The organism is Nocardia aurantia (assembly GCF_009604425.1).
Taxonomy (GTDB): Bacteria; Actinomycetota; Actinomycetes; order Mycobacteriales; family Mycobacteriaceae; genus Nocardia; species Nocardia aurantia.
In genome coordinates this window covers 288357-403699 of record NZ_WEGI01000008.1, presented here as the reverse complement: position 1 = coordinate 403699, position 115343 = coordinate 288357, and the positions used below count along the sequence as shown (strand labels likewise).

Here is a 115343-nt window from a genome sequence, read left to right as displayed (position 1 = left end):
ATCCGGACCAGGCGCGCGAAACCCGGTGTCAGGGCGATGCTGATGGCGAGCACCACATTGCCGGTCCCCGGACCCAGCACCGCCACCACCAGCAACGCCATCAGAATGGTGGGGAACGCGAGCAGGACGTCGGCGGCACGCATGGCGATCCGATCGGCCAGCCGGCCACCCAGCGCCGCGGCCAATCCCCACAGCGTGCCCGCCACCGTCGAGCACACCGTCGACCCGAGACCGACCAGCAGCGAGGCCCGCGCGCCGTACACCACGCGTGCGTACTCGTCGCGCCCGAGCCAATCGGTGCCGAACGGATGCGCCGCGCTCGGTGCCCGCAGCGCCACACCGGGATCGATCGACTCCGGTGAACCCGCGAGCAATCCCGGTGCGAGCACCGCCGTCGCGACCACGAGCAGGGTCAGCCCGGCCAGTACCCGCCCCGAGCGTATCCGGATCGGCCGGGCACGCGGCACGCCCGCCGCGGTCGCGGTCATCGGACCGCCGCCCGGATGCGCGGGTCGAGGATCCGATAGAGCTGATCGAGCACGATCGCGATCAGCGCGAAGGTCGCCGCGGTGAGCACCACGATCCCGGTCACCACCGGATAGTCGCGGCCGCGCACCGCGGTGACCAGCACCTGGCCCACGCCCTGTCGCGCGAAGACGGTCTCGACGACGACCACCCCGCCGAGCAGATTGCCCAGCATCCATCCGGACAGCGTCAGCACCGGCGCCGCGGCGTGCCGCAGGGCGTGCCGTAGCCGCACCCGCGGTTCGGAGGCCCCGCGGGCGCGCACGGTCAACGCGAACGGCTGGTCCAGCGCCTCCTCGAGTCCGTCGCGGGTCACCTGGGACAGCACCCCGGCGACCGCGACGGCGAGGGTCAGCCACGGCAGCACCGAACCGCGCAGCCCCGGCTCACCGATCACCGGGAACCAGCGCCAGTGGAACGAGAACAGCGCCAGCAGTACGAATCCCACCCAATAGGTCGGCATCGACAGGGCCGCGAACTCCGCGGTGCGGGCCACCGCCCGCGCCCGGCGCCGCTGTGCGGTGGTCACGGCGACGGTCACCGACAGCGCCAGCCCCAGCAACAGCCCGCCGACGGCGAGTGTCGTTGTGGGCCAGAGCTGTTCGGCGATGACGGACCGCACCGGCCGATGCAGCTGATAGGACGTGCCGAGATCACCGTGCAGCAGTCGGCCGAGATACCGGCCGTACTGCACGTACACCGGTGCGTCGAAACCGTATTCGCGGCGGATCTGCGCGAGCACCTGCGGCGAACCGGTCGCCGCCACACCCCCGGCGACGGCGCGCGCCGGATCACCCGGAATCGCTTGCAGCCCAGCGAAAGTGAGCGTCGCCGCAGCCCAGATCACCAGGACCGCCGAGGCCACCCGTCCGGCCAGCCAGCGCAACGGTTCCGGAATCCGGCTCATTTCGACAGCCAGGCGTCGTAGAACCGTGGATAGGTCTGGACGTCGAAGGACAGGTCGTGCACGGATTTCGCCACTCCGGTCAGGCTCACCGGGGTGTAGATCGGGATGATGTACGCCTGTTTCAGCACCTCGTGCTGCACGGCCGCGTAGTTCGCGGCGGCGCGGTGCGGGTCGGTGGTGGCCGCCGCGTCGGTGACCTGCGCGTCGAGTTGCGGTGAGGTGACCAGCGCGACGTTGCCGCCCGCCTTCGCGTAGGTGTTGGCCGAGAAGAACGCGAAACGCAGCACATCCGGTGTCGGACGGGCGAAGCTGACATCGACGAGGTCGTATCCGCCGCCGATCAGATATTTGTCGATGTACGTGCCGGTGTCGACGGTCGGCCGCTGGATATCGATGCCGACGGCACGGGCCTGCGCCCGGATCCCGTCCGCGACGACGTCGCGCTGCTCCCGGGTGCCGTCCGGCCAGTAGGGCCAGACGAGCGACAACCGCACGCCGTCCTTGAGCCGGATGCCGTCGGAGTCCGTGCGATTCCACCCCGCCCGGTCGAGCAGCCGCTTCGCGTTCTCCGGGTCGTAGCCGGTCAGATCGGCGCGCGCCGAGGCATCGTAATCGGCGGTGACCTTGCTGATCGGGTTGTCCGCGACCGGGTATCGGCCGAAGTAGATGTTGTTCACCAGCTTCGCGACATCCACCGCGGCGGTCAGTGCCCGGCGCACCTCCGGATCGGCCAGCGGCCCCCGCGACTGGTTGAGGTAGACGTTGTAGTTCAGGCCGGGCGTCTCGTCGGAACGCAGGGTGAAGTCGGCGCGACCGGCGAGATCGCCGGCCGAGACCGGCGGCACGCCCGCGATCGCCTGCACCTGGCCGCTGGTCAGCGCACCGTAACGGGTCGCGTCCTCATTGATGAACCGGAAGACCAGGGTGCGCAATCGCGCGGGCCCGGAATGCGCGGCGCCGGGCGGCGGCGAATCGTATCCGTCGAATCGGGTCAGTGTTTCACTGCGCCCCTGATCCCATTGATCGAAGGCGAACGGTCCCGTACCGACCGGACGGTAATTCGCGGCTCCCAGCGCCGCGGGACTCTGAATTCCCAGACTCGGCGTCGACAATGCCTGCAGAAATGGCGCGAACGGCTGCTTCAGAACGATTTCCACGGTATGCGGATCGATGATCCGGGTCTGCTGATAAGCACTGATCAGCGAGGCCGCGTACGCGGACTTGGTCTTGGGTTCGACCACATGGTCCAGGCTGGCCCGCACGGCGTCGGCGGTGAACGGCGTGCCGTCGTGGAAGGTCACGCCCTCGCGCAGGGCGAACCGGTAGGTCAGGCCGTCGCCGGACACCGTCCACGACGACGCCAGCCAGGGACCGAAGGTGTCCGGCCCGGTCTGCGCCACCAGGGAATCGAAGATGTTGCGGTTGATCACGCTGGTCACCGCCGTCGCCGCGACCGCGGGATCCAGCGAGACCTGGGTGCCGGAGATCCCGTACACCAGAGTGCCGTCCTTCGCCTCTGCGTCGGCGGCGTGCGACCCCGACCCGGCGACCCCGGCGACGACACCCGCCACTACCACCACCGCGGCCACCGCGCCGGCGGCGATCCACGCGGCCCGGCGCCTGCGCGCACGGATACCCGGCCGGCCGGACGAACCGTCGGCCCCCTCGTGTGTAGACATTTCACCCGTTCGTCGAAGTGCGAGTGGAAATGGCCGACATCGAGCGCGCTCACCCGAAGTCAGAGCGCCGATCCGCCGACCACCAAGACTTCAACACACGAAATATGCCCGGTCATTATTTGAGATCGCCGTGAATTGAATTCTGCCGATTACATCCGGCGATCCGGATATATCGTGAATTCGAATCATAATTCCGCCCGAAATGCCGGCCCGGCCGTACGGACCTCTCGCGTAGCCGCCGAGGACCGGCCACCGTCAGGCCTCGGACCGGAGGTCGACGACGACCTTGCCGTGCACATGCCGTCCGGCCTGGAGTTCGGCCGCGCGGCGGATCTGCTCGATCGGGAAGCTCGCCGCGATCGGCACCCGGAGCCGGCCCGCCGCGACCAGACGGGCGATCTCGTCCAGGGCGCCGGGAGCGGCGTTCGCGCCGTTGGCGTTCGGCACGCCGTCGATCTGCGCGGCGATGGTACAGATCCGGCCGTCCGGGACACCGAGTTCTCTTGCGGCGTAAGCTGTCTCGGTCCCGTGCAGATCGACGGCGGCGGTGACGCCGCCGGGCGCGAGGGCCCGGACCCGGTCCGCCAGGCCGTCGCCGTAGGCGACCGGCTCGGCGCCGAGATCGCGCAGGAAATCCGCCGATGTCGCCGACCCCGTCCCGATCACGCGCGCTCCCGCGATCCGGGCCAGCTGGACGGCGAACACCCCGACGCCGCCCGCCGCGCCGCCGATCAGCACGGTGTCGTCCGCACTGAGGCCGACCACGGCGAGGGCGGCGGATGCCGTGCGCCCGGCGATCGCGAGGGTGGCGGCCGTCCGATCATCGACGTCGTCGGGGGTGTGGTGGGCCTCGTTCGCCGCGATCTCGCCGGCCGAGTCGACCACCACGAAATCGGCGACCGCGCGCGACAGGGCGCTCCCGAACACCCGATCGCCGGGCGCGAAGCCGGTCACCCCGTCCCCGGTCCGGTCGACCACTCCCGCGTAGTCGGTCCCGAACCCGGCCGGGAGGCTCAGGCCGAACCGGGCGGCGGTATCCGCGTCGGCGACCATGATCCAGTCCATCGGGTTCAGGCCCGCCGCGGTGACCCGCACCCGGATCTGTCCCGGACGCGCCGGCGGAACGGGAATCTCCTTGACGTCCAGGACTTCCGGGCCGCCGAACGAATCGAGCCGGACCGCCCGGCCGCTGTCCGCCGGCTGCTGATCACGCTGTTCCCGCATGTGCGTCTGTCTCCTCCGGGGCCGATGATGCGCATCGAAACGGACTATGCTCCGTTTACATGGACGACCGTAACACAAGCGGAGCGTGATCCGTTTTGACCGAGACGGAGGCCCGCGCGCCACGGGCGGACGCGGCCCGCAACCGCGACCAGTTGCTCGCGGTGGCGACCCGCGTGTTCGGGGCGGCCGACGGTGAGCCGTCGATGCGCGCGATCGCCCGCGAGGCCGGGGTCGGCATCGCCACGCTCTACCGGCACTTCCCGACCCGCGAGTCGCTGGTCGACGCGGTCTACCGGGACCAGGTCGGGCGGCTGACGACGGGAGCACACGACCTGCTCCGCCGACTGCCCCCGGCGGCGGCGATGCGGCGCTGGATGGATCTGTTCGGCGACTGGGTCGCGACCAAGAACGGCATGCTCGACACGTTGCTGGCGATGATCGAGTCGGGCGAGATCGCGCACGCGCGGACCAGGGCCGAACTGCTGGCGGCGATCACCACGATTCTCGACGCCGGCGGCGCGGCGGGCGATCTCCGCTCCGACATCACCGCCGAGGACATCGCCGCCGCCCTCCTCGGCATCTTCACCGTGGCCCCCCGGCCCGGACAGGAGGCCAAAGCCGGTCGCCTGCTGAACCTCCTGATGGACGGTCTGCGGGCCGGTGCGGGTCAGGTCGGCGGGGCCTGACCGGCGCCGAACGCCGCGACGATGAAATCCGTGATGGCCCTTTGCGATTCGGGCTCCGTCACGGCGGCCGGGCCGGTGAAACCGGCGCGGGTGAGGATCATGCCGGTGAAGGCCTCGGCGGCCATCGCCGGGTCCAGGGCGGCGGCGATCTCGCCGCGGAGCTGGGCGGAGCGGAAGACCTCCTCGACCACGGCCATACAGCGGTCGATCGAGTCGCGGCGGAACGCGGCGTAGATCGCCGGATAGTCCTGGGCCTCCTGGATGCAGCGTTGCAAAATGTCGATCCGGGGGCTGGTGAACACGGCGGCCACCGCGGGCACGAGAGCGAGCAGGTCGGTGCGCAGGGCGCCGGTGGCGGGGACGATCAGGCCGGCGGCGAGGGTGCCCAGGGCTTCCACCACGAGCTGATCCCGATCGGGCCAGCGGGCGTAGATGCCGCGCTTGTCGACGCCCGCCCGCGCGGCGACACTGTTGGTGGCGAAGCCGCCGATGCCGCGTTCGGCCAGTTCCTCGACGGCGGCCCGCAGGACCCGGGTATCGATCGACGGATCACGGCGGCGGCCACGCCGCGGCGTCGATGATCCCATTGCCAACTCCGAGTAATTGATGCACCATAGCAGTGCATTAATTGTGCCGTGGCCGATACCTCCGTGCGGCATCGGCGTGGAGATCAACTATGCCATCCGGGTGTTCGGATCGAAGATCATGAGGAGAACCTGATGCTGCAAGTGGGCGACGACGCACCCGAGTTCGAACTGAGCGACCAGAACGGCGAGACCGTGCGGCTGAGCGCGGTTCTCGAGAAGGGGCCGGTCGTGTTGTTCTTCTACCCCGCGGCGCTCAGCCCCGGATGCACCCGCGAGGCCTGCCACTTCCGCGACATCGTCGGCGAATTCGCCGAGCGGGGAGCCTCGATCCTGGGGATCAGCGCCGACGACGTGGCCAAGCAGAAGAAGTTCGACGACACGCATCGGCTCGGTTATCCGCTGCTGGCCGATACGGACGGAAACGTCGCTCGCGCTTACGGACTCAAGCGCCGGATCCCGGGGATCCCGGCCAAGCGCGGGACGTTCGTCATCGGAAGTGACCGGAAGATCCTCGCGGCCGTGCACAGCGAGCTGAACATGAACATCCACGCCGACGAGGCGCTCGGGGCGCTCGCCGGCTGACGTTCCCTAGGGCGTTCCGGTGACCGGAATATCCAGGGAGGCAGCGAAACTCGGCCAGGCGGCGTGCAGGTCGTCCTGCCAGTACGGCCACGAGTGGGTCCCCGCGGGCGCGAACAGGAAGGTCGCGGGGATGTTCAGCTGCGACATTCGCTGTTGCACACGGTGATTGGATTCACCGACCAACGTCTCCTCGGGGCCGCCGCCCTGGATGATCTGGTGGCCGAGCCGAACCGGGTCGTTACCGGCGGCGGCGGTGTCGTGTTTGCCGAGGGCGCCGTTGCCGGTGGCGAAGACCACGTTGACGCCGCGCAACTTCTCCAGATTCGCCGGCGTCGCGGGATTGTGGTCGGTCCACTCCGGGCCGCCGACCGGGCCCCACATGTTGTCCGGGTCGGCCTTGCCGAGCATCAGGACGCCCTGGACGGCGGCGGCACAGACCGGGTCGTCCAGATCGTTGCAGCCGCTGAAGGATCCGACGCTGCGGTAGCGGTCCGGCGCCGATTCCGCCAGTTGCAGAACGGATGTCGCGGACATCGACAGGCCGGCGATCGCGTTGCGGCCGGTCGCGCCGAACGCGGAGTCCAGGACGGGCGGCAGTTCCTCGGTCAGGAACGTCTGCCAGCGGTTGCGGCCGAGAACCGGGTCGTCGTCGCGCCAGTCGGTGTAGTAGCTGTAGGCGCCGTCGATCACGGTGACGACGTTGACGTGTTTGTCGGCGGTGAACGGGATCAGATCGGTGGTGGATTCCCAGGTCTTGACGCCGTGCGGGGTATCGCCGTCCTCGGCGCCGTCCAGCAGGTACAGCGTGGGGGCGGGAATGCCGGTGTCGGCGGGACGGATCACCTGCAACCGGATGGTGCGGTCCATCGCGGCGGAGCGGACCTCGAGGAGGTAACGGCGGTCGTCGACCGGGGTGACCCCGGTGAGGCGCGATCCGTCCGGGGCGGGACGGGCCTGCGGGAACTCGGTTTCGGCGGCGTTCGGGGAATCCGCGCTCGCGGTGCCGGTGGCGGTGGCGATCGTCGCCCCCGCGATGAGTGCCGCGGCGATCCGACGGCGTACTGCGAGTCGCGAACCCATGTCCGGCCTTCCCCTGAGCAGCTGTCACCCAGCGTGTTCGATCCCAACCACGGTCATCGATGGACTACCCACACCGCGGCGATGCACCCCTGACGGGCGCACGGGCATGCAACCGGTGCGCCGGGAGCGGGAGGTGGGACGCCGGTCCGCCGCCGGGGCTGTGACCGAGGACACGCCTTCGCGGGCCGGATCTCGCCGCCGGAGTCGGCCGCGTGCGAGGCGGCTTCGTCGCGTGCTTAACTCGATGAGCCGAGTAGGAGGCGATCATGACGGTTCTCGACGAGAGCGGGCGCACCGCGACCTTCCTGGACTCGCTCGCTCCGGCCACGCTCGGCGAGAACGAGTTCCGCGGCCTCGCACAGCCGGGCCCGCCGCGGCGGACCTACGGCGGCCGGATCGCGGCGCAGGCGCTGCTGGCCGCCGGATCGACGGTTCCGGCCGATCGGCCGGTCCACTCGGCCCAGACCAGTTTCCTGTTGCCCGGCAACACCACCCAGCCGATCGACTTCACCGTCGGCCGGACGCGTGACGGTGAGTCCTTCTCGACCCGCACCGTCGAGGCGGTCCAGGCCGGCCGGCTGATCTTCACGATGGCCGCCTCGTTCCACCGCCGGGAGACCGGGCTGAGCCATCAGGTCGCCACGCACGACGGCACCGACCCGGACCGGCTCCCCGATGTCACCGAGACGTTCGCCGGCGACGAGGCGAGTCTGCGCTGGGCCCGGACCCTGCGGGACACCATCGGCGCCGATCTGCGTTTCCCCAGGCTTCCGGTCCGGGTGTACGCGATGCGCGGGGAGACCACCCCGCCGCATCAGAGCATATGGCTGCGCACCACGAGCCCGGTTCCGGACGAGGAACCGGCGCAGGCCGCCGGGTTGCTGTATCTGAGTGACGTGCTGCTGCTCTCGACCGCGCTCGGACCGCACGGGCGCACCTTCCAGGACGCCGGTATCCAGTTCGCCACCCTCACCCATTCCGTGTGGTTCCACGCGCCGCTGCGAGTGGACGACTGGTTCCTGTACAACCAGAGCAGTCGCTGGTCCGGCGCCGCGCGAGCGCTGTGCCAGGGCGAGATGCTCGACCGCACCGGCCGGCTGTGCGCGACCGTCGCGCAGGAAGGCCTGGTCCGTACGCTCTGACCCGGGTCAGGCGGGCGTCGCGCGGTCCGCTTCCGGCGGGGTGGCGGACCGGGACGCCACGCGCGCGGCCGGGCGATGGGCGGCGAGGGTGGCCAGGGCGCGGGGGTACAGATCGCGCAGGGCGGCCGCGAGCGCCCGGGTGAAGATGCTGCGGTCGCGGCCGTACACGGTGAGGACCCCCGCGATCGTGCCGTCGGGCCGGGCCAGCGGCTGGCACAGCAGCGCCCCCACGCCCCAGCCGTGCAGTTCCTCGCAGCAGTCCCGCCAGCAGGAGGTCCGGTCCAGATCGGTGACCACGACCGGCGTGTGGTCGTCGGCGGCGTCCCGGGCCGGGCTGTGCAGATGCAGGAGCTGGGTTTCCTCGGCCATCCGGGCCTCGGGCGTACTGGCGGCGACGATGTCGAGGACGACGCCGTCGTGGGCGGACAGGCCGACCAGCGGGGCGCCGGGCAGTTCCCGGAAAACGGCAGCGATGTCCGGCGCCGCCATCGCGGCCGAATTCGAGGCGCTGAGACCGGACATGACGGACACCTCGGCTTTCACGTACTCCATGCGTTCTCCAACAGGAGTTACCTGTTGGCGATTGCCGGTAAACCTTTTCGACCGAATCCGGCGGACCGAGATCCGGACGGCGAGCCGGTCGTCCGATCGCCGGCTCGCTCGTCCTCGATCCCGGCGCCGTCGCCTCCCGGCAGCCCGGAGCCTCCCCGCCGTCACCCCGCGATCGGTGCCGGCCGGACGGCCAGCAGCGCCGGAGTGCCTTGCGGTGCAAGGGAGTTCATCTCGTCGATCAGCGCCGCCGGTTCGTCGCGCGGCGCCACCGAACTCGTCCGCACGAAGGCCGGGACCCGGGTCGCCGTCCACAGCAGGGCTGCGGCCACCGGTACCGGCAGGCGGCCGAACAGCGCGATCGGCCGGGGAGTGACGTCGTTTCCCAGCCGCCGCACCAGGCGCAGCCCCTCGCGCAGCGCGCGGGCCAGGTCCGCCGCTTCGCGCCGGTCGATACCGTGACCGGTGAGCCGCGCGCGCAGTCCGGCCAGCAGCACCGGCACGACGAACGCCGCATGGGTGCGCAGCCAGCTCTGCATGTCGGGGTGGGTGGTCGCGGGGATCCCGGCGGCGGTGAAGACGGCCGCCCACCGCCGATCGGAGACGGTTGTGGCCGCGCCGCGGCGCAGAATCTCCGACGCCAGCCGGCCGTCCTCGAGACCGGCCACGATCGCCGGGAAGCCGAAGACGGCGCGCGGTGCGCCGACCGTGTCCCGCAGCCCGTCCAGCGGCCGGAACGTGTTGAACATGAACATGATCGCGTGTGCGGCACTGCCGGCGAGATCGGGCAGCAGCACGTCGACCTCGGCGGCGAGCACCGTCACCAGCACCAGATCCCAGGCCGTGGCCGGGTCCAGCCGCTCGGCGACTCGCACCTCGGCGCGTTCACCGGTGACCGTGACGATCGCGCGCTCGCGGCGCAGGCATTCCAGCCGGGTCCCGCGCGCGACGACGGTGACCTCGTGGCCCGCGCGGGCGAGCCGGAACGCGAAGGTACTGCCGATGCCGCCGGGCCCGACGACGGCGATGCGCAGCGATGATGGGTCGATGGATCCGGACATGACGAATTCTCCTGATCTGCAACGGAATTCAGTGGCGTCATTCGGTCAACGACCGTAGACCGAGGCTAGCAGCGCGATCCGGATTCAGTCAACCGACGTAGACTGAACCGATGAGCAACCGACCCATCAGCCGCGCCGAGCAGCGCCGGAATACCGAATCCCGGATCCTGGCGGCAGCGCAGCGACTGTTCGCCGAGGTCGGCTACGACCGGGCCACCGTCCGCGCGATCGCGACCGCCGCGGCGACCGACCCGGGACTGGTCATCCGCTATTTCGGATCCAAGGACGAATTGTTCGCCCGCGCTGCGGGATTCGAGGCGGAGGAACTGATCACCGGCACGCCGGAGCAGGCGGCCGAACAGCTGCTCGCGGCGCTCGAGCACAAACTCGCCGCGGCCCCGATCGATGCGCTGGCGGCGATCCGGTCCATGTTCAGCCACCCCGACGCGGCCGCCGACGTCCGGGCCGCCATGGTCGCCCGGCAGCAACAGGCCGCCGGGCATCTCGCACCGGACGACGCGGACCTGCGAGCCGGCCTGCTCGGCGCCCTCACGGTCGGCGCGGTGATCGGGCGCTACCTGCTCCGGCTGGACGGCCTCGCCGACGCCGAACCGGAACGGATCAGCGCGCTGCTGCGAACCGCCTTCCACGCGATCGCCCACGGCGACCCGGTGGACGATTCCTGACCGGCTCGGCCGGCTACCCGCATCGATCTCGCTCACTCGTATCAGAGCAACGACGAGGCCGCCGACATGCTCGGCCACACGCCAACCGGTCGCGCACAGGCGATGTCGGGTGCGAGGGCATTCACCGGCCTCGCCTCATCGAAAGCGACTGGTCGGCATGAAATTTACGGCCGGTAGAGCGGTGATTCACTGTGCCACAACTCTATTCGGCGACAGTGAATCGCCGCCACCGTCACCTGTGGCATGCTCGACGCATGCACAGCTCGTTGGTCCGGCAGTGTTTGCAGAAGTTCAGCGACGAGGAGATCGAAGAGTTGCTGGCCTCGAGTCCGGCACTGTGCGAGGCGGTCCGGGCGGCGGCGAACAGACCGAAGACCACCCGGCTGGACGCACGAATGTTCCGCCACTGGGTGCGCATGCCGGTGGCGTCGGATCCGATGCTGCAATATCTGCCGAAAATCTACGCGCAGGAAATCCGGCGGCGCGGCGAAAGCGAAGATCCGATACCCCGCGCGGCCGGCGTGAGCGCTTTTCTCGCACTCGATTCGGACGACCTCACCCTGGAAGAGTTCACGGACATGCTGGACGAATTGAGAGCCGGCGCCCGGATCTCGCCGGGCGATGGATACCCGTCGGGGACGACCACAATGACCGAAATCCTCGACCGGGCCTCCGATCTGGACTCCGACCGTCTCGACGAGGTGATCGCGAGCCTGCGTGATCACTCGCTGCGGATCGCCGAGGAGTTGTCGGCCGCCGCCGCCGATGTCCGGGCGGGCCGAGCTGTCCCGAACGAGCCGAACCCGGTTTCGTCGTGGAACTTGCTGCTGCACAACGGATGGACGGGACTCGGGATATCGGAGATACCGCCGGGAGCATCCTTCGAAGTCCTGACAACCTTACGGGATCGGGTCGCTGAACGGGAACGAGACGCTGCCCTCGCGGAACTGGAACTTCGCGCGAACGAGGAGCGGCTCGTACGGCTCGACAAGCTACGCAAGGCAGCCGAGCACCTACGGCCTCTGATCGCGGACGCACCACACGACAGCAACTTCGCGGATACGTACGCGAATATGCAGGCCGAGATCTCGGAACTGGAAGCCGCTCTGCGGCTTTCGGAACCGAGCAGCGACAGCGAGTGGACCGCCGACGATGCCGTCGCCGGCGTCGAGGAGCACTCCGCGCCGACCACGGCCGCGCCCGGCCGTGCGGACCCCGCCACCACAGCGGTGAATGCGGCGCGGGAACTACTTCAGGCCCGGACCGACGTCCCGGCCGGCCCGGAACCGAATACCGGCCGACCGGCCACCGAGACATCGCCCACCGCGGCCGAAGAGCGCACCGCCACCGACGAATTCGAAGACGGCACGGTCACGGTAAGCGGACCGGAGGGCGCGCACGAGGACGTCCCCGCAGCGGCCGCACCCGACTTCACCGCGGACCTGACCACGCATGTCCGCGACGGCAGGTTCGGGGCAGCCTGGGTGGTGGCGCAGGCCGCAGGCCTGCCGGAGGCCGATGTGCTCGCCTACCGGCTCGCCGCCTCGGCATTTCATTCCGGGCCCGGCGGCGTCGACCCCGCGGAGGTCCTGATCGGCCTCACCACGATGCTCGAGGGGCAGGAATTCGCGACGCCGCAATCTGCGGAAGTGGCGCTGGCGGCGACCCTGCGCTCCGCCCTCACCGCAGGCTGGGTTCCCCGCTCGGAACTGGAAACCATTGCCCGCCAAGTCAATCCGGACGTCACCTGGCGAAATGTGGTCGATGCCACGCTCGCTGCCTGTGACCGTAATTATCAGCACGTCCACAATTTCGGCGGGCGGGCAGAGACCTCGATCGACGAGATTCACGAAAACGCCCGCACCGTCCGTGACGATCTGGACCGTCAGCGCATCAAATTCGCGCGCGCGGACAAAGTGCTCAAATATCTGTTGCGCAAACAGGAGCCGTTCGGTGCGGCGTTCGAAGCCGTCCTGGCTCCCACCACCGGCGACGAGCGGAAGGCAGCCTTGACCGAGGCGCTCGCCCGGCTGGAGTCGCCCGAGGATGTGATCGAATACGCCGACGACACCGTCAGCACCGCTCAACAGCGCCGGCATCCCATTGTCTCGAATGCGCGAGCCAAGCTGCGCAAGGCGGTGGAATCCGTGGCCGAGTGCGTGAGCGAGGCGCTGCACACCACGATGGCGAGCGGGAACGATTCGCCGGCGGCGGCCACGCAGGAGGCTCGGCACAATCTCATCGATGCCGCCAGGGCCGTCGGCCTCACCGCCGAGGTGACAGGTCCGGGTGACGCCGCGCTGCATTGCCTCGCGCAGTGGATCATCGCTCCGGAGGACACAGCGACCGCTGCGAGTGTCATTCACGTGCTGCGTGATGAATCGCTGCCCGTCACCTGCGCCGACCGTGACGACGAGGGTCTGCCGATCATTGATGGCGACCGCAGCGACCGGATCGTCGCCGAGCTTCGCTCGCCCCGGTCACCGCTCGTACTGTTCGACGCTTTCGTGTCACGTGGTGATCTGCGACAGGCGAGCCTGGTCGCACGGCACATGCCGGAGCTTCAGGCACGTCTGACCGCGGAACGGTCCACCTGGATGCGCAAACTCCGCCGGGAGGTGGACACGGTGCGCGCCGAGCTCGGCCGCACCTACGCCGACGACTTCGCCAAAAACGTCTATACCGAAGCCGAAGCCAGGTTGGTGGCGCCCGAGAAATACGACGGTGATCGCTTCGACATGCAGATGCGCGATCTCGCCATGCTGCGTGCCGAGTTGGCGGACTACCGCAGCTGGACCGCGGCGAACCTGCGCACCTGGGCGGCGGAGATCGGCGACCCGGCAAGCCGGGACCGGATCATCGCCCTGATCGGCAAGGAGGATTTCATCGGCGCCAACGAATTGCTGGCGCTGGCCCGAAGCGGTCTGCTTCCGGCATCCGATTCCGACGACAGCCCGTTCGGCGCACATGTCTTCGACGCCTTCACCACCGCGCTGTCCCGGGCGAAACTGCCCGTGAACTCGTCCATCCACGAGGTAGTGGCGCAGTTCAGCGACGGCCGAGTGCTGGAGAACGGCGATCGGGACCGGCTGGGGCACTGGGACACCCTCTTCCACAACGATCGACGGGCCAATCGGCAGGACTTGGCGCCGATCCTGCGTGGCCTGGGCCTCGACACGCGAGGAGACATGTCGCGGGAACCCAGTCCGGGCGCACGGCACTTCGACCGATACCGGGTGAACGCCACTCCGGTGGACGGCTCACTCGTGCCCGGATTAGGCAGTCGCGCAACTCATTACATAGTGGTGGTCACCGCGGATCACAAACTGTTGCGGGAGACCTTGGCCAACGCCTTCCCCACCAGAAACGGCCCCAACCTCATCCTGTTCGACGGGGTCCTGACCCTCGATCAGCGGCAACAGTGCCTGAAAGTGTGTCGGGACCAGAAGATCAGCGCCATCGTGGTCGATCACGCGGCCGCGGCATTCGTCGCCACCCGGTATCCGCGATCGTTTCGGGCGGTACAGCAGATCACGCTGCCCTTCACCTGTTTCGCGCACTACACCGTCGTCGCCGGGAACGTCCCCGACGAGGTTTTCGTCGGACGCGCCGAAGAACTGGTGACACTGACCGACCGGGCCGGCAGCCTGTTCGTCTACGGCGGAAGACAATTGGGTAAATCTGCGCTGCTGCGCAAGATCCAGCGCGATTTCAATGCTCAGCCGGACCATGCCGCCATCTTCATCGACCTGAACTCGCACGGCATCGGCACCTGGGCGGATTCCCAGCGGCTCTGGCCGGTTCTGTACAACGAGCTCGCCAAGGTCGGCGGCATGGGACTGAAGGAGAACCACGCCGTCCACCATCCGGGTCCGGTGGTGCGCGCCATACAACAATGGTTGCAGGGCAAAGATTCTCGGCGACTGCTGTTGCTGCTGGACGAGGCCGACGCCTTCCTGGAGAAAGAGTCCAGCGGCGGCCCGGCGGAATCGTTCCAGAACATCAGCCCGCTCAAAGGATTGTTCGACGACACGGAAGGCCGGTTCAAGCCCGTGTTCGCGGGTCTGCACAAGGTCCAGCGGCTACAGAATGTGGCGAATACCCCCCTCGCCCACGGTGGCCGGGACGTTCTGATCGGGCCACTGGCGGCGGCGCCGGCACGTGATCTGGTCGTCAAACCGCTGGAGGCGCTCGGCTATCGGTTCGAGAATCCCGAGGCCGTCTGGCGTCTGCTCGCCTTCACCAATCTGCAGCCGGGACTGATACAGGTGGTATGCAACGATCTGATCGCGCATCTGCAGTCGCGGCCACTGCACAAGGACGAACCACTGATCACCATCCGCGATTCCGATATCGACACGGTGACCCAGGATTCGCGCACGCGCGCGAAGATCGCCGAGAAGTTGCGCCTGACAATCACGCTGGAGGACCGCTATCGGGTGATCGCGCTCGCCGTCGCGATCGAGTGCATGAACGACACCTTCCGGGACAAATACACCGCCGACGACATCCGTGTGTTCTGCGAGTACTACTGGGCCCAGGGTTTCGAGGGCCTCAACAGTGCCGAATTCGAGGTCTACCTCGAAGAACTTGTCGGCCTGGGCGTGCTGATCAAGGACGTCGACCGATTCTCGGTGCGGTCGCCGAACATCGTCACCATGCTGGGCACGAAGGAGCAGTTGGAGACCGAACTCGGCGAGAACGAGCAACAGTTCGAACTACCGCACGGATACAATCCGCGCTTCACCCGGCGCCAGGTGACGAGCGAAAGTACGGCTGTGCGAAGTCCGATCAGCGTGCACGACCTCAACCAGATCATCCCGGTCAAGAACAAGTACGAGCCCGCCCGAAATTTCGTGCTCACCGGCAGCGCGGCGCTCGGAATAGCCGATGTCGCGCAGGTGCTGAGTTTTGTGGGCCGTGAACGCGCGGTGAACGTCACCGTCATCGGCGACATGGGAGCCGACACCGCAGCGGTGTTGTCCGAGTTCAGGTTCGCCGGGCCTGGTAGCAGCGCGCCGAAACTGCTCGTGATCGATGCATCGCGAGCGTCCCGGGAGCACGCGGCGGCACTGGGTGACGCGGTGAAATCCATCCGGAAGCGCGCGCAGGGACATTTGGCCGTCATATTCGGCGCCGATGCGATCGGCGTGGCCAGGGAGATCGCGGACGCACAACCGGACACCGAGTTGAAGATTGTCAATCTGACCAAATGGTCGGGTGACGGCGTGCGGTCCTGGCACGACAATCCGTTCAACACCCCTGGTGATCGCAAGGAGTTGCTGAAGCATTCGGGAGGCTGGCCCGAACTCGTCGAACGGGCCGTCTTCGACGTTTCGGACGGCGGTCGCAGCCACGCGGAGGAGTGGGAACGCCTGTCGGGTTTCCCACAGGACCGGTCGGCTGCCACCGAATTCCTGCACAGTATCGGTGTCGGCGACGACGCCCGGGAACTGCTCGCCCAGTGGGCGGGTCTCGGCGGGGCGGCCAGTTACGAGCCGATCATGGACATCGCCGAACTGCTCGGTGGTGACCCCGTCGAAATGCAGTCGCTCGCCACCGATCTCACCACCCTCGGGGTCCTCGACGAACAGCACGGGGCGTACCAGATCGACCCCGTGGTCGCCCGGGCGCTGAGCAAACTGGCATGAGCCACCAACCCCTCGCCGATTTCTACCCGAGACTGCCGGGCCCCGCGCGTTTCATCGGCGAGATCCTCGCCGGACTGCGGCTGGGCAAGTCAGTGGTCGTCGTATTCCCCGAGGCGATGGTCGAGGCCGGCGTCGCGGACGCGATACTCCACGAGATCGCTGCCGAGAACGGGCGGGCCGAGTATTGTGACCCGTCCACCGAAGCGTTCCCCACCCGTATCCTGGCCACGTTCGGCGTCGACCCGCTGCACGCTCGGGACTACGAGGAGTGGGACACGATCATCGGGTGGACGGCCTGGCACGGGTCGTGGGTGCTGATTCCCGGTTGGCAGCACCACGATGTCGAGGAGATCGTGCGCCGCTGGCCGGCCCAGCTGAACGCGTGCGGATTGTCGATCGAGGATCGCCCGAAACTCGTCATCGCGGTCCGGTTGGCGGATCTGCCGCGGTCGACCATCACCCACCTGGACGCGGCGGGTGTCGCGGTGCACTGGTGGTGGGGTGTGCTCGATCGGCTCGACACCGAGATCCGGCTCAGCACGATCTCCGAACAGGTCGTCGATCCGGTCGACGCGGCGGTCATCGCGGAACTCGCCGGCTGGGATCTGCCCTGTGTGGACCACCTTTTCGGCAGCTGGGACCGGACCAGCACGGGACTGCCGGACGCGGTGCGTGACTATCGCACCGAATCGCGGCACTGGGACCCGAAACCTGCTGCGGCACAACGGCTGCAGTCGCGCCGGGGGCTCACGGCCCCACCGGTCGAGCTCGAACAGCTCTGGCGGGACGGACTTGTCGAGCGCTGGGGCCGCAGTATCCGGTCGGCGCCACACGCGCTGGACGATGCCGAGGTGGCCAGGCGAATGTGGATGGCGCACAACCGCGTCCTCATCCCGCACGTGGACGAGGAGCGTACCCGTTTCGAGCGGACGATCCTGGAAAAGGCGTCGGCACAAGCCTTGCACGGTCTCGCCCGGCGCAGCGACGACATCATCGAGATCGGTTCGCTGGCCTGGCTGGTCGAAACCCGCAGAGTCGACATCGGTTCCCGCGATCGGCAACGACTGCAGACGTTTCGGGACCTGCGCAACGACCTGGCCCACCACAAGCCGGTCACCGACGACCTGCTGCGGCGAGTTCTGGACTATCTCGAGGATTGACCGGGACCCGGTCACCGAGGCCGCACCGCCTTGGACGCCGACTGGATCCACCTGCTGCGCCGGACGGCCGCCGACACCCGGGCCGCGAATGCTGACCCACCGCGACGGCGCCCGACTGCTGACCACCTGTCCGGTACCGGAGACGGGCGCGAAATCCGGTCCGGCCCAACAGGGTTGGGAGAACATTCTGCCGCAGTCACCCGCGCAACGAGCCTGGCGGCACGACCGATCCGGGGCCGGGCTGGACCTCATCATCGCCGGTGTCGAGACCCGCCTGCGCGCGGCGGGGTGACCGATCAGGGGGTTCGGTTCCGGGCGGGCTCCGGTGGATGGCGGTCGAACCACGGTCGCGCGCTTTCGATTTCGGCGGCGAGCTGCAGCAGCAGGTATTCGCTGCCGGAGGGGCCGACGAATTGGACCCCCAGCGGGAGACCCTCGGGCGTCCAAGAGGTGGGGACGTTCATCGCGGGGCGGCCGGTGATGTTGGCCAGCTGGGTGAAGGGGACCGCGGCGAGGTTGGCGGTGACCAGACCGCGGTAATAGGCCGTGCGCGCGATGATCCGGCCGGCGCCCACCCGGAGCAGCGGCGGCAGCACGGCGCGGGCGGGCGCCGGAGTCCGGTTCCGGCCGATGTGCAGCGGCGGTTCGGCGAGGGTGGGGGTGAGCAGCAGGTCGTGCGTGTGGTGGAAGCCGGCCAGCGCCCGGGTGTAGTCGTTCCAGCGGGCGTGCGCCTGCATCAACGCGGGCGCCGCCACCGCGCGGCCCACCGCCGCCAGCACCTGGGTGTCGATATCGAAATCCGTCGGCGACGAACGGGTCGCCCGGCAGGCCAGCGCGAGCCGCGAGGCCGACTGGGCCGTCCACACCGTCATGAAATCCATGGACATCCGGCGGCCGTCGATCCCCGGGTCGGCGGATTCCACAGTGTGGCCCAGGGATTCGAGGAGCGTGGCGGCGTCCTCCACCGCCCGGACCGCCTCGGCGGAAACCTTTGTGCCCAGGGGTGATTCGGAGGTGAAGCCGATGCGCAGGCGGCGCGGCGGTTCGGTGACGGCATCGCGATACGGGCGGTCGGGACGCGAAACCTGGTAGGGCGCACCGGGATCCGGCACACTCAGGACATCGAGCATGGTGGCGGTGTCGCGCACGCTGCGTGACAGCACGCCCTCGGAGGCCGCGCCGAACAACGGATCGCCGACCAGCGGACCGCTGCTGACCAGCCCGCGGCCCGGCTTGAGGCCGAACAGTCCCGTGCAGGCGGCCGGGATACGGATGGAGCCACCACCGTCGCTGGCGCCCGCCATGGGCACGATGCCCGCTGCCACGGCCGCCGCCGACCCGCCGGAGGAACCGCCCGGCGTCCGGGTCGTGTCCCACGGATTGCGGGTCGCGCCGAACGTGCGGGTCTCGGTGATCGCCTTGCTGCCGAATTCCGGGGTGGTGGTCTTGCCGAAGATCACCAGGCCGGCGTCCAGCCAGCGCTGCACCACGAGGCTGTTGGCGGTCGCGCGGACCGAGCGCAGCGGCCCGGTGCCGGCGGAGGTCGGGTAGCCCGCGTAGTCCTGATTCAGATCCTTGATGAGGAACGGCACGCCGCCGAAGGGCCCGGCGGGTTCGCGCTCGGCGAGCTCCTTACCGTTCTGCTCCATCAGCAGGCTCGTCGCGTTGATCGCCGGGTCGACCTCCGCGCAGCGATCCAGGGCGAGCCGGAACAGCTCGGCGGGATGCACCTCGCCCCGGGAGACCAGGCCGGCCAGGCCGACCGCGTCGTATCCGCGGTATTCGTCGAACCGCATCGTCGCCTCCTCGTTCGCCGGCACCGGGCTGCCAGGCCGTACCGATTCTCGTTCACCGCGGGGGAGCGTCCCGGAGGCACGCGGCGTGGACGTCCGCCGAGACATATCCGGAATGCCCGTCCCGAGCGTATCGATGCGACGGCCCGCGCGCGTGCGCGACGGTCACGATGACGGGAAGGAGTAGAACGCGAGCTGGGTGCCGTGCGCGACGAGGACACCGGTCTCCGGATCCCAGAGCTCGTTCTCCATGCTGACGTAGCCGTGACCGGAGTGATGGGCGCGGATGCGGGACAGGATCCACTCACCGCGAACCGGTTCCAGCACACGCAGGGTCATCTCCACGCTCGGGGCCAGCCAGCGCCGCGCGTCGCTGCCCATCCGCTCGCCGATGGCGCCGGCCATCGTGTCGGCCAGGACCAGCAGGGCGGCCGGGTCCAGGACGCCGTGACCGTCCCGCGGCGGCTGATGGAACCGGTACCAGTAGACCTGTTCGGAGGACTGCGGCGGATGCCGCTCCCACGGCGCGTGGCCGTGGGCCATCCGGCCGTCCAGTTGCTGCCACAGCGGCGCGAGCTCGAACCCCTCGGCGAGCGACGTCTCGTCGAAGGAGCGGCAGTCCTCGGGCGGCGCCACCGCCGGCATCACGAGGTCGGTGAACTCGAATCCGGGCCGATCGTCGCCGAACGCCGCGGTCGCGATCAGTCCGGTCCTCGTCTCGGTGGTGAGCGTGGCGACGGCCTGGCTGACGGTGCGACCGCGTCTCAGCACCGTGACGTCGACGGTGACAGGTCCCGGTGGAACCGGGCTGACGAACAGGGTGTGCACCGAACGCAACGGCTGGTCGAGCTCCTGCCGCATCGCGTGAACCGCGAGGGCGGCGGTGACGCCGCCGTGCGGGTACACCGGCGCGTTCCAGTCGGCGCTCAGGACGGTGGTGTAGCGGCCGGCCACCGCCCGGTCGGCGACGAGCGTGGTCTCACTGCTGAACGAGGACGACATCGTGACGCTTTCGCACTTTCCCACAGGCGGATGCGGCCCGGCGGACCCGGAACCGACTATATCGGCGAAACCCCTTCCGGCACTGCCGAGTACCGCGCGCCGCCGCGCTACGGACCCGGTCGCGGGCGCAGGATCACGACCGGGATCTCCCGATCGGTCCATTCCTGGTAGGTATCGAAATCCGCATAGGCCTCGATGAGCTTCGGCCACAGGCGCGCTCGCTGACGCGGATCGGCCACGACCGCTCGCACCGGCCGCCGGTCGCGGCCGATCTGGAGGTGGGTATCGGGATGCGCGCGCAGATTGTGGTACCACTGCGGATGTTTCGGCAGCCCGCCCTGCGAGGCCACGACGACGGTATCGGGCCCGTCGGTGATGTAGAGCAGCGGAATCGTGTAGACCACACCGGATTTGCGGCCACGGTGCTCGAGCAGCATCGTCGGGACCGGCTTCCGGAAGCCCGCGCCGATGCGCCACTTGCCGCCGATACGCCCGCCGGTGCGCCGATAGAGCCACACCTGCACCCTGCCGACGCGCCGGAAAAGCTTCGGCAGCAACGGCGAATCGAGATGCTTCGGGGGCGGTGCGGTCGCTGTCATGACCCTCCTTCGTCGACGAACGGCCGATCTCGCCGACCGACTTTATTAGAACACGTTTCATTTTCTGGCGGGAGGGCCGCGCCCGCGAACTATCCGAACGTTCTCGATTGCTGATCGATCGACCAACATTTTCCGAACGAGCCGCTTACCCGCGCCGAGCGGAACAGGCATTACCGTGCAAGCCCGGACACGCGACCTTGACACCTCCGAAACCGGAGTGTTAAACACTTGACTAACATCGCCGCTCGGTACCGGCCGTCGACCCTGCACACGCACATGGAAGACAGGACATGACCACAGATCGCTCGGATATCCCCGAAACCGGTAGTGCGGCGGCCGGACCCGACCGCAAGCTCCTCATCGACGGCGAACTGGTCGGCGCCACCGGCACCTATCCGTCCTACAACCCGGCGACCGAGGCCCTCGTCGGATACGCCCCCGACGCGACCGTCGCCGAGGCGCACGCCGCGATCGCCGCGGCCCGCAAGGCCTTCGACACCGGCACCTGGGCCACGGATGTCGAGCAGCGGATCCACTGCCTCGACCAGTTGCATCGGGCGCTGACCGACAACCTGGAAGAGTTGCGGGAGTTGACGATCGCCGAAGTGGGCGCCACCCTGGCGCTGACTCGCGCAGCGCAGCTGGAGGATCCGATCGGGATCGTCAAATATTACGCCGATCTGCTCCGGACCTATTCGTTCACCGAGGATCTCGGCGCCGTCGAATATCTGAAGCAACAGCACCGGCGCTGGGTGGAGAAGGAGGCGGCCGGGGTGGTGTCGGCCATCATCGCCTACAACTATCCGAACCAGCTGGCGCTGGCGAAACTCGCGCCGGCGCTCGCGGCCGGTTGCACGGTGGTGCTGAAGGCCGCGCCCGACACACCGCTGATCACCCTGGCGCTGGGCGAGATCATCAAGCGGCACACCGACATTCCCGCCGGGGTCGTCAACATCCTGTCGTCGTCGAGGATCGACGTCGGCGAGGCGATGACCACCCATCCCGAGGTGGATCTGATCACCTTCACCGGGTCGACCGCGGTCGGCCGGCAGATCATGTCCGCCGCCGGGACAGGACTCAAACGGGTATTCCTGGAACTCGGCGGCAAATCGGCCGCCATCGCCCTCGACGACGCCGACTACCCGGCGGTGGCCCGGTACGCCGCCTTCGCGGCGACTCTCAATGCCGGGCAGGCGTGCGCGCTGACCACCCGGCTGCTGGTGCCGCGCGCCGACCACGACGCCGTCGTGGACCTCGTCGCCGCGAACATGGCCCGCGTACGGCACGGCGATCCGCGCGACCGGAAGACCTATATGGGACCGCTGATCAGCGAACGGCAACGCGACAAGGTCGACGGCCTCGTCCAGCGCGCGGTCGCCGCCGGCGCCCGCCTGGTCACCGGCGGCGAGAAGGTCGGTCCCGGATACTTCTACACCCCGACGCTGCTGGCCGGGGTCGACCCGGACAGCGAGATCGCCCAGGAGGAGGTCTTCGGCCCGGTCCTGGCCGTGACCCCGTACGACGGCGACGACGACGCGGTCCGCATCGCCAACCATTCCGCCTACGGCCTGTCCGGGGCGGTGTTCAGCGCGGACGAGCGGCGCGCGCTGGCGATCGCGCGGCGTGTGCGGACCGGCACCTTCAGCATCAACGGCGGCAACTACTTCCACCCCGACGCGCCGTTCGGCGGTTACAAACAATCCGGCATCGGACGGGAGATGGGCGTCGCGGGCCTCGAGGAGTTCCTGGAACGGAAGACGCTGGCGTCGATCCTGAATTGAATTCCGCCGCAACGTCCTCCGGTGTCATCACCTCACAGATCGAGCACGATGTCGTCGAGCGGCGCCGAACAGCACAGCAGCACATCGCCGTTCGCGGGCGGGTCGAGCGGGTCGGGGTCGTAGCCGACCCGCCCGGCACCGAGAGGCGTTTCGCACGTGTGACAGACACCCGTCCGGCAGGACCACCGCACCGGCACATCGCAGGCCTCGGCCAGTTCGAGCAGGCTCACGTAGCGCTCGGCGTCGTAGTTCGTGCCGAATCCGCTGCGGGCGAAGGTCACCGAGGGACCGGTGGCCGGTGGGCCCGGCGGCTGATGCGGTGGCCGGGCCGGTGTCGCGGCGATGCCGGGGGTGCTGCCGGGTTCGGCGCCGAAGATCTCGGTGCGGATCCGGCGGCGGTCCAGTCCGTGTGCGGTGAGCGCGTCGATCACGTTCGCCATGAACGGATTCGGGCCGCACAGATAGGCGTAGGCGTCGCGCGGCGGTGCGAGCCGGTCCAGCAGTTCCGCGTCGAGGTGCCCGGCGTCGGTGTAGTCCACGCCGAGGCGGTCGGCCGCGGCGGGACGGCTGTAGCAGATGCGAAAGTGGCTGCCGGGCAGGCGATTCAGCAGTTCCCTCGCCTCCTCGGCGAACGGGTGCTCGGTGCCGTCGCGAGCGCCGTGCAGCCACCAGATCTGCCGCGTGGAGCCCTGGTCCGCGAGCGCGCGCAGCATCGCCAGCATCGGTGTGACACCGATGCCGGCGGAGATCAGCAGTACCGGTGCGGTGCCGTCGGCGAGCAGGAAGGTGCCGCGCGGCGCAGCCGCCTCCAGCCGGTCACCGACCCGCAGCGAGCGATGCAACCGGTTACTGGCCCCGCCGTGCGGCTCGGCCTTCACCCCGATCCGGTACTCGGGCGCGCCGGGAGCGCCGGACAGCGAATAGTCGCGGATCAGGGCCTGCTCGCCCGGCTGATCCCCCGGGACACGCACCGTCAGGTATTGGCCCGGCAGGGCGGCGGGCAGGGGCCGGCCGGCCGGATCGGCCAGCCGGATGGAGATCACGGCGGCGCTCTCCCGGCGGACGGCGGTCACCAGCAGCGGCCGGAAACCGGCCCAGGCCGGCGCCGGCGCGGACGCGGCAGCGGTGAGACCCACATTGCCCGCACCGTCCGAATCCGCGAGCAGAGCCCGGAACGACTCCTTCCACCCCGGGCTCAGCGCGTCGATCCGCAGTGCGCGGATCAGCTGATCCGCGGGACGGTCGGGGGTGTAGAGCAGCCGATCGATCGCCACCACCGGCATCGACTCCGGCCCGCCGGCGACCTTGACGATCTCCTGTCCCGCCTCGATCTCCCCCTCCTCCAGCACCCGGAAATAGAACCCGGGCCGGCCGTGCGCGACGAGCAACGACGCCATCCGCGGTTCGTTCATGCGGATCCCGACCCGATAACACGTCACGCGCGGCTGGGTGACCTCCAGCACCGCGCCGCCGATCCGGAACCGGTCACCGATGCACACCTCGGCATCGGCCAGCCCCTCGACGGTGAGATTCTCACCGAAATTCCCGGGTGTGAGATCGTCGCGACCCAACTCCAGGGCCCAGTGCCGATAGGAGTCCAGCTGGTAGACCATGACGGCCCGCATCTCCCCGCCGTGCCCGGCCAGATCCCCCTGCCCGTCGCCGTCGATGTTGAGCCGCCGCACCATGACCGGACCCCGCACCGGCGATTTCCAGATCCCCGTGCGCACCCGCTGCCCGCGCCACTCGACGTCCGCGGGCATCCCCACATTGACCGACACCAGCCGACCGGCGACCGAAGGATGGGCCATGCCGCCATGCTAGGCCGCCCCCCACCGCGCACCCCGACCAGCGGCACGACGAGAGCGCGGGACGGTGACGATCGGGCCGCGCCCCCGATCGCCCCGCCCGGCCCGCCGGTAACCTGGTCGCAGTCCCGAGGTCGCCCCGACACGATGCGAAAGTCCAGGATTCTCGACCGGACGGAGGTCGTATGAGACGCCCGCACCTGATATCCACCACGATCGCGGCCCTCGCCGTAGCGGCCCTGAGCTTCCTGCCCACGGCGCCCTCGACCGCGGACCCGGCCACCGGCGACGCCTGCGATCCGGTGAAGGACAGTTACCAGGTCGACAGCTCCGGACACGGCATGGCCTGCGAACCGTACGCCGACGGCAACCACCACTGGCAGGACGCCGGCGCCGAGAGCACACGCATAGTCCAGCCCGGCGACCCCTGCCCCGGCCCGAACGCCGACGTCGCCACGGGTCCACAAGGCCAGAAAATGGTGTGTGTGGGCGACCCGTCCAACGCGACTTGGAAGGCTGTGTAGGCGCGGCCCGATTCCGGCAGTACCGGCTCGCGGAAAAACGCTCGGCTGGATCCCGGCCATGTCAACCTCGCTTGTCCCGGAAACATGCGGAACGCCTCGGCTGCGGACCCGGAAGTGGTGCACGAGCGCCGACGGAAACGAAGCGGAATCGGCATGGGTCGCGGCGGCGGAGTGGATTCGGCCGAAGGTCGGGCACTTCAGACCGGTGAGCCTTCGCCCGGCCGACGAAACGGCTTTCGATGCCGGAGTGTCACACCGGGCGCCGGTGACCATGGAAGGCGTGCAAGGGGTCTCACTGTTCGAGCTCGCTTGCGCGCTGAACATGTTCGGGCAGCGCGCGGAGTCGCAGGTGGTCGCCGGCCGTGTCCTGGGCGAGATCGTGCACGACTCGCTGGCGAGCCTGGCGCAATTCCGCATGATCGCGAACTCGGGTGTGACCGGTCTGCCGAGAACTTGCTATCCCTATTCGGAGCAAGGAATTTCGGCGTTGTGTGCGCTGACCGATATCGTCGACTCGGAATCGCTGCCGGGGGCGGTCGAAGATATCCGGAGGTTGGGCGCCTGGCTGGAGGCCCGCTCGACCGAAGCATTTCGCGATGCGCATCTGAAGAACCGAATTTGGGTCACGAGCGAGACAGCGGAGGAGTTGGTGGTTCGGCTCTGCACGGCGAGCACGGACGATCTGCGGGCCGAGATCATGGGTTCGGTGGTGGATGTGGACTTCGAATCGACCTGCCGCGATGTGACGCAGTGGGACGATGTCGCACACATCCTGTTCTTCGAGATGAGCGGGTTCGATCCGCTCGTCGCCGAGCGCGATGTGCTCCGCGAATACGAGAAGTGTTGGGGTCCGGTCGGGGACCGCGAGGAGTTGCTGAGGACCGTATTGATGCGAAGTACCCGCGAGGCGTGCCGGCGCTTGTGGTACGCCGACAAGCTACCGCGGACATACCTGCGCCGATATGCGATGGAGAGCACGGACACATTCCTCGACCTCGCTGCCTGGGCAGCCGGGCGCTTGGACGACGTCGATCATCTGGCCCGGCTGCTGGCGTACCTCCGGCAAGCCTTCGAGCATCAGCCGCATACCGTCCCATACCGCAGGTATCCGCACATACCGGCCCTGTTGCCCTAGGCTGGCTGTGGAGCGACCGACGCGATCCGCAAAGATTGCAATACTTGCGAAGATTGGCGTACCGTCCGGAGATGGACTCGAGTGCGGATCGGCTGGGGGCCGGGCGGTTGCGGGCTGTCGGGCGGGTGGGCCGGTGACGGGGCCGCGGCATACGCGGATCACGCAACGGCGGATCGCCGAGGTGGTGGCTGCGGAGTTGCGCGCTCGCATCCTGTCCGACGACAGCGCCGAGCGGTTGCCGCCGCAGGATCAACTGGTGCAGGAGTTCGGGGTCAGTTATCCGTCGGTGCGGGAGGCGTTGCGGATCCTGGAGACCGAGGGGCTGATCACGGTCCGGCGGGGCAATGTCGGTGGGGCGGAAGTGCATCGGCCGGATCCGTCGTCGGCGGCGTACCACCTCGGGCTGGGGTTGCAGGCCGCGCACGTCACTCTCGGCGATCTCGCGGTCGGCCTGCAGATGCTGGAGCCCACCTGTGCCGCCGCGTGCGCGCAGCGCGACGATCGCGCGACGGTCGTCATCCCGGCGCTGGAGGCGAATCTGGACACCTGCGCCGAGCTGATGGGTGAGGGGCTGCCGTTCACGTTGGCGGCGCGTGCTTTTCACGATCTGGTGGTGTCGTTCAATCCGAACGTGACCGTCCGTTACGTGGTCAGCACGCTGGTGGCGCTGTGGTCGGCGCACGAGGAGACATGGGCCGAAATCCTCACGCGCAGTGGTGAATATCCCTCGCCCGTCGATTCGGCGGAATCGCTGGACTGCCATCGGCACATCATCTCCGCGATCGCGGCCGGCGAGGCCGAGGCGGCCGAGCGCCGTTACCGGTCGCACCTGACCGCCACCCAGTCGCTGGTGCTCGACCACTTCGACACCGGGCCGGTGGATGTGTCCTCGGCACAGGTCAGTCAGGCCATCCAGCAGAGCCGGGGGACGCACATCTGACGTGCCGCGGGAACCGATCAGGGGGCCGCGAACGAGTCGAGCAGGACGCTGCGGTAGCGCCGGCGCAGGCGTTCGTAGCGATATCGGTTGTACGCCAGCGGTTCCAGGGTCAGTTTGCGGGGCAACCGGGTCCAGGCCAGCTGTAGCAGCGTCAGGTACACCACGAATTCCAGGCGTTCGGCGGTGGTCCGGCGCACGCCCAGTAGTTCCCGCATTCTCGGGTGGGCCGTGCCGTCGGACAACACAATGGTCGGCCGGGCCAGGTATTTCGCCAGCGGGCGCCAGATCGGGTGCAGCGCGGGCGGAATCAGCAGTGCCGAGGGCGGCGGCGCGAGAAAGTTGCGCCGGGCGAAGCGGAGGAATTCGTTGTCCGCGAGCTCGGTGCCGGCGATCCGGTCGTAGTACGCCTCCATCTCCGCGACCGTGGCGGGCAGTTTGCCACGGCGACTGGGCAATTCGAGGTGGCCCAGTTCGGTGCGCAGCGTGCGGTAGACGACCTCCTTCTCCTCGTCGCCGAGCGGGCGCCCGCAGACGTTCAGATACGCGATGTAGACCACCCGAATGGAACTGACCGCCACCCACATCCACAGGTCCGGGCTCAGCGCGCTGTACCGGGTGTCGGCGAATTCGCCTCGGCCACTGCCCTTCACGTCGGCATGCAGCTTCTTCAGTTCCGCGCGGAACGCCTGCCGGTCGGCGCTGTCGCCGAACGCCATCAGCGCGCCGAAGGCGAAGCTGCGGACGCCGCGGTCGGTGAAGTTCTCGGCGAAACGGCCGGTCCGATCGACCGCCGCGGCGATCTCGCGGTAGGCGACCTGGTCCAGGGCCAGGCCGCCGAACGCGCCGGCCAGCGGTGAGCCGGTGAACCAGCGGACGTCGGCAGCCAGCTTCCGGAGCTCCGGCGACTCTGCGGGATCGGGCGCGAGATCCTCGGCCGGCGCGGACGATTCGGTCGTGGTCATGCCGCTACCTCGACTCCGTCCGGGCCGGCCGCAGCGGTTGCTTCGGCCGCACCCGATACGCGGCGGATTTCAATTCGCGGCGCTGCATGGCCTGGATGCACTCGTGGTGTTTCCGTGCGTGATACGCGAGCGGGAAGTAGGTGAGCCGGTCGGGCAGCACCCGGTAGGCCAACCGGATCGCGGCGAAGACCCGGCGCGTCCGCACCTGCTCCTGCGGAGTGAACTCGATGCCGAGCATCGTGCGGATACGCGGATCCATGGCGGCCACCATGGCGAGATGGATCATCCGCAGCCCCGGCCGCATGGCGCGGGTCAGCACCGCGCGCCGCAGCGGCGAGTATTTCGTCATCGACTCGGGTTCCGGCCGGCCGTGCCGCAATTGATCGACACTGGTCATCGTCGCGGGCCCGGCCACCAGGACGGTCTCGATCATCCGGTCGAAGTAGCTGTCGAACTCCTCGCGGGTCTCCGGGTAGCCCTTCATCGGCACCCGCACCAGCTTGGCGATCCGGCGGTTGTCGCGCAGCAGTTCCTCCTGCTCGGCGACGGTGAATTCCCGGCCCATCAGCAACGGCCCGGCGTTGACGGTGGTGATGTAGGCGGTGGCGATAACCCATTGGTAGGCACCGGGATCCAGCGCGCTGACATGCTTGCCCTCGGCGTTGCGCATGGTCAGCGGCTGGTGCAGGGAGCGCAGTCGCCGCCCCTCCTCCACGGCCTCCAGGCCGCCGTAGGTCCAGCGCAGCACCGAGTCCACCGACCGGATGGCGCGACCGCCGGGATCGGTCCGGGCGATCGAGTAGCGGTCGGTGACGTCGGCGATAACCGGATGCATGCCCTGCATCAGGAAGGCCGCCGCCTCCAGCACCAGATAGGTCCAGTGCCCGACCATTTCGGCGGTCAGCGAGTCCGGCGAGATCAGCTCGACCGGCTCGCCGTCGACGACGATCTCCGGCTCGGGGCCGAGACCGCGTGGCGCGTTCTGGTTTTCGTGCTGTGCGAGAGTCACGGTTCGATGTCCTCCGTAGATGGTGCGATGCGCCGAGTCGGACCGTTCGACTGCCACCCACAAGTTGATGAATGTTCTTGGTTCGCCGCCGACACCTGCCCTCGCTGCCGCCGCCCGAGGTGATAGCTGGATCGCCGTCGAACTCCCTCAGTGTGGCACATATCGCGCCTCTTTGACAGAGAGAACCGGAAACCTTCTCATCTCCTCGGGGCGGCGGCGCCGACCATGATGCGAACCTTCATTCTCGGAGTCGACCAACGCCGGGATCAGCGGTCCCCGGCGTGCCGATCGAGCCAGACCCCGCTCTGGACGGCGACGAGATCCACCAGATCCTGCTGCGCGATGTTCAGGTCGTAGGCGTGCAGGCCCCAGCCGGGCGCGGGAATCGCCGGCAGCGCGCCGGCCAGCAGCCCCTCCGCGACACCGTCGATCACCAGAACGTGCGGACCATCGGTGGTGCAACGGCCGTGATATCCGGAAACGGTGCGCCCGTTCACGATCGCGCGCAACGGGGTCTCGGCGGTGGAGCCCGGCGCGGCGGGATCGGTGCACAGCACCTCGTATCCCGGCCCGTACGGCAGATTCCCACGACTGCCGTAGATATCCGGCTCATCCGGCGACGACCCGAATTTCGCGTCCGCCGGCGGCCGGCCCGCGAACGTCGACCAGGCCAGCACGCAACCGATCTGGTGACCATCGGTGCACGCCGGTACCGACGCGAAATCACCACCGGTCGTCTTCCCCTGCGCGACAAGCACATCGGCGCCGGGGATGATCGCCGATACCAGCAGCCGCTGCTGCGGAGTGCCGTCGATGCGATGACGGATCAACGCCCGCAACATCATCGAACCCTGCGAATGCCCGATCAGCACCACGCCGCGACCGTGGTTGTGGTGAGCGAGGTAGTCGTCCCACGCTGTTTCGAGGCTGTCGTACGCGACATCCAGCGCGGGAGCTCGCCGGGCGCCGGGCGAGTTGAGCAATCCGGCGACGGTGCTCTGCCGGTAGATCGGGGCCCATACGTTGCAGCGGCCGTCGAACGGCGCCGCCTGATCCGCCGCGGCGGCGCGCTGCTCGGGATCGATGTCCAGATTCGCGTTCTGCGACGGTTGTACCGACACCGTGGGATACACGTAGAAACAGTCGATCGGCGCACCGGTGCCGCCGCCGCACGGGTCATCGGACAGACCGGGCCGGCACAGCCAGACGGTTCCGGTGTCGTCGGCGCCGGCCGGACCGGCGGCGACCAGTCCGCCGGTGATCGTCAGCGCTGCGGCGAGAGCGGCCAGCCGCAGCAGCGCGCGGACGGTTCCGCCGGTCCTCGATCGGGGCGGTTTCCTCGTTTTCTGCACAAACATGGTGGTCAGCATGCCCCGGTCGGCGCCCGGGGTCTTGGAAAAATGTTCCGGGGCGGCTAACGCCACTTCCCTTCCCCCGCCTGCATCGGTCCCTGCAACGCCGCATTCCCGATCGAACTCGGTGGCGTGTTCGCCATCAGTTCGTGGTACCGGTCGGCGAACACCTGATCCGCTTCGATGTACCGCTGCGCGATCACTCTGTGCAATTCCTGCAACGCATCCACGATCTGGTAATGCTGCTCGAGGATGTCGAAAGTGTTGTTGGCCGAGTCTTTGCCCGGGTCGACAATCGCCGCTTTCGAGCGGAACCGATGCACTATGGTCTGCGCCGAAGTGAGGATGCTCTGGTCCTCGCCCAAGCCCCACTTCTTCTGATTACGGATGTTGATCGCGGTCTGCTGAAGCCCTCGGATGGAGTCCTTGAAGGCTTGACAGTCACGTTCGATGTACACAAACTCTTCAGCGTTGACACGCATATCGCTGTCGAAATCGACCGTCAAGCGACCCTCTCGTGCCTCCGCGATCAGATCCGACAGCGGCCTTGGCGGTGAGCCCTCTTCACCGGCCATACGAGTCAACCCTCAGAGCCGGTGTCGATATCAACGTGAACATCGATGTCACACCGATGCCGGAATCAACGGAACCATCTTGCCTGCAAGCCTTTTCGCGATCTCACAAGTATCCACACTCCCGGTGAGGCGATTCGATGCTGGATTGTTCAGCGAAAGTTCCAAACTTCCGCCCGTCAGCCCGACGTTGAGAAGACATTCGTGCCGGAGATCTACAGCGTCACTGTCGTGATACGTGACGGCCGATCGACCATCGATCGTCAACTCCTCAGCCACTCTGAAACCACCATTCTGGCGAATCATCGACAAGGTGATGTTGGTAACTCGAATCGATGTCGAGTACCCGTCGGACTGAACCCACGTGCACCCTCGCCACTGGGTGCCGCCGTTGCCGTTCGAGTCAGCGTTCTCCTGGCCATGGAGCTGTTCAGAATCCAGCACCGGCTTCAACACACCGGAGCACGGATCGAACCCCGTCGGTGCGGGCGGCAACGCCGTCGACGACACCGTGGTACCGGTCCCGGAGTTCGTCCCCCCACCGTCCGAACACCCGACCACCAAGACCCCCGAAACACCGAGCGCACAAGCGCTCCCGAGCACCCGCCTCCAACCGTTCATGCGAATCCCCCTCGGCATCGGCACTGGGTCGATCGACCGGATCACCGAGGTCGGCCTGCTTCACGCCCCGGATCGGCTGCGGCCGACCCTACTCGCCCGCGCGCGACACCTGCAACCTGCCCGAACGAACATTCACTCCACTTGAATTCCGCACCACGACCACGAGTGCGCGCACCCATCCGACCGCGTTCGACACCAGCCGACAGCGATCCGGTCATCGCCTCCGCGCACGCCCCGGAATCGTGGCAGACCAAGCGACGTCGTCCACCGCGAGCCACGGCGCGCCCGCGACCCCGGCCGGGGTCAACCCGGCGAAGGCCATCGCGTCCCGATGCAGATGCGACTGATCGGCGAACCCGCTCTCCACCGCCACCGCCGCCGCGCTGTGCCCGGCGGCGAGCCGATGCGCCACGTGATCGAAGCGAATCAGATTCGCCGCTCGCTTGGGCGTGAGACCGATCTGCGCACCGAACCTGGCCCACAACCGTTTCCGGCTCCACCCCACCTCGTCCGCCAACCGCTCGACCCGGACCCGCCCTCGATTCGCCACCATCCGCCGCCACACGAACCCGATCTCGGGATCCACCGCCCGCCCCGCCGCGGACCGCCGCGTCAGCACTTCGGCCGCGAGCCCGAACCGCTCGTCCCACGACTTCGCGGCATGCAACCGTTCCTGGATGCGCCCGGCCTCCCGCCCCCACAGATCCTCCAGCGACAACACGGCCCCCGACGAATCCGCGCCGTCCCCCAGCATCGTGTGCGCCACCACCGGCGACAGCCGGATCTGCAGGCAATCGGCCTCCCGCCCGCACTCCGCGCGCAGCGTGCCGGGCGCGAGCCCGACCACCGCGCTCCCCCGCCGGGAAGCGCCCCCGGCATCGAGAATCAGTCCGGCGGAACCGAAGTCGATGAACACGGTGAGCGCCGGATACGGCACCATCCGCATCTCGACCGAGTGATCCGCCCGCCCACGGAATCCCGCCATGCTGACGCCCGCCGGACTCCCCCACGCGGGCACCGCGACCTGAACCTCCGCCGCGACACCGGGAATCGCCACCACCGCTCGCATATCGCCATGCTACGAGTGGCAAGTCGGGTCGGTCACGCTCCGGTGCGGCGAATGATCATGCGGCCGAGCACTTCTGCTCCGGCCCGCCGCTGCCCTCGCAGGACGGTGGAGCGTCGGCGGCCGGGGAAGCGGTGCCCAGGTGTCCGTGCTCGCCGAGCCGATGCCCGCCACGCTCCGACCGGTGCGAAGCGTCATAGGGTTCACTCCGGCCGGTGAGCGGGAGCGGTCAGCAGGCTGTCGAGATGGGTGCGGGACCAGCCGCACAGGCCGTGCACGGTCGCCAGCAGCTGGGTACCGGCCTCGGTGAGGGCGTAGTCGACCCGCGGGTTGGCGGTGTGGTGGTCGTAGCGGGTGAGCACCCCGTTGTGTTCCAGCTCGCGCAGCGTGAGAGTCAGCATCCGGAAACTGATCCCATCGATCGCGCGGTGCAGCTCGCGGAAACGCGTACGGCCCCCGGCGATCTCCTCCAGGACACGCAGGCCCCATTTGGTCGACACCGCGGCGAAAACGCGCAGCGCGATCGCGCGGGCCGCCCGCTCGCCGGGTTCTCCGCTACCGGACACCGCTCACCTTTCTGTGCGTACTGCCGCCGGCGACGGTCGCTCGGTAGCGTCCGGCCGGTGCAGATTCTCAAAACATACGCCCGGCTGTTCGTCGCCGACCTGGACAGTGCGCTACCGCTCTACACGCGGCTGGTGGGCACTCCGCCGGATCTCCGATTCGCCTTCGAGGCGGCGGAACTCGCCGCGATCGGGGATTTCCTGCTGATCGGCGGCCCGCCCGCAGCCGTCGACAAGTACCGAACCACAGCGGGTCCGGTGATCGTCGACGACCTCGCCGCCACGATCACCGAATTGTCCGAGGCCGGCGCGACCCTGCACGCCGAACCGGTCGCCGTCCCGACCGGCACGGTCGCCTACCTGCGACATCCCGACGGCGCCGACGTCGAGTACGTGCAGTGGACCGAGGAAGTGCGGACCCGGGTACTGGGCCCGGCCTGATCCGTTCACATGGTCGCGCCGGGGCCACCCCCATGCCGCTGCGGCCACCGGTGATCGGCGCGACCCGGCCGGAGGCCCGTAACTCGTTGCGTGTCATGGGATCAGCGTGCCGATCCGGGTCCACGGCAAACCGTTCGTGGTTATCGTGGGTGTGACACCCCAGGTTCGTGGCCGCACCCGCCACCCGATCACATCGAAGCCGGATGACCGCACTCGACGAACTGACGAAACTGCTCCCGCCGCCGGAACGGCGACCGGCGCCCGACTACGACTGGCCCGCAATCGAAGCCGAGACCGGCACCGCACTGCCGCACGACTACAAGTGCCTGGTCGAGACCTACGGGCCGGTGCGATTCTCGGCGAACCTGCGCCTGTGCACCCCACACGGCGGGCTCGATCTGGCCTGCTGGACGGCGCTGACCCGCGAACTGCTCGGCGACCCGGACTTCCCACCCGAATCCGAGCACGTCCCCGCCGGTTTCGCCCTCGACCCCAGCGCGCTGCAACCCTGGGGCTCGATCACCGGCAACGAATACTGCCTCTGGTACACGGCCGGTCCCGACCCGGACACCTGGCCGGTGATCGTCGGCGGCCCCGCCGTCTGGGGCTTCTACCGCGGCACCGTCACGGAATTCGTCCTCGCCCTGCTGACCCGCACCCTGCCGCACAGCGAATACTTCGACGACATCAGTGAATTCGTCGAGGACCACGGCGCCTACTGCGTGATCGACCGGGACGGAGCACAATCCACGATCCACGCGGCCTGACTCCCGCGAACGGAGGTGGAGCCGTGCGCATCAGATGCTCCTCGAGGATGGGTTTCAGCCCTGGGCCACGACGCGGGTCGGGGTGAGCCGCAGGACGACGCGGTCCTCGCGCGGGGCGGGGAAGGTGGCCGGGTCCTGGCCGTAGCGGCGCACGACGCGGTCGAACAGGGCCAGGTCGGGGTCGGATTCGATCGAGGCGTCCGCGCGGATTTCCAGGGTGCGGAAGGGGTTGGCCGGATCGATGATGAACAGGGTCGCCTTCGGGTGCGCGAGGATGTTCTTGTATTTCTGGCGGCTGGTCATCAGCGAGGTGGCGACGGTGTCGCCGTCGGCGAGGTACCACAGGGCGGTCACTTGGGGTGTGCCGTCGGCGCCGAGTGTGCTCAGGGTCGCGATGTGCGCGCCGTCGAACAGGTCTCGATGGCTGTCGGGAATGGTGTTCATGGATTCCTCTCCGGGAGAATGGGTTTCGGGTCGGTTGCTGATGGCGGGCATGGCCCGGTGGTAGCGGGGTCGGCGAGCTGGGTGGATCAGTAGCTGTAGGGGCCGAAACGTCCCCACGCGACGAACACCGCCGCGGCCAGCAGCACGAGGTTGAACACGATCGCCGGGTACTCCTTGCGGCGGGCATGGGTCACGGCGGCAAGTGCCATGATCACCGCCAGGCCGGTCGCGGCGATCGGGGTCAGGATCGGGGCGATCCCGGTCCAGGCCGGCAGGATCAACCCGAGGCCGCCCAGCAGTTCGGACACGCCGATCAGCCGCACCGTCGGCAGCGAGACGTCCTCGACCCAGGGCAGCTTCCCGCTCAACTTCTCCTTCGGCTGGGTCGACTTCATCACCCCGGCCATCCCGAACATGACGGCCAGCACACCGGCCACGACCCACAACGCGACGTTCACCACGGACTCCTTACACAGGGACAGATCAGCGACACCCGGCCGGGTGTCCGAGCACTCACAGCAGATAAGTGGAACGGGCTTCCCGTTTCGCCTGCCGAGTGTAACAACGTAACTGGGCAGGGTGTTCCACTTGGGTAGGATTCGGCCATGACGACCGCTTCCGACCCCGGCAAATTACCCGCCGACCAGCAGGGCGGCGAGTTGCGCGTGGACGCCGAACGCAATCGCGCCCGCATCGTGGCGGCGGCGCGAGCGCTGTTCGCCCGCGAAGGACTCGGCGTGTCGATGGCCGCGGTCGCCCGCGAAGCCGGCGTCGGCAAGGCGACCCTGTCGCGGCGCTTCGCCACCCGAGCCGAGCTGATCAGCGCGGTGTTCGCCGACCGGATGGACGCCTACGCCCACGCGGTCGACACCGCGCTGGCCGACCCCGACCCCTGGCACGGCTTCGCCGGCTACGTGCACGCGGTGTGCGCGATGCAGGCCGCCGACCGAGGCTTCGCCGACGTCCTGACCATGACCTTCCCGGCCGCCAAAGCCCTCGAGGCCCGCCGGGCCGACGCCTATCACAACTTCCTGGAACTGATCGCCCGCGCCAAGAGCAGCGGCCACCTGGACCCGGAATTCACCGACCAGGACCTGCCCATACTGCTCATGGCCAACGCCGGAGTCATCGCCGCCACCGCCGACGCCGCTCCCGACACCTGGCAACGCCTCGTCGCCTACATGCTCCGCGCCTTCGCAACCCCCGGAACCCGGACGCCCCCACTGCCACCCGCCCCCAACCCCCGCGCTCTCTACCGCGCCATGGTCCGCCTCGGCCGACCGACCCCGACCTTCACCCCGGACAACGACGACACCGCCGACGAGTCCGAAGTGATCTGAGCCCGGCACACCGATGTGACCTCACCCACCCGCCTTCACCGCCGGAACTCCCGGCAGAATCACCATCCTCGCCCCCTGACCGCACATCCCGCGTCGGCCGGTCCCGCCTTTGCGGGTGAACGCATCCGTACTCCGCCTTCGGACGACTCACCCCCGTCAGTGCACCGGATCGTGGACCGGGAACCCCAGCCGTTCGGCCACCTCACTCATGTCCTTGTCATGAGTGACGATGATGAGCTCATCGAGACCGCACCGCAGCGCCGAGGCCAGATGTATAGCGTCCAGCGTGTGAATGTGCGAAATGATCGACTCGGCCTCGTGCAGAACCGCGTGGTCGACCGGGACGGTATAAACATACTCGAGAATTTTGTCCCGGTTCGCTACCGGCAGGTTCTCACGGCGCAGGACTCGGGTGATTTCCGTCCGGAGCAATCTGGAAGAGATCACCCGATCGGCTTCGTCGGCTATGACCCCATCAAACCAAGCCCCAGCCTCGGTGGAATGACCGAGGATGATCCGAAGTGCTACCGAGCTGTCGAGGTAGTAGTCGGTCACCAATCGCCCTTTTCGGACTCGAGCAACTCATCGATCGTAGTAGCGGTCCGAAGTTCATGCCGGGCGATATCCCGAGTCCGCGCATCCCTCGCGACCGATCGGGGCGGGATGAGAGTGGCAGACGACAACGCTGGAACGATGAACGCAACCCTCCGATTGTGCTTCGTCAGTTCATAGACCTCGCCGGCCTCGACATCCGCCACCATATCGGCTGGATTCTGGCGCAACTCACCGACAGAGATCGTCTTCATACGAACCATACTATCGGATTGTCTAGCCATGTCTACTCCATCGCGATTGCAGGACACAACCCAGAGTGCATCAGGCAGGGGCGGCGGCGATTCCGCGGAGCAGGGCGGCGATGCCGAATTCGAAACGGGTGGTGTCGTCGGTGCCGGCGGAGGTGCGGGCGGCGGCGGACAGGAGCGGGAATTCGGTGTCGTCCAACTCGGCGATGTGGGTCTGCGAACCGGTCGCGCCGGCCTCGTTCAGAGGGGTGGTGCTCACCTCGGATGCGACGTGCCCGATCACGAAGAGGGTCAGGGTGTTCAGGGTGTCCAGTGCGCGGCCCAGTGCAAAACCGGCGTCGCACAACAGTTTCAGGCCCTGTTCGACCACGCGCAGGGTTTCCGGGGTGACGGCGGGACGGGTCGCCACCAGCGGTACCACACCGGGGTGCCGCAGCAGGGTGGCCCGCAGGGCCGCGGCGAACTGGGCCAGGGCGATTTCCCAAGGGCCGGAAGCGATTCCGTCGGGAACGGCGCGGGCCATGACGCGCTCGACCAGACCGTCCAGCAGGGCGTCCTTGTTGGGCAGGTAGTGGTAGAGCGTCATCGCCTCGACGCCCAGTTCGGCGCCGAGACGGCGCATCGACAGCGCGGCCACGCCCTCGCGGTCGATGAAGTCCAGAGCGCCGTCGAGCACCTGCGCACGCGACAATCCGGCCCGGCCCGCTCTGGTGCGTTTCGCCACTGCCCACTCCTCCGCTCGTTGACAACTCTTACATCGTAAGTCTACGGTCGCGGTACGGCGAAACTCTTACGTCGTAAGAGATAGAGGGGAAGAGGCAGCGCATGGGCACCGTCATCGAGAACAAGGCCACCGTCGAAGCGTTCTTCGAGACCCTGAACCGCGGCGTCGCCGACGGGTCGGAGCAGTGGGTCGGGTATCTGTCCCCGCGGATCGTCGACCACAACAAGGTCATCTTCGGAGAGGCCGACGAGCCGGGCGCCGCCGTCGACGGGTTCCGGCGGCAACTCGCCGCGTTCGGGCCGACGGACGCGCGAGACAGCGGGATGCTGGTCCAGGATCTGATCGGCGAGGGCGACCGGGTGGTCGCGCGATTGCGGGTGGTGGGCAAGCACATCGGCAGCCATCCCCGCATGCCGGCGCCCACGGGGCGCGACTGCGATGTGGAGCAGATCTGGATCCTCACCGTGGCGGACGGGGTGATCACCGAGATCCGGGCGGTCAGCGATCGGCTGGGGATGTTCCTGCAGTTGGGCTGGGACTGGCCCACCGTCGGCTGACGTCATCGAAAGTCGCTGGGCGGCAGTAAAATCAGTGGACCGGACGGGTAACCGGTTCCTACACTTCCGGAATGCGTACCGTCGAGTTGCTGCACCACCTGCACACCCACGCGGCGCCCCTGGGCCTGCCGCGGGGCGGCGCGGTGTCGTGGGACGACGCGGAGTTCCATCGCGCGGCCTGGGCCGCGGATCCCGAGGGGTATCTGCTGTCGGCGCTCGTGCCCGGCGTCCGGCCGGAGCAGCGGGCGCGGGCCCTGTTGCAGGCGCTGTCGGCGTCCTGGGCGGGGATCACCGACCGGAGCACCCTCGAGAAGGCCACTCGCGCACTGCTTTTCGATCTGCCACCGGCCACGGTGCTCACCGTGCTGCTGGCGCTGCGCCGGTTGCGGGCAACCACAAGCACGTCACGCGGGCCGTGCTCATGTTCGTGCTCGACCATCCGCAGGCGCCGACGCTGATCGACGCGCGGCGGCCGACCCTGGTCGACTGCTTCGAGCATGCGCTCGGCCGGGCCACCGCGCGCGGCTGTGCGCGGCGGATCGCCGAGGGCGACACCGATTCCGGGTATCTGCGCCGAAACCTGTTGCGGTTCAGCGCCGATCCGGAGCGGGCCCGGGCGCGGGTCACCGCGCTGTACGGGCCGGGCGTACCCGGGGTGGCGGCGCCGCGGACGGGTGCCGCGCCGCTGGATCCGGAGCGCGAGCGGGAGCCGGTGATCACCGCGACCAATCGGGGTGACATCGCGGCGACGCTGGTGCACCTGTATCGCGGCGGGCCGGAGGCGGAGCTGCGGCCGGCCCTGGGCCGGTATCTCGCCGAGGTCACCCGTGGGCTGCCGCTGATGCCGGGAAGTGTTGCGCTGGTCGCTGATACGTCCGAGTCGCTGCGCGGGTACGGCGATCGCGAGTGGGCGCTGCTGTCACAGGCGGCGGCGCTGCGGCTGGTGCTCGCCGAGATCTGCCCGCGGCTCACCGTCGTCGAGGTGGGCGAGCAGCAGGGGCCGACCGATCTGGCCGGCGGACTGCTCGACGCCCTGGCGACCGGGCCCGAACTCGTCGTGCTCGTCACCGACGGTTACGAGAATCGGCTGTCCGGCGATCTGGGGCGGGTGGTGGCCACGCTGCCGCGCATCGGGATCGATACCCCGATCGTGTTGTGCCGCAGCATGTTCACCGGCCGCGACGAGATGTCCCTGCGTAACCCGGCCCCGGCGCTGCCCTGCCTGGACTTCTGGCACCAGGACGACTTCGCGGGGCTGCTGCCCCGGCTGTTCGCCCACTGCGCGGACGGCCGGGACTGGATCCACGCCGCCGTGCGGCACCGCCTCGACCGACGGCCGGAAGGAGTTCTGCCGTGACCCTCACGACCACACTGACCGCGCTGGTACCCACCGGCCCCGACCTCACCGGCTACCGGATCGGCGCGCCCCAGCGGGCGGGCGCGCTGACCGTGCTGCCGATCCACGGACCGCGGCGGCCCGGCATCGTGCCGCCGCGGTCCGGGCTGAAGCTGCACCAGGTCGTCGGCTACGGCTCGGTCGAACTGCACAACGGCGCGTCCGCCGGAGTCGCGATCGTCCCGCTGCACATCGGCTACATCCAGGAGGGTGCGCAGAACCACGCGCTCTGCTCGGCGGCGTTGCTGGCCGCCGGACAGACTCGCCGCTTCCCGGACGCCTGCTGCGTGCAGGCGGCCCAGGGCGGCTACCTGGAGGGCCGCGACCAGTGGTTCTTCGTGCTGCCCTGGGAGTTGCGGGCCGCGGCGCTGCGGTTGCGCGGCCAGGAGGGCTACTCGAAGTTGTGGGAGGACATCAGCGCGCTCAACCGCGACTACGGGCTCGCCGCACGTGGTCATCTGGAGCAGATCATCAGCCGCCGGCGGGCGGTGCTGACCCAGTTCCGCAGCCGGCTCGAGTTGCTGCCGGAGCAGCTGGGTGCGCTGTTCTTCGTCGGCGACGAGTTCGCCGGGCTCGAAATCGCCCCGGATCCGGAGTATTTCGCGGAACTGTGGATGCCGCTGGTGTGTTTCGCCTACGGCGTCGCCGCCTGGCGGGCCGAGCCGCGGCCGGCCGAGCCGGAGCCGTTCGCGGTCACCGACCTCGCGGGTCTGCGGACGGAGCTCGACCGCGAGCGGGCCGAGTATCGCGAGCGACTGCTGACGGCCCTGCCGAGCGCGTCCGGGGCGCGGACGGCCGAGGAGGAGCGCTACCTCGACCTGCGCCTGCACACGGTGACCGGTGACGGCCTCGCCGGGCAGTTCGTCGCCGAGCACGACCGGCTGGTGTACGCCTCGTTGTTCGCCGACCGCGAGCCGCTCGCGGCCCGATCCGGCGGATAAATCGGTTGCGCGGCAACCGAATCGGATATTGAATAGAGCGCGATACGGGAACTACCCCGAGCCCGATGGTTCGTCACCTTCGTACCAGATGAAGCGAAGTTGCCACCATAGGCGACAGATCTTGATTCCATCGGCGTCGGGGACCTGTCCCGTTCTCGCTCCAGCGGCCGGCCCGCCCCTCCGAGGGCGGGCCGGCCGTTCGGGTCTTGCCGCACGGCACCGACGGGCCTACCGTCGAGGCGTGCTGGATGAACAGACCGTGCAGAAGTTGTTGTGGCACTGGGACGAGGGCTGGAACTCCGGCGATCTCGACACGATCATGTCCCCCTTCGCCACGGATGTGCTGTTCAGCTCACCGTTCGTGCCGAAGCTCCTCGGCGACCCCGCCCGGCTGACCCTCGAAGGCGCCGGCCCGCTGCGCGACTACGTGCGCTACGCCCTCGAACACGCGCCCGGCATCCGTTACACGGTGGACGGATCCTATTCCGGCACCGACACTCTCGTGATCGTCTACACCTGCCACAACCCGGACGGCAGCACCCGCAACGGTTCCGACTTCATGCGGGTGGGTCCGGACGGGACGGTGGCCGAGTGGCGGTGCCACTACTTCCGCGAGCCGGATCTGTAAGCCGCACCGCGGCTCTCACCGGCCCGGATCCCCGAGCCCGCGCAGCACGACCTCGGCGCCGCCGCGGAACTCCTCGTCGGCCGACAGCGTCCGGGCCGTCGCCGCGGTCTGCGCCAGCAGCGGGAACTCCCCCGCCGGAAGCTCTGCCAGCGCGGCCGTGCCGGCGCCGCCGATCGAGGCGTAATGCTCGTTCTGCAGGAAGCCGAGCAGATATCCGACGATCGTGCGCTGCGCGATCACCCGTTCCCGGCCGGTGAATCCGGCCTCGGTCAGCACCGACAGCATCGCCTCGATCCACCGCAGCACCGCCGCCGACGACTGCCGATACCGCAGCACCAGCGGCACCGCCTCGGGATGCGCCGACACCTCGGCCCGCACGCGGTCGAGCAGCACCAGCGCCCGTTCCCGCCAGTCCGGGATCGGCGGCGGCGTGACATCCACCGGCGTCAGGATCCGGTGGACGACCAGTCGTTCCAATTGTTCCCGGTCGGAGACGTACCGGTAGAGCGCCATGGTCGCCATCCGCAGTTCGCTCGCCACGGCCCGCATCGTCAGCGCCGGCAGCCCGTCGCGATCGATCACCGCGAGCGCGGCCGCGGCCAGATCGTCGGTGGTCAGCGAGCGGGGGCGGGGCACGGATTGACAGCGTACAAGATACGCGCATACTCGTTGTAGGAGTACTTCGTACGCCTACAACGAGCCGAGGAGTCGACATGCCGCTGTTGTCCACCGTGCCCACCCGGACGCTGACCACCGTCACCGGGACCGAGGTGCCCGTCCCCGACGCCGACCGCCTGATCCACCTCCAGTTCCGCCGCTTCGCCGGTTGCCCGGTCTGTCACCTGCACCTGCGATCGATCGTCACCCGGCGCGCCGAGATCGCCGCCGCCGGCGTCCGCGAGGTGGTCGTATTCCATTCCAGCGCGGACGAATTGCGCAAACACGCGGCGGAGGTGCCGCTGGATCTCGTCGCCGATCCGCACCGGCGGCTGTATCGGGAGTTCGGTGTCGAATCCGGCCCGCGCGCCCTGCTCGATCCCCGCAGCTGGCCGGCGATCGTGCTCGGCGTCGCTCGCACCCTGCGCGAGGCGCGGCGCAGCGGCGCGCCGATGCCGTCGCTGCGACCGGAGGGCGGCCGGCTCGGGCTGCCGGCGGACTTCCTGATCGCGCCCGACGGGCGGGTAACGGCCGCGAAACACGGCGTCCACGCCGACGACCAGTGGTCCGTCGACGAGTTGCTGGCGGCTGTCCGGGCGGCTTGACATCCCTTGTGCTGTGGCCGTTCCCGGGTTGACGCAGATGAGGGCGTATGGGATGTTTCTCGCAGAATTCCGTGCGCTGCCGCTGGCCACGGCCGTTCGGAGGAGTGGCAGGTAGTGCGCCTACGGCAGGTAAAGCCCGCGGTCGAATCAGATTCGGAATCAGCACCGAACGCCACCCGGCGGAGATTGCCGCGCGTCGCGGCGAGCCTGATCCTGCGTCCCCGGACCATCGGGGGTCAGTTGTCCCGCATCCTGGTGTTCGCCCTGGTCCTGGTGCTGGTGCTGGTGGCGATCACGGTGCAACGCGCGTACTCGGACTACCGGGAGGCCGACGCCACCCGCCGGGCGGTGGCGCTGGCGTTGAACGTCCAGGACCTGACCGACCAGATCCAGCGCGAACTCGGGCTCAGTAACGGCCTGCTCGGTGGCGACGCCGGGCTGCAACAGCCGCTGGCGGTCCAGCGCCGCAACGTCGATGCCACCCTCGCCGCGGTGCGGGGCGGGGTCGACTCGGACGCGCCGGGCGCCGATCAGGTCCGGTCCGCGCTCGGCCAGCTGAACATGCTGGGCAGCACCCGCACCCAGATCGACACCCGGCGCATCAGCAGACCCGTTGCGCTGCAGTTCTACAACGACGCGGTCGGCGCGCTGAACCACCTCACGCTCGGCCTCGATCAGGCCAACGACCCTCGGCTGCAACGCGGACTGCAGGCGTTCTACGCACTGGGCGCGATCAAGGACCAGTTCGACCGCGAACGCGGCTTCCTCAACGGCGTTTTCGTCGCCGGGCGCTTCTCGGGCGGCGAGTACGGCCAGTTCCTGGAGATTCGGGCCGCCAAACAGGAGTCGCTGCAAGCCTTCTCGCGGTACGCGGCGAAGGACCGGCAGGCCGATCTGGACGCGGTGATGCGCGGTGACGACGCCGCCGCGAGCGATCAGTCCGAGAGCGCCGCGCTGGCGTCGGACGGCCCGCTGGTGCGGCCGGTCGATCCGGCGGCGTGGTGGACGCACACCACGGCCGTGATCGACGCGCAGCGCGCGGTGCAGAAGGCCGTCGGCGGCGACATCCGTACCCGCGCGGACGATCTGCGCGCGGCCGCGGAGACCAACCTGATCATCTTCCTCGCCGGTGCGGCGATCGCGATCGCCGCCATGATCGCGCTGGTGTTCGCGTCCGTCCGCGCGCTGGTCCGGCCGCTGGCCAAGCTGGCCGGGGAGGCCGACGAGGTCGCGTCGCGCCGGTTGCCGAACGTCATCGAGGAATGGTCGCGGGCCGTGGACAGCCCGCCGGACCCGCCGGAACCGGTGCGGACCCCCGCCGGGTCCAGCGCCGAGATCGCCGCGGTCGCCGGCGCGCTGGATCGCGTGCAGCACACCGCATTCGAACTCGCCTCGCAGCAGGCGCTGTTGCGGCGCAACACGATCGAGTCGATGGGCAACCTGGCCCGCCGCAACCAGAACCTGGTCCGCCGCCAGCTCGCGCTGATCAGCGAATTCGAGCGCGAGGAACTGGATCCCAAGGCGCTGTCCAATCTGTTCGAGCTCGACCACCTCGCCACCCGCATGCGCCGCAACGCCGAGAGCCTGCTGGTGCTCGTCGGCGAGAGCAGCCCGCGCCGGCTCACCCGGCCGATCAGCCTGATCGACGTGATCCGCGCCGGCATGTCGGAGGTGGACGACTACCGGCGGGTGGTGCTGCGCCGGGTCGAGGACGTGCTGATCACGGGCGCGGTCGCCAGCGAACTGTCGCACATGCTCGCCGAATTGATCGAGAACGGGCTCGCCTTCTCACCCCCGGATCTCGAGGTCGAGATCTACGCCCGGCCGACGCCGCAGGGCGGCTATCTGGTCGCGGTCGTCGATCACGGAATCGGCATGACCACCGAACAACTCGCGCAGTCGAACGCCAAACTCCGTGGCGAGCAGGACTTCGTGGTCGCACCCACGCGCTATCTCGGGCATTACGTGGTCGGCCGGCTGGCGCAGCGCCTGGGCATCACCGTCGAGCTGACCACCTCACCGGTCAGTGGCGTAGTCGCGCGGCTCACCCTGCCGCCGGCCGTGCTCGTCGCGCAACAGGATCAGGAGTACGCGACCGTCCAGGCGCTGGCGCCGGGCACGGTGATGCAGCCGTCCTGGGGCTCGGACACCGAGATTCGCGGCGCGCTGTCGGCGGGCCGCGGCATCGCCACGGCGCCCGTGGTCGAGGCGGTGGCCGACCCCGCCCCGCGCCGGATTCCGGAACCGCAGGCGCCGGGCGCCGCGCCGCCCACCACCCGGAACGGATTGGTCAAGCGCACCAAGCGGACCGGCGAGGCCGTCACGGGAGCGGAACACCGGTCCCGGCCGGACACCGGCTTCACCGTGCGCCCGGATCCCGGGCCGGTCACGCAGCGCTGGGCCCCCGAGGAGACGCGGGATCTGTTGTCCTCCTTCCGGGCCGGCCACCAGCGCGGCGCCGCCGCGGGCACCGCGCCGGTACCGGACCCCTACGGCGCACCCACGTTCGCAGACGATCCGGCCCGGCCGCCGCGTTCGTGACCACCGCAGAGGAGTACCGGTGACCACCGACGACAATCCAGGATGGTTCGACCGCGATCGCCAGGACGCCGACGAGGACCACGACGACAACGAATTCGTCCGTCCCTTCGTCGTCACCGGCGGGCGTACCACCCCGGTGATCGACGGCCTGCGGATCGAAACGATCGTGCAGGCACCGCCGTCGGCCCTGTCGGCGCCGCTGCAGCTGGAGCAGCGCACGGTCGTCCAGCTCTGCCAGGAACCGATGTCGATCGCCGAAATCGGTGCCGCACTGCATGTTCCGCTCGGCCTGGCGAAGGTGATCGTGAGCGATCTGGCCGTCGCCGGCTATCTGGCCGTCCGCGAGTCGGCGGAACTGTCCGTCTCCGCCATCGAGAGGATCCGCAATCTTGTTCGGGCGCTCTGACATCCGCCGGCCGCTGCGGGCGATCGCCGCGGCGGCCGTGGCGCTGGGGCTGGCCTCCTGTTCGTCGGCCCAGCCGCCGGTGCCGAACACCTCGCACGCCGACGACTACGGCACCCCGGTGGGTGACCGGAAGGTCCGGCTCGGCGGCGATCTGGTGATGGGCCTGTCCAACGAACCGGACCGGCTCGATCCGACCACCTCCAGTTCGCTGTACATGCGCTCCGTGATGAGCACGGTCTGCGAGAAGCTCTACGACAACGACTCTTCCGGCAATCTGGTGCCGCAGCTGGCGACGGACCTGCCGCGTTTCTCCGACGACGGCCTGACGGTCACCATCCCGCTGCGCACCGGGGTCGAATTCGCCGACGGCACCAGCTTCAACGCCGCCGCGGTCCGGACCAGTCTGCAACGGCACCTCACACTGGAAGGCTCCCAGCGCACCGGCGAGATGGGCCCGATCACCGGGATCGAGACGGAAGGTTCGGCTCAGGTGGTGCTCAAGTTCAGCACCCCGTTCGCGCCGATCACCGCCGCCCTGGCCGACCGGGCCGGAATGATCATGTCGCCGACCGCACTCCGCGAGGAGGGCAAGGACTTCGGTGACAATCCGGTCTGCGTGGGCCCGTTCAAATTCGTCGAGCGCATCCCGCAACAGACGATCGTGGTCGAACGCGATCCGCTCTACTACGACGCGCAGAACGTGCATTTCGATCGGATCGTGTACCGGATCATGACCGATCCGAAGGCCCGCGCGGCGGCGCTGCGGGCCGGTGACATCCAGGTGGCCGACACCATGTCCCCGCAGGACGTCGGCGCGCTGAGCACCGATCCCGGGCTGCACCTGCTGGTCTCGGGTTCGTTCGGCTTCCAGGGCTTCTACCTCAACATCGGCAACGTGGACGGCGCCGGCAAACCGGCGAAGCCGATCGAGACCCCGTTGGCCATCGATCCCCGTGTCCGGCAGGCCCTCTCGCTGAGCATCGACCGGAAGGCGCTGGTGGATCAGGTGTTCAAGGGCTGGTACGAGCCCGCCTGCACCCCGATCGCGCCACGCACCTCGTACGCGACCGCGGCCGATACCGATTGCCCGGAGTTCGATCCGGATCGCGCGCGGCGGCTGCTCGCCGAGGCGGGCGTGCAGACCCCCTATCCGGTCACGATCCAGGTGATGAACATCTCCGATCAGCTGCAGTACGCGCAGGCGCTGCGGGACCAGCTCGCCCGTGGCGGTTTCGAGCTGCGCATCGTGCCCTCGGAGTATCCGGCGATGCTCGAGGCGCAGAAGCGCGGCACCTACGAGGCGCTGTTGCTGGGGTGGTCGGGGCGACTCGACCCGGACGGCAACATCTCCCGCTTCCTCACCACCGGATCCAGCGGCAACTACGCCGGATACAGCTCCCCCGCCCTGGACGAGGTGCTGTTCTGGGCCGCGCACACCACCAGCCCGGCCCGCCGCGGCGCGCTGTACGAGCAGGCGGTGCGGCTGGTGCAGCGGGCGAACCCGTACATCTACACCTACCGGGTGCGCAATCTCACCGCGCACTCCACCTCGGTGACCGGAATCGAGGTGTACGCGGACGGCACCGTGCGGCTCGGCAAGGCGGCTTTCGTCGCCGATCGCACCAGCTGAAGCGGTTTCTGCTGGTGGCAGCGTATTCTGGAGGCGGGACACCGGCGCCTCGGTCGTGCAACCGCCCGCGAATGAACCGGGCGCGTCGACCCCGGCTGCCGGTGGCCTGCTCGCTTCGCCGCCGGGCGTCGTGGCGGCCGTGACCCCGACCGCGGCGCGTCGACCTCAGTCGGATTCACCGTGTGACGCCGCGGATCCCTTGCCCGTCACCGCGAATCCGGCGTGCTCGCGGGCGGCCTCGCGCGCGGGAGCCAGCAGATCCGGCGGGCCCGACAGTGCCCACAGGATCGTCCGGCCCGCCGCCGGGTACTCCGCGAACCGGCGATGGATGTCGGATTCCGTTTCGGCGGTGAGGATTTCGCGCACGATCGGGGAGGTGTCCACGGGGTGCGCGGTGACCGTCTCGTCCGCACAGCGCAGTTCGAGGAAGCCGCGCGGGCCGCGCTCGAATTTCCTTGCCGGATGCGGATTTCCGGCGAAGGCCACCATCGGGTCCGGATTGATCACCAGGCGCTCGTGCACATGCCCCAGGGCCCAGTAGTCGTAGCGGCGGTCCGCGAGGGTGGGCACGGTGGTGGGGGCGCACACGCGGCGGCTGCGCTCGCCGCCGAGGCTGGTGTGCAGCATGCCGATGTTGGTCCAGCCCGCCTCCGGCTTCGGATAGTCGGCGGCGAGGTCGCGCAGTTCGTCGGGCACGTCGACGGAGCGGGCGTGCAGGGCGATGCCCTGATCGGGCCAGTGCCGGGTGCCGGCCTCGCCGGCCGGTGCGACCCAGCAGCTCGGCGGTAACCGGAGTTGCCGGGGCAGCGGCGATTCGGCGTCGTGGTTACCCCAGGCGAGCGCCACCGGGATGCCCGCCTCGTGCAGGTCGGCCAGCGCGGCCGCCGCGGCCGCCAGGGCGCGCGGGGTGGGCTCGTGCCGATCGAACAGGTCACCGGCGATCAGCACGCCGTCGTAGCCGCCGGTGAGCAGGCGCTGCCGTAGTACCTCGAAGGCCGCGTAGGCGTCCCCCACCGGATCGATGGGCGGGCAACCGGGATAGTCGGGGATCGCGCGCAGCCGCGCACCCAGGTGCACGTCGGCGACGTGTGCCAGCTTGATCATCGGATCCGCTTCTCGCTCATGCGGTTTCGCCACCATTCGAGAACGACGAGGATGAGGGTGGAGCCGAGGATCCCGATCACGGTCATGGCCATCGCCTCGGCGCGGTGACCCGAGTCGAATTGGCCGAGGATCCACGGCGACAACAGGGGCAACGCGGCGGGCCGCACCATCGAGGACGCCACCACCTCACGCACACCGAGCAGGAAGGCCAGCAGCCAGCCGGCCACCAGCCCCGGCAGCAGCAACGGAATCGTGATGCGCCACAACGTCTGCCGGCCGGTCGCGCCGGCGACCGCGGCGGCCTCCCACAACTTGTCGTCGACGGCGGCGCGGGCCGCCTTCACGTTCTGCAGCACCATCGGCAGCGTGATCACCACATAGGCGAGCACCACCATGGCCCGGGTGCCGTACGGGGTGACCGGCAGCCACGGCGCGTTCCAGAAGAAGATGAAGCCGATCACCAGCACGATGGACGGCACGGTGTCCGGCGCGACGCCGAGCAGATCGATCCCGCGCCGCACGGCCGCGGTGCTCCCGCGCCGTGCGACCGCGATCGTGCACGCGACCGCCAGCACCGTGGCCAGCGTGGCCGCGATCAGCGCCAGCACGACGCTGTTCTGCAGGGCCGCCAGGCCGCGGCCTGGCCGCAGCACCCGGGCGAAGTAGTCGAAGGTGAGGTTGTCCGGCGCGGGCGGCTTCGAGCGCAGCACCGTCATCGCGCCCAGCACGACCGACAGGCACGGCACCACCACCGAGACCAGCAGCACCATCCCGACCCAGCACCAGCCGGCCGCGGCCCACCGGCCCGCGGCGACGCTCACCCGGCGCGCCACCCGGCCGCCGGAGGGCACCTCGCGGCGGCCCACCCACTGCTGGAGTCCCCAGACCGTGGTGCCCAGTGCCAGCAGGACGGTCGAAAAGGCCGCCGCGCGTGGGAAATTCAGTGGATCGATGGTGACGTTCGCGTAGATCTGCGATACCAGCACCGGGAAGCCGATCCGATTGCCGAGGGTCACCGGGGTGCCGAATTCGCCTGCGGCGCGGATGAACACGATGAGTGCGCCGAGCGTGTAGGTGGGGCCGAGCAACGGGACGAGCACCAGCCGGAACCGCTGCCACGCCGAAGCCCCGGCGACCGCGGCCATCTCGTCGAGGGAGGCGGGCACGGCGTCGAGCCGGTTGCGCAGCAACAGATACAGGAAGGTGAAGACCTCGCACGCCATGATCACCGCCATGCCGAACGGCGTCTCCACCACCGCACGCCCCGCCCTTCCGGCCGGCCCGAACCACTGCTCGGCCGGACCGTTGACGCGGGTGACATCCAGCCAGGCCATCGCGGCCACGTACGGCGGGGTGAGGAACGGCACCATCACGGCGATATCGATCCAGCGATGCCGCCGCATCGAGGTCCAGGACATGCAGAAGGCCAGCGGCGCGGCCATTACGGTGGCCACGGCCACCACCAGCACGCTCAGCAGGACCGTGTTGCCGACGATGCGCAGATTCGCCGGCCGGGTCAGTTCGCCCAGCGCCGAAGGGCTGCCGTCGAATCCGGTGACCGCGCGGATCAGCACCGCCGCCAGCGGCGCCGCGACGGCCACCACCAGCACTGCCGACAGCACGAGAACCCCTGCGCCGGACCGGGTTCGCGAACCAGGTCCGGCGTGGCCGGATTCCGGCCTCACGATGTGGCCAGGTACCGCTCGGTGAACTCGTCGAGTACGGCCGAGCCGGTCATCCGGACCTGATCCCAGGTGAAGTTCAGCTGCTCGATGTCGCCGAAGGCGCGGGTTCCGGTGGCGGTGGGGACGTCGGTGCGGCCGGGAATCATCTTGCGGCCGGCGGAGATCTGCTGACCCTGTGCCGAGAACATGAAGTCCACCAGGGCCTTCGCGGCGGCCGGATTCTTCGTGCTCTTGACGATGAAGGCCGGCCGGGGTGTGATCGTGGTACCCGAGGCCGGGGCGATCACCCGCAGCGGTTCGCCCTTGTCGATCGCGGCGTAGGCGGAGTAGTCGACGCCGCCCAGCACGACCGCGTGTGAACCCGCGGTGACGTCGTCGAGGGCGGGGCCGTTGGCGCCGTGCACCACCATGCCGTTGGCGAACAGCCGGTCGAACAGGTCCCAGGTCTTGTCCTTGCCCCAGGCGGCGGTCATCGCGGCGATCAGGTCGCGCGCGGTGCCGGATTCGCGCGGGTCCGGCATGATCACCTTGCCCCGGTACTCGGGGGCGGTGAGGTCGGACCAGTCCCCGGGTTGTCCCGGTGCGACTTTCGTGTTCACCACGATGGTCAGCGCCGAGCCGTCGCGGCCGGTGAAGGCGTCGTCCTTCCCGGCCCACCCGGCGCGCACCTGCGCCGCGTCCTGCGGACGGTAGGCGAGGGTGCGGCCGTCGGCGGCGTACTTGGCGGCCGGGGACCAGGACGCCAGGTACACCACGTCGGCTTTCGGATTCGCCCACTCCGCATCGAGTTTCGCGGTGACCTTGCCGGTCTCGCCCGCGAACACGTCGACCTTCACCCCCGATGCCCGGCTGAACGCCGCCACCAGATCGTCGGTGAGCTCCTGCGGATTCGCCGAGTAGAGGGTCAGCGCACCGGTCAGCCCGGCGGGTGCGGTCCAAGTGGCGGCGGGCTTCGCGGCCGGGGTGGCGTCGTCGGCCGAGCCGCAGCCCGCGGCGACGAGCGCCGAGGTGAGCACGGCCGCGGCAAAGGCACGGCGGGACAGGGACATCGGGAATTCCTTTCGAAGGGCGGCGCGACCGCGGCTCAGGAGGCGAGGGTGATGACGTCGGCGGTGCGCAGTGCGAGCCGGACCTCGGTGCCGGGATCCGGCGCGCGCGGATGCGGAACGACCCAGGGCCGCGGCGCCCCGTCGACCTCGCACCGCAGCCGGTAGGTCCCGCCGGTGAACACCGCGGCGCGCACGATCGCGTCGAGTGTCACTTCATCGGCGGCAGGGCCGGTGTCGTCGTCGATCAGCCGGACCCGTTCGGCCCGCACACCGCCGCCGGCGGGCAGCGGATTGAAGGTGCCGACGAATTCGGCGACGAACGCGTCCGCCGGGTCGTGATAGAGCTGTTCCGGGCTGCCGTGCTGCCGGATGTGGCCGGCCCGCATCACCACGATCCGGTCCGACACGCTCATCGCCTCGGCGCGGTCGTGCGTGACGAACACCGTGGTGACACCGGATTCGGTTGCCAGCGAGCGAATTTCGCCGAGCAACTGCTCACGCAGGGCGGCGTCCAGGGCGGACAGCGGCTCGTCGAGCAACAACAGACTCGGCCGCGCCACGAGCGCGCGGGCGATCGCGACGCGCTGCTGCTGACCGCCGGAGAGCTGATGCGGCATCTTCTCCGCCGCGGCATCGAGATCCACGCGCCGCAGCACCTCGGCGACCCGGGTCGCCAGCTCCGCCCACGGCACTCCCGCGACCCGCAACGGGAAGCCGACGTTGGCGGCCACGCTGAGATGCGGCCAGAGCGCCAGATCCTGGAACACCATGCCGAGCCCGCGCTCCCGCGGCGGTGTGAACACTGCTCGCTCGACATCGCACACGACCCTGTCCCCGAACCGGATGCGCCCCCGCTGTGGCCGATCCAGCCCCGCCAGCAGCCGCAGCAACGTGGACTTACCGCAGCCGGACGGCCCCAGGACGGAGAGGAACTCCCCCGGCTCGATCACCAGGTCGGTGGGCAGCAACCCGCTGCCGTCACCGTACGTGCGCCGCAGTCCCTCGACCACAACCCGGGTGCCGAGCCGGTCGATCGCAACAGCACGCATGAGCCCGGAACGTAGGCGTCGTTTCTGACGCGCCGGGACGCGGCCGGTGAACGATAAATGACATCTCACGCACCGAGTATCGCGATCGGAATCGGGCCGCGCGGCGGCCGATACCGGCTGGGCTACGCGCCGCCCGGATTCGTCCCGGGGCCGCGGTCGCGCAGCCGGAGCAGGGCGGCGGCGAATTCGCGGGTGCGGCCGCCGAGTGGGGCGAAGAAGTCGCGGTCGCAGGACTCCACGGCGACAATCGCCCGATTCGCCAGGGCCACACCACTTTCGGTCGGGACCAGCGATTTGGCGCGGCGGTCGGCGGGATGGTCGCGGCGCTCGATCAGGCCCTTCTGTTCGAGGGCGCGCAGGACCTGCGAGGTCATCATGGGGTCGGTGGCGGCGTACTCGGCGAGGTCGCGCTGCTGGACGTGGTCGGCGCCGGCGGCCGCGGTCAGGTAGGTGAGGGAGGCGAGCAGCACGAACTGCACGTGCGTGAGCCCGAACGGCGCGAGCGCCGCGCGCTGCGCCGCCTGCCAGCGATTGGTCACCTGCCACAGCAGCAGGCCCGGACTGTCGTCGGCGCTGTCGAATTCGGTTCGCAGACCGCCCGGATCCGTCATTCGCCCACCATGGCCCGCTCGACCACGGCGAAGTCGTGCTCGCCGAGCTCGATCAGGCCGCGGCGCAGGATCATTCCCCAGTTCGGCACGGCGGTCAGCTCCAGTTCGGCACGGAGCTCGTCGATCGGGACCTCCTGTGCCGCATCATGATACGTGACCGATCGGCGCCAGGGCCGGAAGCCGCCGCCCTGGTCGTCGGCCTGCCACGGCTCGGCCTCGCCGATCGTGCCCAGCGCGGTGAACGCGCGGATCTGCGCTCCCGCACGCATACCGGTTCGTGGCGAGTAGAACACCAGGCCGTCACCGGCGGCCATCCGCTCGACCGCCGCGCGCTTACCGTGATTCGCCTGTGCGATACCGAGTTCCACGGCGCGGCGGACATGGTCGCGGGAAACGACGGCCAGCCAATAGCGGGTCATGGGAAATCTCCTGTCTGCGCGGGACCGATCAAGCCCGTGCCGGGCTTGCGGCGAAACGGCTTTCGGCGGTGCGCACGAGCGCCTCGAGGTCGCGGCCGACGCTCGCCGCCAGGCCGGCGCCCATCACCTTCGCCCAGAGCCGGCGCAGCGGACCGGTCATCGAGATCGTCACCGACACCTCGGTGCCCGCGCCGGTCACCTCGACTCGGTGCGCGAAGGTGAGCCGCGCGCCCGGCAGCCTGGAGACGTCCACGAACTCGGTATCGGTCAGCGTGGCGACCACGAACGACACCTTCGGCCCGCCCGCGGGTTTGAGGGTGCCGGTGGCGCCCGCCACGAACGGCCCGTCGAGCCGGACCCATTCGGTGTCGGCGTTCCATTCCGGCCAGGCGGCCATGTCGGCCCAGGTGGCGAAGAAGGCCGCGGGTGCGGCGGTCGAGACTGCGGTGGCTTCGGCGATCTGCGTCATGGAAATAGTATGCGCGCTTACTATTCGTGGCGCAAGGGGAGCCGCCGAATCGCTCCGGACGCTCCCCCGCGACTACAGCGTGATCGCGCCGAGTTGCCGCAACTGGGCGAGGACGTCGACGACGCCCCAGGTCTCGACGATCCGGCCGTCGGCGATGCGGGCGATGAAGATCTCGTTGTAGGTGACCGTGCGGCCGGTCGGCGCCTGGCCGAGGTATTCGCCGCGATGGGTACCGGTGACCACCGACCGGGCGACGACCTTGTCGTCCTCGGCGATCAGGTCCTGAATGTGGACCTGGATGTCCGGATATGCCCGCAACAGCAGGGTCCAGACGTAGTGGAACGCGCGCACACCCGGTTCGGGAACCGGTAGCGAGGTGTGCAGTTCCACGTCGGGATCGACGAGTTCGTCGATCGCCGCGGTGATCACGTCCGGATCACCGGTGTTGACGGCCCGGTGGAAGCGGGCGAAGAGTTCCTTGTTCGTCGTCTCCAGGGTGGACGGCATGCGCTGCTCCTCGTTCTCGTATCGGCGGATCGCCCATGAGACGCTCGCCGGAGCGGAAACGTGACAGGTATCGACGAGATTTATACCAACTAGCACGGATATCGACTTCCGCTGTGACCGGCGCCTCCCTAGCATCGAGCCGAGAACCGACAAGGAGGTCGCCATGAGGTTTGCCCGGCGTTCGACCGCCGAGGGTCCCCGGCTCGCCGTACTGGACGACGCCGGCGCGCTGGTGGATCTGCCCACCACCGCGGACCTGCCCGAATTACTGGCCCACGACGGCCGGCTCACGACACTGGCCGATCAGGCGCTGCGGACCCGCCGCACGGTCACCGAACCGGATGCCGCTCGTTTGCTGGCGCCCCTGCAACCGCCCACGATCCGGGACTTCTCGACCTTTCCGGAGCACACCGCGGGCATCGTGCGCAATACCGATCCCGCGGCCGGCATCCCCCCGGAGTTCTGGGAGATCCCCACCTTCTACTTCTCCAATCCCTATGCGGTGACCGGCCCGTACGACGACGTGCCGATCCCGCCGCACTGCCGCCGGTTCGACTACGAACTCGAGGTCGCCGCCGTCGTGGGCCGCGCGGGCCGGGATCTGAGCGTCGAGGAGGCCGCCGCGCACATCGCGGGATTCGTGATCCTGAACGACTATTCGGCGCGCGATGTCCAATTCCACGAGATGCGACTGCGATTGGGCCCGGCCAAGGGCAAGGACACCGCGACCGCGCTCGGCTCGCTGTTCGTCACCGCGGACGAACTCGAGCCCCGCCGGTCCGGGCCGTCCTACGACCTGCGTATGCGAGTGTCGGTGAACGGCGTTGTGCTGGGCGAGGATTCGCTGCACAACATGGCGTGGAGCTTCGAGGCGCTGGCCGCCTACGCCTCCCGCGCCACCTGGATCCGGCCCGGTGACCTGCTCGGCTCGGGCACCTGTCAGGGCGGCTGCCTGGCCGAGATGTGGGGGCGGCACGGCGACGGCTTCCACGCTCCCCTCCAGCCGGGCGACGAGGTGGTCACCACCGTGGACATCCTCGGGGAGACGCGCAACCGGATCGTCGCGGGGCCGCCGGCGCACGAGATCAGCCCGTGGCGGCGGCCGTGAGGGCCGACCGCCTCCCTACTCCCGGAAGTTCGTCATGACCGTCTCGATCGACCGCACCGACCCCGAGGGCAGCATCGCCCGCGCCGCGCGACTCTGTTCCAACTGGGACCGCTGGGGCGCCGCCGACGTGCTCGGCACCCTCAACCACCTGACCCCCGAAACCCGCCGTGCCGCAGCGACTCTCATCCAGCGCGGCGTGAGCTTCTCCCTGTCGCAGTCGTTCGACATGAACGGCCCGCAGAAGGGCTGGCGGCGGCGCACCAATCCGGTGCACACCATGCTCGACACCGGAACCGATGCCGCCGCGGGCAATCAGGGATTCCCGCACGGTATCGGCGGCGCCGACGACGTGATCGCGATGCCGTTGCAGTGCTCGACGCAATGGGACGGGCTGGGCCACATCTTCGACCACGGCCGCGCCTACAACGGCCGCGACGCCGCGAAGACGGTCACCTCCGACGGCGATCTGGTGACCGGTATCGAGCACATGGCCCCGCACGTGGCCGGCCGCGGCGTCCTGCTCGACGTCGGCGCGGTGATCGGCGAGAACGGGGAACTGCCGGACGGTTTCGCCGTGACCACCGACCATCTGCTCACCACCGCCGCGGCGCACGGGGTGACCGTCGGCCGCGGCGACATCGTCACCGTACGGACCGGTCAGCTGACCCGGGTCCGGCGCGAGGGCTGGGGCGAGTACGCCGGCGGGGCGGCGCCCGGGTTGTCGTTCACCACCGCACAGTGGTTGCGCGACAGCGAGATCGCGGCGATCGCGACCGACACGTGGGGATTCGAGGTGCGCCCCAACGAATTCGACGACGCCTTCCAGCCCCTGCACCAGGTGGCGATCCCGCACATCGGCCTGCTCATCGGCGAGATGTGGGACCTGGACGCACTGGCGGCCGATTGCGCCGCCGACGGCCGCTACGAATTCTGGCTCACCGCCGCGCCGTTGCCGATCACCGGCGCCGTCGGCTCCCCGGTCAATCCGGTGGCGGTGAAATAGGCCGCGGTGAAATAGGCCGCGGGCGCGGCCTTCTCACGCCCCGCCGGCCGGCAGGCCGAGGCTCGTCACGGCGCGGGTGACCAGATCGCGCAGATAACGGTGCTCGGGGTCGTCGTCGTGGATCGGATGCCACCACATGGCCTCCAGCAGCGGACCGGCGGCGAACGGGCACGGCAGCGCGCGGACCCCCAGTTCCGCGGGGACCCGGTCGGCCAGCAGGCGCTGATACAACGCCACCCGTTTCGAGCCCGCGACCAGGCCCGGCACGGTGAGGAAGTTCTCGGTGACCACCTGCACGTGCGGCTGGATGCCGAGCATCCGCATCTGCCGGGCCGCGGGCGTGGAGGCGGTGGGGCTGTAGTAGGTGGCGACCCACGGCATGGTCTCCAGCTGCCGGACGGTCAGTTCGGCGCCGACCTCGTCGTTGCCGGACGCGACCAGGCAGACCCATTCGTCGCGGTACAGGTCCTGATACGACAGGTTGTCGAGGAAACCGTGCGGCATCAGCAGCAGATCGGTCGTGACGAGCACCTGATCGATGCTGTCGATCATCCGCGGGGTGTTCGCCGACAACCGCAGCCGGCAGCCCGGCGCCTCCGCGGCGAACAGCTCGCTGATCGCGGCGCCCAGCACCGCGACGCTGTAATCGCTGACCACCAGCGAGAATTCGCGCGTGGCCGACGCCGGATCGAAATCCGGCTCGGCCGCGAACACCCGCTCGACCCCGGACAGCACCACCCGCACCCGATCCTTGAGCTGCACCGCCAGCGGCGTGAGCCGGTACTGGTTGCCGACCCGGGTGAGCAGATCGTCGCGGAAGTGCCGGCGCAGCCGGGCCAGCTGCGCGGAGACCGCGGGCTGACTCAGGCCCATCTGGTCGGCGGCGCGGGTGACGCTGCGCTGCTCCAGCAGCGCGTCCAGCGCCACCAGCAGATTCAGGTCCAGACGGGTCAGGTTCACACGCCACAGCATATCCATGAGACAGATGTCGTGCATAAACGATTTCAGCTTCCCTGATGGTTCTGCCTCCGGAAGAGTGTTCCACGTCTCATCGCTTCATCGGACAAGGGAGTCCCCAGTGACAGCCGTGCACAACGTCCTGGTCGTCGGCGGCGGCATCGCCGGGACAGCGGCCGCGATCGCGCTCGCCGACGGCGGCATCGCGGTCGATCTCGTCGAGGCCAAGCTCGACATCTCCGCCATCGGATCCGGGATCACCTTGCAGGGCAACGCTTTGCGTGAACTACGCCGCCTCGGTGTGTGGGAACAGGTTGCCGCCGAGGGATATTCGTTCGACAGCCTGGGCCTGCGCGCCCCGGATCCGGCCGGCACCCTGCTGGTGGAACTGCCCGACCTGCGGACCGGCGGACCGGAACTGCCCGCCACCGTGGGGATGCCGCGGCCCGCGCTGGCCGCGATTCTGCACGAGCGCGCCGCGCGGGCCGGGGTCACCGTCCGCTTCGGCACCACGACGACCGCGCTCGCCCAGGACGGCGACGGTGTCGACGTCACCTTCGACAGCGGCGCCACCGGCCGCTACGAGCTGGTGATCGGCGCCGACGGCATCCGTTCGGCGACCCGGCGGCAGATCGGTATCGACCTGGAGACCGGGGAGACCGGGATGGCCATCTGGCGCGCCTTCGGGCCGCGACCGGCGTCGGTGACCCGCACCGACCTGTTCTACGGCGGGCCCTCCTACATCGCCGGCTACTGCCCGACCGGCGAGAACTCGCTGTACGCGTACATCGTCGAGCCCGTGCGCGACCGCAGCGGACTGACCGCCGCGCAGCGGCTGGACACGATGCGCGAGCTGGCGGCCGCCTACCACGGTCCGTGGGACGACATCCGTGAGACGCTCGACGATCCGGATCGGGTGCACTACACCAGATTCGAGACCCACGTGCTCGCGCCGCCGTGGCATCGCGGCCGGGTCGCACTGGTCGGCGACGCCGCCCACTCCTGCCCGCCGACCCTCGCCCAGGGCGCGGCGCAGGCGCTGGAGGACGCCGCCGTGCTCGCCGAACTGCTGCTGCACGCCGATGTCCTCGACGAACGGCTGTGGTCCGCCTACACCGCCCGCCGCTACGTCCGCGCCAAGGCGGTGGTGGACGCCTCCAACCAACTCGGCCGCTGGCTGCTCGACCACGAACCCGGCGACGTGCCCGGCCTGATGGGCGGCGTCGCCGCCCTGGTCGCCCACCCGTCCTGATCCTCCGAAGGAAGACCATCATGACCGATCGTCCGATCACCCATCTGCGCCACCTGGACCTGGCCGTGCCCGACCTGGCCCGGCAACAGGAATTCTTCACCGGCACTTGGGGTCTCACCACCGAACACACCGACAGCGGGCTGGCCTTCCTGGCCGCCGAGGGCTCACCGGAGCAGTACGTGATCCGGCTGCGCCGGGCCGAGGACAAACGGATCGACCTGATCGCCTTCGGCGCGGCCACCCCCGCCGATGTGGACGCCCTGGCCACCCGGCTGGCGGCCGACGATGTCCGGCTCGTCAGCGAGCCCGGCACGCTCGACACCCCGGGCGGCGGTTACGGTTTCCGTTTCTTCGACAACGAGGGCCGCACCGTCGAGGTCAGTGCCGACGTGGCGGTCCGCGCTCATCGCAGAATCGAAGCGGGCGAGTCGATTCCGGTGCGGCTGTCGCACGTGGTGATCAATTCGGCCGCGCCGGAACAGACCCGGGCGTTCTACGAACGGCATCTCGGCTTCCGGCTGTCGGACATCCTGATGCATCCCCGCATGGGGGAAATGATGTACTTCCTGCGGATCAACCGCTGGCACCACAGCCTCGCGATCGCGCGCGGCCCGCACGCCTCGCTGCACCACGCCTCGTTCGAGCTGCGCGGGATCGATGAGTACCTGCGCGGCACCGGCCGGATGCTGCGCGGCGGGGTGGAGAAGATCTGGGGCCCCGGACGGCATCTGGCCGGTAACAACACATTCAGCTACTTCCTCGATCCGCACGGCAACACCGTCGAATACACCACCGAGCTGGAGCTGATCGATGAGGACAGCTGGCACCCGCACCTGTACGACTTCTCCCGGCCGGAGGTGTCCGACCAGTGGGGCACCGCGAACGAGATGAACGAATTCGTCGCTTCCCGGTCGTTCAACGACCCGGACCGCGGGCTGTTCGTGGCCCCGCCGGTGTAGCCGGAACCACTTGTGCGCCGGTGCTTTCCGGCCACCCGATGCCATCCCGGAAGGAACGGTCCGATGTCCGACAATCCCAGAACGCGATCTCCCGGCGGCCCGCCGTCCGGGCGGCTGACCGGCAAGGTGGTGATGGTGACCGGCGCCGGCCGCGGCCAGGGCGCCGCCGAGGCCCGGCTCGCGCAGCGCGAGGGCGCCACGGTCGTGGCCGTCGATCTCGCCGTCGCTCCCCAGGAACCGTTGCCGCACATCGACTATCGGCAACTCGACGTCACCGACGCCGAGGGCTGGCGCACGCTGGCCGCGGACCTGACGGATCGATACGGCCGGGTGGACGGGCTGGTCGCCAATGCCGGGATCACCCACCGGGCACGGCTCGCCGATCTCGACCCGGCCGATCTCGACCGGGTCCATCGGGTCAACGTCGGCGGCACGCTACAGGCGATCCGGGCCGCGCTGCCGCTGATGCCGGCCGGCGCTTCGATCGTGATCGTCGGGTCCTCCGCGGCACTCACCGGCCACTATCCGGTCGCGTACACCGCGAGCAAGTGGGCGCTGCGCGGGCTCGCCAAGGCCGCGTGCGTCGACCTGGGTGCGCGCGGCATCCGGGTCAACACGGTACATCCCGGCTACATCGAGACACCGATGACCGCCTCGGCGCCGCCGGCGTTCCGGGCCGCGAACATCGCCGAAACACCCTTGGGCCGAACCGGTTCCGTCGACGAGGTGGCACCTCTGGTGGTGTTCCTGCTCAGCGACGACGCCACGTTCGTCACCGGCGCCGAGATCGCCGTCGACGGCGGGCTGACCGCGCACGGCGGCGTGAAATCCATCGGCGACGCCCTGCGGGTGGTGTCGTGACCGGGCGGCTGACCGGCAAGGTGGCCCTGATCACCGGGACCGCCGGTGGACAGGGCCGCGCGGCCGCGCTGCTGTTCGCGGCCGAGGGCGCCACCGTCGTCGGCACCGATGTCGACGCCACCGGCGCGGCCGAGACGGTGGACCTGGTATGGGCCGCCGGTGGCCGGATGACCAGCACGCATCCGCTGGATCTCGGCGACGAGCCCGGGGTGCGGCGATGGGTGGACGAGGCGGCCGCGGCGCACGGCGGCATCGACATCCTCTACAACAACGCGGGCGCGACCCGGTTCGCCCCGCTGACCGAGACCGGCTACGACGACTGGTCCTTCACGCTGCGCAACGAGCTCGACATCGTCTTCCTGGTCACGAAACACGCCTGGCCGCACCTGATCTCGCGGGGCGGCGGCGCGGTGCTGCTGGTCGGCTCCACCGCCGGCATCACCGGCTCCATGACCAATCACCGCATCGCGCACACCGCGTCCAAGGGCGGCGTCGTCGCGATGACGAAACAGCTCGCGGCCGAGGGCGCCCCGCACGGGATCCGGGTCAACTGTGTCAGTCCCGGGATGATCCGCACCCCGGCGACCGAGCACGACCTGCTCGCCGAGGGCCATCCGATGCGCGACATCGCCGCACACATCCCGCTGGGCCGTGTCGGCGCGCCCGAGGAGATCGCCCGCTGCGCCCTGTTCCTGCTCGGCGGCGACGCCTCCTATGTGACGGGCGCCAATCTCGTCGCCGACGGCGGCTGGTCGGCCGTGCTGCCCGGGGCGTGGTGAGAGCGCCACTCCCCCAACCGTTTTCCTCTCCCGAATCAGGAGTACCGATGTTCGAATACTTTCCCGGCAACTACGTCTGGAACCTGAGCGTGGTCGCCACGCTCAACTCCGGCGGTCTGATCGACGAGGTCGACCGGGCCTGCCGGCCCATCCGCGACGCCGCCACCCGCGGCGAGGACGCCGGCACCGCCGATTTCCTCTCGGCCTGGACCGCACTGACCGACACCCTGGTCGCGGAGGCCGAGACGGCGGAGAAGGCGGGCCATCGGCGCACCGCCGGCACGCTGTACGCCCGCGCCACCAACTATCTCTGCCAGGCCGAGCGCATGCAGAGCGCGTCGGCGCCGGACCGGCTCGACACCTATCGGCGGGTGCTGGAGTTGCAGCAGAAGGCCTTCGACCTCGTCGACCCGCGCACCACCCGGGTCGAGATCCCGTTCGAGGGCACCACGTTGCCGGCCTACTTCCACCGCGCGCCCGCCGCCGACCACGGACCGGCCCCGGTGCTGATCATCTGGAACGGCCTGGACTCCACGAAGGAGCACATCTACGCGTCGCACGCCCATACCGAACTGGCCGCGCGCGGCATCTCGACCCTGATGGTCGACACACCCGGCACCGGGGAGGCCCTGCGCCTCGGCGGGCTGACCGCCCGCATCGAGACCGAGGTGTTCGCGGCCGCCTGCGTGGACTACCTGGAGACCCGCGCGGACGTCGACACCGCGCGGATCGGCCTGGCCGGATGGTCGCTCGGCGGCTACTACGCCCCGCGGGCGGCGGCCTTCGAGAAGCGGCTCGCGCTGGTCGTGGCCTGGGGCGCCAACCACAACTGGGGAGCCGTGCAGCGCCGCCGCCTCGAGCGGGAGGGTGAGCGGCCCGTGCCGCACTACTGGGAGCACGTGCTGTGGGTGTGGGGCTACGACGATCTCGACGAGTTCATCGCCTACGCCGACGGTGTCCATCTCGACGGGGTGGTCGAGCGGATCACCGTCCCGTTCCTGATCTGCCACGGCGAGAACGACCGGCAGATCCCGCTCGAGTACGCGCACCGCTCCTACGAGCAGGCGGTGCACAGCCCGAAGCGGGAGCTGCGGATCTTCACCGCGGCGGAGGGCGGCGCCGAGCACATCGGGCTGGACCACCTGCCGTACGTGCGCGATTTCGTCGCCGACTGGGTCGCCGACGTCTTCGCTCAGCCGCACCCGGCCGGGAACTGAACTCGGACATCAGGTTTCGGTGAGCCCGTCCGCCGTCAGCACCAGGCGGCGGGTGACCCCGATGTCGTCGAGGAAGTGCCGGTCGTGACTCACCACCACCAGCGCGCCCTCGAAACTCGCGAGCGCCTCGGTGAGGTGACTCAGGCTGGGCAGGTCGAGGTTGTTGGTCGGCTCGTCCAGCAGCAGCAGTTTCGGCGCCGGCTCCGCGAGCAGCAGCACGGCCAGCGCCGCCCGCAGCCGTTCGCCGCCGGACAGGACACCCGCCGGCACGTCGGCGTCGTTGCCGCGGAACAGGAATCGGGCCAGCTGGGCCCGGATCCGTTCCGCCTCGGCGTGCGGCGCGGCGGCCGCCACGTTCTCGAACACCGAGCGCCGCTCGTCGAAGATGTCCAGGCGCTGCGGCAGCAGCCGCCACGGCACCTTCGGCCCGGTCGCGCGGATCTGTTGCAGCAGTGTGGTTTTACCCACGCCGTTGCGGCCGGTCAGGGCGATGCGCTCCGGGCCGGAGATCCGCAGGGTGACCACCGGACCGTTGACCAGCCGCACCTGCTCCAGGTCGATCACGTCCTGGCCCGGATGTAACCGGGTGCCGGGCAGGTCGATCCGGATCTCCCGGTCGTCGCGGACCTTCTCCTGCGCCTCGGTGAGACCGTCGCGGGCATCCTCCAGCTTGCCCAGGTGGTTGTTGCGCAGCTTGCCCGCCGACACCTGGGCGGCCCGCTTGCGCGCTCCCATCACGATTTTCGGTTCCCGCTTCTGCTCGGCCATCTTGCGGCCGTAGCGTTGCCGGCGATCGAGTTTGACGCGCGCCTCCGCCAATTCCCGCGCCTGCCTGCGCACATCGCCGCGAGCATCGCGGACCGCCGCGCGGGCGGCCTCCTGCTCGGCGTCGACGATCCGCAGGTAGTCGGTGAGATTGCCGCCGAACAACCGGATCGCCCCGTCGCGCAGTTCGGCGACGGTGCCGACCCGGTCCAGCAGTTCCCGATCGTGGCTGACGGTCACGACGGTGCCGGTGAACTGGCCGACGACCTCGTAGAGCCGTTCGCGCGCAAGCTGATCCAGGTTGTTGGTGGGTTCGTCGAGCAGCAGCACGTCGGGCTCGCGCAGCAACTCGGCCACCAGGCCCAGCAGCACGGTCTCGCCGCCGGACAGCGTGTCCAGGCGCCGGTCGAGCTGGATGACATCGTTTGCGAGATAGTGCAATCCGAGACGCCCCAGCAGGGCGACGGCCCGCTCCTCGATATCCCAGGCGGTGCCGACGATCTCGAAGTCGGATTCGTCGCCCGCGCCGGATTCGATGCGGTGCAGCGCCTTTCGGACGTCGGCGATCCCGAGGACCTGATCCACCCGGAGGCCGGTGGCCAGCCCGAGATCCTGGCGCAGATACCCGATGCGGCCGGGCACCGTGACGGAACCACGAAGCGGGTGCAGCGCGCCCGCGATCAGGCGCAGCAGGGTCGATTTGCCCGCGCCGTTCGTACCGACCAGGCCGACGTGCCCGGGGCCGAGCACGACGTCGAGACCGTCGAACACGGGGGTGCCGTCCGGCCAGGCGAAACCGAGTGCGGACAGGGTGACGGACGGAGATGACATGGGAGCCTCCCGAGGGTAAACGCGGAAATGCGGCGCGCGAGAATCGCGGGCCACGCGGCGGTTACCTCAGAAGTTCAACGTCCCGACTCCGATCGACGACAACAGGACGCCGAGGACTCTATCAAGCGGCGCCGGTCGGAACAAGAGTTGCGGATCACACACCGGACCCACACCTCCGGCAGCGCGGTCACGCTTCGGTGGCCAGGCGGACGCCGAATCCGACCAGCACCAGCCCGGCGATCGCGTCCAACCGGCGGCGGATGCGCGGCGCCTGCATCCACCCGGTCACCCTGCCCGCCGCCGCGACCAGGCCCGCGCAGTACAGCGCCGACAGCGCGATGTACAGGCCGCCGAGGCCGAGCGTGGTCCACGCGACCGAGTAGCCGTCGGGCACGAATCCGGGCAGGAAGGTGACGAACAGGACGCCGATCTTCGGATTCAGCAGGTCGGTGAGCAGTCCGGCGACGAATCCGCCGGACCGGCCGGGCAGCGCGGCCTGCGGGCGATCGTCGGCCACGGCGCGGGCCGGGCGCAGGACCGAGCGCAGCGACTGCGCACCCATCCAGATCAGGTAGCCGGCTCCGGCGATCTTCAGCACGTTGTAGCCGATCTCACTGGCGCGCAACAGCGCCGACAGTCCCAATGACGCGGCGGCCACCCAGACCACCAGCCCGCACAGCACGCCCGCCGTGGTCCGCAGCCCGCCACCGCGGCCACCCCGGACCAGGCCGCGGATGACGACCAGCGTGTCCGGGCCGGGCAACAGGATCAGCAACACGGCGGCGAGCGTGAACGACAGCAGCGCGACGAGCATGCGGCCATCCTAGGAAGGGCAAAAGCGCAGGTCGACGGTGGGTCACCGGGTCGGCGAGCTCACTGCGAGTCGCTCGCGCGGGAAATCGAGTCGTTCCGGGGGAGAACGCCGGTCGCCCCGGCTCCGCCGCCCCTCACCGAAAGTCCCTCCGCGCAGCGCAGATCCGCGCGTGAACCGAAAGTCCCTCCGCGCAGCACTGATCCGCGCGTGACGTGAACGTGGACGGCAGCCCGGGACAGCACCCGATCAGCCGGCCATCACCGGCGCGAACCCGGCGCAGCGGCTGCCGAGGGCCTCGGCTCGCACCTCGATACATTCGGCGTTCGGTGCCACGAATTCACATGCCGCCGTTGGTGATTCCCGATACGAAGCCACCGGCGACCTACCGCCCGGCCGCACCGGCGACGACCGGATCACCGCCCCCGGGATCCGATCAGCAGAGTCACCGCGGGCCGTCCGACGACCCGGACGGCCGGCTCGGCGCCGGTCCGATCACGGAATCCGATCATCGCGACACCGGGTGGCAACGCCCCCACGGCAGTGGCCGCGAACTCTCACTGCTCGCCGCCATCTGCCCCGGTCACGCCCACCGCTCCGGGCTGTCGCGCGCTTCCGGACGCGAGGTGGATCCGGTTCCGGCGCACTGTCCGCGAGGGCCGTCCGGCGTGGTTGCGCCACTGTGCCGCATAGTGTTTCGTCACAATGATCGTGGGCTTGCGATCCGGGCCGAACGGCTGTACTAGTTGTGATCGAAGTTGACTGTGTTCACTGCACGAAGTGAAGGAGAGTGGGGCTCATGGCCGGTCGCCATCGCGCTGTGCCCACCGGGCGGGCGGCCGTAGCCGGTGCCGTACCGTTCGCGCTGGCCGTCGCCTGTATCAGCGACGCGGGATCCGCGCATGCGGCCGCCACCGCCGCACCGATCGCCGACGACACGGATATGCCGGGCATACACGATCTTTCGAGGCCGAGTCCCGAGTCCAACCGGCACGTGGCGCCTACGCCCGCCACCGCCGTCCCGGAGGTCGCCCCCTTCGACACCCTGCCGCCGCAGGGCGTGGCCACCGCCGACGACCAGAACGATATGAAAACCGCTGCGCCACAGCACAGTCAGCAGCCGGAAGAAGCCACCCCCACGCTCGACACCTCGAACGTCGCACCCCCGGCCGCCGCGCCGGCGCCCGCACCCGCCGCCACCCCGCCGCCCGTCCCGGACGCCGAGCGCATCGGCCGGCACGCGCTGGAGGGCGCCGGGGCCGGCGCCCTCGTGGTCGGTCTGCCCGCCGCTGTCGTGGGCGGTCTGGCCGGCGGCGTGGTCGGTGCCGGCGTCGGGGCCGCCACCGGGCTGGTGGCCGGCACCGGCGGAGCCGTCCTGACGGCGATCGCCGCCGATGTGGCCCTGGCCGGCACCGGTGTCGGCACCGCGGCGCTCGTCCCGGCCGTGGCCACCGAGGTCGCCGCCGCCATCCCGGTCGCGGGTGCCGCGATGGTCGTCGGCGGCGTCGTCGGCGCGGGCGTCGGCGCCGCGGTCGGAGCCGCCACCCTCGGCCTCCCCGCCGCCGCGGTCGGTGGCATCGTGGGCGCCGGTATCGGAGCGGGCGCCGAAGCCGCCGGCCTGTCCTGAACCGCATCCCGGCCCGGCACCCCGCCGGGCCGGGACGGCGAGCACCCGCTACTCGTACGGCTCCCGCAGATACTCGTTCGTGCCGAGTACCTCCCGGACCGAATCCCGCCAGCGCCCGGTCGCCAGATAATGCCGGCGCACCCCACCACCGGCGGACTCGATCAACCCCATGCGCTGCAACAGATTCAGATCTCGCAGCGCTTGGTCCCTGGTCAGCGCCTCGTCCGCCGCATAGGTGACGCGGCGCAGATTGCCCTCCGCCGCGGAGAACAGCGCCATGGCGGTGCGCTCGTGCAGACCGAGTTCCGCGGTCGACTCGACGGCCTTGTCCCACAAGGCTTTCGCCGCCCGCACTCGCTGATCGACCAGTTGGGCCTGTAGGTGGTGCGCGCGCAGGGTGAACCGCACCCAGGCGTGGGTGTCACGGTCCGGCAGATACGATCCGCCCTGCACCTGCGCCAGCGCGGTGTAGTACTCGGCGGTGTTCACCGTGCTCATGCCCAGCCACTCCTCGATCGAGGAGAACTCCGGTGCGAGTACCCGATCCCGCGCCAGGACGAGTGTGTGCAGACACCGCGACATGCGGCCGTTGCCGTCCCGCCACGGATGGATGCTCACCAGATTCAGATGTGCCATCGCCGCGCGCACGTACACCGGGCAATCGAGGTCACCGGTTTGCAGCCAGGTCGTCAGTTCCGCCATCAGCTCGGGGACCCATCCGGGGTCGGGGCCGACATAGGCCGGTGGACGTCCGCGGCCACCGGTCACGAGGATCGGCCCGGCCCGATAACGGCCCGGCCCGCTGTCGAGGGAGTGCCGCAGCATCATGAAATGCAGTGCGGACAGCAGCATTTCCTCGTAGGCGAAAACCTCGAATTGTGCTGCTTGCTGCACATAGGCCAGCGCCTCGTGATAGCCCGCGACCGCCGCCAGTGCCGCGTCGCCGGACTCGGCGTGACCGTCCGCGCCGGCGACGACCGACTCGGCATCGTCGAGGCTCACCGTGTAACCCTCGATCGTGTTCGAACCCACGATCGCGCGCGCCACCAGGTTGCGGCGCAGCGGGCGATCCCAGCGCCGAGGTTCCTGCACGAGGTAGCGCAACCGGCTCCGGAGTTCCTCGATCTCCGCGAGAACGGTCTCGTCTCGCGGATCCAGGTCCGGGGTTCGGTACAACACGACCACCGGACTACTGTGCGACCAGCATCGTCGCATCGACGGACACAGCGGGGGTCGGTCCGCGCTCCTTCAGCGTTCGCGGATCGGCGGGGGTGCGACGTGCTCGCCCATCGCTTCGGCGAGGGCGGTGGGGTCGGCGGCGTGGAGGTGGTGCAGGCCGAGGGCGTCGAGCAGAGGGGCGATGCGGTCGGACGTCCACTCGATCGGCTGGTCGGAGACGCGGTCGAGGTAGTAGCGGAAGACGTCGAAGTCCTCGATGATGATGTCGGTCATGGGTGGGCGGCGCGGGGCGTCCAGGCCGGGGATGTCCTGATCGGGCAGTAGCAGGACCAGGACCAGGCCGTGGACGGCGCAGCGGGTTCCGGTGGTCTTCTCCAGCCAGTTCTTGGTGGTCATGGTGTTGGTGTGGACCTGGTCCAGGGGGTTGTGGCCGTCCCCGTTGCCGTGCAGGGCCGCGGGGCGCCCGTCGGCCATGTGCCAGGGGCCGTTCGGCGGTACCACCAGCACGCCGTCCTGGCGGCTGTGAAAACCCTTGACCTCCACGGCGATACAACGCTGCGGGGTCCAGATCAGCGCGTCCAGTTGCCGAGTACCGTTGCCGCGGTCGGGGATCCGGACATTCATCAGGACCACGCCCGGTTGCGCGGGACTCCACCGAATCCATTCGGCGAAGCGCTCTTCCGCCGTCGACAGCGCCGACTCGTTGTCGATCAGGAGCAACACGACTACCTCCCCACCTGGTACCGCCCGGGTGCACGTGCAGGCGAAAAGGTCTGGGCACGTGCGTTGTTCGAGCTTAGCTCGCGAAGATGGGCCGGGGCGTTGATGTTTCGATATCCGGGTGCGACGAGGGCGGGTACGCGGCCTCGGCAGGGACGCCGGGAGGGGTGGTGGACCGGCGCGACTCGATTCGGCAACGAGTGCCCGGTCCGGTCTCGATCTGATCGAGGCGGCCGGGAAATGTGCCGTGATCCGGGCGGGCGCGTGGATCGTAGAACGGACCGGCATCCGTGCCCGGCCCACCGACCGGAAGGAACGGCAGCATGGCTCGTCTCCAGAACAAGGTCGTCCTCGTCACCGGCGCCGCGAACGGGATCGGCGCCGCGGCCGTCACCCGGTTCGCCGCCGAGGGCGCCGTGGTGGTCGCGACCGACGTCGACGAGGACGCGGGCCGGGCCGTCGTGGCGAAGATCGTGGCGAACGGGGGACGGGCCGAATTCCTGGCCCAGGACGTCAGCAGCGAGGAGGGGTGGATCGGCGTCACCGGGCACGCCCTCGCCGCGCACGGCCGGATCGACGTCCTGGTCAACAATGCCGGGATCTACCTCATCAGCCCGCTCGCCGAGACGTCGCTCACGGACTGGAACCGGCTGATGGCCGTCAACGTGACCGGGGTGTTCCTCGGCATGAAGCACACCGCGCCGAAGATGGCCGACACCGGCGGCGGCGCGATCGTCAATCTGTCCTCGATCGCCGGCCTCGTCGGCGTGGCGGGGCACACCCTGTACGGGGCCAGCAAGGGGGCGGTCCGCACCATGTCCAAGGATGTGGCGGCCGAGTACGCCGCGGCCAACGTGCGGGTCAATTCGGTGCACCCGACCTACGTCCGGACCGGCATGGCCGAATACGGCGCCGCCGCGGCCGGCAGCACCCTGGCGGCGCTCGGACCGAAGATGTCGCCGCTGGGGCGGATCGCCGAGCCGGCGGACGTGGTGAACTTCCTGGTCTTCCTCGCCTCCGACGAAGCGAGCTATCTGACCGGGTCGGAATACAACATCGACGGTGGCGGCACCACCCTCCTCAGCCTCGGCGCAGGCGCGCCACGATGAATCCGACTATCCTTGACGGCCGAGGATCCGAGGCTGATCGGAACGACCTCGCATCCGAATCGAATGACGACTGACGAGCAATCATGGACCGATCGGATGGCGCCCCGACCCGACGAGACATGTCGACCGGAATCGTCGCGGAGTTGGCGGCGGCCGGGTTCGACGTTCCCGAGGAGATCGGGCGCGGCGGTTTCGGGGTGGTGTATCGGTGCCTCGAATACGGCCTGGAACGGTATGTCGCGGTCAAAGTGCTGTCCTCCGAGGTGCCGGGCGCCGAGGGCGAGCGGTTCGTCCGGGAGCAGCAGGCGCTGGGCCGGTTGTCGGGGCATCCGCACATCGTGCCGATCTTCACGGTCGACATCACCGCGAGCGGCCGGCCGTATTTCGTGATGCCGTATTTCGCGCGCGGCTCCCTGGACCGGGTGCTGCGGGAGATGGGCCCGTTGCGCTGGCCCGAGGCGCTGTCGATCGGGGTCAAGATGGCCGGGGCGCTGGCGGCGGCGCACGCGCTCGGCATCATGCATCGCGACGTCAAACCCGGCAACATCCTGCTCACCGATTACGGCGAACCGCAGCTGTCGGATTTCGGGATCGCGGAGATCGTGGACGCCACGGCCACGGAGTCGCGAACGATCCACGGCACACCGGCTTTCACCGCGCCCGAGGTGCTGCGCGGCCGGGCCCCGACGCCCGCCGCCGACGTGTACGCACTCGCGGCGACGATGTATTGCCTGCTCACCGGGCATTCGCCGTTCCAGCGGCGGACCGGGGAACCGCTCGAGGTGCAGTTGGCCCGCATCACCGGGTCGCGCCTGCCCGATCTCCGCGATTACGGCATACCGGACGCGATCTGCGTGGTGCTCGAGGCGGCGATGGCGATCGATCCCGCGGAACGCCCGGCGGCCGCGACCGTGTTCGGGGAACGGCTGCGCGATGTGCAGCGTCGTGCCGGGCAACCGGTCGACATCATGGCGGTCCCCGCGGACATGTCCCTCGCGGCACCGGCCGGGGTCCTGCCCGCCGGTTCGGCCGGTTCGATCTCGACCCCGCCGCCGCCCTTCGCGGCGACCAAGTTCCGGCCGCCGACCGCGCCGCGGACGGCGGTGGAGCGGACCCGGCTGCTGGAGATCCTGCGCCACAGCGGGCGGCGCCGGTTGATCCTGGTGCACGGTCCCGCCGGTTTCGGCAAGACCACGCTGGCCGCGCAGTGGGCGCGGGAGGTGGAATCCGGTGGGACGCCGGTGGCCTGGCTCAGCGCCGACGCCGACGACGACAACGTGGTGTGGTTCCTCACCCATCTGATCGAGGCGATCCGCCGCGTGCGCCCGGAGCTGGCCCGCGAGATGGGCGCGATGCTGGAGGGCCGCACCTCCGACGCCACCCGATCGGTGTTGTCGGCACTGATCGACGAGATCCACGACAGCGGAAGGGAAATGCTGCTCGTGGTGGACGACTGGCAGCGGGTCCGCGGCGGACACACCCTCCGGGCGATGGACTACCTGCTGCGCAACGGTTGTCACCACCTGCGGATCCTGGTGACCGGCCGCAGCCGGTCCGGACTGCCGTTGTCCACGTTGCTCGTTGCGGACGAGCTGGTCGAAATCGACGCCGCCGCACTACGTTTCGATACGAACGAAGCGAAGACCTTCCTGGTCGACCGCAACGGCCTGGCGTTGGACACCGACGAGGTGGACAAGGTGCAGCAGTCCACCGAGGGCTGGGCCGCCGGACTGCAACTGGCCCAGCTGTCGCTGAACGGCCGTGACGATCCGGCCGGGTTCATCGACAACCTCACCGGCCGTTATCACGTGATCGGCGAATATCTGACCGAGAACGTGCTGGATTCGCTGGAGCCGTCGCTGCTCGACTTCCTGATGGCGACCACCATCACCGGCAAGATCCGCGCCGATCTGGCGGTGGCGCTGTCCGGCCGGACCGACAGCCAGGAGCTGTTGCAGCAGATCGCCGACCGGAATCTGTTCCTGCAACGCCTGGACGACACCGACGAATGGTTCCGCTACCACCGGCTTTTCGCGGATCACTTGCAGCGCAAGCTCTCCCAGCAGGATCCGGATCGGGTGACGGCGCTGCACGGCCGGGCCGCGCAGTGGTTCGCCGAGCACGACATGCTGGTCGAGGCGGTCGATCACGCGCTGGCCGCCGACGAATCCGAGCAGGCGGTGGACCTGGTGGAGGCGCACTGTCTCAATCTGATCCAGTCGTTCCGGATGGCGACGTTCCTCGGCCTGATGGCGAAACTGCCCAGCCCCCTGACGGAATCGCGGGCGCGCCTGCAACTCGGCGCCGCCTGGGCCAATCTCGGGATGGAGCGCAGCACCCAGGTCCACATCGCACTGGACCGGGTGCGGGCGGTGGTGGCGGCCGGCGGCGTACCGGACGGCGAAATCCTCGGGGTGCGAATGGAAGTGGCCACGATCGAGGGTCTCGATCAGTATCTGACCGACCGTTTCGAGGGCCTGCCCGAGATCCTGGCCGAGAACCTCGACGAGTCGACCCCGCCGATCGTGGGGGTGGCCGCCTCCGACCTCGCGGGCTTCGCCGCCCTGAACCGCTACGACTTCGCCGAAGTGGATCAATGGTTCCGATCGGCGGTCCGCTACGGGGCGGTGGTGGGACCGGTCCTGTTGCAGCACAGCCATTGCCTGGCCGGGCTGGCCGCCTCGGAACGCCTCGACACGGCCGCGGCCGAGGGGCACTACACCGCCCCCGTCCGGGTGCCTCGCAGCGCGGATCTGGGCATCCGGATCTCGATGGAGGTCGGCGCGCTGCTGGGGGCGCTGCGTTATCAGCAGGGCCGGCTCGACGAGGCCGACCGCTTGCTGCGCGCCGCCGGCACCCTGGACCGGCACGCCGGCGCGGTGGACTTCCTGATCGCGACGTATGCCGTCGCCGCCCGGCTGGCCGCGCTTCGCGGCGACCGCGACCGCGCCGAACAGGTGCTCACCACCGGCGCCCGGATCGCCCGGGAGAAATCGGTGCCCCGGATGGCCGCCGCGATCGTCGGCGAACGGGTGCGCGCGGGCCTGCCGATCCCGGACGAGGTGCGGACCGGCCTGCTGAACCGTCCGCCGTATCGCCGGCACGACAACCGGATTCACGCCGTCACCGCCGAACTGGCCGAGGATGCGGCAATCCGGCTGCTGCTGGCCGCGGGCACCCCGGCCGATATCGAAACCGCTTGCCGCCGTGCCGAAACCATGGTCCGCGAGATCGCGACCCAGTATCGCCCGCGCGCGCTGCTGGAGGCACGCCTGCTGTACGCCTGCTGCCGCTGGGCCGCCGGCGCCCGCGCCGAAGCGACGGAGATCGTCCGCCCGGCCCTGTCGTTGTGCACCGAACTCGGGATACCGCGGGTCGTCCACGACGGCGGCCCCGGCATCGACGCCATCCTGGCGGCACTGAACGATCACGGCGAGTGAACTTCTCACCGCCGCGCTATCGCATGCTGTCCGCCAGCAGTCGGCCGACGGCATCGCGGGTCCGGGCCCGCACGCTCGCCGTGTCGTCCAGATTGCTGCCGACCATGATGCCGTCGCGGACGAACACCAGCATGCCCACCGCCGCGTCGGGATCGGGATGGTTGAGCTCGATCAGCAGTTCACGCAACAACTCCCGGAACCAGCGCCGCTGATCGTCGATGACCGCGCGCACCGGGTGCCCCGCGTCGGGATACTCAGCGGCGGCGTTGATGTACATGCAACCGTGGAAGTCCGGGCCGCAGCCGATCTCGGCGATCCGGTCGAAGACGGCCTGCAATCGCCGCAGCGGCGGCAGCTCCGTGAAGCCGGCCACCGCGGTGCGCTCCAGCTGGGCGACCTCGTCGAGGTAGGCGCACACCAGCTGGTCCTTGCTGGAGAAGTGGTGGTAGAAGGTCGCTTTCGCGACGCCGGCCTCGGCGATGATGCGGTCGACCCCCACCGCGCGGATGCCCTCCCGATAGAAGAGTCCGCGCGCCACGTCGAGGATGCGCCGCCGCGCGGAACGTTCGGGCCTTCCGGAATCCGCGATCATGCCTTGACCCTACCAGACAGGTCTGTCTAGTATTCCCAACCAGACAGACCTGTCTGGCCGTAATTCGATACACCAGGAGTAGCCATGACCGCCGCTTACACCGCAGTCGCCACCGCCAACGGCCGGGACGGACGTGCCGTGACCACCGATGGCCGTCTCGACGTCGAACTGGCGTTTCCCGAGGAGCTCGGCGGAACCGGGAAGGGCACCAATCCGGAACAACTGTTCGCCGCCGGATACGCGGCCTGCTTCGCGAGCGTGCTGAAGCTCCTCGCGGGCGGCAGGTCGATTCCCGCGTCCGCCGTCGCCGACGTGTCGATCACGGCGGAGGTCGGCCTCCACGGACCCGACGGCGAGAGTCGTTTCAGCCTGTCCGCGCGCCTGCGCGCCGAATTCCCGGACGAGATCGGGCCCGAGCTCGGCCGGGAACTGCTCGCCGCGACCCATGAGGCGTGCCCGTACTCGAGCGCTACCCGCGGCAACATCCCGGTGGAGCTCATCGTCGAATAGGGCGACGAAACTTGTCGGTACCCCGCGCAATGATGCGCCTATGAACATTCCACCCGTTCGGCGGCACCCCTTGCGTCCGGTCGACGATACGTTCGGCTGGGACATCAACCCGGTGTGCGGTCATCGCGCCGACGACTGCTGCGCCGGCTGCGACGCCTGCACCATCTGCGACGGCGAATGCTATTGCAGCACCGTCGATGACGAGCCGCTGTACCTCCTCGCCGGCTGATCGGCCCGGGATTCACGTACTTCGGTGGGATACCCATAGGGCAGGAAGGGTTTCCGTGCCGGCTCAGGGATGCGCCTGCGCGCTCTCCGATGGCGCGTCCACTCGCGCCGCGGTCAATCTCCGGGTGGCCACCAGGAAGGCCGCTTGGGCGGCGGTGTTGCAGAGTTGTTCCGCCCATTGCAGGACCACGGTCTGATCGGGCCGCGAGCCCAGTGGGCCGAGTACGAAGAAGGCCGTGAGCTGGCTGCCGATCAGGACGGCGGCCGTCCGATCGCCGTCGCGGCGCGCGAGTCCGATGAGATGGATGCCGGTGAGCGTCGCGAAGACGGTGGTACTCATCAACATCGGCAGCGGACCACCGGCAAGGACCGCCGCGACGGCACACAGCGCGACGACAGTCAGGGCGGCCGCTCCGCGCAGGCGGCGGTGCGCGGAGTCGCGCGTCAAGCTCAGGTAGAGCAGCGCGAATCCGACGGTCAACAGCGGAAAGAGCATGTCCCGCAACCACGGTAGATCGGGACCGCCCGCCGCCGCGATCAGTTTGGCGGTGGCCTTGGCGAATCCGCCTGCGCCGATCAGGGCCGCCGCCACCACGATCCGGGGGCCGGGACAACGGCGGGCCAGCAACAGCACGCCGCCGGTCGTGAGCAGCACCGGCACGAAGTCCTCGACGGCCAGCGAGATCGGGTAATCCACCGGCGCACTCATGAGTGTTTCGGCCAAGGAAACCGCGTATCCATCGGACGATTCTGCCCGGCCCGGATCCGACTGTCCACCCGAACGCATGTTGCCCGGTCGCCGTTCGGCGACCGGGCAACATGACGCTATGGGCGAACCGAGTTCGGGCTACTTGCCGACGGCCAGCAGTTGGTCGAGGAAGGTGCGGTAGCTCCGCAGCGCCTGCCGCAGATCCTCGGTGACGTCACCGCCGCCGGTATCCCGGGACCACCGGCCCTCGAGCGCGCGCTTGCGGTCGGCGAGGGCGGTCGTCAGCTGTTCGATCGTCTCGGTGACGAGTTCGTCCGCCTTCACGACCGCGTCGTGCGGGTCGTCCACGAAGTTGCCCTGGGCCTCCCGGAATCGGCTGCGCAGCCCCTCGACGTCGGTCGACGCGAACAGCGCGTCGGAATCCGAGCCCACGGACCCCGGTACGGCCTGCTGCTCGGACGTCCCGAAACCGTTGGCCTCCAGTCGCTCCGAGACGACGCCGGGATCCGAGCCGAGCGCCGGCTCGGTCTCGGTATCCGCCACCGCGTCCTCGTCCTTCGCCTCGGGCAGGCCGGTCTCGGGTTCGATCACCCGATTCTCGGAACCGGGGGCGTACTCGCCCGCGGAATCCGCGGCTTCCGGCTCGTGATCCGCTCCGCGGGAATCGCTTTCGAGCCTCTCCTCGTCTGCGGCCGGTTCCGTGCCGAAATCCCGATCCGCTGCCGGGCGGAACTCGTCGTCCGGATCCTCGACCGCCGAGGCGGATTCGAGTCCGTGGTTCCCGGCCTCGCCCTCCGATACCGGCTTCCGTTCGCCGAGGGTCTCCGCCTCGGCATCGTCGGTGCCCTGGTACTTCGGCGAGAATTCGTTCTCCTCGACCTCGTCGGCCCGGTCGTGCTGTGCGCGTTCGGTTTCCGGATCCACCTCGGCATCGAGGATCTCGTGCTCGGTGTCGTCGTGCGGAAACTTCCCGGGCGTGTGCTCGTCGTGCGTACGGTCGTGTTCAACTGTCATGATCGTGTGGCTTTCTCGTTGCTGGTGTCACCATTGAGCAAGTCCTGGAACAGGTCTCGGTAATGCACGATCGCGGTGCGCATGTCCTCGGTGGACACGCCGTTCCCGTCGGAGCGCGTCGCGATCTCGTGGGCGACGCGGTAGCGGCCCACCGGCTCGGCGTGCTCCACCGACAGGTCGGCGACCTGCTGATCGAAATCCTCGGTGGGATAACCACGTTCGGCCATCACCGAGACGATCAGCTGGTCGGCGTCCTGCAACGCCGCTTCCGGATCGTCGACGAACCGTTCCTGTACCTCGGTCCACCGGGTGGTGTACCGCTGACGCTGATCGTCCGACAGTTCGCGCAGGTCCAACTCGGAATGCCTGCGTTCACGTTCGGCCAGTTCGCGTTCCGCGGTACGCCGATCCCCGGACTCGGTCACGGTCCGGTCGTACTCGGGCCCGAAGCGTTCGCGTAGTCGCCGGCGACGCAGCATCGGCTGCGCCGCCACCGCCAGCACAGCGGCCACGACTACTACTATGACAACGACAATTACCACGGTTGACATCTGAACCTCCTTGTCCACCCAGAGGTGTCGCAACCGCTATTCCTCGTCGCACCCGTTTCAAACGCACGCCGCGCCATCGTTGTTCGGCCACTCGGGTGCGCGACGCTACCCCTCGGTTTCCAACCGCCAGGGCGGGTTTCGCCGATTGTCACCACCGTGGAAGAGGCAGAGCCGATGGCCGTCGGGGTCGCGGAGTCTGGCCTCCCGCCACAGCCAGGACATATCGGCGGGCAGTTGGTCGAATTCGATACCGGCGTCCTGTAGCCGGCGGCACTCGGCGTCGAGGTCCTCGGTCTCGAAATAGATCGTGACCTGCTCATCGGCCGGGACGGTGCCGACCCGGTCGACCGAGAACGTGCTGTCGCCGCTCGGACATTCGAACCGCAGATAGTCGGGAGTCCGCACGATCACCCGCAGCCCGAGAAGCGTGTAGAAGTGTTCCGCCCGTGGAAGATCGGTCGATCCGACCGTCACCTGATCCAATCGCATGGGTTCACTGCACCATATCGCGGGCGGGTTCCGGCTCACCTTCGCGGCGATGCCGGCGCCGGTCGGGGCGGAGCCACGCCGCACCGGGCCCTTCACCGAGGTTGTCCGGCAGTGGAAACCACTGCCGGACAACATAATCAGCGTCGAGTCGAGGCGCGTTCAGTCCTGTAGCGCTTGTTCCCGCAGTGCCGAAAGGGTTTTGGTGAGGATGCGGGAGATCTGCATCTGCGAGACGCCGAGTTGTTCGGCGATCTGGAGCTGGGTGCGGTGTTCGTAGAAGCGCAGTCGCAGGACGCGGCGTTCGCGCGCGGGCAGTTCCAGCAGCAGGGGCGCGATGGCCAGGGCGTCCTCGGTGAGTTGATAACCGCTGTCGCTGTCGTCGTCGATCAGGGCCGGCGGCGTGGAGGTGCGCGGGCCCTCGCCGCTGTCGGCGGCGGCGTCGATGGTGTCGGTGCTGTAGGCGTTGGCGGCCAGCAGCGCGTGGGTGATCTCCTCGCGGTCCACGCCGAGTTCGGCGGCGAGCTCCGAGGGTTTGGGCTGCCGCTGCAAGCGCTGGGACAGTCGTTCGATGGCGGGACCGAGAGAGGCCTGCAGCTGCTTGGTACTGCGGGGAACCCGCAGTGCCCAGGTCCGATCACGGAAGTGACGGCGAACCTCACCCATCATGGTCGGTACGGCGAACGAGACGAACGAGGTTCCCTTGGCGGGGTCGAAACGATCGATGGCGAGCAGCAATGCCATGGAAGCGACCTGGTACAGATCGTCGTAGTTCTCGCCGCGGCCGGTGTAGCGGCGCGCGATGTGCTCGGCCAGCGGCAGGCAGCGATGCACGATACGTTCCCGCAGTCGGGTGTGTTCCCGGTCGCCGACCGGCAGCGCCGCCAGTTTGTCCAGCCAGGGCTCGATGTCGTCATACGGGTCGCTGCCGCGGCGGGACCGGTTGGCGGTGGACGGTGGTGCGGAGTGATCGAACATCAGTTCCTCCGGCGGTCCGTCTCGGGGGTCCGGCGCTCTGTACTGAACGTGACCGCATCCGGCGAAGCCGCATCCTCCAGTCTGACCTCAGGTCCTACCAGCCGTCTGTGCGGAAAACGACGGATCCGGCCGAACCCAGGACAGAAAACGAACGGGACCGTCGCCGAGGGGTGTTCGCCGTCACTCAGGCGGGCCGGACGTCCCGGTCATCGGACCGTTCCCCGCGACGTTCCCGCTTGCCGCGGGCGACCTCGGTGGCGAGCGCGTCCAGCGGCTGCGCGAACGGCGCCAGCGGATCCAGCAGCCAGGCGAGCCAGTCCTGGGCGGTCCGGGTCCCGGTGGTGTCGAGCGTGTAGATCCGGCGGGTGCCTTCCGCGCGCGCGGACAGCAGGCCGGCCTCGCGCAGCACCTTGAGATGCTGGGAGACCGCCGGCTGCGAGATGGGCGTAATCGCTTGTACGGCAGCGACTATCGCGCCGGCGGGCTGCTCGCCCGCGCGCAGCAGTTCGAGGATGGAACGGCGAACCGGATCTCCGAGAGCGTCGAAGATCCGGGCCGATGCTCGATCCATCAGGAGTCCGTACCGTCCTCCGGCGCGCCGGTGTAGAACGCGAACGTGTTCTCCCCCGCGGCCTGCGCGGCGGCGGGATCGTCGCCGTCGGCGGTGGCCGCGCGCGCCCACGCGGTCGCGGTGGCCCGCGCGAATTCCCGGCCCTCGGGGGTGGTGGGGTAGGCCGCTCCGACCTCGGGATCCACCGGCGCACCCGACTCGATGTGCAGGCCGAGGCCCATCAGCGCGAGATCCCAGCCGACGCCGACCGCACCCGGCCCGTACCGCGTCCAGAACTCGGGATCGACCGGCGCCTCGTGGACGAGTTCCAGCACGGTGCCGTCGCCCGCCTCGGACAGGGCGACCGTCAACCAGGACACCATAGGCCCCATTTCCCAGGTCACGGCCAGGCGGCGAGGCTCGTCGCACTCCTCGATCACGCCACCGGCGTTGCCGATGAGCTGATACCGGCCGCCCACCTTCAACTCCCCCTCCACCGGCAGGAACCAGCGCGGCAGCCGATCCGCGCTGGTGAGCGCGTCCCACAGATCGGCCCGGCCGGTCGGGTACTGCCGCCGGGCGACGGCGATCCGGGTGGTCGCGCCACCGCGTGAACCGGTCCGGACCTCCCGGGCCACCAGGCCGGCCGTGGCGATCGGGTCCTCGAGCAGGGACATGACAAACCTCCTTATATAAGTTTGAACTTATATTAGACGATGGAAACCGCTCCGGCCGGGATTCGGCGAACGACCCGGAGATGCGAAACGGCCCCGGAACCAGTGGTTCCGGGGCCGTTCGTTCAGTAGCGGGGACAGGATTTGAACCTGCGGCCTCTGGGTTATGAGCCCAGCGAGCTACCGAGCTGCTCCACCCCGCGTCGCTGTGGAATACGCTACCGCACGCACCCTCGGAACTCCCAATCGCCTGGTGGAAGGCGGTTTTCGACGATCGACCCGGTCGCCGGTCAGCCGGGTGCGCACAATCACTTACCCCGTACGAAAACCGTGTGTACAATTCTGAGAATCACATTTCCATTATCGACATAGGTAATCGGATGCTGACCGCGATCGGCCCGGTGACCTGGGCAAACGAATTACGGAGGACGGGACATGGCGAAGGCGCTCGCGCCCGAAGCATCCACGTGGCCTGCAGAGGACCCGCAGCTCATCGGCAGCCGGTGTGGTTCGTGCAGCGCGGTGACGTGGCCCAAGCAGGATCACTGCCCGCGGTGCAGCAAGCCGGACATGTCGGAGCGGCTGCTGCCGCGCCGCGGCACCCTGGTGGCCTGGACGACGCAGGGCTTCGTCCCGAAGTTGCCGTACGCGGGCAAGGAGACCGCCGACACCTTCGAGCCGTTCGGCATCGGCCTGGTCCAGCTCGGTGACGAGGTGCGCGTGGAGTCGCGGCTGACCACCGCGAATCCGGACGATCTGAAGATCGGTATGGAGCTCGAGCTGACCTTCGTGCCGCTGTACGTCGACGAGGCGGGCGACGAGGTCGTGACCGTCGCTTTCCAGCCGGCCTGAAGGAGACAGACATGAACGACGTTGCCATCATCGGCATCGGCCTGCACCCGTTCGGCCGGTTCCCCAAGTCGGCCATCGAAATGGGCGCCGACGCAATCCATCTCGCGCTCGCCGACGGCAAGATCGAATGGAAGGACATCCAGTTCGGCTTCGGCGGCAGCTACGAGGTGAGCAACCCGGACGCGGTCACCCGGCTGGTCGGTCTCACCGGCATTCCGTTCACCAACGTGTTCAATGCCTGTGCGACAGCGGCCAGTTCGATCGAACAGACCGCCGAGGCGATCCGCTCGGGCCGGTACGACATCGGCATCGCGGTCGGCATGGACAAGCATCCGCGCGGTGCGTTCACCGACGATCCGGCGAAGCTCGGCCTGCCGGGCTGGTACGCGGAGAACGGGCAGTTCGTCACCACGAAGTTCTTCGGTATCAAGGCGAATCGTTACATCCAGGATCACGGCATCTCGCAGCGCACGCTCGCCAAGATCGCCGCGAAGAACATCCGTAACGGCGTGCTGAACCCGAACGCGTTCCGGCGCAAGCCGATCGCGGAGGACGACATCCTGAACTCGGCGATGCTCAACTACCCGCTGACGCAGTACATGTTCTGTTCGCCGGACGAGGGTGCGGCGGCGGTGATCATGTGCCGCGGCGATATCGCCCACCGGTACACCTCGAATCCGGTGTACCTGCGGTCCACCGCGATTCGGACCCGTCGCTACGGCGCGTACGAGGTGCACAGCACCTGGGCCGCCGTGGACGAGGACGTCTCGCCGACCGTCTACGCCTCCCGGGCCGCCTACGAGGCCGCGGGCATCGGCCCCGAGGACGTCGACGTCATCCAGCTGCAGGACACCGACGCGGGCGCCGAGCTGATCCACATGGCGGAGAACGGCTTCTGCGCCGACGGCGACCAGGAGAAGCTGCTCGCCGAGGGCGCCACCGAGATCGGCGGCCGGCTGCCGATCAACACCGACGGCGGCCTGATCGCCAACGGTGAGCCGATCGGCGCCTCCGGTATCCGGCAGGTCTACGAGCTGGTGCTGCAGCTGCGCGGCCAGGCCGGCGAGCGGCAGGTGCCGGGCAACCCGCGGGTGGGCTACGCGCAGGTCTACGGTGCCCCGGGCACCGCGGCGGCCACCGTGCTGTCGCTCTGATTTCCTCCCGAACAAGACAGTGGGACCGAGGCTTTCGCCTCGGTCCCACTGTCGTTTCGCCCCATTCCGGCGTACCGGTTTCGTTACCAAAAACAATTATCTGTGGCACGAAAGCCGGTACGCCGGTTATATTTCAGCGGCGTACCGGCGCAGTCGGCGTGCAGGGCCGGGGTTTTCCGGTCGGAAGGTCTCGAATCCCGTACGGAACTCGATAATTCACCTCGATCGCGCCCGAAATCATGTGCGTGTCAGTGTGCATCCGCGCGCGTTGCCGGAATTAGAGGCGGGCAAACGTGACGCAAGTCACGTTTCGGGAGTGATTAACAACACATCACGGCAAATAACAGACCGTCCAGAATTCGCGCCACGGCATCACCTAGCTGCGGCGAATCACTTTACGCAGTTATGCATTACATTCAATTACCTGTGTTATCAAGACGTGATCTGACCGAATTCCTTCGTTAATCTCGTTCTCGGCCCGGAACATCCGTGACGGGCTCCGACCCGGACCGCTGCACACCGGCACCCTGCCCCGCGGCCCGGGAACCCCGACTCCTGGGGGCAGGGACGGCGCCACGGCGCCGGCGCGGAGTGCACGGGGAGGGACACCACAATGACCAAGAACCGGAAGTTCTCGAATCGCGTCCTCGGCGCCGCCGCCCTCACCGGCGCGCTCGCCGCCGTACCGTTCGGAGTATCCGCACTGGCCACCGCGGCACCGGCCCACGACTGGGACGGCGTCGCGCAGTGCGAGAGCGGCGGTAACTGGCACATCAACACCGGCAACGGCTACTACGGCGGCCTGCAGTTCACGCAGAGCACCTGGCACGCCAACGGCGGCAGCGGTCTGGCCAGCGAGGCCAGCAAGGACGAGCAGGTCCGCGTCGCCGAGAACGTCCTCGCCTCCCAGGGTGCGGGCGCCTGGCCGGTCTGCGGCAAGTACCTGCGCTGGGGCCCGACCTCGCCGGAGCCGATCGTCGAGACCGCCCCCGCACCGGAACCCGTTGCGCCGCAAGCCCCGAACGAGCGCCAGGCGCTCATCGAACAAGCGCGCACCACCGGCGACCAACTCGCGAACCAGTACGGCGTCGCAGGCGAGTACCAGCGCTTCCTGCAGGACAACGACGGACTCATCCAGTCGCTCGGCCACTGAGCCCCGACCAGCGGCGCTGCGTCCCACCGGGACCGCAGCGCCGCTGCCGTTTCCGCGATAGCCGATCCGCATAGCACAACAAACAGCTCCACTGCCAATCCGTACGGAGTGTCGAAAGCAACGCTCCGATGGCACATTTGGGTCGAATCACTCGAACGTATCTTCGAGATTTCGCCGCTACCTTGGGCCGCATGGTCAGTGCCCAACACGAAGCGATGCACCGGGTCTTCCAGACCGACCCGGGCATATTCGCCCGCGCCACGCGCACGCTGGATCTGCCGTTCCCCGACCCACTGGCGGTCGAGCTACTATCCGTCGACCTCACGACCATCGAACCCATCGAACGACGCGTGGATACGCTGCTGCGAATCCTCACCGCCGCAGGCACATTCATTCTCGCGGTGGAGGCACAGCGCTCGTACGATCCGGACAAGAGCGCCACGTGGCCGTACTACGTGGCCTACGTCCACAACAAATACGAACTACCGGTGGTGCTGCTGGTCATCACCGACGACGTGGCGACCGCACGCAAGATCCGGACCCTGCCACCGATCGGCCACCCGTTCCACCCCACCCTCGCGCTACACCCGATCGTGCTGGGGCCTGCGGAACTACCCGTCATCACCGACATAGCGACGGCTGCGCACGACATCCCGCTGGCAGTGCTGTCGGCGATAGCCCATGCCGACGACCCACGCATCGATGAGATATTGACGGCTCTGGCCAAAGCCATGAAACAGATCGACAGCGGAGATGGTGACGACTTCGCGGACCTGACCGAACTCGGCCTCGGTGACTCGCCGGCCGGTGACCTGTGGAGGAAGATCGTGTCTGTGGAGATGTTCTATCGCTCGAAGACCGCGAAGCAACTGTGGGCTGCGGCACGGGATGAGGGTGTCGCCGAAGGCGTGGCCAACACTCTGTTGCGCATCCTGGACCGTCGCGGCATCGAGGTGCCCGGCGACATCCGTGCTCGCATCGTCGATACCCAAGACGTCGATCTACTCGAGACCTGGGTGGACAGAGCCTTCACCGTGACCTCGGCCGCCGATCTGTTCGTCGACTGAGCGAATCGAGGACCGTCCGATGCTCGTACCTCCATCGTTCTACCGCTCGCTGACCTCGAATCGCATCCGCGTGCAGGGATTCCTCATGGGGTATCTCCGAGGCAAGCGGATCCCCATCCCCGACTACATCGAGCACGAGATCGAGCGCACCTTCAACTCCGACCAGTTGGTCATGTGGCTCGGCCGAAGTATGCGTGCGAAGTCGACCGCCGATGTGTTCCACGAACTGATGGATCGGCACCGTGCGGAGCAACGCGCCGCCGGGGTGGCTCCGTCAGCAGCGACGGAGCCACCCCGGTGACCAAGACCTATCCCCCGGTCTTGTTGTAGTCGTCGATCGCCTTCTGCAGGACCTCCAGGGCTCGGCCGAGTTGGCCGAGGTCGCCGGAGTGCTGCGCGTCCTGGACGGACTTCAGGGCATCGTTCATATTCCTGACCGCGGCGTCGCGGCCCGCCGAGCCGGTGGGGGGCAGGACCGGTGGGGTGACCGGGGTGCTCGGGGTCGGCTGGGTGCCGCCGCCGGGGACGGTCGGTGGGAGGACGGACTGCTGGCCGGGTTGCTGGGTGGCGCCGCCGCCCAGGCCTTCCTTCACGTCGTTGAGGGCGTCGCCGAGGGTGGCCTGATAGCCGACCTTGTCGCCGTAGCTGGCCAGCACCTTCACCAATTGGGGGAAGGAGGCGGCGTTGGGGCCACTGTTGCGTTCCAGATACCAGGGTTCGACGTAGAGAACGCCGCCCTCGCCCATCGGCAGTGTCAGGAGGTTGCCATATTTGATCTTGTTGGTGTTGCCGCCGGTGAGGACCGTCCGGTCGCTCGATACTCGGGCGTCGGTTGTCATCGACGTCTGAACCTGTTGGGGGCCCGGGGTTTGCGAGTCCGTCGGCAATTTCAGCACGGTGAACTTGCCGTAGTTGGCCGGGTCGGAGTCCACCGATATGTAGGCCGCCAGGAAGTTCCGGCGGAAGCCGACCATCGCACTGGTCAGCTTGAACGTCGCCCTACCGGTTTTCGGATCGCCGATCAGGACGTAGTACGGCGGTTGATGGGCGGTAGTGGGCGCGTCCGAGGTCGGATCGCTGGGTACCGACCAGAACGCGTTGTTGGTGAAGAACTCTCGCGGATCGTTCACGTGGTAGCGGGCCAGCATCTCCCGCTGCACCTTGAACAGATCCTCCGGATAACGGAAGTGCGAGCGCAGTTCCGGCGAGATCGCGCTCGACGGCTTCACGCTGCCCGGGAACACCCCGCGCCAGGCCTGCAGCACGGGATCGGTGGGATCCGTCTCGTACAGGGTCACCGTGCCGTCGTAGGCGTCGACGGTGGCCTTCACCGAGTTGCGGATGTAGCTGACCTCCTTGCGGGGCAGCACGCGGCCGGTGTTCTGATCGACCGAATCCTCCGCGGCGCCGTCGAGCGAGGTGCGCTGCGCGTAGGGGAAGTTGTCGAGCGTGGTGTACGCGTCGACGATCCACAGGATCCGCCCACCGACCACGGCCGGGTAGACGGAGCCGTCGGCGGTCAGCCACGGCGCCACCTGCGCCACCCGCTCCCGCGGATCGCGATTGAAGATGATCTTCGAATCGGATCCGATGGCGCCGGAGAACAGGATGTTTCGCTCGGCGTACTTCGCGGCGAAGGCGAAACGGTTGAGCCAGTTGCCGATCGGCACACCACCGTGCCCGGTGTAGGTGTATTGGTCTGTGCCGGTGTCGTATTCGCGTGGCGGCTGACCGTTGCCGCCGACGATCGCGTAGTCCGCGTCCGACTTGGAGATCATCTCGCCGTAGTAGATGCGCGGCTGATCGACCTTGATGGCCTGCTTGTCCTTCGGGGTGAACAGGTCGCTGACCGTGGACTGGTCACCCAGGTTGAACACCGGATAGCCGTAGCCGCCGGTGGACGGGTTGCTGCTGCCGGAGCCGGTCGCCGCCTGCTGGGTCTCCTTCGGCGGCGCGACGTTCACCCGATTGGCCGGCGCCGCGACGAAACCGTCGCCGTGGGTGTAGACGGTGTGCTTGTTGATCCAGTCGGTCTGGTTACCGGACAGGTTCTGTGGCACCAGCTCTCGCGCGGCCACGATGTAGTCCTGGACCTCGCCGTTGATGGTGTAGCGGTCGATGTCCAGCGGATCCGGGAAGCCGTAGAAGTTCTGCAGCTGCTGACGCTGGACGAAGGTCTGCGTCAGCAGATTCGGATCCAGCAGCCGGATGTTCTTGATGGTCTGCTGATCCGCCTGGATCGTCGACGGATCCTTCGTCTCGACACCCTTGTAGTCGACGTAGGAGACCTTGTCATCGGTGAGCCCGTACGCCTCCCGGGTGGCGGTGATGTTGCGCTGGATGTAGGCCGATTCCTTGGTGGCCGCGTTCGGCCGCACCTCGAACTGCTCCACGATCAGCGGCCACACCGCGCCCACCAGAATCGACGACAGCACCAGCAGCGCCGCCGCCATGGCCGGCACCCGCAGATCCCGCAGCACCACACCGGCGAAGAACGCCAGCGCGCAGATCACCGCGATCGACAACAGGATCAGCTTCGCCGGCAGCACCGCGTTGATGTCGGTGTAGGAACCACCGGTGAAGGTGGACTCCTTGCGGGTGCTCGACAGCAGCGAGTACCGGTCGAACCAGTACGCGATCGCCTTGAACAACACGAACAGTCCGGCGATGACCGCCAGCTGGACCCGGGCGGCCCGGGTCAGCGTGCCCTCCCGGCCGGACAGCCGCAGGCCGCCGAACACGTAGTGCGTGATCAGGTTCGCGAAGAAGGCGATCACGATGGCGACGAACAGCCAGTTCAGCACCATCTTGTAGAACGGCAGATCGAAGGCGTAGAAGCCGACGTCCAGCCCGAACTGCGGATCCTTGACGTGGAACGCGCCGCCGTGCAGGAACAGCTGAACCGTCACCCAGCTCGACTGCGCCACGAGACCGCACAGGATGCCCACCAGACCGGGGATGCCGAGACCGAACAGCCGCAGCCGGCCCATCACGGTGGTGCGATAGCGCGCGATCGGATCGTTGGGCCCGGCCGTCGGCACGAACACCGGCCGCGCCCGGTACGCGAACAGCATCGCCAGCCAGATCACCGCTCCGACGGCGACCGCGATCACCAGGAACAGCAGGATGCGGGTCAGCAGCACGGTGCCGTACACCCGCCGGAATCCGACCTCGCCGAACCACAACCAATTGGTGTAAGCGTCGGTCAATCGCGGCCCGACCAGCAGCAGCGCCGCCAGTACGAGGGCCGTCACAAGCAGCACCCGGCTGCGTCGAGACAGCGTTGGTAAGCCTGTCGGGGGGCGCATGCCCACGATGCCACTCTCCCAGGTCCGGCGACGCCGCATTGCACGCCGCACTCCGATGTCGGGGTGGTCCCAGGGGACCATCGCGCCCCACTCTACGTAAAACGGCTTGCGTTGGATCGCAATGCCTCACCACCTGGGCGCGCTGGGTGCCCGGCCGTATGCCGGAGGCCTTAAAGTTGCTGCCCGTGACTGTTGCTAACCCGGCTTCCGCTCTGTACCGCTGTATCCGCGAGGTCGCGGAATACGCCGACGCCGAGGGCTGGGACCGGCCGCCGCAGATGTTCGCGCTGGTGCCGACGCTGGATCTGGTGGCCGCCGAACCGTCGTTGCAGGACGAACTCGACGACGGTTCCGAGCTCACCCCGGTCGCGCAGGAGCCGTTTCCCGACGATGTGACCGGCGAATTCGCGCTCGACGAATTCCTGTCCACCACCAGCTGGCCGGACTCGGTGATCGGATGTGTTCTGGTGCAACAGATTCTGGTGCTCCCGCCGGACGCCGAGGAGGCCCTGGACGACGCGATGCTCCCGGTGCTCACCGATCGCGACGCGGCCGGGCGCGCGGCGCGCGACACCGCCGCCACCCACCCGGACCGCCGCGACGCCCGGCTGTTCGCCGGTGTGCTGCGCGACGGCACCTCGCTGGCGCTGCTGCAGGTCCGGCCCGCCGCCGACGAGGAGGACCCGTTCGGCGACATCGATCTGCGCACCTATCCGGATCTGGCGAACGATATCGTCGCCGCGCTGCGCAATACGCTCGAGCAGGACCCCGAATAGCGACTAACCGCAGGTCGGCGTCGACTGCCCCGCGGTGATCGCCTCCAGGGACCGCACCGCGGTGGTCAGGGTGTCGACCCTGACCAGCCGCAGTCCCTCGGGGCTGCGCTGCTTGGCCTCGTTGCAGTTGTCGGCGGGGACCAGGAAGGTCTCCGCGCCGGCCTCGCGGGCGGCGATCATCTTGTACTGGATGCCGCCGATCGGGCCGACCTTGCCCTGCGGGTCGATGGTGCCGGTGCCCGCGACGAACTTGCCGCCGTTGAGGGCTCCGCTGCTGAGCTTGTCGATCAGGGCCAGGCTGAACATCAGGCCCGCGGACGGGCCGCCGATGTCGGCGAGGTTGAAGGTCACCTGCAGGGGCCCCTGCGCGGCCTCCTCCGGGGTCACGCCGAGATAGCCCTTCGCCGAATCGTCCGGGCGCGCACCCAGTTTCACCGTGACCGTCTGCTCGGCGCCGTTGCGCCGCAGCACGATCGGCACGGCGGTGCCGGGCTGCGCGCCGCGGACCGCCTCGATCACGTCCTGCGAGGTCGCGACGGGTTTGCCTGCGACACTGACCAATTCGTCGCCCACCTGGAGTACGCCCTTGGCCGGGCCGTCGTCCGCGACCACCCGCAGCCGCACCCTGGTCGGGTACTTCAGGTAGTGCAGGGCCGCCAGTTCGGCGTTGTCCTCGGAGTCCTTGAAATCCTGCTGATTGGACTTGTCGACCTGATCGCGCGGCACCCCGGGGGGATACACCTCCGCCCGCGGCACCAGGCCGTACCGGCCGTCGGCCCACAACCCGAACGCCTCGAAGATATTCAGCCCGTCGCGAACGGAGACGGTGGTCATGTTGAGGTTTCCGGAGGTCGGATCCACGGGCGCGCCCTGTACGTCGACCACCTGCCTGCCCTCCACGTCACCGAGGGTATTGAAGGTGGGACCGGGCCCCAACGCGACGAAAGGCACCTCCACGGCACTGCCGACGACACCGAGCACGAGGATGGGCAACAAGGCCGCGATCAGGGTGAGGATCCGACGGTTCACCCGGCCCACAGTAGCGGCTGGTCCGATGGCACCAGCGTAACGTTGGCACTATGAGCGACGTGCCCTTCGGCTTCTCGAACCGCGACGACGACCCCGACAAGCGGGACGATCGATCCGGTTCCGGCGCGAACAATCCGTTCGGATTCCCGATGGGTGGTTCCGGCGCCGGATTCGATCCGTCGGCGCTCGGCCAGATGCTGAGCTCACTGGGCCAGATGTTCTCCACGATGGGCCAGCCGGGCAGCCAGTCGGGCCCGGTCAACTACGACCTCGCCAAGCGGCTGGCCCGGCAACAGCTCGGCACCACCGTCGCCCCGGTCTCGGCCGGCTCGCGCAGCGCCGTCGCCGACGCCGCCCACCTCGCCGAGTTGTGGCTCGACGCGGCCACCACCCTGCCCGCCGGAGCGTCGAAGACGGTGGCGTGGACCCCGAACGACTGGATCGAGGAGACGGTCCCCACCTGGAAGCGGTTGTGCGATCCGGTCGCCGAGCAGGTTTCCGGCATGTGGACCTCGACCCTGCCCGAGGAGGCCAAGGAGTTCGCGGCGCCGATGATCGGCATGCTGGGCCAGATGGGCGGCATGGCGTTCGGCTCGCAGCTCGGTAATGCCCTCGGCCAGCTGGCCAAGGAAGTACTGACCTCCACCGACATCGGCCTGCCGCTCGGCCCGGCGGGTACCGCCGCGCTGCTGCCGGCCGCGATCACGGAGTTCGCGAAGGGCCTCGAACGGCCCGAGAGCGAGGTGCTGGTGTATCTCGCCGCCCGCGAGGCCGCCCACCAGCGCCTGTTCGCGCATGTGCCGTGGCTGCGACAGCAGGTTCTGGGCGCGGTCGAGGACTACGCGCGCGGCATCCGGATGGACTTCTCCGCGATCGAGGAGGCCGCGCAGAACCTCGATCCGATGTCGCTGGCCGACCCCTCCAAGTTGGAGGAGTTGTTGTCGCAGGGCACTTTCGAGCCGCAGACCACACCGGAACAGAAGGCCGCGCTGGAACGGCTGGAGACGCTGCTGGCCCTGATCGAGGGCTGGGTGGAGGTCGTGGTCGGCGACGCGGTCGGCGATCGGCTGCCCGGTTCGGGCGCCTTCGCCGAGACGCTGCGCCGCCGTCGCGCCTCCGGCGGTCCCGCCGAGCAGACCTTCGCGACGCTGGTCGGCCTGGAGTTGCGCCCGCGCAAACTGCGCGAGGCGGCCGCGCTGTGGCGGCGGCTGACCACCGACGCCGGGCTCGAGGCCCGCGACGCGATCTGGGCCCATCCCGACCTGCTCCCCACCTCCGACGATCTGGACAATCCGGCCGGATTCATCGACGGTGTGATCGGCGGCGGCACCGGGATGTTCGACGACCCGCTGGCCCAGCTCGCGGAGACCGAGGCCCGGGAGCGCGCCGAGCGGGAACGCAAGGACCGCGAAGCGCCCGAATCCGGCGAGGACGACAAACCCGGCGACGAGCCTGCTTGATCGAGCTGGACCGAGCGCCGAGACACGGGGATACGCGGCGACGGCGGGTCGCGCGAATTCCGCGCAAAGGGTGCGAATTCCGGCACAGGGTGCGGCTGTGACCTGGCCCTTTCTTCCGGAATCCAGGGGTCGGATACTCGGGTTATGACGATGTTCCGGCCCAAGGGGCCCATGTTGCATCCGCGGGTGGCCGTGTTGCGGCGGCCGGGCGGAGCGGTGCAATTGGGGTGGGATCCGGAGCGGGCGGTCGTACTCGAACCCGCCGGGGTGCGGCCCGAGGTCGTGGTCGAGTTCCTGCGGTTGCTGGACGGGCTGCGCAGTCATCCCGATGTGGTGTGGCAGGCCGATCGGCTCGGTGTCGGAGCCGAGGTGACGCTGCAATTGCTGGCCGAGATCGACGCGGCCGGGCTGCTGTTGCTGCCCGAGGCCGGTCCGGCCCGGGTGCGGACGGTCCACGTGCACGGGCGCGGGCCGCTGTCGGAGGCGGTGGTCGCCGGAGTGCGGCGGCTGGGGCTACGGCCGACCCGCACCCGGGAGCTCGACGGGGCCGAGGCCGCGATCCGGGGTGCGGATCTGGTGCTGCTCACCGATCTGCTGGTGCCGGAACCGCAACTGGTCAGCGAGCTGGTTCTGCGCCGGATACCGCATCTACAGGTGCGGGTGCGCGACGGGCGGGGCATCGTCGGGCCGCTGGTCCTGCCCGGCGGCACCAGTTGTCTGCGCTGCGCCGACCTGATCAGGAACGATCTGGACGAGCAGTGGCCGCACCTGGCCGCACAGCTGCTGGGCAGAGTGGGATACGCCACACCCGCGACGGTCACCGCGACCGCCGCGCTGGCACTGCGGGAACTCGAGGTGATCCTCGCCGGCCGGGTGGCCCGGCCGCCGGAAACCCTCGACGCCACTCTGGAACTCGACCCGGATTCGCATCGGATCCGCAGCCGCCGCTGGCGTCCGCATCGTGCGTGCGGGTGCCGCGCGCTGACCGGATCCACACCGTGAATCGGCAGGCCGAGTCCTCGGGGTGGCCGATTTCGCATGGCACATTCCTCGATTATTCAGCCATGATGGGAGGGTGTCAGAGATCGTGAGCCGTCGGTCGTCCCGCAATGCGAAGCTGGCCAAGATCCCACTCGGGATCGCCGGCCGCGCTGCGGTCGGCTTCGGCCGCCGCCTGGCGGGTGGGGACCGGCACGAGATAAACGCGCAGCTCAACCAGCAGGCCGCCGAGCAGCTGTTCTCCGTGCTCGGCGAGCTCAAGGGCGGCGCGATGAAGTTCGGGCAGGCGCTGTCGGTGATGGAGGCCGCGGTACCCGAGCAGTTCGGCGAGCACTACCGCGAGGCGCTGACGAAGTTGCAGGCCGAGGCGCCGCCGATGTCCGCGACCACCGTGCACCGGGTGCTGGACCAGCAACTGGGCACCGCGTGGCGCAAGCGTTTCCGGGAGTTCGACGACACCCCGGCCGCCTCGGCGAGTATCGGCCAGGTGCATCGCGCGGTGTGGTCCGACGGCCGCGAGGTCGCGGTGAAGGTGCAGTACCCGGGCGCCGACGAGGCGCTGCGCGCGGACCTCAAGACCCTCACCCGGATGACCGGCATGATCAGCTCACTGCTGCAGGCCTCGGATGTGAAACCGGTGATCGCCGAGCTCACCGAGCGCATGGAGGAGGAGCTCGACTATCGCCTGGAGGCGAACAACCAGCGCGCCTTCGCCGCGGGTTACGACGGACATCCCACGTTCGTGGTGCCGAAGGTGGTGGCCAGCGCGCCGAAGGTGGTCGTGTCCGAGTGGCTGGACGCCACACCGGTGTCGGCGATCATCGCGCAGGGTCTCGAGGATCCCGAGGGCACCCGCGAGCTGCGTAATCGAGTGGCGACCCTGATGGCCGAATTCGATTTCAGCTCACCGTCACTCGTGGGCCTGTTGCACGGCGACCCGCATCCCGGCAATTTCATGATGCTGGCCGACGGCCGGTTGGCGGTCATCGACTACGGCGCCTGCGCGTCGCTGCCCGACGGCTTCCCCCCGATACTGGGCCGCATGGTGGCCCTCGCGGCGGAGGATCGCTACGAGGAACTGACCGAGCTGATGCAGGAGGACGGCTGGGTGCTGCCCGGCCGCACGGTCACCCACCGCGAGATCGCCGATCTGATGCGCCCGTTCGCCGACCCGATCCGCACCGAGACCTTCCACTTCACCCGCAGTTGGATGCGGCGGGTCGCGGGCCGGGCCACCGACATCTCCGATCCGGACATCCGCACCTCGTGGTCCCTGCAACTCCCCCCGCAGCACGCCATGATCTTCCGCGTCCTGATGGGTGCCATCGGCATCTCCGCCCAGCTCGACGCCGAGGTGCCGTTCATGCGCCTGATGTACGACTGGGTTCCCGGCTACGCCGAATACCGCACTGCCGGCTGAACTTTCGCATTCCGGCCGATCCGGGAACCGCCCGGCCCCGCCGACGTCGGTGATCGAACGCACCACGTAACGACTTCCTGAGAAGCGTTGCCGCAGTACTTCATTCGCATGCGGCGAGCCCAGCGCTCGGCAGAGCATGTCCGCACGTACATCGTCGGCTCAGGCACCAGACGCGACGCCGACACGGGTAATCCCGGCAACCGCGCAGGCGTGACGTATCGATGCGAGCGGCCGACGACTCCCTGCCGGTTCCGAGATGACGGCATTGATCGCGGCGACAGGTACCGACCGCCGAACTTGTCCAACTTCTGTACCTATCAGTATGTACACTGAGTTCGTGAGTACCCGAGATCGGTTGGTCGACAGCACGCGCGAATTGCTCTGGGAGCGCGGTTATGTCGGTACCAGTCCGAAGACGATCCAGCAGCGGGCCGACGCCGGGCAGGGCAGCATGTACCACCACTTCGCGGGGAAGGAGGATCTCGCGGTCGAGGCGATCCGGAAGACCGCCGCCGAGATGCGGGCCTCGGTCGAGGCGCAGCTGTCCGCACCGGGCACCGCTGCCGAGCGGATCGCCGCATATCTGCGGCGCGAGCGAGATGTGTTGCGCGGCTGTCCGATCGGCGGGCTGACCCAGGACCCCGAGGTCATGATCACCCCCGCGCTGCGCGCACCGGTCGAGGAGACCCTCGGCTGGCTGCGCGATCGGCTCGCCGACGAGATCCGGCAGGGACTCGCGCGCGGCGAACTACGGCCGCCGCTGGATCCGGCGGCCACGGCGACCTCTCTGGTCGCCACGCTCCAGGGTGGTTATGTGCTCGCGCGCGCGGCCGACAACGCCGAGGTCTTCGATCAGGCGATCGCGGGAGTCCTCGCACTGCTCGCCGCGCATACCACCGCTACCTGACCGCGCTTCCGCGCGGCGATGGCGACGCCGACATGCTCGAACGCCTTACCCGACAGGCGCAGGCATTCCGGACCCCGCCGGCATGACCATATTCTCGGCAATCCATGTCCGGCGGACGGCTCGGCTGCGATTGCACCCGATGCACATTCGGCACCGCCGCCGTGCACCGCACTCGATATCGACTCCACAACAACATAATTCGATGCCAACGCGAATAGGATCACGACATCATGCGTATCTCCCCGGCGGCCGCGGTGGCCGCTCCCCGCGAATGGTTCACCGGCGACGCCTGGATCGACTCGATCTCGGTGGCGGACGGGTCGTCCCGGACCCAGATCGACAGTGTCCGGTTCGCGCCCGGCGCGCGGACGGTGTGGCATCGCCATCCGGAGGGGCAGACGCTGATCGTCACCGCGGGTATTGCGCTGGTGCAGCGGCGCGGCGGGCCGGTCGAATCGGTGCGGGTCGGCGATACCGTTCATATCGCACCCGGCGAATGGCATTGGCACGGAGCGACTCCCGCCGAGCCGATGACCCATCTCGCGATCGAGGAGATCGCGGACGACGGCCGGGAGACCGAGGCCGGGGAGCCCGTGTCCGACGCCGAGTATCTCGAAGGTCTTGCGGCCGAGGACTTTCCGCCGATCTCGCGGGTGATCGTGCTGGATCAGCCGGTGGCGCCGGTGCACACCGCGCATCGGGTCGAGATCCGGCGCATCACCCTCGCACCGGGTGTCGTGGCCGGGCTGCACGTTCACAACGGACCGGTGTTCGGCAGCATCGAGACCGGGTCGGTGGTTTACCAGATCGACGGTGAGCCGGCGTCGATCCTCGGCCCCGGCGATGTCTTCCACGAACCGCGGGATGTGCGGATCGCGCGCTTCGACGCGCTGGCGGAGGGGGTCACCTTCCTCGGGTACTTCCTGCTCGACGACGGACAGACGCCCGAGATCGCTTTTCCCGCAATGTGATCGGAAGCCGTCCGGCCCGGAACACAAAACGGGCCCCGCATCTCGGGACAGAGATGCGGGGCTCGTCGGTCGTCGGGACGATTGCCGGCGGGGGTGGCACGCTCGTGATGTGACCTGGGTCGGGACCCGGCGCTCACACCAGCGCGACCTTGCGCGGGCGGCCGCGCGGCCGCTTGCGGGCGATCACGACACCCTGATCGAAGATCTCGCCGCCCCAGACCCCCCAGGGCTCAGCGCGATCCAGGGCCGCCCGGAGGCAACCCGAACGGATCGGGCAGGTTGCGCACAGCGCCTTCGCCTCTTCCAACTCGGCCGGAGTCTCGGCGAACCACAGATCGGGGTTTCCGACACGGCAGGGCAGGGTGAGCGCGACTCCCCGGGTACGGGGAGTGGAGGCCACGGTGTTTCGGCATGTCACGCGAGGAGTGGTCGCGGTGGACACGTCTTGCTCCTTCAGCTCGTTGCAGCGGTGGTTTCGTTGTCTTCCGCGAAACCGGGGCCGGGTGGCTGAGGGCCTTCAAAACTATGGCCACGGTTTCGCTTCGAGCGATCCGTGGCCAGGAGGCTGGGTGGTGTTCCCTACCGTTGTCGACTTCGTCGACGTCTGCTGATCACGGTCACTGGTGGGCTGGCGTTGCGGAGGCGGGCTGCCGGCGCGCCGACCGGCTGATCGGCTCCGTAGGCCTCGATGGCCGCCTTCGCGGCTACCGGGTGCCAGCCCCACGCGTGCTTGTCCGTCTTGATCACATGCTTCGGCGCTTGCATTTCGGCACCGAAAACGCTTGCAATCGACAGACCGGTCCCCTGCAAGGCGAGGACCCCCCGGGAGACGGACACGAACGTCATCTCGGGCGTGCCGCTATTGATGCCGGCGCGTGCGATGTTCGCGATGCCGTTCATCGGTCTGCCTCCCTCCATGAACTCGTCGTGATGGTCTGTGCTTGTGGTGTGTGACCACTGTGCGCACCGGGAATCGTTCCCGGTCCGTGATCCCACCCTAAAGCGGGCTTACACAATCGCACAACTTATTTTTGACCTGCGGTTTTGGGGTCTTGTGCGTGGTATCCGGACCGTACGATGCGGAGGATTTCGGGGCCGTACTGCCGCAATTTCGCAGCGCCGAGCCCGGGGATGGCGGTCAGGGCCCGTTCGTCGAGCGGCTGCTGCTCCGCGATCGCGGTGAGGGTGTTGGCGCTGAGCACGGCGAAGGTCTTCACCGAGAGCTCGGCGGCCTTGTCCCGGCGCCAATCCTGCAGTGCGCTCAGCAGTGTGGTGTCCACCTCGCCCGGACAGGTCGAGCAACGTCCCAGCAAGGTGTCGGTGGTGTTGAGCAGGGAACGGCCGCACACCCGGCAACCGGGCAGCCGCCGCTGCTGATCGCGGCGATCGCTCGCGGGGCGGGCCACCAGCGACGCCGGGGAATCCTCCGGGACCAGACCGGTGAGGAAGCGGCTGCGGCGCCGGACCCGCCGGCTGCCCTCGGCGCGGGCCAGCGCCCAGGACAGCTGCAGATGTTCGCGGGCGCGGGTGACCCCGACGTACAGGAGACGCCGTTCCTCCTCCAGCGCGGCCTCGTCGGCGACCGCGCCGCCGTCGCCGAGCACGTGGGCGATCGGCAGGGTGCCGTCGGCGAGGCCGACCAAAAACACCGCGTCCCACTCCAGGCCCTTGGCGGCGTGCAGCGAGGCGAGGGTGACGCCCTGCACGGTGGGTGGATGCCGGGATTCGGCGCGGGTGGCCAGCTCGCGCAGCAGGCCGTGCAGATCCAGCTCGGGATCCGCGGCGGTCAGCTCCTCGGCGAGCCGCACCAGCGCCACCAGCGACGCCCAGCGTTCCCGGGCCTGCTGACCGGCCGGTTCCTCGTTGGTCAGGCCGAGCCGGGCCAGGACCGCCCGGACCAGTGTGACCAGTTCCGGACCGCGGGCATCGGGCAGATCCTCGCGAGCCGCGGCCTGCCGCAGGGCCAGGACCGCCTGCCGCACCTCGGGGCGCTGGAAGAAGCCCTCTCCCCCGCGCACCTGATAGGCGATGCCCGCCTCGGTGAGCGCCTGCTCGTAGGCCTCCGACTGCGCGTTGATGCGGTAGAGCACCGCGATCTCGGCGGCCGGCACATCCTGGCCGAGCAGGCCGGCGATGGCTCGCGCCACGGCCGCGGCCTCGGCGGGTTCGTCGGCGAATTCGGTGAAGGTAGGCTCCGGGCCGTCGGCGCGCTGCCCGATCAGTTGCAACCGGGTGCCCGCGATGCGGCCGCGCGCGGCGCCGATGACCCGGTTGGCCAGCGAGACCACCTGCGGGGTGGAGCGGTAGTCGCGTTCCAGCCGGATCACCGTCGCCTCCGGGAAGCGCCGGGAGAAATCGAGCAGGAAGCCGGGGGTGGCGCCGGTGAAGGAGTAGATGGTCTGGTTGGCGTCGCCGACGACGGTCAGATCGTCGCGGTCGCCCAGCCAGGCGTCGAGCACCCGCTGCTGCAGCGGGGTGACGTCCTGGTATTCGTCGACGACGAAACACCGGTAACGGCCGCGGAACTCCTCGGCGACGGAGGGATAGTCCTCCAACGCGGCGGCGGTGTGCAGGAGCAGATCGTCGAAATCCAGCAGCAGGCCGTCGGCGGTGTTCTTCAGCGTCTCGTAGCCGGCGTAGACGTCGGCCACCTTCTGTGCCTCGTACGGGGTTTCGCGGCGCAGCCGGGCCACCGTGGCGGGGTAGTCCTCCGGGGCCACCAGCGACGCCTTGGCCCACTCGATCTCGCCGGACAGGTCGCGGACGCCCTCGGCGGCGCCGGCGCCGGCCCGCAGCAGGCCCGTGCGCTGGGCGGCCTGGGCCACGGTCTGGAACTTGCTGTCGAGCAGCCGCCACGGCACATCGCCGACGATCTGCGGCCAGAAGTACTTCAGCTGGCGGAGCGCTGCCGCATGGAAAGTGCGCGCCTGCACCGCCGCGGCGTCCCCGCCGAGACCGAGCGTGCGCAACCGGTTGCGCAGTTCGCCCGCGGCCCGGGCGGTGAAGGTGACCGCCAGCACCTGATCGGCCCGAACATGGCCCGACGACACCAGATTCGCGATGCGATGGGTGATGGTCCTGGTCTTTCCGGTACCCGCACCTGCGAGAACACAGACCGGCCCGCGGGGCGCCAGAACCGCCGCGGCCTGCTCCGGATCGAGCCCGGGGGGCAGCGGGCGGGGGGCGGGAGTGGCTGGAACCGGGGCGGGCACGGCCTCCATCATGACAGCGACCCCCGACACGACGGCGGCCCACCGGCGGCGCGACCGGCGACCGCCGCGAATCCGGCAGGATGGTCTTCGAAGCACGAGGGAAGGGGATAACCGGTGGCCGCGGACGTGTCGGGGGAGAATCAGCCGATGCCCGACGATGCGAAGCAGTTGGTGCGACCGAACCGGGACCTCGTCGCCGAGTTGCTCGACCAGATGGAGCTCACCTACGGGGTCGACGACGAGGGTGACCTCGTCGCGCCCTACGAGGGGTTCCGGATCTATTTCATCTTCCGGGGCACCCAGCACGAGCTGTTCGCCATGCGCACCTATTACGACCGGGTATTCCCGCTGGAGTCCAAACCCGTGCTGCTCGGCGCCCTCGACGCCTGGAACCGGGAGACCTTGTGGCCCAAGGCCTACACCCTCACCCAGGAGGACGGATCGGTCCGGATGGTGACCGAGTATCAGCTGATCGTGCCCAACCGGGTCGATCTGAACTTCTTCGTCAGCAACATGACCAGCTGGATGGAGGCCTCGATCCAATTCGACGGCTGGATCGCCGACCAGCTGGGCTGGGACGGTGACCTGGACGACCCGGACGACTGACTCCGGCACGCCGGGGCGGGGAACACGATCGGCCGCCGGGTTGTTGCAGGGTGCGTGACTGCTACCGACCTGACCATGTACTCGACCACCTGGTGCGGCTACTGCCGCCGCCTCAAGACCCAGCTCGACGAGGCCGGCATCACCTACAACGTGGTCGACATCGAGGAAGATCCCGCGGCCGCCGAGTTCGTCGGCAGCGTCAACGACGGCAACCACGTGGTGCCGACCATCAAGTACCGCGACGGCTCGACCGCGACCAACCCCAGCCTCGCGCAGGTGAAGCAGGCCCTGGCCGCCATCAGCTGACCACGTTCACCACCCGAGGCGGGGCTTCCGGCCCCGCCTCCGTTCGTGTGCCCGGACCTATTCGCCGGCCCACGCCTCGATGATGCTGCGGGCGATCGAGATCGAGCCCGGCAGCACCAGTTTGTGGTCCTCGGCGCCGGCGCTCGTGCGGCCGGTCACCGAACCCCACGCGCCGAGGGACAGCGCGTGCCGGACCTCGTCGCGGGTGAACCAGTGGGCCTCGGCGATCTCGCCGTCCGAGAAGGCAAGCGGCTGTTCCGGATCGGCGACCGCGGTGAAGCCGAGCATCAGCGACCGCGGCAGCGGCCACGGCTGACTGCCCAGATAGCGGATGTCGCGGACGTCCACCCCGACCTCCTCCAGGATCTCCCGGGCCACGCAGCGCTCGAGCGACTCCCCCGCCTCCACGAACCCGGCGAGCAGCGAGAACATCGTCGGCGGCCAGGTGTGCTGACGGGCCAGCAGCACCCGCTCACCGCCGTCGTGCACCAGGCAGATGACCGCGGGATCGATGCGCGGGAACTCCTCGTGCCCGGATTCGCTGATCCGCGACCAGCCGCCCTTCACCGGGCTGGTGACGGTGCCGTCGCCGGCGCTGAAGCGCGCGCGGTCGTGCCAGTTCAGCAGTGCGATGGCGGTGGTCAGCACACCGAGGCTGATGTCGTCGGTGGGCAGGGATTCGCCGACCGCGCGCAGATCCACCAGCTGCCCGTCGATGTCGTTGTCGCGCACGGCCCAGAGGTGGCTGCCGCCGTCGACGCCGAGGAACACCGCCTCCGGCACCGGCTCGGCCGCGAGCGTGACGGCCTCGTCCAGCACGAGTGTGCCGTCGTGGAGCCGGATCTGGCCGCGGCGATTCATCCGCAACAATCGCGCCTGCGCCCAGCCCTCCTTCAACGCCTGTTCGTCGCCACGCAAGGTTTCGGCCCGGTCGAGCGCGGAACGCGACAGCAGGGGCACATCCTTCAGCTGAAATCCAGACACCTGTCGAGCGTACTGCCCGTCGCCGACCGCAACTGCGGCGGTGAGCGCGGGATCGGCGGTCACGGACATTCCGGGCTCAGTCCTGGACCCTGCGGACATAGAGCAGCTTGTCGCCGGCCTCGAGCGCGTCCACCCGCGAATCGCCGACCTCGATGAGGGTGCCCGCGCGTTCGACCCCCAGCACGATGTCGCCGAGGTGCCGCGGCGACACACCGACCTCGTCCGGCTCGATCTCGCGCTCGGTGACCGCCAGGCCAGCCTCCGGCGTCAGCAGGTTCTCGATCATGTCAACCACGTTCGGTGTGGTGGTGGCGATCCCGAGCAACCGGCCCGCGGTCTCCGAGGAGACCACCACCGAGTCGGCGCCGGACTGCTTCAGCAGATGGGTGTTCTCGGACTCCCGGATCGCGGCGACGATCTTCGCGGCGGGGTTGAGCTCGCGGGCGGTCAGGGTCACCATGACCGCGCTGTCGTCGCGGTTGACCGCCACCACGACCGCGGCCGCGCGCTGCACGCCGGCCAGTCGCAGCACATCGGCCTGGGTGGCCGAACCGTGCACGGTGACCAGCCCGGCGTTGGCCGCGGCCTTCAGCATGATCGGATCCGTGTCGACGACGACGATCTGAGCGGGCTGCACCCGATCGGCGAGCATCGCGTCGACGGCGGTGCGGCCCTTCGTCCCGTATCCCACGACCACGGTGTGGTTTCGCACCTTGCGCCTCCAACGCTGGATCTTGAACGCCTGCCGGGACCGCTCGGTGAGTACCTGCAGGGTGGTACCGACCAGCACGATCAGGAACAGCACGCGCAACGGCGTGATGACCACGATGTTGACCAGCCGCGCCGCCGGGGTGACCGGGGTGATGTCGCCGTAGCCGGTGGTCGACAACGAGACCGTCGCGTAGTAAGCGGCGTCCAGCAGCGACAGTTGGTCGCCCTGCACATCGTGATACCCGCCACGTCCGAGATAGACGACCAGCGTGGACACGATCAGCATGAGCACCGCCGCCGCCACCCGCCGGGTCAGCGAGGCCCAGGGGCTGGTCTCCAGTTCCGGGACCCGCAGCACCCCCACCAGGGCGTAGTCCGGGCGGTCGGTCAGGCGCGGCAGGCCGCGGAACGGCTTCTCACCGAACACCGGATCCACCGATCGTCTGCGGCACGAACCAGATGTTACCGGCGTCCCCCGACATCTACGGCCATCCACGGCACTCGACGCCGAGGGCAGGTGCGTGGAATGCTGCCCCCATGGCCGATCGCCGAGTACGACTCCTCAGCAGCATGCTGTTCGGCATGGGTGTGCTGCATTTCGCCGCGCCGAAGCCGTTCGATTCCATCGTGCCGCCGCAATTGCCCGGCAGCGCACGCGCCTACACCTATGCGTCCGGCGTGGCGGAGATCGGCGTCGCGGCCGCGCTGGCGGTGCCCCGCACCCGCCGGCTCGGCGGATCGCTGGCGGCGATGCTGTTCGTCGCGGTATTTCCGGCGAATATCCAGTTCACGGTCGATTCGCTGCGAAATCCCAAGGCGTCCACACTGGTTCGGATCGCCTCGGTCGCCCGGTTGCCGCTGCAGATCCCGATGATCCGGACGGCCCTGCGGGTGCGTGCCGCCGCGTAACGTGCGACTTTCGTTGCGACGGAGCAGGCAACACCGTAGTGTCTCGGCCTGGATATCAGGGAGGCTGGTCGATGAAGGTTCTGCCGCAGGTGGATTCCCCGCTGTTGGTTCGCACTGATTTCTCCGACGACTCGGCATGGCAGGCGTTGCTGGCGGTGGTCGATGCCCCGTCGGCGGCCGGCGCACGCGCGAACACCCACATCGTGGACGACGCCGCGTACACGGACCTCACGGCCGCGCAGGTCGTCGAGCAGGCGCCCGCCGGGCGGCTGGGCGAACTGCTGATCGTCGCCGACAAGACGGCAGTCACCGCGCCGGACATGCCGCTGCTGGTGATCCACCGGCCCGGTACCCCGGATCACGAGGGTCTGCGGGTGGTGGCGGCGCAGCTGGGATCGGTGGCGAACGCCGTGACCGGTGCCACCCGGGAGTGGGACGAGATCGCCGACGCCGCCGACGACGAGGGCGTGTTCCGGGGCTTCTGAGCCGTATCGGTTCGGTTGCGGCTCACTCCGATTCGTCGTCCGGCACCGTTTTCCAGGCCGGGGCGGCGCTGTCGATCAGGCGGGCCAGTTCCGCCGGGCCGGGCAGGTGGCGCGGGGCGATCGTGCGGCCGCTACGGACGTAGTGGAAGGCCGCGCCGATGCGGGTCAGCAGTTCCGATTCGGGGGCGCCGGTGCGGACGGACATCAACCGCGCCCACGCCAGGCGATAGACGGCCAGCTGCATGGCCACGGCGGCCTCCTCGGCGCGGGTCGGCTCGCTGCCGGTCTTCCAATCCACCACCAGCCAGCGGCCGCCGGATTCGGCGAAGACCGCGTCCATCCGGCCGCGCAGCAGGGTGCCGGCGATGGAGGTCTCGAACGCGATCTCGACCTCGACCGGATTGCGGTCCGCCCATTCGGAGGACAGGAACGCCTCCTGCAGGCGTACCAGTTCCGCGTCGGCGCCGTCGGAGTCGGCGGCGCCGGGCAGGGCGTCGAGCTCCATCAACTGGGTCGCGCCGAACCACTGTTGCAGCCAGGCGTGGAACGCGGTGCCGCGGCGGGCGAACGGACTCGGCGGGAACGGCAGCGGACGGCGCAGGCGCGCAGCCAGTTTCGCCGGATCGTCCCGCATCTCCACCAGGGCGGTCGCCGGAAGTTGCGCGGGCAGTTCCACTTCCGTCTCCCTCGACTCGGCCGCCAGATGTTCGGCCAGCAGCGCGTCGACGTCGGCGGCCCAGCCGTCGGGGTCGTCGTCGAAGTCCTCGATACCGCCGGGGTCCGTGATGTCGTCGAGGAAGCGATGGTCCGGGAGGCCGGACGCGTCCGGGTCGGGCGGTGGATCGTCGCGCGCAGCAGGCGAATCCGGCTCGAGGTCGGCGAACAGGTCGAGTTGATGCGGCGTGTCCGTGGGCACGGCGGGGGTGCGCGGACTTCGGCGTCCGCCGGAATCCATTGCGGATCCGCCGATCGCGGACTGTGCGCGATCGGGCAACGGAGCAGCGCCGGACCGATCCGGTTCCGCCTCGGATCGATCCCGGGCGGCCGCCGGTTCGCCCTCTGATTCGTCTGCGCCGGAACGGATTCCGTCGAAGGCGTGCGACGGGCCCGGCTCCGATTCGGCCGTTCCGGATCGCGGATGTCCGGCCGGACCGGCGGAGGCGCTCGCGGATCGCGGGCGGTCGGCAACGCCCATCGGGACGCTCTTCCCGGACAGCGACGGCGCGATGATGTCTTCGGCCGGCCGGGCGGCCGATTCGCGATGGGCGGACATGCCCGGGCCGGCGGAGGGCGGGAGGCCCGGCCGGGCGGCCGGGCCCGCGATCGGCGACGGGCCGGGCTCGATCGGCTGGGACAATGCGGCGCGGACCAGGGCGGCGCCGGATTCGACTGCGGCGCGGCGCTTTCCGAGTGGGTCGCGGGGCCAGGAGGCGCTGGCCGGGTTGTCGGTGAACGGGTTGACCGCGTCGGCGGGCGGCGGGTCGGACCAGGTGTCGACGCGGACGGCGGTCGCGGACGGGGAGCCGGGGACCTCGGTGGCGTGTTTCAGTTCCAGCAGGAAGTCGGAGGGGCCCTTCGGGGTTGCGCCGGTCTCGGCCCAGTGGTGCGCCGAAACGAACAGGGCGCGTTCGGTTCTGGTGAGGGCGACGTAGAACAGGCGGCGTTCCTCGTCGACCCGGCGCCGGTGCAGGGCATCCTTGTGCTGGTCGAGCGCCCGCTGCAGATCGGTGCGGTCGTACAGATTCTCCAGGTCGAGGACGGGGACGCCCTCGCGCGCGGCGGCGTCGGGGCCGTCCGGATCGCGTTGCCGGTCGCCGCGCAGCGAGGTCGGTAGTTCGGCCAGCGCGCCGAGCCAGGTGGCGGCCGCGTTCCCGGAGGGGAAGACCCCGCGGGCCACGTGCGGGACCGCGACGACCTCCCATTCCAGGCCCTTGGCGGCGTGCACGGTCAATATCTGCACCCGGTCGCGGGCGACCTCGACCTCGCCGGGCTCCAAACCGTTCTCGACTTCCTCGGCCGCGGTGAGGAAGGCCAGCAGACCGGGCAGGGTGGCGCGATGGTCGCCGGCATATCCGGCCACCACCTCGGCGAAGGCGTCCAGGTGTTCGCGGCCCGCGCCGCCGCCGACGGCCGCGCGGCGGGCCTGGGTCTCCACGCCGACGGCGATGGTGCGCTCGACGTCGGCGACCAGTTCGGGCAGCGACTGGCCGCTGCGCTCCCGCAGCGCCGCCAGTTCCCGGCCGAGGGCGACGATCCGCTGGTGACCGGGCTCCGAATAGTGTTCCGGCGGACCGGGATCGGCGATGGCGTCGGCCAGGCCCGCCTGTTCGGCCGGTTCCGGCGCGACCGTGCGTAGCGCTTCGGCGAGGGCGACCGGATCGGTGATGGTGGCGGCCTGTTCCGCGGGCCGGAGGATGGACAGTTCCCGGGCGCGCCGGGCGAGCGCGGCCAGGTCGGTGACGCCGATCCGCCAGCGGGCACCGGTGAGGATGCGCATCGCCGCGCCACCGGCGCCGGGATCGGCGATCAGGCGCAGGGTGGCGACCACGTCGGCCACCTCCGGGGTGGCGAGCAGGCCGCCCAGTCCGACGATCTCCACCGGCAGGCCGCGCTCGCGCAGGGCCTCCGCGAGCGGGGTGGCATCGGCGTTGCGGCGCACCAGAACCGCCGAGGTGGGCGGCGGCAGTCCTTCGTCGGCGTGCGCCTCCCATTCGGCGGCGATCCGTTCGGCGACCCAATCCCGTTCCTCCGCAACGGTTTCGGTCAGCGCCAGCGCCACGATGCCCGGTGTCGCGTCCGGCCGCGGTCGCAACGCGTCCACCGCGACCCCGCTGTCGCGCAGCGGATCCGCCACCAGATTCGCCAGATCCAGCGCCTCCGGCGGATTGCGCCAACTGGTCAGCAGCGGCAGGATCGGCGCGGGAACACCCGGCGCGACCGGGAAATCGGTGGTGAAGCGCGGCAGGTTGGCCGCCGAGGCGCCGCGCCAGCCGTAGATCGACTGCATGGGATCGCCGACAGCGGTCACCGCCAGCCGGTGCCGTGGTGCGGCGTCGCCGGGGACTCCGCCGCGTTCCGAATCACCGTCCGCAGACTCCGGCTGCGCGGCGACTCGGCCCCGAGTCGCGGCCGAGTCGGCGACGGCCGGCCCGTCGGCAGAAGCCCCGCGAGTGCCGACGGCGTCTTCGGTCCGGGCGCCTTCCGGCGGGCCGGCCCGGGGCATACGCCGTTCGGCGACAACATGTTCGGTTTTCAGTGGTCGACGGCCGGAGTCGGCGGGGTACGGCTCGTCCCCGACGGCTTCGCGCCGCGCCGCCGCCGAATCGGCGTCGGAGGGATCCGGATCCCGCTCGGCCGCGGCCCCACCACGCGATGCCACCGAACCGGAGTCTGCCGAATGCCGTACTGCCGCATCGGATTCGGCCCGCGCCGAATCGCGACCGGAGCCGTCCGGATACCCTTCTCCGGCAACAACTTCCGACCGCTCGGAGGTCCGGCCCGAAGGGCTCGGCGAGCGTGCGGGATCATCGGTTCCGCCCACCGCGTGCACCGGAGCGCCGGAGGCCGAATGTCGCTCGGCGGCAACGGATCCGGGTTCCGGAGGCGAGTCGTCCGGCGGGGCGGGGTGTGCGGGGTCGGGGCCGCGGGCGGCGTCGAGGTCGCCGAAGAGGGCGGCGAGGAGGATGCGCTGGGCGTGGCCGGTGTCCTGGTATTCGTCGAGGAGGACCAGGCGGAAGCGGGTGCGTTCGGCGCGGCCGACCTCCTGGTGTTCGGCGGCGAGGCGGGCGGCCAGCGACATCTGGGAGCCGAAATCCAGTGCGCCGCGGCGGCGTAACTCCTCGGTGAGGCGTTGCACCAAGGGCAGCAGGGCTACTCGTTCGTGCTGGGCCTCGAGGATGTTCATCAGTTCCTTGCTGGGGCCGCCGCGCTGACGAGGGCCCTTCGGCAGGGTGAGGATGAGTTTCTCCAGTTCGGCGTGGGCCTCGACGAGTTGCTGTGGTTCCACGAGGTGTTCGGCCAGCTGGCCGGACAGGGCGAGGACCGCCTCGGTGACCGAGACCGGGGTGCGGTCGGTGTCGAGGTCGCCGTCCCAGGTGGTGACGACGCGATGGGCCAGCTGCCACAGCTGGGTTTCGGTGAGCAGCGTCGAGGACGGCTCCACCGGCATCAGCAGGCCGTGTTCGGACAGCAGGCGACCGGCGTAGGAGTGGTAGGTGCTGATCTCCGGCTCGGAGCCGGTCAGCAGCGAGCGGAGCCGGCCGTCGGGGTCGATGTCGCGCAGCAGGGGGGCCCCGGCCAGCCGGGACAGCCTGGTGCGGATGCGAGTGGTCAGCTGCTGCGCGGCCTTCCGGGTGAAGGTGAGTCCCAGCACCTGGTCCGGCACGACGATCCCGTTGGCGACCATCCACACCACCCGGGCGGCCATCGTCTCGGTCTTGCCCGCACCGGCGCCCGCGACCACGAGCGTCGGGCCGGGCGGGGCGGCGATCACGGCGGCCTGCTCGTCGGTCGGCGGCGGCAGGCCGAGGGCGTCGGCCAGCTGACGAGGGGTGATGGGGCGCCGGCCGATTCGCTCGCTCACGAATCGGTCACCTGCCGGCCGGTGTCCTGCACCGGGCAACTGCCGGCGACGGTGCAGTGCCGGCAGCCGTCGTTGCGCATGGCCAGATAGCTGGGGCCGCGGGTGGCCTCGGCGGCCTCGTGGATGGTGGTGCGCCAGCGGTCGATCGCCTCGGGATCCAGCGCGGATTGCATGCGCTGGGTGGCGCCCTCGCGGGCGCTGGGCTTCGCCACATAGAGCAGGCGCGCGCCGCCGGGTTCGGCCTCGCCGGGGCCCTCGTCGAGGCCGCCGGCCGCGGCGGCGACCTGATAGGTGGCCAGCTGGGCGTGGTCCTCGGCGGCCTGCTTGGAGATCGGGGTCTTGGCGGTCTTGACGTCCACGATCACGAAGCGGCCCAGCGTGTCCCGTTCCACCCGGTCGACCCGGCCGCGGATCCGCACCGGATGGTGGTCCGGGTCGAGCGCGGGCAGCACCAGATCCACCGGTACCTCGACGCCCATCAGGGTGAGTTCGTGCCGGGTGTTGCGCAGCCAGTCCAGGAAGGTGTCCAGCATGGATTCGGTGCGGCGCAGCTCCAGCCGGGAGTGCCAGCTGTGCGGACCGGTGTCGCCGGAGGTCGGATCCACGGCCTTCCAGGCGCGGACCAGCGCCGCCTTCACCTGCGCCTCGGTGACCTGACCGGCCAGTGCCTGCACCAAAGTGTGCACCAGATTGCCCTTGACGGCATGCGGGTTGTCGGCGTCGGAGCCGCCGTGCCGTTCCAGTGCCCAGCGCAACGGGCAGGTCTGCAGCAGCTCGACCGTGGACGGGGACAACGACACCGGGCCCTCGTCGTCGCCCCACAGCGGCAGCTGTGAGCTGAGTTCCGCGGTGCCGTACCAGTGATCCGGATGGGCGCCACGCACTCCCGCGCGGGCGAGGCGGGCCAGTTGCCGCGCGGCGCGTTCCCGGCGCCGCGCCGTTTCGTCGGAATCACATGCCACGCCCCGCAATTCGGCGATCAACGCCTGCGACACGAGCGCGCGGCCGGGATCGACCGGTGGCGGCACCCGGCCCGGTTCGCCGGGCGCGGCGTCGGGATCCAGTTCGGCGAGGAATCGGGAGGGCACGAGATCCCGCTCGCCGGTGACGGATTCGACGGCCGTCACCAGCAGCGAGCGGCGGGCGCGGCTGCACGCCACCAGCAGCAGCCGCCGCTCCTCGGCCAGGATCGGCGCGGCGCGGCTCACCCGCTCACCGGAATCCACCACTCCCGCAAGCAGATCCACCAGATCCTCGACGCCGAGCAGGGTGCCGCGGGGCCGCAGGTTGGGCCAGATCCCCTCCTGCACGGCGGCGACGACCACCACCTCCCATTCGCGGCCGACCGCCGCGTGCGCGCTCACCACCGCGACGGCCTCACCCGGATCGGTCAGCGGCGCCGAATCCTGCGGAATCTCCTGCTGCCGCAGATAATCCACGAAACCGTCGATGGTGGCGTGCGGCAGCCGATCGACATGGGCGGCGGCCGCGTCGAACAGTCCGACCACGGCATCCAGATCCCGGTCGGCCTGCATCCCGACCGCGCCGCCCCGCGCGGACTGGCCGACCCACCGCCGCTCCAGTTGCGACGCCGTCCACACCGCCCACAGCACATCCTCGAGCCCCGCACCCCGTTCCCGCGCCCGCTGCCCGCGCCGCACCGCCTTCAGCACCCGGCGCAGCGGAGCCGCCTCCACCTCGGTGAGCCGATCCAGCACCGTGGGGTCCCCGGTCCCGATCATCAGGTCCCGCAACACCTCCGCCGACGAACGATCCACATCCGCGAGCACATCGGAATCCCCGGCTAATGGGTCGAAGTCGTCGTCGATCCGGCCACCCGCACCCGATTCGGCGCGCCGGACCCGTTGCGGGACTTCGTCTCCGGTGCGTGCATCGGTGCCGGAACCATCGGCCGCCGGCTGCGCGGCGGGTCGACCGGGCTCACCGGAATCCGACTGCCCGTCCCCCGCCGCGCCCGGTCGACGCTCGTCACCGCCCGGCGCGGCCGCCTTCGTATCGATAGGTACAACCGGCTCCTCGACGAGGCTCGACGTGGCCGAATCCGTAGCAGGCACGGCACGTTCGAGCATCTCTCCGCTCGTTCCCGGGACGTCGCGCACGTCGGATGCGACGGCGTCCGGGCCGGGCCGGTGGGTCCGGATGCCGGACTCGTCCTGGAGGTTCGGTGCGGGCTCGGCGGTATCTGCGATCGAACCGCCGCTTGCATCGTCCCGGTGCGCAGTCGAATTCGGGTCGTCAGCGGTGTCGGGCTCGAACGGTTCGGTGACGTCCCAGTCGTCGGCGCGGTCGGCGGTGCGCGGGTCCTGTTCGTCGGCACGGTTTCTGCCACGTTCCACGAGAGTGCGCCGGATGCCGCGGCGGAGGCGGCGGAGGCTGATCTGGTCGGCGCCGCCGAGGGGGCCGGACAGGAGGTCGAGGGCGTCCTCCTCGGTGAAGGTGGGGGCGTGGTCGGGGTGGCGCTCGGCGTGTTCGGCGGCGAGCAGGGCGCGGAGGGTGAGCAGCAGCCAGGCGGCGCCGCGGCGCCGGGCCAGGGGAACGTCCGGTTTCGGTTGCAGGACCGGCACTCCGGCGGCGAGCAGGGCGCGGCGCAGCGGTGCCAGCGACAACGGGACCGAGCGGACTATGACGGCCATCTGTGACCACGGCACCCCGTCGGTGAGGTGGGCGCGGCGGAGATGGTCGGCGATCAGTGCTGCTTCCTTCGCGGGGGTGGTGAGCACCTGTACCCGCACTTCCCCTGCGGGCGTGCCGATTTCGTCCGGGGCGCGCGAGGGCGGCGGGGCGACCGCGGTCGCGTTCGGGTCTGCGGGCGCGGGTGTCGCCCGTCCATCGGACCGACCGCGCCCCGGATGTGAGCCGTCCGCCGCAGCCGATCGTGGGTCGTCGGGCCGGCTGCCGTCGCCCGCATCGTGGGCAGTCGCGTCGAAGGCCTGCACGTCGGTTACCGATTTCGTTGTCTCGGAGAGAGTTTCGCCTCCCGGCGGAAAATGCGGAAGGCGCCGGAGGTCCAGGCGGTGGGGGCCGGCGCCGGGGAGGCGGGCGGTGATCCGGGCGACCGCGGCGCGGACGTCGGGGGCGTTGCGGCGGGTGTCCGGGAGGACGACGCGGCGGGCCGGCGGGGCGTCGGGGTCGAGGAGGAAGCGGGCATCGGAGCCGCGGAAGGTGAACACCGCTTGGTCGGGGTCGCCCGCGACGACGGTGGTGGCGGGGCCTGATCCGATGGCGCGCACCAGGTGGGCGGCGAGCGGGTCGAGGTGCTGGGCGTCGTCCACGAGCAGGCAGCGGATGCGGTCGCGTTCGGCGGCGAGCAGATCCTGGTCCAGGATCAGGGCGTCGAGGGCGGCGCCGACCAGTTCGGCGGCGTCGAGGGCGGGGGCGCTGGCCTCGGGGGCGTCCAGGCCCACCGACCAGCGCAGCAGCATCGCCTGTTCGTAGCGTTCGGCGAAGCGGCCGGCCGCGGACCATTCGGGGCGCTCGTGCCGGTCGCCGAGGTCGACCAGATCCTCGGGGCCGAGGCCGCGTTCGGTGGCGCGCAGCATCAGATCGCGCAGTTGTTCGGCGAATCCGGTGGTGCCCAGGGCCGGATGCAGTCGCTGCGGCCAGAGGTCCGCGGCGCCGGCGGCGATGTCCTGTAACTCGCCGCGCAGCATCTCGCGCAGCACCACATCCTGTTCGGTGCCGGTGAGCAGGCGTGGTGGCGGGTTGCCGTGGGTGGCGGCGTGACTGCGCAGGATGGCGAAGGCGTAGGAGTGCACGGTGCGGACCAGCGGTTCGCGCACCGCCCCCGGCACCTCGCCCAGTTGCCGGGTGAGTGCCGTGCGGACGCGCAGCGCGGCTTGCTTGGAATGGGTCAGCACCAGCACCGATTCCGGGTCGGCGCCCGCCGCGATGCGATGCGTGGCCAGATCCACCAGCAGCGATGTCTTGCCGGTGCCGGGTGCGCCGAGCACCTGCCAGGGCTGCCAGCCGGGCTCGGCGCCGGATCGGTCGAACAGCGGACGGACGTCGGCGCCCCACTCCCGGGAGTGGGGTGCCGTTTCGCTGCGCCGCACCAAACGCACCGAGTAATCCGATCGCACCACGCGCACGATTTCAACACGTCGCCCCGACAGAAATTGCCGGTACCGCAGCAAACTGTGATCGTGACCCATGGTGTATCCGTTCCGTGATCGGCGTCACCGTGCCCCGGTACGGAAAAACTCCTGGGTAACGCCGGTTGGGAGTTCGGCACTCCGAGCGCCGGGAAAGTGGCCGTCCGCCGAGAACTCCGACCGGGGTGTGATGTGCGCGTTTTCTCCGCGAATCGCCGCACCGCGACGTCGGCGGTGGTGAACCGGTGGGAGTGCCGCCCTTCGGCTCCGGCACGCACATCAGCGGCCACGGGACCGCGGGTAGTAAGCGCTGCGCGGGGTGTCGGTGAGCCAGTACCCGACGACGGCCGGCACGGTGTGGCGGTCGATCGGCGGTGAGGCGGCGATGGTCCTCGCTGCCGGATCGGATCTCCGGTACGGAAGTCACCAGGGCGTGGGCGTGTACCGCGCAGAGGTGCGGCCGTCGCCCCGGCCGAGGCGGGGCCGGGCTGCGTGGCAGTGAACCGGGCGGCACAATGTGTTCGGTGAGCGATCTCCAGGTGTATCGGTACGGCCCCGCGGACGGGCCGCTCGTCCTCGCCCTGCACGGGCTGACCGGGCACGGGCGGCGCTGGGAGTCACTGGCCACCGAGCAACTGCCCGAGGTTCGGATGCTCGCGCCGGACCTTCGGGGGCACGGTCGCTCGACCTCGTTGCCGCCGTGGTCGTTCGAGACCGTGGTGGCGGATGTGGCCGCGGTGCTGGACGGGCGGCCCGCGCTGGTGATGGCGCATTCGTTCGGTGCGCCGGTGGCGATCATGCTGGCGTCCAGACATCCGGAACTCGTGCGAGGGCTGGTGCTGCTGGACCCGGCGGTCGGGATGCCCGCCGACATGATGGATCACATCGCCCTGGCGACCCTGGCGCGGCCCGACTACGCCGATGTCGAGGAGGCCCGGCTGGACAAGCTGGAGACCGCGTGGGCGGATGTCGATCCCGCGCTGCTGGCGGCCGAACTGGCCGAGCATCTGGTGCCGGACGACGCGGGCCGGGTGCGGTGGCGGATGCATCTGCCCGCGATCGTCTCGTACTGGGGTCAGCTCGCGCGGGAGATCGTGCTGCCGCCCGCGGACCTGCCGACGGTGCTGGTGCAGGCGATGAAGGCGGGGATCGTGACGCCGGAGTTCCGGGCCGCGCTCACCGCGCGGCTCGGCGATCGGCTGACCGTGCACGAATTCGACTGCGATCACATGGTGGCCCAGGCCCGGCCGGCGGAGACGGCGGCGGTGCTGCGGGCGGCGCTGTAGCCGTGGCGACCTCCGACGCCGACATCGAACGGGTCCGCGAACTGGTCGCGGCGATCCCGCCGGGCCGGGTCGCCACCTACGGCGATATCGCGGCGATGGCCGGGCTTTCGACGCCGCGCACGGTCGGGTGGATCATGCGCACCGATTCCGCCGATCTGCCGTGGCATCGAGTGCTGCGCGCCGACGGGCGGCCGGCGCCGCATCTGGCGCATCGGCAACTGCGGCGGCTGGCGGAGGAGGGCTGCCCGATCGCCGACGACCGGGTGGATCTGACCGCGGCCCGGTATCGCTTCGAAACCGGTCCCGGCGCAAGCTGACCCGCGACACGGCGCCGAATCGGCGAACCCGCCCCGCACGGGACGGCGGTTGGCTACCGTGGGGGCATGTCCACCCGTCTGGCGTGCGTGGTGTTCGAGGTGACGAGACCCGGGATCGCGGCGCGGTTCTGGGCCGAGCTACTGGGCTGGCTCGTGACGGTCGACCGGTCCGGCGAGGTGGAGGTGGCCGCGCCCGATCCGGACGGTCCCGATCTGGCGCTGAGCTTCCTACCGGCGTCCGGGCCAAAGGCCGGGCGCAATCGGCTGCACCTCGATCTCGCCAGTCGTTCGCTGGATCATCAACGGCTGCAAGTGGATCGGGCCCTCGCACTGGGTGCGCGGCGGATCGACATCGGTCAGGGCGCGGTGCCGTGGGAGGTGCTGGCCGACCCCGAGGGCAACGAGTTCTGTGTCCTCGAGCCGCGGGAACAGTATGTGGACACCGGCGCGATCGCCGCGATCGTGGTCGGCTCCCCCGATCCGGGCCGGCTGGCGCGGTTCTGGTCGGTGGCCTCCGGCTGGCCGGTCGCGCTGGACGAGGCGCGATACACCGGCATCCGCTCGGCTACCGGGATGGGCCCGTGGCTGGAGTTCCTGCACGTCGCCGACCCCACGGCCGAGCCCGGCCGGCTGCATCTGGATCTGCTGGCCTTTCCCGGCGCCGACCCGGCCGCGGACGTCGATCGGTTGCGCGCGGCAGGGGCGACGCCGCGACGGCGGCCCGGCTCCGGCCCGCCGCTGGTTCTGGCCGACCCGGACACCAACGAGTTCTGTCTGCTGCGGTCCTGATCGCCCTGCCCCCGGCCGGAGCGGACGCCCCGAACTACCATCGACAGACATGATCAATCTGCGGGGGGTGAGTTCGTGACGACCGCCGACGCGATCGTGCTGGCCGGTGGCCGCGCCACCCGCATGGGTGGGGTGGACAAGCCCGGGATCGTCGTCGGAGGGCGGTCCATGCTCGAGGCCGCTGTCGCCGCGACGGCGGCCTGCCCGCGCACGGTGGTGGTCGGCCCGCACCGCCCGGATCTGCCGGCGGAGATCCGGCAGGTGCAGGAGGTGCCGGCGGGGGCCGGTCCCGTGGCGGCGATCGCCGCCGGGCTGGCGGCGCTGGGCCCCGGCTCCGCGGCGGATCCGGTGGTGACGCTGGCCGCCGATATGCCCTTCCTGACCGGCACGGCCGTCGGCGAGTTGATCGACCATCTGGACCGGTCCGGCGCCGACGCGGTGTTCGCCGCCGACGAGACCGGACGGCCACAGTATCTGGTCGGCGTGTGGCGGCGGAACGTCCTCGTGGACGCGGTGGCCGCGCTGCCGTCGCTGGTGAATCAGCCGATGAAGGCGCTGGTGCCGGCGCGCACCGCGCTGCTGCCACTGTCCGGGGTCGCCGACTGCGACACCGCCGACGATGTGCGCCGCGCCCGCGCCCGGACCGCACCGCTGTCCCTGGACGAGGCCCGGAACATGCTGCGCCGCAAACTGTCCCGGTTACCCGTCCGGAAGGCCGCGGTGCGGTCGGCCCGGGGCGCGGCGCTGGCCCGGCCACTGACGGCCGCGGACGCGCTGCCCCGCTTCGACGTCTCCGCGATGGACGGTTACGCGGTGTCCGGCGACGGCCCGTGGCAGGTGCGGCACGACATCGGCTTCGCCGGCGGCGAGCGCCCGGCGGGCTTGCTGGCCGGCGAGGCGGTGCGGATCGCCACCGGAGCGCACGTGCCCGACGGCGCGACCGCCGTGGTACGCGACGAATTCGTCCGCGTCCAGGCGACGACGCTGAAACGCTTGCCGGACACGCCGATTCGCGACGACCGCCGCCGGCGCGGCGAGGACTGGGAAACCGGTGACGTGGTCGCGCCGGCGGGCACCGTGGTGTCGGCCGCGCTGATCTCGGTGGCCGCCAGCGCCGAGGTCGGCACCGCGCTGGTCCGCGGCCCGGTCCGCGCGCGAATCGTGATGACCGGCGACGAGATTCGCAGCGACGGCCCGCTGCATCCGGGCCAGACCCGCGACTCGATCGGGCCGGTGCTACCGGAACTGCTGGCCCGCTGCGGAATCACGGTGGTCGATCGGGTGCACCTGCGCGACACCGCCACCGGCTTCGACGAGGTGCTGACCGCCGGGGGCGACTGCGATCTGCTGGTGGTGGTCGGCGCGACCGGCGGCGGTGCGGCGGATCAACTGCGCGACGCGCTGGATCGGGCCGGCGCGCGAACCCTGGTGCACCGCTTGCGACTACGGCCCGGCGGGTCGAGTGTGGTCGCCGAACTGGCCTCGGGCACCGCGCTTCTCGGGCTGCCGGGCAATCCGTTCGCGGCGGTGGCGACCCTGCTGACGCTGGCGCCCGCGGTGGTCGCGGGCCTGACCGAGGCCGCCGAGTCCCGGCCGATCGTCGGCCCGCTGCGCAATGCCGCGACCGTCGCGGATTCGGCCACCCGCATCACGACCGCGCGGGCGGTCCCCGAGGGCGGCTGGATCGCCGACGCCGGTGTCCGGACCAATCATCTGGCCGGACTGCTGGACCGCGACGGCCTGGTGATCGTGCCGCCGGGCGCGGCCGACGGGGATCCGGTGGAATTCCTCCCGCTGCCGTCGTGACCCCTTGCGGTGTGGCCCACCGCCCGGCATTCTGTAACACGTTTCAGAATTGGAGGCTGTCATGACCACAGCGGGCGAGCTCGTCACCACCTTCTGCGCCGAATGGCTCACCGGCACACCGGAATCCATCGCCGAATACTTCACCGAGGACGCCGTCTACCACAACATCCCGATGGCGCCGCTGGTCGGCAAGCCGGCCATCCTGGAGTTCCTGCGCGGCTTCATCGGCGCCTTCGGCAACATCGACTTCGACGTGCACCGGCAGGCCGAGATCGGTGACGCCGTGCTCAACGAGCGCACCGACAAGTTCACGATCAACGGCACCGCGATCGAACTGCCGGTGATGGGCAGCTTCGAGGTGCGTGACGGCCGCATCGCGGCCTGGCGCGACTATTTCGACATGACGCCCTTGACCAAGCTCGGCGAGGGTTAGGTCAGGCGCTCGCGGCCAGTGGCAGTCCGGTCCCGCGGGCGGCCGGATCCGGGATCGGGACCGCCGCGACCAGCCGGCGCGTGTACTCCGCTCGCGGTGCGACGAAAACCTGGGTGGCCGTGCCCGTTTCGACCACCGACCCGCCCCGCAGGACGACCACCCGGTCGGCGACGCGGTGCACCACGGCCAGGTCGTGGCTGATGAACAGGCAGGAGAAGCCGTATTCGGCGCGCAGGTCGGCGAACAGGTCCAGGACCTGTGCCTGGATCGAGACGTCCAGCGCGCTGGTGGGCTCGTCGGCGACCAGCAGCCGGGGCGTCAGCGCCAGGGCGCGGGCCAGGGCGACCCGTTGCCGCTGACCGCCGGACAATTCGGCGGGCAGCCGTCCGGCGTAGTCGCGCGGCAGCCGCACCGACTCGAGCAGGTCGCCCACCTTGGCCCGCAGCAGCGAACCGCTCGCGACCCGATGGACCTGCAACGGTTCCCCGATCGACTCCGCGACGGTGCGCCGCGGATCCAGCGAGGCGGCCGGATCCTGGTGCACCAGCGCCACATTGCGGCGCAGGCCGCGCAGTTCGCGGCCCGGCAGGCCGGTGAGTTCGGTGCCCTGCAGCGCCACCCGGCCCGTCTCCGCGCGCACCAGGCCCAGCGCCACCCGGCCGAGTGTGCTCTTGCCCGAACCGGATTCACCGACCAGGCCGACCACCTCGCGCGGCGCGACCGTCAGCGAGACCTCGTGCAGCGCCCGGAACGCGCGACCCCGGCTGCGATACACGACGC

Annotated in this window: 110 protein-coding genes, 1 tRNA gene and 2 pseudogenes (2 of these 113 cut by a window edge); 56 read left to right on the top strand and 57 right to left on the bottom strand. The window is 69.5% G+C overall.

Features of this window, described 5'->3' with window-relative positions; all coding sequences use genetic code 11:
• From NRB56_RS19995 to NRB56_RS19980, 4 genes are all read right to left on the bottom strand, one after another.
• Positions 1-488, bottom strand: the 5' portion of a protein-coding gene (locus tag NRB56_RS19995; RefSeq protein WP_153344339.1) for an ABC transporter permease. Its footprint begins 358 nt before the window's first position; 488 of the gene's 846 nt are visible here — the first part of the coding sequence; the start codon lies at positions 486-488; its stop codon lies beyond the left edge, outside the window.
• Entirely contained in the window at positions 485-1432 is a 948-nt protein-coding gene (locus tag NRB56_RS19990; protein WP_153344337.1) for an ABC transporter permease, read from the bottom strand. The genes NRB56_RS19995 and NRB56_RS19990 overlap by 4 nt, the downstream gene beginning before the upstream one ends.
• Positions 1429-3111, bottom strand: a complete 1683-nt coding sequence (locus NRB56_RS19985) for an ABC transporter substrate-binding protein (RefSeq protein WP_153344335.1) — start codon at positions 3109-3111, stop codon at positions 1429-1431. The genes NRB56_RS19990 and NRB56_RS19985 overlap by 4 nt, the downstream gene beginning before the upstream one ends.
• A gap of 255 nt (positions 3112-3366) precedes the next feature.
• A complete protein-coding gene (locus NRB56_RS19980) occupies positions 3367-4335 on the bottom strand; it encodes an NADP-dependent oxidoreductase (RefSeq protein ID WP_153344333.1) in 969 nt (322 codons plus the stop codon).
• 95 nt (positions 4336-4430) lie between these two features.
• Between NRB56_RS19980 and NRB56_RS19975 the strand changes: the two genes are divergently transcribed.
• The gene (locus tag NRB56_RS19975; RefSeq protein WP_153344331.1) at positions 4431-5021 is read left to right on the top strand and encodes a TetR/AcrR family transcriptional regulator; all 591 of its coding nucleotides are present in this window, start codon (positions 4431-4433) and stop codon (positions 5019-5021) included.
• On the opposite strand, the gene NRB56_RS19970 is transcribed toward NRB56_RS19975, so the two are convergent.
• On the bottom strand, positions 5003-5608 hold the full coding sequence (locus NRB56_RS19970) for a TetR/AcrR family transcriptional regulator (RefSeq protein WP_153344329.1): 606 nt from the start codon (positions 5606-5608) through the stop codon (positions 5003-5005). The two genes, NRB56_RS19975 and NRB56_RS19970, sit on opposite strands and share 19 nt — an antisense overlap.
• Positions 5609-5740: 132 nt before the next feature.
• On the opposite strand from NRB56_RS19970, the gene NRB56_RS19965 reads away from it, so the two are divergent.
• The gene (locus NRB56_RS19965; RefSeq protein WP_153344326.1) at positions 5741-6190 is read left to right on the top strand and encodes a peroxiredoxin; all 450 of its coding nucleotides are present in this window, start codon (positions 5741-5743) and stop codon (positions 6188-6190) included.
• Positions 6191-6196: 6 nt separating this feature from the next.
• On the opposite strand, the gene NRB56_RS19960 is transcribed toward NRB56_RS19965, so the two are convergent.
• Positions 6197-7270 (bottom strand): alpha/beta hydrolase, encoded by a 1074-nt coding sequence (locus NRB56_RS19960; protein ID WP_153344324.1) that lies wholly within the window; start codon positions 7268-7270, stop codon positions 6197-6199.
• A 266-nt stretch (positions 7271-7536) separates the two neighbouring features.
• Here NRB56_RS19960 and NRB56_RS19955 point away from each other — a divergent pair, with 266 nt between their 5' ends.
• Entirely contained in the window at positions 7537-8412 is an 876-nt protein-coding gene (locus NRB56_RS19955) for an acyl-CoA thioesterase (RefSeq protein ID WP_153344323.1), read from the top strand.
• Between the two features lie 6 nt (positions 8413-8418).
• Here the strand turns inward: NRB56_RS19955 and NRB56_RS19950 are convergent, their stop codons facing one another.
• Both NRB56_RS19950 and NRB56_RS19945 read right to left on the bottom strand, forming a co-directional pair.
• Positions 8419-8964, bottom strand: a complete 546-nt coding sequence (locus NRB56_RS19950) for a GAF domain-containing protein (RefSeq protein ID WP_153344321.1) — start codon at positions 8962-8964, stop codon at positions 8419-8421.
• Between the two features lie 161 nt (positions 8965-9125).
• Positions 9126-10022, bottom strand: a complete 897-nt coding sequence (locus NRB56_RS19945) for a ketopantoate reductase family protein (RefSeq protein WP_153344319.1) — start codon at positions 10020-10022, stop codon at positions 9126-9128.
• Positions 10023-10132: 110 nt separating this feature from the next.
• Here NRB56_RS19945 and NRB56_RS19940 point away from each other — a divergent pair, with 110 nt between their 5' ends.
• The 4 genes from NRB56_RS19940 to NRB56_RS19925 all read left to right on the top strand — a co-directional run bounded on the left by NRB56_RS19940 (position 10133) and on the right by NRB56_RS19925 (position 17811).
• Positions 10133-10708, top strand: coding sequence for a TetR/AcrR family transcriptional regulator (locus tag NRB56_RS19940; RefSeq protein ID WP_153344317.1), 576 nt, complete (start codon positions 10133-10135; stop codon positions 10706-10708).
• Between the two features lie 254 nt (positions 10709-10962).
• On the top strand, positions 10963-16359 hold the full coding sequence (locus NRB56_RS19935) for an AAA family ATPase (protein WP_153344314.1): 5397 nt from the start codon (positions 10963-10965) through the stop codon (positions 16357-16359).
• Positions 16356-17519 (top strand): hypothetical protein, encoded by a 1164-nt coding sequence (locus NRB56_RS19930; RefSeq protein ID WP_153344312.1) that lies wholly within the window; start codon positions 16356-16358, stop codon positions 17517-17519. Before NRB56_RS19935 ends, NRB56_RS19930 begins: the two co-directional genes overlap by 4 nt.
• Positions 17520-17607: 88 nt before the next feature.
• Positions 17608-17811 carry a hypothetical protein gene (locus NRB56_RS19925; protein WP_153344310.1) on the top strand — a complete coding sequence of 68 codons (204 nt, stop codon included), beginning with the start codon at positions 17608-17610 and terminating at the stop codon, positions 17809-17811.
• Between the two features lie 4 nt (positions 17812-17815).
• On the opposite strand, the gene NRB56_RS19920 is transcribed toward NRB56_RS19925, so the two are convergent.
• The 3 genes from NRB56_RS19920 to NRB56_RS19910 all read right to left on the bottom strand — a co-directional run bounded on the left by NRB56_RS19920 (position 17816) and on the right by NRB56_RS19910 (position 20913).
• The gene (locus NRB56_RS19920; protein ID WP_153344308.1) at positions 17816-19315 is read right to left on the bottom strand and encodes an amidase; all 1500 of its coding nucleotides are present in this window, start codon (positions 19313-19315) and stop codon (positions 17816-17818) included.
• A gap of 162 nt (positions 19316-19477) precedes the next feature.
• Positions 19478-20314, bottom strand: a complete 837-nt coding sequence (locus NRB56_RS19915) for a thioesterase family protein (RefSeq protein WP_194290911.1) — start codon at positions 20312-20314, stop codon at positions 19478-19480.
• Between the two features lie 107 nt (positions 20315-20421).
• On the bottom strand, positions 20422-20913 hold the full coding sequence (locus tag NRB56_RS19910; protein ID WP_153344304.1) for a nitroreductase family deazaflavin-dependent oxidoreductase: 492 nt from the start codon (positions 20911-20913) through the stop codon (positions 20422-20424).
• 290 nt (positions 20914-21203) lie between these two features.
• Between NRB56_RS19910 and NRB56_RS19905 the strand changes: the two genes are divergently transcribed.
• Complete coding sequence (locus tag NRB56_RS19905) at positions 21204-22694, top strand: aldehyde dehydrogenase family protein (protein WP_153344302.1); 1491 nt, start codon at positions 21204-21206, stop codon at positions 22692-22694.
• 32 nt (positions 22695-22726) lie between these two features.
• On the opposite strand, the gene NRB56_RS19900 is transcribed toward NRB56_RS19905, so the two are convergent.
• Positions 22727-24505, bottom strand: coding sequence for an MOSC and FAD-binding oxidoreductase domain-containing protein (locus tag NRB56_RS19900; protein ID WP_153344300.1), 1779 nt, complete (start codon positions 24503-24505; stop codon positions 22727-22729).
• A gap of 182 nt (positions 24506-24687) precedes the next feature.
• Between NRB56_RS19900 and NRB56_RS19895 the strand changes: the two genes are divergently transcribed.
• The 3 genes from NRB56_RS19895 to NRB56_RS19885 all read left to right on the top strand — a co-directional run bounded on the left by NRB56_RS19895 (position 24688) and on the right by NRB56_RS19885 (position 27101).
• Positions 24688-25026, top strand: coding sequence for a hypothetical protein (locus NRB56_RS19895; RefSeq protein ID WP_153344298.1), 339 nt, complete (start codon positions 24688-24690; stop codon positions 25024-25026).
• Entirely contained in the window at positions 24986-26161 is a 1176-nt protein-coding gene (locus NRB56_RS40195) for a hypothetical protein (protein ID WP_153344296.1), read from the top strand. Before NRB56_RS19895 ends, NRB56_RS40195 begins: the two co-directional genes overlap by 41 nt.
• Before the next feature lie 133 nt (positions 26162-26294).
• The gene (locus NRB56_RS19885; RefSeq protein ID WP_319943247.1) at positions 26295-27101 is read left to right on the top strand and encodes a FadR/GntR family transcriptional regulator; all 807 of its coding nucleotides are present in this window, start codon (positions 26295-26297) and stop codon (positions 27099-27101) included.
• A gap of 17 nt (positions 27102-27118) precedes the next feature.
• On the opposite strand, the gene NRB56_RS19880 is transcribed toward NRB56_RS19885, so the two are convergent.
• From NRB56_RS19880 to NRB56_RS19850, 7 genes are all read right to left on the bottom strand, one after another.
• Complete coding sequence (locus tag NRB56_RS19880; RefSeq protein WP_153344294.1) at positions 27119-28063, bottom strand: oxygenase MpaB family protein; 945 nt, start codon at positions 28061-28063, stop codon at positions 27119-27121.
• Between the two features lie 4 nt (positions 28064-28067).
• Positions 28068-29072, bottom strand: a complete 1005-nt coding sequence (locus NRB56_RS19875) for an oxygenase MpaB family protein (protein WP_319943246.1) — start codon at positions 29070-29072, stop codon at positions 28068-28070.
• Between the two features lie 266 nt (positions 29073-29338).
• Complete coding sequence (locus tag NRB56_RS19870) at positions 29339-30430, bottom strand: DUF3089 domain-containing protein (protein WP_227838020.1); 1092 nt, start codon at positions 30428-30430, stop codon at positions 29339-29341.
• A 56-nt stretch (positions 30431-30486) separates the two neighbouring features.
• Positions 30487-30999: a hypothetical protein gene (locus NRB56_RS19865; protein ID WP_153344292.1), complete on the bottom strand. Its 513-nt coding sequence runs from the start codon at positions 30997-30999 to the stop codon at positions 30487-30489.
• A 48-nt stretch (positions 31000-31047) separates the two neighbouring features.
• Entirely contained in the window at positions 31048-31617 is a 570-nt protein-coding gene (locus NRB56_RS19860) for a DUF3558 domain-containing protein (RefSeq protein ID WP_153344290.1), read from the bottom strand.
• A 214-nt stretch (positions 31618-31831) separates the two neighbouring features.
• Positions 31832-32686: an AraC family transcriptional regulator gene (locus tag NRB56_RS19855; RefSeq protein WP_153344288.1), complete on the bottom strand. Its 855-nt coding sequence runs from the start codon at positions 32684-32686 to the stop codon at positions 31832-31834.
• A 200-nt stretch (positions 32687-32886) separates the two neighbouring features.
• Entirely contained in the window at positions 32887-33249 is a 363-nt protein-coding gene (locus tag NRB56_RS19850; RefSeq protein ID WP_319943245.1) for a winged helix-turn-helix transcriptional regulator, read from the bottom strand.
• A gap of 57 nt (positions 33250-33306) precedes the next feature.
• On the opposite strand from NRB56_RS19850, the gene NRB56_RS19845 reads away from it, so the two are divergent.
• Positions 33307-33687, top strand: coding sequence for a VOC family protein (locus NRB56_RS19845; protein WP_319943244.1), 381 nt, complete (start codon positions 33307-33309; stop codon positions 33685-33687).
• A gap of 203 nt (positions 33688-33890) precedes the next feature.
• The gene (locus NRB56_RS19840; protein WP_153344286.1) at positions 33891-34454 is read left to right on the top strand and encodes a hypothetical protein; all 564 of its coding nucleotides are present in this window, start codon (positions 33891-33893) and stop codon (positions 34452-34454) included.
• A 54-nt stretch (positions 34455-34508) separates the two neighbouring features.
• On the opposite strand, the gene NRB56_RS19835 is transcribed toward NRB56_RS19840, so the two are convergent.
• Entirely contained in the window at positions 34509-34898 is a 390-nt protein-coding gene (locus tag NRB56_RS19835) for a PPOX class F420-dependent oxidoreductase (protein ID WP_153344284.1), read from the bottom strand.
• A gap of 86 nt (positions 34899-34984) precedes the next feature.
• Entirely contained in the window at positions 34985-35356 is a 372-nt protein-coding gene (locus NRB56_RS19830; RefSeq protein WP_319943243.1) for a DoxX family protein, read from the bottom strand.
• Between the two features lie 147 nt (positions 35357-35503).
• On the opposite strand from NRB56_RS19830, the gene NRB56_RS19825 reads away from it, so the two are divergent.
• A complete protein-coding gene (locus NRB56_RS19825) occupies positions 35504-36238 on the top strand; it encodes a TetR/AcrR family transcriptional regulator (RefSeq protein WP_153344282.1) in 735 nt (244 codons plus the stop codon).
• Between the two features lie 156 nt (positions 36239-36394).
• Here NRB56_RS19825 and NRB56_RS19820 read toward each other — a convergent pair whose 3' ends face one another.
• The 3 genes and pseudogenes from NRB56_RS19820 to NRB56_RS19810 all read right to left on the bottom strand — a co-directional run bounded on the left by NRB56_RS19820 (position 36395) and on the right by NRB56_RS19810 (position 37765).
• Entirely contained in the window at positions 36395-36793 is a 399-nt protein-coding gene (locus NRB56_RS19820; RefSeq protein WP_319943242.1) for a type II toxin-antitoxin system VapC family toxin, read from the bottom strand.
• Positions 36794-36888: 95 nt separating this feature from the next.
• Positions 36889-37044 (bottom strand): annotated as a pseudogene (locus NRB56_RS40190) (type II toxin-antitoxin system Phd/YefM family antitoxin); the annotation flags it as partial.
• 70 nt (positions 37045-37114) lie between these two features.
• Complete coding sequence (locus NRB56_RS19810) at positions 37115-37765, bottom strand: TetR/AcrR family transcriptional regulator C-terminal domain-containing protein (protein WP_319943241.1); 651 nt, start codon at positions 37763-37765, stop codon at positions 37115-37117.
• A gap of 101 nt (positions 37766-37866) precedes the next feature.
• Between NRB56_RS19810 and NRB56_RS19805 the strand changes: the two genes are divergently transcribed.
• The 5 genes from NRB56_RS19805 (at position 37867) to NRB56_RS19785 (ending at position 41287) form a co-directional block, all read left to right on the top strand.
• Positions 37867-38322: an ester cyclase gene (locus tag NRB56_RS19805; protein ID WP_153344277.1), complete on the top strand. Its 456-nt coding sequence runs from the start codon at positions 37867-37869 to the stop codon at positions 38320-38322.
• Positions 38323-38393: 71 nt separating this feature from the next.
• A complete protein-coding gene (locus tag NRB56_RS19800; RefSeq protein WP_153344275.1) occupies positions 38394-38780 on the top strand; it encodes a hypothetical protein in 387 nt (128 codons plus the stop codon).
• Positions 38744-39679, top strand: a complete 936-nt coding sequence (locus tag NRB56_RS19795; RefSeq protein ID WP_153344273.1) for a hypothetical protein — start codon at positions 38744-38746, stop codon at positions 39677-39679. The genes NRB56_RS19800 and NRB56_RS19795 overlap by 37 nt, the downstream gene beginning before the upstream one ends.
• On the top strand, positions 39676-40659 hold the full coding sequence (locus NRB56_RS19790) for an ARPP-1 family domain-containing protein (RefSeq protein WP_319943240.1): 984 nt from the start codon (positions 39676-39678) through the stop codon (positions 40657-40659). Before NRB56_RS19795 ends, NRB56_RS19790 begins: the two co-directional genes overlap by 4 nt.
• Positions 40660-40900: 241 nt before the next feature.
• Positions 40901-41287, top strand: coding sequence for a nuclear transport factor 2 family protein (locus tag NRB56_RS19785; protein WP_319943239.1), 387 nt, complete (start codon positions 40901-40903; stop codon positions 41285-41287).
• A 15-nt stretch (positions 41288-41302) separates the two neighbouring features.
• On the opposite strand, the gene NRB56_RS19780 is transcribed toward NRB56_RS19785, so the two are convergent.
• A complete protein-coding gene (locus tag NRB56_RS19780) occupies positions 41303-41923 on the bottom strand; it encodes a TetR/AcrR family transcriptional regulator C-terminal domain-containing protein (RefSeq protein ID WP_319943238.1) in 621 nt (206 codons plus the stop codon).
• A 77-nt stretch (positions 41924-42000) separates the two neighbouring features.
• Here NRB56_RS19780 and NRB56_RS19775 point away from each other — a divergent pair, with 77 nt between their 5' ends.
• From NRB56_RS19775 to NRB56_RS19760, 4 genes are all read left to right on the top strand, one after another.
• Positions 42001-42549, top strand: a complete 549-nt coding sequence (locus tag NRB56_RS19775; protein ID WP_153344271.1) for a peroxiredoxin-like family protein — start codon at positions 42001-42003, stop codon at positions 42547-42549.
• A gap of 186 nt (positions 42550-42735) precedes the next feature.
• Positions 42736-45090: a sensor histidine kinase gene (locus NRB56_RS19770; protein ID WP_153344269.1), complete on the top strand. Its 2355-nt coding sequence runs from the start codon at positions 42736-42738 to the stop codon at positions 45088-45090.
• A 19-nt stretch (positions 45091-45109) separates the two neighbouring features.
• Positions 45110-45496, top strand: coding sequence for a DUF742 domain-containing protein (locus tag NRB56_RS19765; protein WP_319943237.1), 387 nt, complete (start codon positions 45110-45112; stop codon positions 45494-45496).
• Positions 45480-47126 carry an ABC transporter substrate-binding protein gene (locus NRB56_RS19760; RefSeq protein ID WP_227838018.1) on the top strand — a complete coding sequence of 549 codons (1647 nt, stop codon included), beginning with the start codon at positions 45480-45482 and terminating at the stop codon, positions 47124-47126. The genes NRB56_RS19765 and NRB56_RS19760 overlap by 17 nt, the downstream gene beginning before the upstream one ends.
• Before the next feature lie 165 nt (positions 47127-47291).
• On the opposite strand, the gene NRB56_RS19755 is transcribed toward NRB56_RS19760, so the two are convergent.
• From NRB56_RS19755 to NRB56_RS19720, 8 genes are all read right to left on the bottom strand, one after another.
• Entirely contained in the window at positions 47292-48230 is a 939-nt protein-coding gene (locus NRB56_RS19755) for a metallophosphoesterase family protein (RefSeq protein ID WP_194290910.1), read from the bottom strand.
• Positions 48227-49852, bottom strand: coding sequence for an ABC transporter permease (locus tag NRB56_RS19750; protein WP_319943236.1), 1626 nt, complete (start codon positions 49850-49852; stop codon positions 48227-48229). Before NRB56_RS19750 ends, NRB56_RS19755 begins: the two co-directional genes overlap by 4 nt.
• Positions 49853-49911: 59 nt before the next feature.
• Complete coding sequence (locus NRB56_RS19745) at positions 49912-50964, bottom strand: extracellular solute-binding protein (protein WP_153344265.1); 1053 nt, start codon at positions 50962-50964, stop codon at positions 49912-49914.
• 35 nt (positions 50965-50999) lie between these two features.
• On the bottom strand, positions 51000-52013 hold the full coding sequence (locus NRB56_RS19740; RefSeq protein WP_153344263.1) for an ABC transporter ATP-binding protein: 1014 nt from the start codon (positions 52011-52013) through the stop codon (positions 51000-51002).
• A 122-nt stretch (positions 52014-52135) separates the two neighbouring features.
• On the bottom strand, positions 52136-52624 hold the full coding sequence (locus NRB56_RS19735; protein ID WP_153344261.1) for a MarR family winged helix-turn-helix transcriptional regulator: 489 nt from the start codon (positions 52622-52624) through the stop codon (positions 52136-52138).
• Entirely contained in the window at positions 52621-53043 is a 423-nt protein-coding gene (locus tag NRB56_RS19730) for an EVE domain-containing protein (RefSeq protein ID WP_153344259.1), read from the bottom strand. The genes NRB56_RS19735 and NRB56_RS19730 overlap by 4 nt, the downstream gene beginning before the upstream one ends.
• Positions 53044-53071: 28 nt before the next feature.
• Complete coding sequence (locus NRB56_RS19725) at positions 53072-53512, bottom strand: SRPBCC family protein (protein ID WP_153344257.1); 441 nt, start codon at positions 53510-53512, stop codon at positions 53072-53074.
• A gap of 72 nt (positions 53513-53584) precedes the next feature.
• Positions 53585-54019 (bottom strand): ester cyclase, encoded by a 435-nt coding sequence (locus NRB56_RS19720; protein WP_153344256.1) that lies wholly within the window; start codon positions 54017-54019, stop codon positions 53585-53587.
• 163 nt (positions 54020-54182) lie between these two features.
• Between NRB56_RS19720 and NRB56_RS19715 the strand changes: the two genes are divergently transcribed.
• Together NRB56_RS19715 and NRB56_RS19710 are read left to right on the top strand one after the other, a co-directional pair.
• Positions 54183-55127, top strand: a complete 945-nt coding sequence (locus NRB56_RS19715; RefSeq protein ID WP_153344254.1) for a fumarylacetoacetate hydrolase family protein — start codon at positions 54183-54185, stop codon at positions 55125-55127.
• 34 nt (positions 55128-55161) lie between these two features.
• On the top strand, positions 55162-56130 hold the full coding sequence (locus tag NRB56_RS19710) for a cyclase family protein (protein ID WP_153344252.1): 969 nt from the start codon (positions 55162-55164) through the stop codon (positions 56128-56130).
• Positions 56131-56163: 33 nt separating this feature from the next.
• Here the strand turns inward: NRB56_RS19710 and NRB56_RS19705 are convergent, their stop codons facing one another.
• Positions 56164-57090 carry a LysR family transcriptional regulator gene (locus NRB56_RS19705; RefSeq protein ID WP_319943235.1) on the bottom strand — a complete coding sequence of 309 codons (927 nt, stop codon included), beginning with the start codon at positions 57088-57090 and terminating at the stop codon, positions 56164-56166.
• Positions 57091-57208: 118 nt separating this feature from the next.
• On the opposite strand from NRB56_RS19705, the gene NRB56_RS19700 reads away from it, so the two are divergent.
• The 5 genes from NRB56_RS19700 (at position 57209) to NRB56_RS19680 (ending at position 62155) form a co-directional block, all read left to right on the top strand.
• The gene (locus NRB56_RS19700; RefSeq protein WP_319943234.1) at positions 57209-58339 is read left to right on the top strand and encodes an FAD-dependent monooxygenase; all 1131 of its coding nucleotides are present in this window, start codon (positions 57209-57211) and stop codon (positions 58337-58339) included.
• A 20-nt stretch (positions 58340-58359) separates the two neighbouring features.
• Positions 58360-59298 (top strand): VOC family protein, encoded by a 939-nt coding sequence (locus NRB56_RS19695; protein WP_153344246.1) that lies wholly within the window; start codon positions 58360-58362, stop codon positions 59296-59298.
• Positions 59299-59361: 63 nt separating this feature from the next.
• Entirely contained in the window at positions 59362-60159 is a 798-nt protein-coding gene (locus tag NRB56_RS19690) for an SDR family NAD(P)-dependent oxidoreductase (RefSeq protein WP_153344244.1), read from the top strand.
• Positions 60156-60938 (top strand): SDR family NAD(P)-dependent oxidoreductase, encoded by a 783-nt coding sequence (locus NRB56_RS19685; protein WP_319943233.1) that lies wholly within the window; start codon positions 60156-60158, stop codon positions 60936-60938. Before NRB56_RS19690 ends, NRB56_RS19685 begins: the two co-directional genes overlap by 4 nt.
• Before the next feature lie 47 nt (positions 60939-60985).
• Positions 60986-62155: an alpha/beta hydrolase family protein gene (locus NRB56_RS19680; RefSeq protein WP_153344242.1), complete on the top strand. Its 1170-nt coding sequence runs from the start codon at positions 60986-60988 to the stop codon at positions 62153-62155.
• A 9-nt stretch (positions 62156-62164) separates the two neighbouring features.
• On the opposite strand, the gene NRB56_RS19675 is transcribed toward NRB56_RS19680, so the two are convergent.
• Together NRB56_RS19675 and NRB56_RS19670 are read right to left on the bottom strand one after the other, a co-directional pair.
• Complete coding sequence (locus tag NRB56_RS19675; RefSeq protein WP_153344240.1) at positions 62165-63751, bottom strand: ABC-F family ATP-binding cassette domain-containing protein; 1587 nt, start codon at positions 63749-63751, stop codon at positions 62165-62167.
• Between the two features lie 187 nt (positions 63752-63938).
• Entirely contained in the window at positions 63939-64565 is a 627-nt protein-coding gene (locus tag NRB56_RS19670) for a LysE family translocator (RefSeq protein WP_153344238.1), read from the bottom strand.
• 796 nt (positions 64566-65361) lie between these two features.
• On the opposite strand from NRB56_RS19670, the gene NRB56_RS19665 reads away from it, so the two are divergent.
• Entirely contained in the window at positions 65362-66189 is an 828-nt protein-coding gene (locus tag NRB56_RS19665; RefSeq protein WP_153344236.1) for a hypothetical protein, read from the top strand.
• Between the two features lie 48 nt (positions 66190-66237).
• Here the strand turns inward: NRB56_RS19665 and NRB56_RS19660 are convergent, their stop codons facing one another.
• A complete protein-coding gene (locus NRB56_RS19660; RefSeq protein WP_319943232.1) occupies positions 66238-67374 on the bottom strand; it encodes a Fic family protein in 1137 nt (378 codons plus the stop codon).
• A gap of 63 nt (positions 67375-67437) precedes the next feature.
• Positions 67438-68091, bottom strand: a complete 654-nt coding sequence (locus NRB56_RS19655; RefSeq protein ID WP_194290909.1) for a nuclease-related domain-containing protein — start codon at positions 68089-68091, stop codon at positions 67438-67440.
• Positions 68092-68411: 320 nt separating this feature from the next.
• Here NRB56_RS19655 and NRB56_RS19650 point away from each other — a divergent pair, with 320 nt between their 5' ends.
• Both NRB56_RS19650 and NRB56_RS19645 read left to right on the top strand, forming a co-directional pair.
• Entirely contained in the window at positions 68412-69197 is a 786-nt protein-coding gene (locus NRB56_RS19650) for an SDR family NAD(P)-dependent oxidoreductase (RefSeq protein WP_153344230.1), read from the top strand.
• Between the two features lie 119 nt (positions 69198-69316).
• A complete protein-coding gene (locus tag NRB56_RS19645; RefSeq protein ID WP_153344228.1) occupies positions 69317-72637 on the top strand; it encodes a serine/threonine-protein kinase in 3321 nt (1106 codons plus the stop codon).
• Between the two features lie 16 nt (positions 72638-72653).
• On the opposite strand, the gene NRB56_RS19640 is transcribed toward NRB56_RS19645, so the two are convergent.
• A complete protein-coding gene (locus NRB56_RS19640; protein ID WP_153344226.1) occupies positions 72654-73229 on the bottom strand; it encodes a TetR/AcrR family transcriptional regulator in 576 nt (191 codons plus the stop codon).
• Between the two features lie 84 nt (positions 73230-73313).
• Here NRB56_RS19640 and NRB56_RS19635 point away from each other — a divergent pair, with 84 nt between their 5' ends.
• Both NRB56_RS19635 and NRB56_RS19630 read left to right on the top strand, forming a co-directional pair.
• Positions 73314-73739 carry an Ohr family peroxiredoxin gene (locus tag NRB56_RS19635; protein WP_153344224.1) on the top strand — a complete coding sequence of 142 codons (426 nt, stop codon included), beginning with the start codon at positions 73314-73316 and terminating at the stop codon, positions 73737-73739.
• A gap of 40 nt (positions 73740-73779) precedes the next feature.
• The gene (locus NRB56_RS19630; protein ID WP_153344223.1) at positions 73780-73968 is read left to right on the top strand and encodes a hypothetical protein; all 189 of its coding nucleotides are present in this window, start codon (positions 73780-73782) and stop codon (positions 73966-73968) included.
• Positions 73969-74031: 63 nt separating this feature from the next.
• Here the strand turns inward: NRB56_RS19630 and NRB56_RS19625 are convergent, their stop codons facing one another.
• From NRB56_RS19625 to NRB56_RS19590, 8 genes are all read right to left on the bottom strand, one after another.
• Positions 74032-74664: a hypothetical protein gene (locus NRB56_RS19625; RefSeq protein ID WP_153344221.1), complete on the bottom strand. Its 633-nt coding sequence runs from the start codon at positions 74662-74664 to the stop codon at positions 74032-74034.
• A gap of 150 nt (positions 74665-74814) precedes the next feature.
• On the bottom strand, positions 74815-75690 hold the full coding sequence (locus tag NRB56_RS19620; protein ID WP_153344219.1) for a hypothetical protein: 876 nt from the start codon (positions 75688-75690) through the stop codon (positions 74815-74817).
• Positions 75687-76241: a hypothetical protein gene (locus tag NRB56_RS19615; protein WP_153344217.1), complete on the bottom strand. Its 555-nt coding sequence runs from the start codon at positions 76239-76241 to the stop codon at positions 75687-75689. Before NRB56_RS19615 ends, NRB56_RS19620 begins: the two co-directional genes overlap by 4 nt.
• A 105-nt stretch (positions 76242-76346) precedes the next feature.
• On the bottom strand, positions 76347-76730 hold the full coding sequence (locus tag NRB56_RS19610; protein WP_153344215.1) for a VOC family protein: 384 nt from the start codon (positions 76728-76730) through the stop codon (positions 76347-76349).
• Between the two features lie 159 nt (positions 76731-76889).
• On the bottom strand, positions 76890-77705 hold the full coding sequence (locus NRB56_RS19605) for a SigB/SigF/SigG family RNA polymerase sigma factor (RefSeq protein ID WP_153344213.1): 816 nt from the start codon (positions 77703-77705) through the stop codon (positions 76890-76892).
• 184 nt (positions 77706-77889) lie between these two features.
• Entirely contained in the window at positions 77890-78276 is a 387-nt protein-coding gene (locus NRB56_RS19600) for an ArsR/SmtB family transcription factor (RefSeq protein WP_153344211.1), read from the bottom strand.
• Positions 78276-78932, bottom strand: a complete 657-nt coding sequence (locus NRB56_RS19595) for an SRPBCC family protein (RefSeq protein ID WP_153344209.1) — start codon at positions 78930-78932, stop codon at positions 78276-78278. Before NRB56_RS19595 ends, NRB56_RS19600 begins: the two co-directional genes overlap by 1 nt.
• Before the next feature lie 126 nt (positions 78933-79058).
• Positions 79059-79132, bottom strand: a tRNA-Met gene (locus NRB56_RS19590).
• Between the two features lie 232 nt (positions 79133-79364).
• Between NRB56_RS19590 and NRB56_RS19585 the strand changes: the two genes are divergently transcribed.
• The 5 genes from NRB56_RS19585 to NRB56_RS19565 all read left to right on the top strand — a co-directional run bounded on the left by NRB56_RS19585 (position 79365) and on the right by NRB56_RS19565 (position 83456).
• Positions 79365-79781, top strand: coding sequence for a Zn-ribbon domain-containing OB-fold protein (locus NRB56_RS19585; protein WP_153344207.1), 417 nt, complete (start codon positions 79365-79367; stop codon positions 79779-79781).
• Between the two features lie 11 nt (positions 79782-79792).
• On the top strand, positions 79793-80935 hold the full coding sequence (locus tag NRB56_RS19580) for a thiolase family protein (RefSeq protein WP_153344205.1): 1143 nt from the start codon (positions 79793-79795) through the stop codon (positions 80933-80935).
• Positions 80936-81548: 613 nt separating this feature from the next.
• The gene (locus NRB56_RS19575) at positions 81549-82088 is read left to right on the top strand and encodes a transglycosylase family protein (RefSeq protein WP_153344203.1); all 540 of its coding nucleotides are present in this window, start codon (positions 81549-81551) and stop codon (positions 82086-82088) included.
• Between the two features lie 191 nt (positions 82089-82279).
• Positions 82280-83155 carry a hypothetical protein gene (locus NRB56_RS19570; RefSeq protein ID WP_153344500.1) on the top strand — a complete coding sequence of 292 codons (876 nt, stop codon included), beginning with the start codon at positions 82280-82282 and terminating at the stop codon, positions 83153-83155.
• 19 nt (positions 83156-83174) lie between these two features.
• Positions 83175-83456, top strand: coding sequence for a hypothetical protein (locus NRB56_RS19565; RefSeq protein ID WP_153344201.1), 282 nt, complete (start codon positions 83175-83177; stop codon positions 83454-83456).
• Between the two features lie 7 nt (positions 83457-83463).
• Here the strand turns inward: NRB56_RS19565 and NRB56_RS19560 are convergent, their stop codons facing one another.
• A complete protein-coding gene (locus NRB56_RS19560) occupies positions 83464-86469 on the bottom strand; it encodes a UPF0182 family protein (protein WP_319943231.1) in 3006 nt (1001 codons plus the stop codon).
• Positions 86470-86621: 152 nt separating this feature from the next.
• On the opposite strand from NRB56_RS19560, the gene NRB56_RS19555 reads away from it, so the two are divergent.
• Positions 86622-87239 (top strand): PPA1309 family protein, encoded by a 618-nt coding sequence (locus NRB56_RS19555; RefSeq protein WP_153344198.1) that lies wholly within the window; start codon positions 86622-86624, stop codon positions 87237-87239.
• 3 nt (positions 87240-87242) lie between these two features.
• On the opposite strand, the gene NRB56_RS19550 is transcribed toward NRB56_RS19555, so the two are convergent.
• Positions 87243-88268 (bottom strand): YlbL family protein, encoded by a 1026-nt coding sequence (locus tag NRB56_RS19550; protein WP_319943230.1) that lies wholly within the window; start codon positions 88266-88268, stop codon positions 87243-87245.
• A gap of 50 nt (positions 88269-88318) precedes the next feature.
• Between NRB56_RS19550 and NRB56_RS19545 the strand changes: the two genes are divergently transcribed.
• The 5 genes from NRB56_RS19545 to NRB56_RS19525 all read left to right on the top strand — a co-directional run bounded on the left by NRB56_RS19545 (position 88319) and on the right by NRB56_RS19525 (position 94025).
• Positions 88319-89728, top strand: coding sequence for a zinc-dependent metalloprotease (locus tag NRB56_RS19545; RefSeq protein WP_153344197.1), 1410 nt, complete (start codon positions 88319-88321; stop codon positions 89726-89728).
• 144 nt (positions 89729-89872) lie between these two features.
• Positions 89873-90730 carry a hypothetical protein gene (locus tag NRB56_RS19540; RefSeq protein ID WP_153344195.1) on the top strand — a complete coding sequence of 286 codons (858 nt, stop codon included), beginning with the start codon at positions 89873-89875 and terminating at the stop codon, positions 90728-90730.
• 73 nt (positions 90731-90803) lie between these two features.
• Positions 90804-92147: an ABC1 kinase family protein gene (locus NRB56_RS19535; protein ID WP_319943229.1), complete on the top strand. Its 1344-nt coding sequence runs from the start codon at positions 90804-90806 to the stop codon at positions 92145-92147.
• Positions 92148-92484: 337 nt separating this feature from the next.
• On the top strand, positions 92485-93054 hold the full coding sequence (locus NRB56_RS19530; RefSeq protein ID WP_319943228.1) for a TetR/AcrR family transcriptional regulator: 570 nt from the start codon (positions 92485-92487) through the stop codon (positions 93052-93054).
• A 230-nt stretch (positions 93055-93284) separates the two neighbouring features.
• Entirely contained in the window at positions 93285-94025 is a 741-nt protein-coding gene (locus tag NRB56_RS19525) for a (R)-mandelonitrile lyase (protein ID WP_153344190.1), read from the top strand.
• A 133-nt stretch (positions 94026-94158) separates the two neighbouring features.
• Here NRB56_RS19525 and NRB56_RS19520 read toward each other — a convergent pair whose 3' ends face one another.
• The 3 genes from NRB56_RS19520 to NRB56_RS19510 form a co-directional block, all read right to left on the bottom strand.
• On the bottom strand, positions 94159-94467 hold the full coding sequence (locus NRB56_RS19520; RefSeq protein ID WP_406603505.1) for a WhiB family transcriptional regulator: 309 nt from the start codon (positions 94465-94467) through the stop codon (positions 94159-94161).
• A 137-nt stretch (positions 94468-94604) separates the two neighbouring features.
• The gene (locus NRB56_RS19515) at positions 94605-94925 is read right to left on the bottom strand and encodes a hypothetical protein (protein WP_153344188.1); all 321 of its coding nucleotides are present in this window, start codon (positions 94923-94925) and stop codon (positions 94605-94607) included.
• 125 nt (positions 94926-95050) lie between these two features.
• Positions 95051-97249 carry an ATP-dependent DNA helicase UvrD2 gene (locus tag NRB56_RS19510; protein ID WP_153344186.1) on the bottom strand — a complete coding sequence of 733 codons (2199 nt, stop codon included), beginning with the start codon at positions 97247-97249 and terminating at the stop codon, positions 95051-95053.
• 135 nt (positions 97250-97384) lie between these two features.
• Here NRB56_RS19510 and NRB56_RS19505 point away from each other — a divergent pair, with 135 nt between their 5' ends.
• Positions 97385-97843, top strand: a complete 459-nt coding sequence (locus tag NRB56_RS19505) for a type III secretion system chaperone family protein (RefSeq protein WP_153344185.1) — start codon at positions 97385-97387, stop codon at positions 97841-97843.
• 54 nt (positions 97844-97897) lie between these two features.
• Entirely contained in the window at positions 97898-98149 is a 252-nt protein-coding gene (locus tag NRB56_RS19500; RefSeq protein ID WP_319943227.1) for a mycoredoxin, read from the top strand.
• Positions 98150-98206: 57 nt separating this feature from the next.
• On the opposite strand, the gene nudC is transcribed toward NRB56_RS19500, so the two are convergent.
• Positions 98207-99133, bottom strand: a complete 927-nt coding sequence (gene nudC / locus NRB56_RS19495; RefSeq protein WP_319943226.1) for an NAD(+) diphosphatase — start codon at positions 99131-99133, stop codon at positions 98207-98209.
• A gap of 76 nt (positions 99134-99209) precedes the next feature.
• Positions 99210-100280, bottom strand: a complete 1071-nt coding sequence (locus tag NRB56_RS19490) for a potassium channel family protein (protein ID WP_406603504.1) — start codon at positions 100278-100280, stop codon at positions 99210-99212.
• A gap of 101 nt (positions 100281-100381) precedes the next feature.
• Between NRB56_RS19490 and NRB56_RS19485 the strand changes: the two genes are divergently transcribed.
• Positions 100382-100753: a DoxX family protein gene (locus NRB56_RS19485; RefSeq protein WP_153344183.1), complete on the top strand. Its 372-nt coding sequence runs from the start codon at positions 100382-100384 to the stop codon at positions 100751-100753.
• Between the two features lie 71 nt (positions 100754-100824).
• Complete coding sequence (locus NRB56_RS19480) at positions 100825-101238, top strand: DUF6924 domain-containing protein (RefSeq protein ID WP_153344181.1); 414 nt, start codon at positions 100825-100827, stop codon at positions 101236-101238.
• Between the two features lie 22 nt (positions 101239-101260).
• Here NRB56_RS19480 and NRB56_RS19470 read toward each other — a convergent pair whose 3' ends face one another.
• Positions 101261-105820: a UvrD-helicase domain-containing protein gene (locus NRB56_RS19470; RefSeq protein WP_319943224.1), complete on the bottom strand. Its 4560-nt coding sequence runs from the start codon at positions 105818-105820 to the stop codon at positions 101261-101263.
• Entirely contained in the window at positions 105817-109893 is a 4077-nt protein-coding gene (locus tag NRB56_RS19465; RefSeq protein WP_406603508.1) for a PD-(D/E)XK nuclease family protein, read from the bottom strand. Before NRB56_RS19465 ends, NRB56_RS19470 begins: the two co-directional genes overlap by 4 nt.
• Positions 109894-110447: 554 nt before the next feature.
• On the opposite strand from NRB56_RS19465, the gene NRB56_RS19460 reads away from it, so the two are divergent.
• From NRB56_RS19460 to NRB56_RS19440, 6 genes and pseudogenes are all read left to right on the top strand, one after another.
• Positions 110448-111218, top strand: coding sequence for an alpha/beta fold hydrolase (locus NRB56_RS19460; protein ID WP_153344177.1), 771 nt, complete (start codon positions 110448-110450; stop codon positions 111216-111218).
• A 2-nt stretch (positions 111219-111220) separates the two neighbouring features.
• Complete coding sequence (locus NRB56_RS19455) at positions 111221-111535, top strand: MGMT family protein (protein ID WP_319943222.1); 315 nt, start codon at positions 111221-111223, stop codon at positions 111533-111535.
• A 66-nt stretch (positions 111536-111601) separates the two neighbouring features.
• Positions 111602-111961, top strand: a pseudogene (locus NRB56_RS40520) (VOC family protein); the annotation flags it as partial.
• Positions 111962-111970: 9 nt separating this feature from the next.
• Complete coding sequence (locus NRB56_RS40515; RefSeq protein WP_406603507.1) at positions 111971-112324, top strand: VOC family protein; 354 nt, start codon at positions 111971-111973, stop codon at positions 112322-112324.
• A 75-nt stretch (positions 112325-112399) separates the two neighbouring features.
• The gene (locus NRB56_RS19445) at positions 112400-114130 is read left to right on the top strand and encodes an NTP transferase domain-containing protein (RefSeq protein ID WP_319943221.1); all 1731 of its coding nucleotides are present in this window, start codon (positions 112400-112402) and stop codon (positions 114128-114130) included.
• 61 nt (positions 114131-114191) lie between these two features.
• Positions 114192-114563, top strand: coding sequence for a limonene-1,2-epoxide hydrolase family protein (locus tag NRB56_RS19440; protein ID WP_153344173.1), 372 nt, complete (start codon positions 114192-114194; stop codon positions 114561-114563).
• A gap of 1 nt (position 114564) precedes the next feature.
• On the opposite strand, the gene NRB56_RS19435 is transcribed toward NRB56_RS19440, so the two are convergent.
• A protein-coding gene (locus NRB56_RS19435; protein ID WP_319943254.1) for an ABC transporter ATP-binding protein crosses the window boundary here: on the bottom strand, positions 114565-115343 show its 3' portion. It continues 877 nt past the right edge of the window; only the last 779 of its 1656 coding nucleotides appear in the window; the start codon falls outside the window, past its right edge — the gene reads right to left on this strand; the stop codon is at positions 114565-114567.

Coding starts and splice junctions, on each gene's coding strand:
- NRB56_RS19990 (WP_153344337.1), bottom strand. CDS start 1,432: ATGAGCCGGATTCCGGAACCGTTGCGCTGGCTGGCCGGACGGGTGGCC.
- NRB56_RS19985 (WP_153344335.1), bottom strand. CDS start 3,111: ATGTCTACACACGAGGGGGCCGACGGTTCGTCCGGCCGGCCGGGTATC.
- NRB56_RS19980 (WP_153344333.1), bottom strand. CDS start 4,335: ATGCGGGAACAGCGTGATCAGCAGCCGGCGGACAGCGGCCGGGCGGTC.
- NRB56_RS19970 (WP_153344329.1), bottom strand. CDS start 5,608: ATGGGATCATCGACGCCGCGGCGTGGCCGCCGCCGTGATCCGTCGATC.
- NRB56_RS19965 (WP_153344326.1), top strand. CDS start 5,741: ATGCTGCAAGTGGGCGACGACGCACCCGAGTTCGAACTGAGCGACCAG.
- NRB56_RS19960 (WP_153344324.1), bottom strand. CDS start 7,270: ATGGGTTCGCGACTCGCAGTACGCCGTCGGATCGCCGCGGCACTCATC.
- NRB56_RS19955 (WP_153344323.1), top strand. CDS start 7,537: ATGACGGTTCTCGACGAGAGCGGGCGCACCGCGACCTTCCTGGACTCG.
- NRB56_RS19950 (WP_153344321.1), bottom strand. CDS start 8,964: ATGGAGTACGTGAAAGCCGAGGTGTCCGTCATGTCCGGTCTCAGCGCC.
- NRB56_RS19945 (WP_153344319.1), bottom strand. CDS start 10,022: ATGTCCGGATCCATCGACCCATCATCGCTGCGCATCGCCGTCGTCGGG.
- NRB56_RS19940 (WP_153344317.1), top strand. CDS start 10,133: ATGAGCAACCGACCCATCAGCCGCGCCGAGCAGCGCCGGAATACCGAA.
- NRB56_RS19935 (WP_153344314.1), top strand. CDS start 10,963: ATGCACAGCTCGTTGGTCCGGCAGTGTTTGCAGAAGTTCAGCGACGAG.
- NRB56_RS19930 (WP_153344312.1), top strand. CDS start 16,356: ATGAGCCACCAACCCCTCGCCGATTTCTACCCGAGACTGCCGGGCCCC.
- NRB56_RS19925 (WP_153344310.1), top strand. CDS start 17,608: ATGCTGACCCACCGCGACGGCGCCCGACTGCTGACCACCTGTCCGGTA.
- NRB56_RS19920 (WP_153344308.1), bottom strand. CDS start 19,315: ATGCGGTTCGACGAATACCGCGGATACGACGCGGTCGGCCTGGCCGGC.
- NRB56_RS19915 (WP_194290911.1), bottom strand. CDS start 20,314: ATGTCGTCCTCGTTCAGCAGTGAGACCACGCTCGTCGCCGACCGGGCG.
- NRB56_RS19910 (WP_153344304.1), bottom strand. CDS start 20,913: ATGACAGCGACCGCACCGCCCCCGAAGCATCTCGATTCGCCGTTGCTG.
- NRB56_RS19905 (WP_153344302.1), top strand. CDS start 21,204: ATGACCACAGATCGCTCGGATATCCCCGAAACCGGTAGTGCGGCGGCC.
- NRB56_RS19900 (WP_153344300.1), bottom strand. CDS start 24,505: ATGGCCCATCCTTCGGTCGCCGGTCGGCTGGTGTCGGTCAATGTGGGG.
- NRB56_RS19895 (WP_153344298.1), top strand. CDS start 24,688: ATGAGACGCCCGCACCTGATATCCACCACGATCGCGGCCCTCGCCGTA.
- NRB56_RS19880 (WP_153344294.1), bottom strand. CDS start 28,063: ATGACCACGACCGAATCGTCCGCGCCGGCCGAGGATCTCGCGCCCGAT.
- NRB56_RS19870 (WP_227838020.1), bottom strand. CDS start 30,430: ATGTTTGTGCAGAAAACGAGGAAACCGCCCCGATCGAGGACCGGCGGA.
- NRB56_RS19865 (WP_153344292.1), bottom strand. CDS start 30,999: ATGGCCGGTGAAGAGGGCTCACCGCCAAGGCCGCTGTCGGATCTGATC.
- NRB56_RS19860 (WP_153344290.1), bottom strand. CDS start 31,617: ATGAACGGTTGGAGGCGGGTGCTCGGGAGCGCTTGTGCGCTCGGTGTT.
- NRB56_RS19855 (WP_153344288.1), bottom strand. CDS start 32,686: ATGCGAGCGGTGGTGGCGATTCCCGGTGTCGCGGCGGAGGTTCAGGTC.
- NRB56_RS19840 (WP_153344286.1), top strand. CDS start 33,891: ATGACCGCACTCGACGAACTGACGAAACTGCTCCCGCCGCCGGAACGG.
- NRB56_RS19835 (WP_153344284.1), bottom strand. CDS start 34,898: ATGAACACCATTCCCGACAGCCATCGAGACCTGTTCGACGGCGCGCAC.
- NRB56_RS19825 (WP_153344282.1), top strand. CDS start 35,504: ATGACGACCGCTTCCGACCCCGGCAAATTACCCGCCGACCAGCAGGGC.
- NRB56_RS19805 (WP_153344277.1), top strand. CDS start 37,867: ATGGGCACCGTCATCGAGAACAAGGCCACCGTCGAAGCGTTCTTCGAG.
- NRB56_RS19800 (WP_153344275.1), top strand. CDS start 38,394: ATGCGTACCGTCGAGTTGCTGCACCACCTGCACACCCACGCGGCGCCC.
- NRB56_RS19795 (WP_153344273.1), top strand. CDS start 38,744: ATGTTCGTGCTCGACCATCCGCAGGCGCCGACGCTGATCGACGCGCGG.
- NRB56_RS19775 (WP_153344271.1), top strand. CDS start 42,001: ATGCCGCTGTTGTCCACCGTGCCCACCCGGACGCTGACCACCGTCACC.
- NRB56_RS19755 (WP_194290910.1), bottom strand. CDS start 48,230: ATGATCAAGCTGGCACACGTCGCCGACGTGCACCTGGGTGCGCGGCTG.
- NRB56_RS19745 (WP_153344265.1), bottom strand. CDS start 50,964: ATGTCCCTGTCCCGCCGTGCCTTTGCCGCGGCCGTGCTCACCTCGGCG.
- NRB56_RS19740 (WP_153344263.1), bottom strand. CDS start 52,013: ATGCGTGCTGTTGCGATCGACCGGCTCGGCACCCGGGTTGTGGTCGAG.
- NRB56_RS19735 (WP_153344261.1), bottom strand. CDS start 52,624: ATGACGGATCCGGGCGGTCTGCGAACCGAATTCGACAGCGCCGACGAC.
- NRB56_RS19730 (WP_153344259.1), bottom strand. CDS start 53,043: ATGACCCGCTATTGGCTGGCCGTCGTTTCCCGCGACCATGTCCGCCGC.
- NRB56_RS19725 (WP_153344257.1), bottom strand. CDS start 53,512: ATGACGCAGATCGCCGAAGCCACCGCAGTCTCGACCGCCGCACCCGCG.
- NRB56_RS19720 (WP_153344256.1), bottom strand. CDS start 54,019: ATGCCGTCCACCCTGGAGACGACGAACAAGGAACTCTTCGCCCGCTTC.
- NRB56_RS19715 (WP_153344254.1), top strand. CDS start 54,183: ATGAGGTTTGCCCGGCGTTCGACCGCCGAGGGTCCCCGGCTCGCCGTA.
- NRB56_RS19710 (WP_153344252.1), top strand. CDS start 55,162: ATGACCGTCTCGATCGACCGCACCGACCCCGAGGGCAGCATCGCCCGC.
- NRB56_RS19695 (WP_153344246.1), top strand. CDS start 58,360: ATGACCGATCGTCCGATCACCCATCTGCGCCACCTGGACCTGGCCGTG.
- NRB56_RS19690 (WP_153344244.1), top strand. CDS start 59,362: ATGTCCGACAATCCCAGAACGCGATCTCCCGGCGGCCCGCCGTCCGGG.
- NRB56_RS19680 (WP_153344242.1), top strand. CDS start 60,986: ATGTTCGAATACTTTCCCGGCAACTACGTCTGGAACCTGAGCGTGGTC.
- NRB56_RS19675 (WP_153344240.1), bottom strand. CDS start 63,751: ATGTCATCTCCGTCCGTCACCCTGTCCGCACTCGGTTTCGCCTGGCCG.
- NRB56_RS19670 (WP_153344238.1), bottom strand. CDS start 64,565: ATGCTCGTCGCGCTGCTGTCGTTCACGCTCGCCGCCGTGTTGCTGATC.
- NRB56_RS19665 (WP_153344236.1), top strand. CDS start 65,362: ATGGCCGGTCGCCATCGCGCTGTGCCCACCGGGCGGGCGGCCGTAGCC.
- NRB56_RS19650 (WP_153344230.1), top strand. CDS start 68,412: ATGGCTCGTCTCCAGAACAAGGTCGTCCTCGTCACCGGCGCCGCGAAC.
- NRB56_RS19645 (WP_153344228.1), top strand. CDS start 69,317: ATGTCGACCGGAATCGTCGCGGAGTTGGCGGCGGCCGGGTTCGACGTT.
- NRB56_RS19640 (WP_153344226.1), bottom strand. CDS start 73,229: ATGATCGCGGATTCCGGAAGGCCCGAACGTTCCGCGCGGCGGCGCATC.
- NRB56_RS19635 (WP_153344224.1), top strand. CDS start 73,314: ATGACCGCCGCTTACACCGCAGTCGCCACCGCCAACGGCCGGGACGGA.
- NRB56_RS19630 (WP_153344223.1), top strand. CDS start 73,780: ATGAACATTCCACCCGTTCGGCGGCACCCCTTGCGTCCGGTCGACGAT.
- NRB56_RS19620 (WP_153344219.1), bottom strand. CDS start 75,690: ATGACAGTTGAACACGACCGTACGCACGACGAGCACACGCCCGGGAAG.
- NRB56_RS19615 (WP_153344217.1), bottom strand. CDS start 76,241: ATGTCAACCGTGGTAATTGTCGTTGTCATAGTAGTAGTCGTGGCCGCT.
- NRB56_RS19610 (WP_153344215.1), bottom strand. CDS start 76,730: ATGCGATTGGATCAGGTGACGGTCGGATCGACCGATCTTCCACGGGCG.
- NRB56_RS19605 (WP_153344213.1), bottom strand. CDS start 77,705: ATGTTCGATCACTCCGCACCACCGTCCACCGCCAACCGGTCCCGCCGC.
- NRB56_RS19600 (WP_153344211.1), bottom strand. CDS start 78,276: ATGGATCGAGCATCGGCCCGGATCTTCGACGCTCTCGGAGATCCGGTT.
- NRB56_RS19595 (WP_153344209.1), bottom strand. CDS start 78,932: ATGTCCCTGCTCGAGGACCCGATCGCCACGGCCGGCCTGGTGGCCCGG.
- NRB56_RS19585 (WP_153344207.1), top strand. CDS start 79,365: ATGGCGAAGGCGCTCGCGCCCGAAGCATCCACGTGGCCTGCAGAGGAC.
- NRB56_RS19580 (WP_153344205.1), top strand. CDS start 79,793: ATGAACGACGTTGCCATCATCGGCATCGGCCTGCACCCGTTCGGCCGG.
- NRB56_RS19575 (WP_153344203.1), top strand. CDS start 81,549: ATGACCAAGAACCGGAAGTTCTCGAATCGCGTCCTCGGCGCCGCCGCC.
- NRB56_RS19570 (WP_153344500.1), top strand. CDS start 82,280: ATGGTCAGTGCCCAACACGAAGCGATGCACCGGGTCTTCCAGACCGAC.
- NRB56_RS19565 (WP_153344201.1), top strand. CDS start 83,175: ATGCTCGTACCTCCATCGTTCTACCGCTCGCTGACCTCGAATCGCATC.
- NRB56_RS19555 (WP_153344198.1), top strand. CDS start 86,622: ATGCCGGAGGCCTTAAAGTTGCTGCCCGTGACTGTTGCTAACCCGGCT.
- NRB56_RS19545 (WP_153344197.1), top strand. CDS start 88,319: ATGAGCGACGTGCCCTTCGGCTTCTCGAACCGCGACGACGACCCCGAC.
- NRB56_RS19540 (WP_153344195.1), top strand. CDS start 89,873: ATGACGATGTTCCGGCCCAAGGGGCCCATGTTGCATCCGCGGGTGGCC.
- NRB56_RS19525 (WP_153344190.1), top strand. CDS start 93,285: ATGCGTATCTCCCCGGCGGCCGCGGTGGCCGCTCCCCGCGAATGGTTC.
- NRB56_RS19515 (WP_153344188.1), bottom strand. CDS start 94,925: ATGAACGGCATCGCGAACATCGCACGCGCCGGCATCAATAGCGGCACG.
- NRB56_RS19510 (WP_153344186.1), bottom strand. CDS start 97,249: ATGATGGAGGCCGTGCCCGCCCCGGTTCCAGCCACTCCCGCCCCCCGC.
- NRB56_RS19505 (WP_153344185.1), top strand. CDS start 97,385: ATGCCCGACGATGCGAAGCAGTTGGTGCGACCGAACCGGGACCTCGTC.
- NRB56_RS19485 (WP_153344183.1), top strand. CDS start 100,382: ATGGCCGATCGCCGAGTACGACTCCTCAGCAGCATGCTGTTCGGCATG.
- NRB56_RS19480 (WP_153344181.1), top strand. CDS start 100,825: ATGAAGGTTCTGCCGCAGGTGGATTCCCCGCTGTTGGTTCGCACTGAT.
- NRB56_RS19460 (WP_153344177.1), top strand. CDS start 110,448: ATGTGTTCGGTGAGCGATCTCCAGGTGTATCGGTACGGCCCCGCGGAC.
- NRB56_RS19440 (WP_153344173.1), top strand. CDS start 114,192: ATGACCACAGCGGGCGAGCTCGTCACCACCTTCTGCGCCGAATGGCTC.